General features: G+C 66.1%; 104 protein-coding genes and 5 pseudogenes (2 of these 109 only partly in view). 51 read left to right on the forward strand and 58 right to left on the reverse strand.

What is annotated here, in order from left to right; translation table 11 throughout:
- Window positions 1-513, reverse strand: the beginning of a protein-coding gene (locus AC4BCK_RS04710; RefSeq protein ID WP_363938914.1) for a VIT1/CCC1 transporter family protein. 627 nt of this gene lie to the left of the window's left edge; the window shows 513 of its 1,140 coding nt (coding positions 1-513); its start codon is at window positions 511-513; its stop codon lies beyond the left edge, outside the window.
- A 277-nt stretch (window positions 514-790) separates the two neighbouring features.
- Here AC4BCK_RS04710 and AC4BCK_RS04715 point away from each other — a divergent pair, with 277 nt between their 5' ends.
- Window positions 791-1,018 (forward strand): hypothetical protein, encoded by a 228-nt coding sequence (locus AC4BCK_RS04715; RefSeq protein ID WP_174175961.1) that lies wholly within the window; start codon window positions 791-793, stop codon window positions 1,016-1,018.
- Window positions 1,019-1,118: 100 nt separating this feature from the next.
- Here the strand turns inward: AC4BCK_RS04715 and AC4BCK_RS04720 are convergent, their stop codons facing one another.
- The 5 genes from AC4BCK_RS04720 to AC4BCK_RS04740 form a co-directional block, all read right to left on the reverse strand.
- Window positions 1,119-2,636: a sodium:solute symporter family protein gene (locus AC4BCK_RS04720; RefSeq protein WP_363938826.1), complete on the reverse strand. Its 1,518-nt coding sequence runs from the start codon at window positions 2,634-2,636 to the stop codon at window positions 1,119-1,121.
- A gap of 443 nt (window positions 2,637-3,079) precedes the next feature.
- Entirely contained in the window at window positions 3,080-4,045 is a 966-nt protein-coding gene (locus tag AC4BCK_RS04725) for a DMT family transporter (RefSeq protein ID WP_363957571.1), read from the reverse strand.
- A complete protein-coding gene (locus AC4BCK_RS04730; RefSeq protein WP_363957568.1) occupies window positions 4,038-5,258 on the reverse strand; it encodes an argininosuccinate synthase-related protein in 1,221 nt (406 codons plus the stop codon). The genes AC4BCK_RS04725 and AC4BCK_RS04730 overlap by 8 nt, the downstream gene beginning before the upstream one ends.
- Window positions 5,259-5,271: 13 nt before the next feature.
- Entirely contained in the window at window positions 5,272-5,991 is a 720-nt protein-coding gene (locus tag AC4BCK_RS04735) for a 2OG-Fe dioxygenase family protein (RefSeq protein WP_363957565.1), read from the reverse strand.
- A 581-nt stretch (window positions 5,992-6,572) separates the two neighbouring features.
- Window positions 6,573-7,658 (reverse strand): IS110 family RNA-guided transposase, encoded by a 1,086-nt coding sequence (locus tag AC4BCK_RS04740; RefSeq protein ID WP_364319658.1) that lies wholly within the window; start codon window positions 7,656-7,658, stop codon window positions 6,573-6,575.
- Window positions 7,659-8,032: 374 nt separating this feature from the next.
- Between AC4BCK_RS04740 and AC4BCK_RS04745 the strand changes: the two genes are divergently transcribed.
- Window positions 8,033-8,608: a helix-turn-helix domain-containing protein gene (locus AC4BCK_RS04745; protein ID WP_104186205.1), complete on the forward strand. Its 576-nt coding sequence runs from the start codon at window positions 8,033-8,035 to the stop codon at window positions 8,606-8,608.
- 131 nt (window positions 8,609-8,739) lie between these two features.
- On the opposite strand, the gene AC4BCK_RS04750 is transcribed toward AC4BCK_RS04745, so the two are convergent.
- Entirely contained in the window at window positions 8,740-9,555 is an 816-nt protein-coding gene (locus AC4BCK_RS04750) for a DUF559 domain-containing protein (RefSeq protein ID WP_363957559.1), read from the reverse strand.
- 320 nt (window positions 9,556-9,875) lie between these two features.
- Here AC4BCK_RS04750 and speB point away from each other — a divergent pair, with 320 nt between their 5' ends.
- The 10 genes and pseudogenes from speB (at window position 9,876) to AC4BCK_RS04800 (ending at window position 23,165) form a co-directional block, all read left to right on the forward strand.
- Window positions 9,876-10,940 (forward strand): agmatinase, encoded by a 1,065-nt coding sequence (gene speB, locus AC4BCK_RS04755; protein ID WP_310112181.1) that lies wholly within the window; start codon window positions 9,876-9,878, stop codon window positions 10,938-10,940.
- 4 nt (window positions 10,941-10,944) lie between these two features.
- Window positions 10,945-12,663 (forward strand): thiamine pyrophosphate-binding protein, encoded by a 1,719-nt coding sequence (locus AC4BCK_RS04760; RefSeq protein WP_363957555.1) that lies wholly within the window; start codon window positions 10,945-10,947, stop codon window positions 12,661-12,663.
- A 151-nt stretch (window positions 12,664-12,814) separates the two neighbouring features.
- Window positions 12,815-13,288, forward strand: coding sequence for a MarR family winged helix-turn-helix transcriptional regulator (locus AC4BCK_RS04765; RefSeq protein ID WP_066280320.1), 474 nt, complete (start codon window positions 12,815-12,817; stop codon window positions 13,286-13,288).
- Window positions 13,289-13,358: 70 nt separating this feature from the next.
- Window positions 13,359-14,894 (forward strand): annotated as a pseudogene (locus AC4BCK_RS04770) (MFS transporter); the annotation flags it as partial.
- A gap of 180 nt (window positions 14,895-15,074) precedes the next feature.
- Window positions 15,075-16,808 (forward strand): ABC transporter ATP-binding protein, encoded by a 1,734-nt coding sequence (locus AC4BCK_RS04775; RefSeq protein ID WP_363938819.1) that lies wholly within the window; start codon window positions 15,075-15,077, stop codon window positions 16,806-16,808.
- Entirely contained in the window at window positions 16,805-18,880 is a 2,076-nt protein-coding gene (locus tag AC4BCK_RS04780) for an ABC transporter ATP-binding protein (protein ID WP_363938818.1), read from the forward strand. The genes AC4BCK_RS04775 and AC4BCK_RS04780 overlap by 4 nt, the downstream gene beginning before the upstream one ends.
- 38 nt (window positions 18,881-18,918) lie before the next feature.
- Window positions 18,919-19,335, forward strand: a complete 417-nt coding sequence (locus tag AC4BCK_RS04785) for an acyl-CoA thioesterase (protein ID WP_174176047.1) — start codon at window positions 18,919-18,921, stop codon at window positions 19,333-19,335.
- Window positions 19,336-19,412: 77 nt separating this feature from the next.
- On the forward strand, window positions 19,413-19,646 hold the full coding sequence (locus AC4BCK_RS04790) for a PLDc N-terminal domain-containing protein (RefSeq protein ID WP_104186210.1): 234 nt from the start codon (window positions 19,413-19,415) through the stop codon (window positions 19,644-19,646).
- A 70-nt stretch (window positions 19,647-19,716) separates the two neighbouring features.
- Window positions 19,717-21,948 (forward strand): annotated as a pseudogene (locus AC4BCK_RS04795) (McrB family protein).
- Window positions 21,935-23,165, forward strand: a pseudogene (locus AC4BCK_RS04800) (5-methylcytosine restriction system specificity protein McrC). Before AC4BCK_RS04795 ends, AC4BCK_RS04800 begins: the two co-directional pseudogenes overlap by 14 nt.
- On the opposite strand, the gene AC4BCK_RS04805 reads toward AC4BCK_RS04800, so the two are convergent.
- On the reverse strand, window positions 23,162-24,820 hold the full coding sequence (locus tag AC4BCK_RS04805; RefSeq protein WP_363938912.1) for a sensor histidine kinase: 1,659 nt from the start codon (window positions 24,818-24,820) through the stop codon (window positions 23,162-23,164). The pseudogene AC4BCK_RS04800 and the gene AC4BCK_RS04805 overlap by 4 nt on opposite strands.
- Before the next feature lie 93 nt (window positions 24,821-24,913).
- On the opposite strand from AC4BCK_RS04805, the gene AC4BCK_RS04810 reads away from it, so the two are divergent.
- Entirely contained in the window at window positions 24,914-25,684 is a 771-nt protein-coding gene (locus AC4BCK_RS04810) for a response regulator transcription factor (RefSeq protein WP_174175949.1), read from the forward strand.
- On the opposite strand, the gene AC4BCK_RS04815 is transcribed toward AC4BCK_RS04810, so the two are convergent.
- From AC4BCK_RS04815 to bioB, 5 genes are all read right to left on the reverse strand, one after another.
- A complete protein-coding gene (locus tag AC4BCK_RS04815) occupies window positions 25,657-26,067 on the reverse strand; it encodes an Hpt domain-containing protein (RefSeq protein WP_174175947.1) in 411 nt (136 codons plus the stop codon). The genes AC4BCK_RS04810 and AC4BCK_RS04815 overlap by 28 nt on opposite strands.
- Before the next feature lie 369 nt (window positions 26,068-26,436).
- Window positions 26,437-26,865 (reverse strand): very short patch repair endonuclease, encoded by a 429-nt coding sequence (locus AC4BCK_RS04820; RefSeq protein ID WP_174175945.1) that lies wholly within the window; start codon window positions 26,863-26,865, stop codon window positions 26,437-26,439.
- Between the two features lie 19 nt (window positions 26,866-26,884).
- Window positions 26,885-27,319 carry a pyridoxamine 5'-phosphate oxidase family protein gene (locus AC4BCK_RS04825; protein ID WP_066273926.1) on the reverse strand — a complete coding sequence of 145 codons (435 nt, stop codon included), beginning with the start codon at window positions 27,317-27,319 and terminating at the stop codon, window positions 26,885-26,887.
- A gap of 56 nt (window positions 27,320-27,375) precedes the next feature.
- Window positions 27,376-27,657: a biotin synthase auxiliary protein BsaP gene (bsaP, locus tag AC4BCK_RS04830; RefSeq protein ID WP_174175697.1), complete on the reverse strand. Its 282-nt coding sequence runs from the start codon at window positions 27,655-27,657 to the stop codon at window positions 27,376-27,378.
- Window positions 27,654-28,673 (reverse strand): biotin synthase BioB, encoded by a 1,020-nt coding sequence (gene bioB / locus AC4BCK_RS04835; RefSeq protein ID WP_363938815.1) that lies wholly within the window; start codon window positions 28,671-28,673, stop codon window positions 27,654-27,656. The genes bsaP and bioB overlap by 4 nt, the downstream gene beginning before the upstream one ends.
- A 211-nt stretch (window positions 28,674-28,884) precedes the next feature.
- Here bioB and AC4BCK_RS04840 point away from each other — a divergent pair, with 211 nt between their 5' ends.
- Window positions 28,885-30,612 (forward strand): purine-cytosine permease family protein, encoded by a 1,728-nt coding sequence (locus AC4BCK_RS04840; RefSeq protein WP_490566650.1) that lies wholly within the window; start codon window positions 28,885-28,887, stop codon window positions 30,610-30,612.
- A gap of 198 nt (window positions 30,613-30,810) precedes the next feature.
- Here the strand turns inward: AC4BCK_RS04840 and AC4BCK_RS04845 are convergent, their stop codons facing one another.
- Window positions 30,811-31,137 carry a hypothetical protein gene (locus AC4BCK_RS04845; protein WP_490566942.1) on the reverse strand — a complete coding sequence of 109 codons (327 nt, stop codon included), beginning with the start codon at window positions 31,135-31,137 and terminating at the stop codon, window positions 30,811-30,813.
- Here AC4BCK_RS04845 and AC4BCK_RS04850 point away from each other — a divergent pair.
- Window positions 31,061-31,474: a DUF6318 family protein gene (locus AC4BCK_RS04850; protein ID WP_377086734.1), complete on the forward strand. Its 414-nt coding sequence runs from the start codon at window positions 31,061-31,063 to the stop codon at window positions 31,472-31,474. The two genes, AC4BCK_RS04845 and AC4BCK_RS04850, sit on opposite strands and share 77 nt — an antisense overlap.
- 28 nt (window positions 31,475-31,502) lie before the next feature.
- Here the strand turns inward: AC4BCK_RS04850 and AC4BCK_RS04855 are convergent, their stop codons facing one another.
- Entirely contained in the window at window positions 31,503-31,835 is a 333-nt protein-coding gene (locus tag AC4BCK_RS04855; RefSeq protein WP_490566651.1) for a hypothetical protein, read from the reverse strand.
- Between the two features lie 108 nt (window positions 31,836-31,943).
- Here AC4BCK_RS04855 and AC4BCK_RS04860 point away from each other — a divergent pair, with 108 nt between their 5' ends.
- Together AC4BCK_RS04860 and AC4BCK_RS04865 are read left to right on the forward strand one after the other, a co-directional pair.
- Window positions 31,944-32,390: a hypothetical protein gene (locus AC4BCK_RS04860; RefSeq protein WP_490566652.1), complete on the forward strand. Its 447-nt coding sequence runs from the start codon at window positions 31,944-31,946 to the stop codon at window positions 32,388-32,390.
- A gap of 124 nt (window positions 32,391-32,514) precedes the next feature.
- Entirely contained in the window at window positions 32,515-33,585 is a 1,071-nt protein-coding gene (locus AC4BCK_RS04865) for an alkene reductase (RefSeq protein ID WP_400601251.1), read from the forward strand.
- A gap of 218 nt (window positions 33,586-33,803) precedes the next feature.
- Here the strand turns inward: AC4BCK_RS04865 and AC4BCK_RS04870 are convergent, their stop codons facing one another.
- Window positions 33,804-34,121 (reverse strand): hypothetical protein, encoded by a 318-nt coding sequence (locus tag AC4BCK_RS04870; RefSeq protein ID WP_104186219.1) that lies wholly within the window; start codon window positions 34,119-34,121, stop codon window positions 33,804-33,806.
- A 135-nt stretch (window positions 34,122-34,256) separates the two neighbouring features.
- Between AC4BCK_RS04870 and AC4BCK_RS04875 the strand changes: the two genes are divergently transcribed.
- Entirely contained in the window at window positions 34,257-36,668 is a 2,412-nt protein-coding gene (locus tag AC4BCK_RS04875; protein WP_490566653.1) for a Tex family protein, read from the forward strand.
- Window positions 36,669-36,683: 15 nt separating this feature from the next.
- Here the strand turns inward: AC4BCK_RS04875 and AC4BCK_RS04880 are convergent, their stop codons facing one another.
- Window positions 36,684-37,481: a ZIP family metal transporter gene (locus AC4BCK_RS04880; RefSeq protein WP_251423771.1), complete on the reverse strand. Its 798-nt coding sequence runs from the start codon at window positions 37,479-37,481 to the stop codon at window positions 36,684-36,686.
- A gap of 122 nt (window positions 37,482-37,603) precedes the next feature.
- Between AC4BCK_RS04880 and AC4BCK_RS04885 the strand changes: the two genes are divergently transcribed.
- On the forward strand, window positions 37,604-37,924 hold the full coding sequence (locus tag AC4BCK_RS04885) for a hypothetical protein (RefSeq protein ID WP_174175930.1): 321 nt from the start codon (window positions 37,604-37,606) through the stop codon (window positions 37,922-37,924).
- Between the two features lie 28 nt (window positions 37,925-37,952).
- Here the strand turns inward: AC4BCK_RS04885 and AC4BCK_RS04890 are convergent, their stop codons facing one another.
- From AC4BCK_RS04890 to AC4BCK_RS04905, 4 genes and pseudogenes are all read right to left on the reverse strand, one after another.
- Window positions 37,953-38,714, reverse strand: coding sequence for a YqjF family protein (locus AC4BCK_RS04890; protein WP_435875194.1), 762 nt, complete (start codon window positions 38,712-38,714; stop codon window positions 37,953-37,955).
- Window positions 38,715-38,729: 15 nt separating this feature from the next.
- Window positions 38,730-38,810 (reverse strand): annotated as a pseudogene (locus AC4BCK_RS04895) (DUF1622 domain-containing protein); the annotation flags it as partial.
- A gap of 71 nt (window positions 38,811-38,881) precedes the next feature.
- Complete coding sequence (locus AC4BCK_RS04900; protein ID WP_363938552.1) at window positions 38,882-39,742, reverse strand: SDR family oxidoreductase; 861 nt, start codon at window positions 39,740-39,742, stop codon at window positions 38,882-38,884.
- A gap of 3 nt (window positions 39,743-39,745) precedes the next feature.
- Window positions 39,746-40,666 carry an MSMEG_6728 family protein gene (locus AC4BCK_RS04905; RefSeq protein ID WP_251423752.1) on the reverse strand — a complete coding sequence of 307 codons (921 nt, stop codon included), beginning with the start codon at window positions 40,664-40,666 and terminating at the stop codon, window positions 39,746-39,748.
- A 156-nt stretch (window positions 40,667-40,822) separates the two neighbouring features.
- Here AC4BCK_RS04905 and AC4BCK_RS04910 point away from each other — a divergent pair, with 156 nt between their 5' ends.
- Complete coding sequence (locus AC4BCK_RS04910) at window positions 40,823-41,410, forward strand: hypothetical protein (protein WP_174175906.1); 588 nt, start codon at window positions 40,823-40,825, stop codon at window positions 41,408-41,410.
- Between the two features lie 150 nt (window positions 41,411-41,560).
- Here the strand turns inward: AC4BCK_RS04910 and AC4BCK_RS04915 are convergent, their stop codons facing one another.
- The gene (locus AC4BCK_RS04915) at window positions 41,561-42,211 is read right to left on the reverse strand and encodes a LysM peptidoglycan-binding domain-containing protein (RefSeq protein ID WP_174175904.1); all 651 of its coding nucleotides are present in this window, start codon (window positions 42,209-42,211) and stop codon (window positions 41,561-41,563) included.
- Between the two features lie 216 nt (window positions 42,212-42,427).
- Window positions 42,428-44,959, reverse strand: a complete 2,532-nt coding sequence (gene uvrA / locus AC4BCK_RS04920) for an excinuclease ABC subunit UvrA (protein WP_490566654.1) — start codon at window positions 44,957-44,959, stop codon at window positions 42,428-42,430.
- A gap of 48 nt (window positions 44,960-45,007) precedes the next feature.
- Between uvrA and AC4BCK_RS04925 the strand changes: the two genes are divergently transcribed.
- From AC4BCK_RS04925 to AC4BCK_RS04940, 4 genes are all read left to right on the forward strand, one after another.
- The gene (locus AC4BCK_RS04925; RefSeq protein WP_490566655.1) at window positions 45,008-46,072 is read left to right on the forward strand and encodes an adenosine deaminase; all 1,065 of its coding nucleotides are present in this window, start codon (window positions 45,008-45,010) and stop codon (window positions 46,070-46,072) included.
- Between the two features lie 254 nt (window positions 46,073-46,326).
- On the forward strand, window positions 46,327-47,244 hold the full coding sequence (locus AC4BCK_RS04930; protein WP_251423740.1) for a pullulanase X25 domain-containing protein: 918 nt from the start codon (window positions 46,327-46,329) through the stop codon (window positions 47,242-47,244).
- 102 nt (window positions 47,245-47,346) lie between these two features.
- The gene (locus AC4BCK_RS04935) at window positions 47,347-48,507 is read left to right on the forward strand and encodes an IS30 family transposase (RefSeq protein WP_435875213.1); all 1,161 of its coding nucleotides are present in this window, start codon (window positions 47,347-47,349) and stop codon (window positions 48,505-48,507) included.
- 78 nt (window positions 48,508-48,585) lie between these two features.
- Window positions 48,586-48,921, forward strand: coding sequence for an acylphosphatase (locus tag AC4BCK_RS04940; protein WP_364319431.1), 336 nt, complete (start codon window positions 48,586-48,588; stop codon window positions 48,919-48,921).
- Between the two features lie 13 nt (window positions 48,922-48,934).
- Here the strand turns inward: AC4BCK_RS04940 and AC4BCK_RS04945 are convergent, their stop codons facing one another.
- The 3 genes from AC4BCK_RS04945 to AC4BCK_RS04955 form a co-directional block, all read right to left on the reverse strand.
- Window positions 48,935-52,543, reverse strand: coding sequence for a TM0106 family RecB-like putative nuclease (locus AC4BCK_RS04945; protein WP_490566656.1), 3,609 nt, complete (start codon window positions 52,541-52,543; stop codon window positions 48,935-48,937).
- 175 nt (window positions 52,544-52,718) lie between these two features.
- Window positions 52,719-53,918: a TerC family protein gene (locus AC4BCK_RS04950; RefSeq protein WP_174175892.1), complete on the reverse strand. Its 1,200-nt coding sequence runs from the start codon at window positions 53,916-53,918 to the stop codon at window positions 52,719-52,721.
- Window positions 53,919-53,959: 41 nt separating this feature from the next.
- Window positions 53,960-55,633: a RecQ family ATP-dependent DNA helicase gene (locus AC4BCK_RS04955; protein ID WP_490566896.1), complete on the reverse strand. Its 1,674-nt coding sequence runs from the start codon at window positions 55,631-55,633 to the stop codon at window positions 53,960-53,962.
- Between the two features lie 222 nt (window positions 55,634-55,855).
- Here AC4BCK_RS04955 and AC4BCK_RS04960 point away from each other — a divergent pair, with 222 nt between their 5' ends.
- Complete coding sequence (locus tag AC4BCK_RS04960) at window positions 55,856-58,174, forward strand: FdhF/YdeP family oxidoreductase (RefSeq protein WP_490566657.1); 2,319 nt, start codon at window positions 55,856-55,858, stop codon at window positions 58,172-58,174.
- 136 nt (window positions 58,175-58,310) lie between these two features.
- Here the strand turns inward: AC4BCK_RS04960 and AC4BCK_RS04965 are convergent, their stop codons facing one another.
- Window positions 58,311-58,640: a DUF6457 domain-containing protein gene (locus AC4BCK_RS04965; RefSeq protein ID WP_364272076.1), complete on the reverse strand. Its 330-nt coding sequence runs from the start codon at window positions 58,638-58,640 to the stop codon at window positions 58,311-58,313.
- Window positions 58,641-58,966: 326 nt separating this feature from the next.
- Here AC4BCK_RS04965 and fdhA point away from each other — a divergent pair, with 326 nt between their 5' ends.
- From fdhA to AC4BCK_RS04985, 4 genes are all read left to right on the forward strand, one after another.
- On the forward strand, window positions 58,967-60,184 hold the full coding sequence (fdhA, locus tag AC4BCK_RS04970) for a formaldehyde dehydrogenase, glutathione-independent (protein WP_174175886.1): 1,218 nt from the start codon (window positions 58,967-58,969) through the stop codon (window positions 60,182-60,184).
- Window positions 60,185-60,309: 125 nt separating this feature from the next.
- The gene (locus AC4BCK_RS04975) at window positions 60,310-60,660 is read left to right on the forward strand and encodes a GNAT family N-acetyltransferase (protein WP_174175884.1); all 351 of its coding nucleotides are present in this window, start codon (window positions 60,310-60,312) and stop codon (window positions 60,658-60,660) included.
- 51 nt (window positions 60,661-60,711) lie between these two features.
- A complete protein-coding gene (locus AC4BCK_RS04980) occupies window positions 60,712-61,629 on the forward strand; it encodes a serine hydrolase (protein WP_363956991.1) in 918 nt (305 codons plus the stop codon).
- Between the two features lie 48 nt (window positions 61,630-61,677).
- On the forward strand, window positions 61,678-63,039 hold the full coding sequence (locus AC4BCK_RS04985) for an MFS transporter (RefSeq protein WP_364319437.1): 1,362 nt from the start codon (window positions 61,678-61,680) through the stop codon (window positions 63,037-63,039).
- 17 nt (window positions 63,040-63,056) lie between these two features.
- Here AC4BCK_RS04985 and AC4BCK_RS04990 read toward each other — a convergent pair whose 3' ends face one another.
- The 11 genes from AC4BCK_RS04990 to AC4BCK_RS05040 all read right to left on the reverse strand — a co-directional run bounded on the left by AC4BCK_RS04990 (window position 63,057) and on the right by AC4BCK_RS05040 (window position 74,058).
- Entirely contained in the window at window positions 63,057-63,809 is a 753-nt protein-coding gene (locus AC4BCK_RS04990; RefSeq protein ID WP_363956986.1) for an ArsR/SmtB family transcription factor, read from the reverse strand.
- 62 nt (window positions 63,810-63,871) lie between these two features.
- Entirely contained in the window at window positions 63,872-65,125 is a 1,254-nt protein-coding gene (locus AC4BCK_RS04995; RefSeq protein WP_251423717.1) for an MFS transporter, read from the reverse strand.
- 152 nt (window positions 65,126-65,277) lie between these two features.
- Window positions 65,278-66,552 carry an AGE family epimerase/isomerase gene (locus tag AC4BCK_RS05000; protein ID WP_490566658.1) on the reverse strand — a complete coding sequence of 425 codons (1,275 nt, stop codon included), beginning with the start codon at window positions 66,550-66,552 and terminating at the stop codon, window positions 65,278-65,280.
- 37 nt (window positions 66,553-66,589) lie between these two features.
- Complete coding sequence (locus AC4BCK_RS05005; RefSeq protein WP_174175872.1) at window positions 66,590-66,775, reverse strand: hypothetical protein; 186 nt, start codon at window positions 66,773-66,775, stop codon at window positions 66,590-66,592.
- A gap of 47 nt (window positions 66,776-66,822) precedes the next feature.
- Window positions 66,823-67,566: a sulfite exporter TauE/SafE family protein gene (locus AC4BCK_RS05010; protein WP_174175870.1), complete on the reverse strand. Its 744-nt coding sequence runs from the start codon at window positions 67,564-67,566 to the stop codon at window positions 66,823-66,825.
- Complete coding sequence (locus tag AC4BCK_RS05015) at window positions 67,567-69,006, reverse strand: NAD-dependent succinate-semialdehyde dehydrogenase (RefSeq protein ID WP_490566659.1); 1,440 nt, start codon at window positions 69,004-69,006, stop codon at window positions 67,567-67,569.
- Window positions 69,007-69,085: 79 nt separating this feature from the next.
- Window positions 69,086-69,901 (reverse strand): carbohydrate ABC transporter permease, encoded by an 816-nt coding sequence (locus tag AC4BCK_RS05020; protein ID WP_104186254.1) that lies wholly within the window; start codon window positions 69,899-69,901, stop codon window positions 69,086-69,088.
- 4 nt (window positions 69,902-69,905) lie between these two features.
- Window positions 69,906-70,868 (reverse strand): carbohydrate ABC transporter permease, encoded by a 963-nt coding sequence (locus AC4BCK_RS05025; protein WP_104186255.1) that lies wholly within the window; start codon window positions 70,866-70,868, stop codon window positions 69,906-69,908.
- Window positions 70,865-72,151 (reverse strand): ABC transporter substrate-binding protein, encoded by a 1,287-nt coding sequence (locus tag AC4BCK_RS05030; protein ID WP_363956976.1) that lies wholly within the window; start codon window positions 72,149-72,151, stop codon window positions 70,865-70,867. The genes AC4BCK_RS05025 and AC4BCK_RS05030 overlap by 4 nt, the downstream gene beginning before the upstream one ends.
- Before the next feature lie 91 nt (window positions 72,152-72,242).
- Entirely contained in the window at window positions 72,243-73,127 is an 885-nt protein-coding gene (locus tag AC4BCK_RS05035) for an aldolase (protein ID WP_251423705.1), read from the reverse strand.
- 16 nt (window positions 73,128-73,143) lie between these two features.
- Window positions 73,144-74,058, reverse strand: a complete 915-nt coding sequence (locus AC4BCK_RS05040) for a carbohydrate kinase family protein (RefSeq protein ID WP_174175858.1) — start codon at window positions 74,056-74,058, stop codon at window positions 73,144-73,146.
- 141 nt (window positions 74,059-74,199) lie between these two features.
- Here AC4BCK_RS05040 and AC4BCK_RS05045 point away from each other — a divergent pair, with 141 nt between their 5' ends.
- The 4 genes from AC4BCK_RS05045 to AC4BCK_RS05060 all read left to right on the forward strand — a co-directional run bounded on the left by AC4BCK_RS05045 (window position 74,200) and on the right by AC4BCK_RS05060 (window position 78,784).
- Window positions 74,200-75,342, forward strand: a complete 1,143-nt coding sequence (locus tag AC4BCK_RS05045; protein WP_490566660.1) for a Gfo/Idh/MocA family protein — start codon at window positions 74,200-74,202, stop codon at window positions 75,340-75,342.
- Between the two features lie 69 nt (window positions 75,343-75,411).
- A complete protein-coding gene (locus tag AC4BCK_RS05050) occupies window positions 75,412-76,194 on the forward strand; it encodes a DeoR/GlpR family DNA-binding transcription regulator (RefSeq protein ID WP_174175854.1) in 783 nt (260 codons plus the stop codon).
- Window positions 76,191-77,120, forward strand: coding sequence for a 2-hydroxyacid dehydrogenase (locus AC4BCK_RS05055; RefSeq protein WP_174175851.1), 930 nt, complete (start codon window positions 76,191-76,193; stop codon window positions 77,118-77,120). The genes AC4BCK_RS05050 and AC4BCK_RS05055 overlap by 4 nt, the downstream gene beginning before the upstream one ends.
- Window positions 77,121-77,203: 83 nt before the next feature.
- Entirely contained in the window at window positions 77,204-78,784 is a 1,581-nt protein-coding gene (locus AC4BCK_RS05060; protein ID WP_490566661.1) for an HNH endonuclease, read from the forward strand.
- Here AC4BCK_RS05060 and AC4BCK_RS05065 read toward each other — a convergent pair.
- Window positions 78,704-79,510 (reverse strand): annotated as a pseudogene (locus AC4BCK_RS05065) (LysR family transcriptional regulator ArgP); the annotation flags it as partial. The gene AC4BCK_RS05060 and the pseudogene AC4BCK_RS05065 sit on opposite strands and share 81 nt — an antisense overlap.
- Before the next feature lie 70 nt (window positions 79,511-79,580).
- Here AC4BCK_RS05065 and AC4BCK_RS05070 point away from each other — a divergent pair.
- On the forward strand, window positions 79,581-80,177 hold the full coding sequence (locus tag AC4BCK_RS05070) for a LysE/ArgO family amino acid transporter (protein WP_363938799.1): 597 nt from the start codon (window positions 79,581-79,583) through the stop codon (window positions 80,175-80,177).
- A gap of 169 nt (window positions 80,178-80,346) precedes the next feature.
- A complete protein-coding gene (locus AC4BCK_RS05075) occupies window positions 80,347-80,703 on the forward strand; it encodes an SRPBCC family protein (RefSeq protein ID WP_490566662.1) in 357 nt (118 codons plus the stop codon).
- Between the two features lie 31 nt (window positions 80,704-80,734).
- On the opposite strand, the gene AC4BCK_RS05080 is transcribed toward AC4BCK_RS05075, so the two are convergent.
- Together AC4BCK_RS05080 and AC4BCK_RS05085 are read right to left on the reverse strand one after the other, a co-directional pair.
- A complete protein-coding gene (locus AC4BCK_RS05080; protein ID WP_363956963.1) occupies window positions 80,735-81,625 on the reverse strand; it encodes a hypothetical protein in 891 nt (296 codons plus the stop codon).
- On the reverse strand, window positions 81,595-82,200 hold the full coding sequence (locus AC4BCK_RS05085; RefSeq protein ID WP_363938619.1) for a hypothetical protein: 606 nt from the start codon (window positions 82,198-82,200) through the stop codon (window positions 81,595-81,597). The genes AC4BCK_RS05080 and AC4BCK_RS05085 overlap by 31 nt, the downstream gene beginning before the upstream one ends.
- On the opposite strand from AC4BCK_RS05085, the gene AC4BCK_RS05090 reads away from it, so the two are divergent.
- Entirely contained in the window at window positions 82,199-82,480 is a 282-nt protein-coding gene (locus AC4BCK_RS05090) for a hypothetical protein (RefSeq protein WP_490566663.1), read from the forward strand. The two genes, AC4BCK_RS05085 and AC4BCK_RS05090, sit on opposite strands and share 2 nt — an antisense overlap.
- A 509-nt stretch (window positions 82,481-82,989) precedes the next feature.
- Here the strand turns inward: AC4BCK_RS05090 and AC4BCK_RS05095 are convergent.
- From AC4BCK_RS05095 to AC4BCK_RS05130, 8 genes are all read right to left on the reverse strand, one after another.
- Complete coding sequence (locus AC4BCK_RS05095; protein ID WP_251424221.1) at window positions 82,990-84,249, reverse strand: MFS transporter; 1,260 nt, start codon at window positions 84,247-84,249, stop codon at window positions 82,990-82,992.
- Window positions 84,246-84,623, reverse strand: a complete 378-nt coding sequence (locus tag AC4BCK_RS05100) for a MarR family winged helix-turn-helix transcriptional regulator (protein ID WP_400585790.1) — start codon at window positions 84,621-84,623, stop codon at window positions 84,246-84,248. Before AC4BCK_RS05100 ends, AC4BCK_RS05095 begins: the two co-directional genes overlap by 4 nt.
- A gap of 305 nt (window positions 84,624-84,928) precedes the next feature.
- Window positions 84,929-85,492 carry a dihydrofolate reductase family protein gene (locus AC4BCK_RS05105; protein WP_366277680.1) on the reverse strand — a complete coding sequence of 188 codons (564 nt, stop codon included), beginning with the start codon at window positions 85,490-85,492 and terminating at the stop codon, window positions 84,929-84,931.
- 109 nt (window positions 85,493-85,601) lie between these two features.
- On the reverse strand, window positions 85,602-86,567 hold the full coding sequence (locus AC4BCK_RS05110; protein ID WP_490566664.1) for a carbohydrate kinase family protein: 966 nt from the start codon (window positions 86,565-86,567) through the stop codon (window positions 85,602-85,604).
- A gap of 2 nt (window positions 86,568-86,569) precedes the next feature.
- Window positions 86,570-87,628 (reverse strand): NAD(P)-dependent alcohol dehydrogenase, encoded by a 1,059-nt coding sequence (locus AC4BCK_RS05115; protein ID WP_490566665.1) that lies wholly within the window; start codon window positions 87,626-87,628, stop codon window positions 86,570-86,572.
- Between the two features lie 54 nt (window positions 87,629-87,682).
- On the reverse strand, window positions 87,683-88,618 hold the full coding sequence (locus AC4BCK_RS05120; protein ID WP_490566666.1) for a carbohydrate ABC transporter permease: 936 nt from the start codon (window positions 88,616-88,618) through the stop codon (window positions 87,683-87,685).
- The gene (locus AC4BCK_RS05125; protein ID WP_490566667.1) at window positions 88,615-89,583 is read right to left on the reverse strand and encodes a carbohydrate ABC transporter permease; all 969 of its coding nucleotides are present in this window, start codon (window positions 89,581-89,583) and stop codon (window positions 88,615-88,617) included. The genes AC4BCK_RS05120 and AC4BCK_RS05125 overlap by 4 nt, the downstream gene beginning before the upstream one ends.
- 20 nt (window positions 89,584-89,603) lie before the next feature.
- Entirely contained in the window at window positions 89,604-90,956 is a 1,353-nt protein-coding gene (locus AC4BCK_RS05130; RefSeq protein ID WP_490566668.1) for an ABC transporter substrate-binding protein, read from the reverse strand.
- 278 nt (window positions 90,957-91,234) lie between these two features.
- On the opposite strand from AC4BCK_RS05130, the gene AC4BCK_RS05135 reads away from it, so the two are divergent.
- The 5 genes from AC4BCK_RS05135 to AC4BCK_RS05155 all read left to right on the forward strand — a co-directional run bounded on the left by AC4BCK_RS05135 (window position 91,235) and on the right by AC4BCK_RS05155 (window position 94,091).
- A complete protein-coding gene (locus AC4BCK_RS05135; RefSeq protein WP_490566669.1) occupies window positions 91,235-92,158 on the forward strand; it encodes an AraC family transcriptional regulator in 924 nt (307 codons plus the stop codon).
- A 57-nt stretch (window positions 92,159-92,215) separates the two neighbouring features.
- A complete protein-coding gene (locus AC4BCK_RS05140) occupies window positions 92,216-92,542 on the forward strand; it encodes a hypothetical protein (protein ID WP_490566670.1) in 327 nt (108 codons plus the stop codon).
- Window positions 92,543-92,590: 48 nt separating this feature from the next.
- Window positions 92,591-92,935: an iron chaperone gene (locus tag AC4BCK_RS05145; protein ID WP_174175820.1), complete on the forward strand. Its 345-nt coding sequence runs from the start codon at window positions 92,591-92,593 to the stop codon at window positions 92,933-92,935.
- Between the two features lie 45 nt (window positions 92,936-92,980).
- Complete coding sequence (locus tag AC4BCK_RS05150; RefSeq protein WP_363938670.1) at window positions 92,981-93,493, forward strand: mycothiol transferase; 513 nt, start codon at window positions 92,981-92,983, stop codon at window positions 93,491-93,493.
- A 220-nt stretch (window positions 93,494-93,713) separates the two neighbouring features.
- Window positions 93,714-94,091, forward strand: a complete 378-nt coding sequence (locus AC4BCK_RS05155; protein ID WP_174175816.1) for a VOC family protein — start codon at window positions 93,714-93,716, stop codon at window positions 94,089-94,091.
- 103 nt (window positions 94,092-94,194) lie between these two features.
- Here AC4BCK_RS05155 and AC4BCK_RS05160 read toward each other — a convergent pair whose 3' ends face one another.
- Both AC4BCK_RS05160 and AC4BCK_RS05165 read right to left on the reverse strand, forming a co-directional pair.
- A complete protein-coding gene (locus AC4BCK_RS05160; RefSeq protein ID WP_174175814.1) occupies window positions 94,195-94,629 on the reverse strand; it encodes an ester cyclase in 435 nt (144 codons plus the stop codon).
- A gap of 26 nt (window positions 94,630-94,655) precedes the next feature.
- Complete coding sequence (locus tag AC4BCK_RS05165; protein WP_104186288.1) at window positions 94,656-95,054, reverse strand: DUF1304 family protein; 399 nt, start codon at window positions 95,052-95,054, stop codon at window positions 94,656-94,658.
- A 120-nt stretch (window positions 95,055-95,174) separates the two neighbouring features.
- On the opposite strand from AC4BCK_RS05165, the gene AC4BCK_RS05170 reads away from it, so the two are divergent.
- From AC4BCK_RS05170 to AC4BCK_RS05185, 4 genes are all read left to right on the forward strand, one after another.
- On the forward strand, window positions 95,175-96,224 hold the full coding sequence (locus tag AC4BCK_RS05170) for a helix-turn-helix transcriptional regulator (RefSeq protein ID WP_490566671.1): 1,050 nt from the start codon (window positions 95,175-95,177) through the stop codon (window positions 96,222-96,224).
- 185 nt (window positions 96,225-96,409) lie between these two features.
- Window positions 96,410-97,384 (forward strand): ABC transporter ATP-binding protein, encoded by a 975-nt coding sequence (locus AC4BCK_RS05175; protein WP_490566672.1) that lies wholly within the window; start codon window positions 96,410-96,412, stop codon window positions 97,382-97,384.
- Window positions 97,384-99,003 (forward strand): ABC transporter permease, encoded by a 1,620-nt coding sequence (locus AC4BCK_RS05180; protein WP_490566673.1) that lies wholly within the window; start codon window positions 97,384-97,386, stop codon window positions 99,001-99,003. The genes AC4BCK_RS05175 and AC4BCK_RS05180 overlap by 1 nt, the downstream gene beginning before the upstream one ends.
- Window positions 99,004-99,040: 37 nt before the next feature.
- The gene (locus AC4BCK_RS05185; RefSeq protein WP_251424248.1) at window positions 99,041-100,237 is read left to right on the forward strand and encodes a glycosyltransferase; all 1,197 of its coding nucleotides are present in this window, start codon (window positions 99,041-99,043) and stop codon (window positions 100,235-100,237) included.
- A 50-nt stretch (window positions 100,238-100,287) separates the two neighbouring features.
- Here AC4BCK_RS05185 and AC4BCK_RS05190 read toward each other — a convergent pair whose 3' ends face one another.
- Window positions 100,288-101,025, reverse strand: coding sequence for a hypothetical protein (locus AC4BCK_RS05190; RefSeq protein ID WP_364319478.1), 738 nt, complete (start codon window positions 101,023-101,025; stop codon window positions 100,288-100,290).
- Between the two features lie 922 nt (window positions 101,026-101,947).
- Window positions 101,948-103,249, reverse strand: a complete 1,302-nt coding sequence (locus AC4BCK_RS05195; RefSeq protein WP_490566674.1) for a hemolysin family protein — start codon at window positions 103,247-103,249, stop codon at window positions 101,948-101,950.
- Window positions 103,250-103,319: 70 nt separating this feature from the next.
- Between AC4BCK_RS05195 and AC4BCK_RS05200 the strand changes: the two genes are divergently transcribed.
- A complete protein-coding gene (locus AC4BCK_RS05200) occupies window positions 103,320-103,895 on the forward strand; it encodes an SOUL family heme-binding protein (RefSeq protein WP_400575559.1) in 576 nt (191 codons plus the stop codon).
- A 74-nt stretch (window positions 103,896-103,969) separates the two neighbouring features.
- On the opposite strand, the gene AC4BCK_RS05205 is transcribed toward AC4BCK_RS05200, so the two are convergent.
- Genes AC4BCK_RS05205 through AC4BCK_RS05215 form a run of 3 tightly spaced genes read right to left on the reverse strand, consistent with a single transcriptional unit; the run spans window position 103,970 to window position 106,724 of the window.
- Window positions 103,970-104,401: a DUF2177 family protein gene (locus AC4BCK_RS05205; protein WP_490566675.1), complete on the reverse strand. Its 432-nt coding sequence runs from the start codon at window positions 104,399-104,401 to the stop codon at window positions 103,970-103,972.
- The gene (locus AC4BCK_RS05210) at window positions 104,398-106,266 is read right to left on the reverse strand and encodes an AMP-dependent synthetase/ligase (RefSeq protein WP_490566676.1); all 1,869 of its coding nucleotides are present in this window, start codon (window positions 106,264-106,266) and stop codon (window positions 104,398-104,400) included. The genes AC4BCK_RS05205 and AC4BCK_RS05210 overlap by 4 nt, the downstream gene beginning before the upstream one ends.
- On the reverse strand, window positions 106,263-106,724 hold the full coding sequence (locus AC4BCK_RS05215) for a MarR family winged helix-turn-helix transcriptional regulator (RefSeq protein ID WP_400585736.1): 462 nt from the start codon (window positions 106,722-106,724) through the stop codon (window positions 106,263-106,265). Before AC4BCK_RS05215 ends, AC4BCK_RS05210 begins: the two co-directional genes overlap by 4 nt.
- Window positions 106,725-106,849: 125 nt before the next feature.
- On the opposite strand from AC4BCK_RS05215, the gene AC4BCK_RS05220 reads away from it, so the two are divergent.
- The 5 genes from AC4BCK_RS05220 to AC4BCK_RS05240 all read left to right on the forward strand — a co-directional run bounded on the left by AC4BCK_RS05220 (window position 106,850) and on the right by AC4BCK_RS05240 (window position 110,123).
- On the forward strand, window positions 106,850-107,716 hold the full coding sequence (locus AC4BCK_RS05220; RefSeq protein ID WP_490566677.1) for a DUF1295 domain-containing protein: 867 nt from the start codon (window positions 106,850-106,852) through the stop codon (window positions 107,714-107,716).
- Window positions 107,717-107,837: 121 nt separating this feature from the next.
- Complete coding sequence (locus AC4BCK_RS05225) at window positions 107,838-108,560, forward strand: VIT1/CCC1 transporter family protein (protein ID WP_363938696.1); 723 nt, start codon at window positions 107,838-107,840, stop codon at window positions 108,558-108,560.
- 66 nt (window positions 108,561-108,626) lie between these two features.
- Window positions 108,627-109,109, forward strand: coding sequence for a hypothetical protein (locus AC4BCK_RS05230; protein WP_363938805.1), 483 nt, complete (start codon window positions 108,627-108,629; stop codon window positions 109,107-109,109).
- A 56-nt stretch (window positions 109,110-109,165) separates the two neighbouring features.
- Window positions 109,166-109,501, forward strand: a complete 336-nt coding sequence (locus AC4BCK_RS05235) for a cupin domain-containing protein (RefSeq protein WP_157238926.1) — start codon at window positions 109,166-109,168, stop codon at window positions 109,499-109,501.
- 115 nt (window positions 109,502-109,616) lie between these two features.
- Complete coding sequence (locus tag AC4BCK_RS05240; protein WP_363938697.1) at window positions 109,617-110,123, forward strand: GNAT family N-acetyltransferase; 507 nt, start codon at window positions 109,617-109,619, stop codon at window positions 110,121-110,123.
- A 50-nt stretch (window positions 110,124-110,173) separates the two neighbouring features.
- Here AC4BCK_RS05240 and AC4BCK_RS05245 read toward each other — a convergent pair whose 3' ends face one another.
- Together AC4BCK_RS05245 and AC4BCK_RS05250 are read right to left on the reverse strand one after the other, a co-directional pair.
- Window positions 110,174-111,178, reverse strand: coding sequence for a bile acid:sodium symporter family protein (locus AC4BCK_RS05245; RefSeq protein ID WP_363938700.1), 1,005 nt, complete (start codon window positions 111,176-111,178; stop codon window positions 110,174-110,176).
- Window positions 111,179-111,480: 302 nt separating this feature from the next.
- A protein-coding gene (locus tag AC4BCK_RS05250) for an MBL fold metallo-hydrolase RNA specificity domain-containing protein (RefSeq protein ID WP_490566678.1) crosses the window boundary here: on the reverse strand, window positions 111,481-112,028 show its end. 1,036 nt of this gene lie beyond the right edge of the window; the window shows 548 of its 1,584 coding nt (coding positions 1,037-1,584); its start codon lies off the right edge, out of view; the stop codon is at window positions 111,481-111,483.

The following is a 112,028-nucleotide window of genomic DNA, read 5'->3' on the forward strand; positions in this document are numbered from 1 at the left end:
CGACAGGTTGCTGACCAGGCCGTCATTCGCGCCGAACACGGCGGCCCGGAACGTGCCCGCCAGTCTGTTGCGTCCCCGGGTTGCCAGTCCGCGGACCACTTCCTCATGGATCTGCTCGTCCGCCGCCATCGCATCCGTGGCGTTGGGGTCCTTGGCGTAGGGGGAGCGGCCCTCTGCGCGCTGGGCCAGGGCCAGCACAAACACCGACCCGAAGTGGCGGGCCAGGAACCCCAGCATCCGGCTGCGCAGCGAGGCACGCCGGGGCTTGCCCGCACGCTCCCCCAGCAGTCCCAGCCAGTGTGCTTCATGGCGGCCCTCGGCTTCGGCCAGGGCCAGGAGGATGTCGCGCTCTTCGCCCTGGCGGTTCTGTGCCAGGTCCCGGTAGACGGCAGCTTCCGCCCGTTCGTCCGCGAGGTATTGCCGCCACCGCTTGACGTCCGACGGCGAGGGCTGGGCCTGCTGGCGTGCGCCGGCTTGGTCCTGGGGCGATGAGGATTGCGACGCTTGCGGCATGGCGTGGCGGTTGAACCTGGCGTGCTGAGACACGGAAACTCCTGGGCTGGATGGGGCATGGTGCGGCCCCATTGCAGTGCAAGCTTACTGCGAAAATCCGCGGATTTTTGGCCGGTTAGCCTCCTCCGGATATTTCGGTGTGCCTTAAACAAGGCGGGATCCCTGGGTCCCGCGGCACGCTATTGACCCCCCTGCAGTGCGGTGCTGTGATGAAGGTGTGGCGCGTCCAGCGCCCTCACTGAAAGAGCACGTCAGGCGAACAAACGGAGGTTCAATCATGAGCACCACCGGACAGCACCCGGACATGCCGCACCTGGATGCCGTAGAGGCGGATCCCGCCTATGACTACGCCGAGGATGCACCGGTAGTTGAGGACGACTGGGATACCGAGGACGAACTCCTGGACGAGGAAGAGCCGGTGGTCCAGGTGCCTCCCGTCGTGGTCGACGCCGAGGACCGCGTGGTCCCGCTGGATGACCCTGACGAGGTCCGCGAAACCGACTAGGAAACCAGGACACAACGACGGCGGCACCTCCCCTTCGCCGGAAAGCGAAGGTGGGGTGCCGCCGTCGTGCGTTGCTCCTGTTGTCCTATCCTGCCGGGGCCTAGCGGGCAGCGGTGGGAAGGGGCGCTTCTTCTGCGGCCTGTCCTGCCACCCGGCGCTGCCAGTTGCGCATTACCTGCGGGTCGGTCGGTTTGCTCAGCAGGGAAACCGCAACGTAGACCAGGGCGGACGCCAGCAGGCCGTAGTAGATGGGCTCGTTCGCGTAGATGCCGTCCAGCGGTGCCTTGGCGTTGATTTCCAGGATGATCATGGTGCCCAGCGTCACCACGGAACCCACGGCCATGGATGCAGCCGCAGCGATGCCCGTACCGCGCTTCCAGACCAGGCCGCCGAGGATCGCCACGAGGAGGCCGCCCACCAGGATGTCGTAGGCAATGGTCAGGGCTGCCACCACGTCCTTGGTGATGATGGCGATGACGATGGCGATGATTCCCAGCGCGAGGACCCAGATGCGGTTGGCCTTGACGTCGTGCTCGGGGTTGTCCGAGTCGTCCGTGTTGATGTCCTTGCCGAACCAGCTGGCAACGAACGGCAGGACGTCGGCACGGGCCACGGTTGCGGCGGCGATGAGGGCGCCTGACGCGGTGGACATCATCGCTGCCACGGCTGCTGCCAGGACCAGCCCGCCGATGCCGACGGGAAGCAGCGTCTGGGCCACCTCCGCGTAGACGTCGTCCTTGACTGCGATGTCGACGCCGGCAAGGGCCACGCTGGCGGCCATGCCGATCAGGGCGCCGGCAACTCCGTAGAGGATGCAGTAGACGCCTGCGGTGGCGCCGCCCCAGCGTGCCACGGTGGGGGTCTTCGCCGTGAAGACGCGCTGCCAGATGTCCTGGCCGATCAGCAGGCCCAGGGTGTAGACAACGAAGTACGTGATGATCGTCTGGACGCCGATGCCGTCGATCTGGAAGAAACTCTCGTCCACCCGGCTGCGGATCCCCTCAAAGCCACCCGCCGCGTTGAGCGTGAAGGGCAGCATCAGGAAGAAGATGCCCACGGTCTTGATGATGAACTGCACCTGGTCGGCCAGGGTGATGGACCACATGCCGCCCACCGTCGAGTAGACCAGCACGATGGCTCCGCCGACGGCGATCGCAATCGGACGCTCCCAATCGAAGAGCACCACGAAGATGGTGGCGTAGGCGCCGGTGGACGTGGCACACAGCATGAGGGTGTAGGCGAGCATTACAATGCCGGAGGCCTCCGTGGCCCTGCTGCCGTAGCGCAGGGTAAGCATCTGGGAGACCGTATAGATCTTCAGCTTTTGGATGGTTCCGGCAAAGAGGAGGCTCAGCAGCAGGACGCCGGCGCCGATGGCCACCACCAGCCACATGCCGGAGATGCCGAATTTGTAGCCGAGGCCCACACCGCCCACGGTGGAGGCGCCGCCCAGGACGACGGCGGCCATGGTCCCGGTATAGAGGAAGGGCCCGAGGCGGCGGCCGGCCACCAGGAAGTCGCTGTTGTTCTTGGTGCGGGACTTGCCCCACCAGCCGAAGGCCAGCATCGCGAGCAGGTACACCACCACGATGGCGATGTTGATGAAACTTGCATCCATGTTGGGCTCCTTGGAGCGTGTTGGCAGCGTGGGGCACGCCGGAGTGACGGTGGACCGGGTGCCGCTGCGGGATTTTGGGGAGTGAGAGGGGATTCTCGGCTATTGCTCTATAGGCAACAAGTGTTTCCAAAGCGTAGGCTGTGACGGTGATAACAGTCAAGACCGCGTTGGATGCTTCTATGATCCGTCAACCCGGCAGTGAAGTTATGTAGTGACGCTGGATGCGATAACGGGGCTCCGCCCCGGGAACTCGGACAGCGAAGGAGGCTCGGTGATGGCTTGTTCCGGTTAAGTTCCCGTGCGTGGTCCATTGCCTGCTGGCCGGCCTGAACGAGTTGTTGGCGGTGTTCTGTGCTGCGGTACCAGTAGAGAAGCAGCCCTCCGGTGAGAGTCCGTCGGGCTGCTTCTCTACTCATTCAGTTGTCCCCTGGGGGTTGTTTTAACTATGCCGTCGGGGTGCGGATCTCTTCAGGTTCACGGGAGGCAACGGAGGCAGTGGGCGGAGCCTTGAGTTCCAGGCGCTGCCCCCACATTGTTCCAGCAAGCACAAGCACAACACCGAAGATTCCGATTGGGCCTAGGACGTCGCCTGCCAGCGTAACGCCGATGATTGCTGCCCAAACCGGTTCAGTTCCAAGCAAGAGACTCACTCTAGTCGGGGAGGTCTTGCGAACCGCCCACATTTGAATAAAGAACGGGAAAACGGTGCATACGATCACCAGATACGCCATCTGGAGTGCCGCGGACCAGTCCATGCCTCCTGTATAGGCCGGAACCGGCATGCCCCAGAGGCTGGACATGATTAGGAACACCAGTGCGCAGGTGGCCATCTGGACGAAGGTCAGATTTAGCGAATCAATGCTGCGTCCTGCCGAGAGCCTGTGCATCCCCGTCACATGGACCGCACGTGCCACTGCGGCCAGCAGGATCAGCAGATCGCCGAACCCGAAGGATGCTGCGGCACCGCCCGTAGCGAGGAAGTAGACCCCAGCAACCGCGATCACCGCGGCCAGGTAAAACAGCCGGCTGAGCTTCCGCTTTCCGACCAACGTTTCCAGTACTGGGGTCATCACGATGGTGAGGCTGATGATGAGCCCGGCGTTGGTCGCGCTGGTTGCGGCAATGCCGAAGGTTTCGAACGTAAAGACGGTGGACAGCAACAGGCCGAGGATACAGCCGATCGCTGCCTCCGTCTTCTGTAGCCGCTTGCGCATCAAGACGAGAATCAGGCCCAGTGCGGCGGCGGTCAGTGTCATCCTGACGCCAAGAACCGCCAGCACGGTGTCCTGACTGACCAGTTCCTTGGCAACCCAGTAAGTCGAGCCCCAAGCCACAGCGACGGCAAGCAGCAAAGCATCGACAACCGAGGCCCGCTTGGCCGCGGACCGGAGAGAAGTTGGATCAGACACTGTTCAGCCCGGCCAGGACCAGTCCATCAGAACGCATAGCGTAGCCTTCCTTTTCGTTATTCACGGATTCCGCTTCCCAGGCTTCGCGGTCACGAAGGTACAGGGCGTTCGGCGCGTGAATGCTTACTGTATCCACTGAACGTTGGTTCATAGCCCAAGTGACAGTGCCGGTAACCCGGCTGGTCGAGGACTCAATGAAAGCCTGGGCCGCGGACTTTAGTCCGCCAAACCAGCGCCCTTCCACAGCTTCCGTCACCCAGGTCTGTTCTATATCCATTTTTTCCCGGATCAGCCGTTCACTGAGGCAAGCCGTTTCCAGATGCCGCAAAGTTCTCAGGAGGATCCAGGCCGCCGGCATCTCACGTACCTCGAGTACCTTTTCACCGCGGTCGAGATGCTCCAGCCCGCTATAGCGTCCATAGCCGAATTTTCCAACGCGGTGATTGAGCTCCTCAATAATCGCAGCCAGCTCCAAAGCACGGCCGTCCACGTTCACGGGGAGTCCGTTCGCGAAGCCGATGCTCATCAGTTCTTCGGGGTAGCTGCCGGTGTTGGCCGTCCACTGGTACAGGTCCTGTTCCATTGCGTGGTTTTCCGGGTCGTCCAAGAATCCGGATTCGTATTCCCGGCACCACAGATTAGAGTCTCCGCTGACGACGCGCTGCGCCATACTGGTCAAGCCAGCAGCAGCAAGGTGCTCGATTTTCGTTGAGCGATCGACCGGTTCGAGGTCGTACGGACTTCCGTAGCGGCCGGTGAATTTCAGGGCGCTGATCGACCCGTTCAACCGCCGCAAGGAGTTTTGCGAGCGGTTCGCCGTATGCAGAAGCATGCGTGCACCTGTTTTCTCCGCAAGCTCCACGGCGACTTTTGCGAGCAGAGGCCGGGACAGAGACGAGCTAATTGGATGTGTCCCTAGGTACACCGCATGAGCCCTGATGGCGGGGGCCACGTGGTGGCTGATGAATTCGTTCCTGGCGTCGACAGAATGGAACGTCGCGCCGAGGTGAGTGGCGATTTCGCGTTTTCCTGTGTGCGATTCAACATCACCAACATCGATGGAAACTGCGTGAATGTTCTGCATCCCCAGTTTTTGAAGGCGGTACAGCAGATAGGTGCTGTCCAGGCCGCCGCTGAACAGTGTCACCACCGGGTCAGTGCGGTCAAGAATTGCGTTTTCGAGCTGCCCGAAGGAACGAATTAGCTGCGACAATTTCGGTGCTTCCTTACGCTGAAGTATCGGTGAACATCGCGATGAGAACATCGCGGTATCCCTGGTCGTGACCAGGCTTGAGAGATAGACCAGTCACGTCGTGCAGCAGCTTGTGGTCGTCCACGAAAAGATACTCACCCGGTTCGCTGAGCTGGGTGGAGGCCAGCTTGCTGCGGTCCGATGCGAGATAGACGCTGCTCTCGCCGCCATCCGCGCCGACCCGGTCCACGAATAGGGTCAGAACGTAGTCAACTCCATCGCGGTGCACACCTTCAGGTGCCGGCTGCCCAACTTCATCTTGGCTGGTCAGGATACGGTTCTGGAAGCACTGGGCCTTCCAAGTGCGCCCCGGACGCACTGCCTCCAGATAGTGCGAGACGGTCCGAAAAACGGACGAAAGACTGGAACTTTCGACAACACTGTCCTCAAAGGGTGCATACATCCGGTCGATGCCGCCATTGAGGTGATTGACCGATTTTTCCTGCTTGTAGGGCACGTGGGGGAGCAATTCCGGCGCCCCTGTCGTCCCCTCAACCGAAAACTCCGAGTACCGCCGAAAGCGGTATTTTCCACCATCTGCCATATAAGTATCGGGCCGCAGGTTGGACCAGCTCGAAGCAAAGTCTTGCCAGTCACCATCAAGCGCCTCGGATGAAACGGCTGCAAGATTAGTGTGAACAAATCCAGTTGTTTTAAGACCATCGATATTCAATGAATCGACAAGAGTTTTCATAAATCCCCCAAAATTAAGATGTGGTTAGGCATCCGTTCATGCTCCCAGTGGGCTATGGAACGGAGTCGGGCCAGAAGCGCCTTCAGACCTAGGACCAACGGTAGACGATCGATTTTATGAATTAACTTTTTGTCCGATGGGACGTAATGAAGCTTGTATGTTTCGTCATTTTTGCCATGAATTGTGCTTGACTTTTTCCTGTTCCCAAAAAGGTGTATGCGGAACTCGGCAGGTCAACGCCGCGATTATGAGGCCAGTGACGTCCGGCGAACCCCGCTGGTCATCGTGCAAGGCGCGCACCTCGCAGCCCGCACTGCCGGCACCTCTGAACATCAACGTCTTCGTGTAGACCGCGCGCATGCACGCTGAGGGGATGCTGACCCGCGGCCAGAACGATCCCGAGCAGATTCGGCGTTGTTTTGAGGCGGAGGACTGGTGCTTCAGTCAGCAGGGCGTACCCGAGACCCTGATGATTCCGCGAGCCTGGAGCAAGCGCTATCCTCGATCAGACCCGGCGACGGCTTGGACGCAACCAAACCACTGCCGCGGCAGCGCGCTTTGTTAAAAACCACGTCGTCGGATTAGCCAGTGGCGGGTACTACTCCAAGGTTTCCGTTCACGGAACCTTTGCTGTTGAGGTGTCTAAAGATCTGGCGGGTTATGTAGCGCTTGAGGCTTCGGATGATTTCCTTTTTGGTTCTGCCCTGGCTTATCCGTTTGGCGACGTAGTCTCTGGTGGCCTGGTCCCTATTCATTCTGATGAGAGCGATGGTGTAGATGGCTTTGTTGAGTTGACGGTCGCCGCCGCGGTTCAGGCGGAATCTGGTGTTGCTGCCGGAGGATGCTGGGACGGGGCAGGTACCGGCCAAGGCAGCGAATGCGGCCTCGGAGCGCACCCTCCCAGTGTGTGACCAAGCTGTGAGGATGATTGCGGCCAGCACCGGACCAATGCCGTAGACATTCAGAAGAGCCGGCTGAACTTGCTGCACAAGGGTCTCGAGTTCTTTGTGGTTTTTGGCCATTTGCTCCTGCAGGGTCAGGATCTGTTTCGCGAGGCGTGTGGCTTCGCGGCGGCAGGTTTGGACTCCGAATTCTTCGTCCCTTTCCCGCCATCCTGCGATGGTCTGGATCTGGGTGACGGTCAACGGTTTCCGGGCATCCATGCCGAGGTCTACGACGCGCAGGAGAGCAGTGAGAGCGTTGATGGCTGCGGTGCGTTCCCGTGCCATGGTGCGGCGTGCGTTGGAGAGGATCCGTAGTGCCATGTGGTTCTGCCCGGACCGGGGTTCCCGGAGCCGGTCCATAGGGATGCTGAGAATAGCTCGTGCTGCCCGGGTGGCATCGATGGAATCGGACTTACCCTGATACCTGCCCAACCGCTGGTTGGGGACAGGAGCTTCAGTGACCTGGAAGCCGGCGTCGGAGGCTTGTTGCCGAAGTTTCGCGCCGTACGACCCTGTTCCCTCCATGGAGAGCAGGACCTGCTCAGGAGAAGCTTCGGTGCGGCGCAGAATCCAGGACAGGGCGCGATTGCCTCCGGTTGCGTTGGCAGGGAATGTTTCGTTCGCTATTTCTCCACCAGTTGCGGTGTCGACGATGGCTAGTGTGTGAGTTTTTGCGTGCGTATCAATGCCTACGACGAAGCAGAAGTGCTCTGCCACAATCATCTTTTTCCTCCTGAGTTCCGGGAATGGAAGCGCGTCGGTGGGTTACGGCGTGGCAGGTCTGTAATGGGCCACACCCGCTGCGTGGGTGGGCATGCTTCTAATCAGGCCAGCGCTGTAGACAGAACCGATGCCGGACCCGGCCAAGGCGGACATATCCAAGCAAGCGCACTCCGCAAAAGCTCCGTGCGGAGGCAATACCATGGGCGAGTCACACCCCAGCCAGGTCACAGCACCAGACTGCCAGCCGCTCACAGAGCAACCGGGTAAAGACTTACAGACCATGGGCCACGCGTGCAATGAGGCGTCACAGAAGGGGCCGGCCACTAGTATTGCTCCAAAGTGGGGCCGGGCTGCCGGCCATGAAAGGTTCGTAGATGAAGGCACTGCCAGTTGAGCCGAGCAACGTTCCAGTGGCTATCGGCTCGAGGATCCGGGCCGCCCGGCAGTCGCAGCGGCTGACCATTGAGCAGGTTGCTGACGCGACAGGGCTGACCAAGGGATTCCTCAGCAGGGTGGAGCGCGACCTTACATCCCCGTCTGTGGCCTCCCTGGTCACACTGTGCCAGGTCCTCTCGGTCTCGGTGGGAGACCTCTTTGCGGCGCCCGAGACGCACCTGACCAAGCGCAATGACGGGCCGCGGATCTCGCTGGGCGGCCAGGGCATCGTGGAGCGGCTCCTCACCGCCCGCTCGGAACGGCGCGTCCAGATCATCCAGGCCTGCATCGAACCGCACGGCCGCGGCGAATCCGAGCTCTACGCTGTGGACTGCGACGTTGACGTCCTGCATGTGATCAAGGGCAGTATCCGGTTGATCCTCACCAACGAGGAATACGACCTCAGTGCAGGGGACACCGTCACCTTTCCCGGCCGCGAGCCGCACACCTGGATCAACCCCACCGACAAGCCCGTCGAGGTTCTCTGGGTCCTGGTGCCGGCCGCCAGCCGCTGAGTTCCTGCCCGGTTGCCCGGCCGCCCTGTGCGCTCCCGCCCGGTTGCCGGGCCGCGCTCCGCGGATTTGCGCTGCACCGCGCCCGGCCGGCCCTCGGCCACCGCAGGAAACTGGGCGGGAGCGTCCGCCGGTCAGCCTCGGGATGCCAGGGCAGCCCTGATCTCGGAGACAACCTGCTCTGGGTTGAACCAGATGTGCTCGGGCATGTATCGGAGAACGGCATAGCCGTTAACCGTGGAGGAATTGTTCCTGTCCCGGTCCCTGAGCATGTCGGCACGCTTGGAGTGGAACGCGTAGCCGTCGATCTCCACGATAAGGAAGCCGTTGAGGAGGAAGTCCACCCGTCCGATTCCGGGTAAGTGGACCTGCGCGTCAAAGTCGATGCCGTTCAACCGGAAAAGATGCTGGGCGTCCACTTCAACGATGGATTCGGCGCGGAGATCCAGATCCCGGAGGGCCCGCAGTACGGGCGCGGACCGGTCCGCGCGGAGTTCCTGTTTCAGAAGCTCCAACGGCAGGCTGTAGAGCCGGATGGCCGATGTCGCCAGGGCGGTTGACGCCGGCCGCGGAAGGCATCCCAGTGCGTGCAGCACGACGTCTTCGACGCCCGCCACCGGCAGGGTTGGGTGGCCGCTGAAGCGCACCGATCGATGCCGGATGAACCCTGCACCGTGGCCATGGTTGCAGGCCAGGTGCAGTTGGGCTGGCGGCTTCCTGAGCCAGAGCCCATAGTGCAGCGCTGCGCTCGCGCAGGTCAGCCGCGCGTTGTGGTGGATGGCTGCCGCCAGCTCTTGGGTGCAGCCGGGCGCGAGGAAGACTCCGCGCTTGGGCTGGTAGGCGCCGCGCTCCTTGAGCCGGGCTATGTCCCTTCGCGAGTACCCGGCGTCGAGCAGTTGGGCCGTCCGGGCGACTCCGCCGGCTTGCTTCAGGTGCTCGAAAATGTCCATCTGGCAATTTCAGTCGGACGGAACCGGCAATCGGAACAGCGCCCGCGCTGTATGTGGATCCAGTGGGCAGCGCCCTGCCGTACGTTCCCGCCCGGTTAGTTGCAGGCGCACGCACGGTGCTTCCCGGTAGAGCGCCCCCCGCCCGCGGGTTGCGTGGTGCAGAAGGGGAGGGGTCCGGGGCAACTGCGGAGGAGCGCGCATGGATAGAGGAACCAGGGCGGGACCCCTGCCGATGAAGTAAACAAGTGATGCACATAGGGAAACCACCTGTATGATTGCAGTCACACCAGTCCCTCAACTCCTCGAAGGAGAGGCCTCCATTGGAAGAGCTGCGCATCGAAGCCAACGGCAACCTTGGCCCCATCGATTCATCCAGGATTCCCCGTTACGCGGGAGCCGCCACCTATGCCCGCCTTCCCCGCCTGGACCAGGTGGCCAAGGCCGACGTCACGGTGGTGGGTGTGCCTTTCGATTCCGGCGTCTCGTACCGCCCGGGGGCCCGCTTCGGTGCAAACCACGTCCGTGAAGCAAGCCGGCTCCTGCGCCCGTACAACCCGGCATGGGACGTCAGCCCCTTCGAGAACATCCAGGTAGCCGACGCCGGGGACATGGCCGTCAACCCCTTCAACATCAACGAGGCCATCGACACCATCCAGCAGAATGCCCTGGACCTCACGGCAGGCGGCGGCAAGCTGGTGACCCTGGGCGGCGACCACACCATCGCCCTGCCGCTCCTCCGCGCCGCTGCCGAGCGTGCCGGCGGGCCCATCGCCATGCTGCACTTTGATGCGCACCTGGATACCTGGGATACCTACTTTGGAGCCGAGTACACGCACGGCACCCCGTTCCGCCGCGCCGTCGAGGAAGGCATCCTGGACACGGAAGCCATCAGCCACATCGGCACCCGCGGCCCCCTCTACGGTAAAAAGGACCTCGACGACGACCATCGCTTTGGGTTCGGCATCGTCACCTCTGCCGATGTCTACTACCAGGGCGTCCTGGAAACGGTGGCGAAGGTCCGTGACCGGATCGGCAACCGCCCGCTGTACATCTCCGTTGACATCGACGTCCTGGACCCCGCCCACGCCCCGGGCACCGGCACTCCCGAGGCCGGCGGCATCACCAGCCGGGAGCTTCTGGAAATCATCCGCGGCTTCCGAGGCATGAACCTCGTGGGAGCGGACATCGTGGAGGTGGCCCCCGCCTACGACCATGCCGAGATCACCGGCGTGGCCGCCAGCCATGTCGCCTACGAACTGGTCACGCTGATGGCCGACAACGCCGTGGCAGGGGACCGCTTTGGAGCGGCCAACGGGTACGCCGCCCAGGCCCTGGGCCAGGAATCCCGCCGTCCGGCGGGGTTCGCACCGGCAGGCAAGGAGTAGCCGGATGGGCGACGTCACTGCGGATGGGGCGGCAGCACAGGCTGAAAAGAATCCGGGCGAGGGTGTGCGCAACGGCGGGGACCTCGTCGTCGAAACCCTTGAGGCGCTGGGCGCCAAGACCGTCTTTGGCATCCCCGGCCAGCATGCCCTGGGCCTCTTCGACGCCATGGGCCGCGGCAACCTGCAGTTCGTCTCTTCACGGGTGGAAAACAACAGTGCATTCGCCGCGGACGGGTATTCCCGCGCAACGGGCGAGGTGGGTGTCCTGTTCCTGTCCACCGGTCCCGGCGCGCTGACGTCCCTGGCCGGGCTGCAGGAAGCCTACGCCACGGGGGTTCCCATGGTTGTGGTGGCCAGCCAGATCCCGCTCGAGGGCCTGGGGGCCAGGCGCAAGGGCATGCTGCACCAGCTCGATGACCAGAAGGCGTCCGCGGCCAACGTCACCAAGAGCCAGCGGCTGATCCAGCACGCCTCCGGCATCCCCTCTGCCATCCAGGACGCCTGGACCGAGGCGATCTCCTCGCCCCAGGGTCCGGTCTGGCTGGAGATTCCGCAGAACGTCCTGCTCGATCCCATCATGGTGCCCCCGGTGGAGGATGCGCTCGCCGAGGCGGCGGACAATCCACCCCGGGTGGAGCTGGTCCGGGAAGCCGTGAAGTGGCTGCAGTCCGCGGAACGTCCGGCCATCATCGCCGGCGGCGGCACGCGGCGGGGCCGGGCCGAAAAGTCCCTGCTCTCGATTGCCGAGAAGCTTCGTGCTCCCGTGATCTGCACTCCGGGCGGGAACGGTGCCTTTCCCTGGAACCATGAGCTCTCGCTGCAGTCCTGGATCGAGGACCGCTACATGACCGACCTGCTGGAGGACGCGGATGTCCTGGTGGTGATCGGATCATCCCTGGGCGAGGTTACCTCCAACTACTTCACGTTCGAGCCCCGCGGCCGGATTATCCAGATCGACGCCGAACCGAGGGTCCTGGAGTCCAACCGCCCCGGGCTGGGGATCCGGGCAGACGCAGGCCAGGCGCTCGCCGCCCTTGATGAAGCCCTGGACGCCGGGGCGGGCCGGACAATGCCGACCTGGCACGGAAAACCGCCCGAGGAGCTGGTCAGGGAATCCCTGGCGAAGGTCCGCGCACGCCTGGAGTCGCAGGACCTGTCCAAGGAACTGAAGTTCATGGCGGACATCCGCGAGGCGGTGCCGGCGGACATGCAGACCTTCTGGGACATGACCATCGCGGCCTACTGGGGCTGGAGCTGCTGGGACGCCCGCGAGGGCCAGTTCCATTCAGCCCAGGGCGCCGGCGGGCTGGGCTTCGGGTTCCCGGCAGCCATCGGCGCGGCCGTGGGACTCGAAACTGTTGGCAGGCCCTCCGGCTCTGCCCGGGTACTCGCAGTGTCCGGTGACGGATCCTCGATGTACTCCATCTCCGAACTTGCCACCGCGAGGCAGCACAACGTTCCTGTCACCTGGCTGATTGTGGACGACGGCGGCTACGGCATCCTCCGCGAATACATGGTGGGCGCATTCGGCAAAGCCACGGCCACCGAACTGGCCCGCCCGGACTTCGTCAAACTTGCCGAGGCGTTCGGTGTGCCTGCCGTCAAGGTGGCGCCGGAGGGCGTGGGGGACGCGCTGAAGGCAGGATTCGCGGCTGACGGGCCGAACGTCGTCGTGGTGGAAACCCTGCTGAAGATGTTTGCGCCCACGCACCTGGCGGAATGACCGCCTGCTCCTCCACACCCGGACGCCCCAAAGGCCCCAGCTCGCATTGAGCTGGGGCCTTTTGCGTGCCCCGCCGGGAGCGTTTAGTTTCCCAAAGCAACGAGTTTAAGATATGGTTGCTTCAGGCAAACAACTGAGGAGCCCTTCAACCATGGCAGTAGCGCCGGATACGGCAGCGGATCTTGTGTACCAAATCTTCGATCTCCAGCGGGCGGTGCGGTGCATCGCCACGGCCAGCGTGCGCGGGCAGGACACAGGTGTGGCGCTCCAGGGCGTGCTGCGCTTCGTGGGGGAGGGGGAGGCCAGGGCCACGCGCCTCGCTGAGCGGCTGGGAGTCAGCGCGCCGGTGCTCAGCCGGCACATCGCGGACCTGGAGGAGCATGGGCTGGTGGTCCGCAGGCAGGACCCGGACGACGGCCGTGCCCAGCTGGTTGCCCTGACGCCCCTGGGGGCGGAGAAACTCCGCCACATCGAGGACCAGCGGACGGCGGTCCTGCAGGACTACCTGCGCGACTGGAGCGAGGAAGACGCCGGTAACACGGCCAGGATCCTGCACAAGCTCACCGAATCACTCAAACAATCAGCCCGGGCAACGGCGGCCGGCACCATCACCACCACCGCTTAGGAGCAGACCTATGGCAAGAACTGCCGCCCCCGCCACATCAGCCGGCGCCCCAGCAGGCACTCCGCCCGAGATGTCCCACCGCCAGATCATGGAAGCCCTCACCGGTCTCCTTGCCGCCTTCTTCACGGCGATCCTCAGCAGCACCATCGTGGCCAACGCGCTGCCCACCATCATGTCCGACCTGCACGGCACGCAGACCGACTTCGCCTGGGTCATCACCGCCGCGCTGCTGGCCAACGCCGCCACCACCCCCATCTGGGGCAAACTCGCCGACCTCTACAACAAGAAGGTCCTGGTCCAGCTCAGCATCATCATCTTCGTGGCCGGCTCCGTTATGGCCGGCCTGTCCGAAACCATCCCGCTGCTGCTGGGTGCCCGCGTGATCCAGGGCGTGGCCATGGGCGGACTCACTGCCCTGTCCCAGGCCATCATCGGCACCATGATCCCGCCGCGGAACCGCGGGAAATACTCCGGCTACATGGGAGCGGTCATGGCAGTCGGCACCGCCGGCGGACCGCTGCTGGGCGGCTTCATCGTGGACAGCCCGCTCGGCTGGCGCTGGACCTTCTTCGTCTGCGTGCCGCTCGCCGTCGTCGCCCTCATCCTGCTGCAGGTCACCCTCAAGATCAGCCACGTGCGCCGACCCGCCAAGATTGACTGGCTGGGCTCCATCCTGCTGACCGCCGGCGTGAGCCTCCTGCTGATCTGGGTCTCGTTCGCCGGCAATCCCGCCTACTACGACTGGATTTCGTGGCAGACCGCCGTCATGGTGGGCGGCGGAATCCTCCTGCTGGCCCTGCTGGTGCTGGTGGAATCCAAGGTGGAGCAGCCCATCATCCCGCTCAAGATCATCTCCGAACGCACCACGGCGCTGGCCATCCTCGCCTCCGTGGCCGTGGGCGTGGCAATGTTCGGGTCCTCCACCTTCCTGGGGCAGTACTTCCAGGTGGCGCGCGGTGCCAGCCCCACGGAAGCCGGGCTCCTGACCCTTCCGATGATCGCCGGAAACCTGGTCGGTTCAGTGGTCTCCGGACAGCTGATCAGCCGGACGGGCAAGTGGAAGGGCTACCTGATCGCCGGCTCCATCCTGCTGATCGGCGGGCTGGGACTGTCCGGAACCCTGGACCACACCACCGAACTCTGGCACGCAGGGGCCTTCACCGCAGTGCTGGGCCTCGGCCTGGGCATGCTGATGCAGAACCTTGTCCTGGCCGTGCAGAACACTGTCCGGGCGTCAGACATCGGCACGGCAAGTGCCTCGGTTGCCTTCTTCCGGTCCGTGGGCGGCGCCATCGGTGTCTCCGTCCTGGGCGCCATCCTGGCCAACCGGGTGAGCGAGCTGGCCACGCAGGGCTTGGCAACCGCAGGCATCCCCGTTGAGGGAGGCGCGGCCGGTGCCAGCATGGACCTGGCGCACATGCCGGAACCTGTCCGCGACATCATGCGGGCTGCCTATGGTGACGCCACGGCGGAGGTGTTCCTGATCTCGGCTGCCGTGGCCGTCGTGGCGCTGGTGTCCGTGCTGTTTATCAAGGAGAAGCCCCTCCGGCGCACGGTGGACATCCAGCCGGGTGCCGGGGATAAGGGCACGACGGCGGAGCTCGCCACGGCAGGCAGGTGACCCTGAGGGGTACTCCCCGCGGATGATCTTTCCCGGGGCCTGTTTCACCACGGGAAGGAGTTTCGTAGAGTGGGAAGGCTGAGGATGTCGGCCCCGGCTGCTACTACTTAAGCCTCCTACTCTTTGCGAACCCATCATCAAACTCATCACTAAGGACACGTGGGCATGCTCCTCACCCTCATACGGCGGTTTTCCAGGCCGTATAGGCCGTTTATCGCGGCCGTCATTGTGTTCCAGCTGGCGTCCACCATCGCGGCGCTATACCTGCCCAGCCTGAACGCCCAGATCATCGACCAGGGGGTCTCCCGCGGGGACACCGACTTCATCTGGCGGACGGGTGCGGTGATGCTGGCGGTGGCGTTCATCCAGGTGGGCACCGCCATTGCGGGTGTCTACTTCGGCTCGAAGACCGCCATGGCCATGGGCCGCGACCTGCGCCGCGGGGTGTTCCGCAAGGTCACCAGCTTCTCTGCCATGGACGTCAATGCCTTTGGTGCCCCGACGCTCATCACCCGCGGCACCAACGACGTCCAGCAGGTCCAGATGCTTGTGCTGATGGGGCTGAACTTCATGGTGGCAACGCCCATCATGTGCATCGGCGGCATCATCATGGCGCTGCGCGAGGACCTCAACCTGTCCTGGCTGGTGTGGGTGTCGGTGCCCCTCCTCACCGTGGTGGTTGGATACCTGGTGGTCCGGCTCATGCCGCTGTTCCGGTCCATGCAGAAAAAGATCGACCGCATCAACGCCGTCCTGCGCGAGCAGATCATCGGCATCCGGGTGGTCCGCGCCTTCGTCCGGGAACCGTATGAAACGCAGCGGTTTGGCGGAGCGAACAAGGAACTGACGGATGTCTCGCTGAAGATCGGCGCCCTGTTTGTCCTGATGTTCCCTGCCATCGGCATGATCCTCCACCTGTCCACCGCGGCCGTGCTGTGGTTTGGCGGGCAGCGCGTGGACTCAGGCGAGATGCAGGTGGGCGCCCTGACCGCCTTCCTGCAGTACCTGCTCCAAATCCTGATGGCCGTCATGATGGGCACCTTCATGGCCATGATGATCCCGCGCGCGTCAGTCTGCGCGGACCGTATAGGCGAGCTGCTCGACGTCGAGCCCTCCATCCACGATCCGGAACACCCGGAGGTGCCGGGCACGCTGGCCGGCGTGGTGGAGTACCGGAACGTCACCTTCGCCTACCCTGGCGCTGAGTCGCCGGTACTGAGCAACATCAGCTTCACGGCGCAGCCCGGCCAGACCATCGCGATCATCGGTTCCACAGGCTCGGGGAAAACCTCCCTCCTGTCCCTCCTGCCGCGGCTTTACGACCCCGCCGAGGGGGAGGTGCTGCTGGACGGGGTCCCGGTCAGCAGGATGGACCGGGCCGACATCACCCGGCGGGTGGCCCTGGTGCCCCAGCGGCCCTACCTCTTCTCCGGCACCATCGAGCACAACCTGAGGTTCGGAAAAACCGATGCCACGGACCAGGAACTGTGGGAAGCGCTGCAGGTGGCGCAGGGCGACGAGTTCGTCCGTGCCAAGAAAAACGGCCTCGGATCCCGCATCTCCCAGGGCGGGACCAACGTCTCCGGCGGCCAGCGCCAGCGCCTCTGCATCGCCCGGGCACTCGTGAGCAGGCCCCGCGTGTACCTCTTCGACGATTCGTTCTCCGCACTGGACGTGGCCACCGATGCCCGGCTCCGGGCCGCGCTGAAAGGCATCACCGCAGACGCCACCGTGATCATCGTGGCGCAGCGGATCTCCACCATCACCGAGGCGGACCAGATCCTGGTGCTGGACAACGGACGCATCGTGGACCGCGGTAAACACCAGGAACTCCTGGAAACCTCGCCCACCTACCAGGAAATCGTTGAATCCCAGCTGAGCGTGGAGGAGATGGCATGAGCGCCCGCAGGAAGGACTCCACCGAGATCAGCGAAACATCAGCTGCCCAGGACGCCCCCGACGCGGAGCTGGTGGAGGGATCCGTCGAGGACGACGACTTCGTCGAGGAGGAATTCAAGCCCTCCGAGGCCGACGGAGACATGTTCGGCGGGATGCCCGCCAAGAAGGCCCAGCACTTCTGGCCCTCCGCCAAGCGGCTCATGGGGCTGCTGAAGCCTGAGGCCCTGGGCATTTACGTGGTGGTGGGCATGGTGGTGATCGCCGTGGTCCTGAACGTCATCGCCCCCAAGATCCTGGGCCAGGCCATGGACGTCATCTTTGCCGGAGTGGTGGGAAAGCAGCTTCCGGCCGGCGGCAGCAAGGAACAGTTCGTGGACGGTCTGCGCCAGCAGGGCCAGGACAACTTTGCAGACATGGTTTCCCGGATGGAACTGGTGCCGGGCACCGGCATCAACTTCGACAAGCTCAGCATGCTCATTGCAGTGGTCCTGCTGATGTACTTCGTGGCCAATATCTTCCTCTGGCTGCAGGGCTACGTGCTGAACCGCATCGTGATGAAGGTGATCCGGCGGCTCCGCGATGACACCGAACGGAAACTGAACCGCCTCCCGCTCAACTACTTCGACACCCGCCAGCGCGGCGACGTGCTGTCCCGGGTAACGAACGACGTCGACAACATCCAACAGGCGCTCCAGCAGGCCTTCGCCCAGCTCATCAACTCGTTGCTGACCGTCATCGGCATCGTGGTGATGATGTTCATCGTGTCCTGGCAGCTGGCCCTGATAGCGCTGGTTGCCCTTCCCCTCTCGGGGGTGGCAGCAGGCATGATCGGCGTGCGCAGCCAGAAGCTCTTTGCCGCCCAGTGGAAGAACACGGGCGCGCTGAACGGGCAGATCGAGGAGTCCTTCTCGGGGCATGACCTGGTGCGGGTGTTCGGCCGCGACGCGGACATGCTGGAACGGTTCGAGGAACGCAACGAGGAACTGTACAAGGCCAGCTTCGGGGCGCAGTTCGTCTCCGGCATCATTTTCCCGGTCATGCAGTTCGTCTCCTACCTCAGCTACGTGGGCATCGCCGTGGTGGGCGGCTTGCGGGTGGCTTCCGGGTCCATGTCCCTGGGCGACGCCACCGCATTCATCCAGTACTCCCGCGAGTTCACGCAGCCGCTGGGCCAGATGGCCGGCATGGCAAACATGCTGCAGTCCGGCGTGGCCTCCGCTGAACGGGTCTTCGAGTTCCTCGACGCCGATGAGCAGGATGAGGAAACCGCCACCGAGCACCTCCCGGCCAGGACTGACGGGCACGTTGACTTCAACAGCGTCACCTTCAGCTACACGGAGGACAAGAAGCTGATCGAGGACCTGTCCTTCACCGCCGAACCGGGAAACACCGTGGCCATCGTGGGGCCGACCGGCGCCGGAAAGACCACCCTGGTCAACCTGGTCATGAGGTTCTATGAGCTCAATGCCGGCTCCATCATGCTGGACGGCGTGGACATCACCCACCTCAGCCGCTCCGAGCTCCGCTCCAAGGTGGGCATGGTGCTGCAGGATGCCTGGCTGTTCGGCGGGTCCATCTACGACAACATCCGCTACGGCAACCTTGAAGCCACGGAGGATCAGGTGATGGCGGCCGCCAAGGCCACTTTCGTGGACCGCTTCGTGAGGGCCCTGCCGGAGGGCTACAACACGGTCATCGACGAGGAAGGCAACAACGTCAGCGCCGGCGAAAAACAGCTGATCACCATCGCCCGGGCCTTCGTGGCGAATCCCTCGCTGCTGATCCTCGACGAGGCCACCAGTTCCGTTGACACGCGCACCGAGCTGCTGGTGCAGAAGGCCATGGCCGCGCTCCGCACGGACCGCACCAGCTTTGTGATTGCCCACAGGCTCTCAACGATCCGCGACGCCGACACCATCCTGGTGATGGAGAACGGCAGGATCGTGGAGCAGGGGAACCACAAGGTCCTCCTCGCTGCACGGGGCGCGTACTACCGCCTGTACATGTCCCAGTTCGCCGGGGCGGATGCAGGGGACGTCCCGGTGGACGATTCGACGGCGGTGCACAGTTGAGCACCAACGGAAGCCAGCGGATCGAGGTCCTTGTCCCCATGCGCTGGGGAGACATGGACGCTTACGGGCACATCAACAACGTCCAGATTGTCCGGATGCTTGAGGAGGCCCGCATCGCGGCCTTCGGCCCGCCCCGCGGTGCCGGCGCGCCCGGAATTGATCCGCATGTCTCGCTGTTCAATGACGTCCCGGAAGGCACCATGGCTTTGGTGGTGGACCACAAGATCCGGTACGTCAGGACCCTCGAGTACCGGAACGTGCCGGCCGTGGTGCAGGTGTGGATTGGCGCCGTCAAAGGGGCCAGCTTCGATATCCACTACCTCATCCAGGACCCCGTCACCCTGGAGGACTGCGTCAGGGCGAGCAGCCACCTGGCATTCGTGGACGAGGCCACGGGCCGCGTGCAGCGGCTGACGCCTGAACAGAAGGAACGCCTGGCGCCTTTCACGGCGTGACGCGGATGCGCCGGCACACGCCCCGTTGCGCGGGAGCAGCAAGCATCGGAAACTGAGAACCTATACAAGGAGCAAACATGGCCCAGAAAAAGACCTGGAAAGAAATGTCCCCGTCAGCAAAGGCCGGCACCATCCTGGTGGCCATCGCGCAGGTGTCCCTGCTGGTGGCGGCGCAGCGGGACATTTCGAAGCGGCCCGCGGCGCTCATCAATGGCCCCAAGGCCGCATGGCGGGCAGCATCCTTCATCAACTTCATCGGCCCCGTGGGCTACTTCACCTTCGGCCGGAAGCGTCCCGGCGCAGGCAAGTAGCGGCACCGGAGCTGCCGGGGGCGTACGACCTTTAAGGGCCCGTCCAGCTGGACCCTGTAAATTTGGAGGCATGACCCCCGCCTCCCCTGCTGCCATGACCCGCGCCCTCGGCATCTCACGGGAGATCGAGGACGCGGCCTGGTTTGTGCTGGGCCCGGGGCTGCTGGGGAAGCCGTCGGCCCTGGATGGCCGGACCCTGACGTGGACGTCGGAGGCTGCGGCCGAGCTCCTGGAGCGGCTGGAGCGGGGCACGCCGGACCCCAAGGCCCCCATGATGACCAACCTCCGGCGGAACCTTGAGGGTGCGTCCCGGGAAGCGAAGCAGCTGGCCGTCGAACTGCTGTTCCTGCAGTCGCTGCCCCTGGCGCACGAGGTGAAGTCGCTGAAGGTCAAGCGTGCCCGCGTCGCAGAGGCCGCGTCCTGGCTGGAGCCTCCGCTGGAGCTGCCGGGTGAGCTCTACCAGGGAATGACGGACCACGGCGTGATCAGGGACCGGACGGCGGAGTTCAACTGGACCATCTGGGACCACCTGAAGTGGCTGTGCCGGTTCGTGCAGCACGTGGACCAGCAGCCGCCGGCGGTTATCACCGGTGCGCTGCAGGATCCGCTTAACTTCCATCGGCTGGCGGCGGGAACGCCGGACGACCAGCCGGCCATCCGCCGCAGCATCGAATTCCTGTCCTGGCCGAGCTACTGCGAGCCCGTGGTGGCCGATGTGGAGCGGCAGGAAATCCGGGACGCCTTTGCCTCCCTGGTGGGCGGCGCGAAGGGGAACACCGAAGAGGACGTCACCGCTGACATCCACCGCATCCGCCTTCACCTTGACGAGCAGGCCGGCCAGCGCATCGACTGGTACTCCCGCCAGCTCGTCAGCCAGTGGCGCAAGGTGGGCGACCCCGGCCGGCGGGCCTGGCTGCTGCGCACGCACAGCGACAACACCGAGCTCCTCACAGCCTGGCAGGGCGAGGAGAAGGCGACCCTCGACGTCGAACATCTCCGCCTGCTGGACCCCGGCGTTACCGCAGGGCTGGTCCAGCACGCCGTGGACGAGGACTACAAGCACCTCGGCTACGTGGAGCGGGAGGACACCAAGACTGCTGTCTTTGCCTTCCTGACGGTCATGAAGCCGGGGGACGTGGTGCTGTACCAGCACGCCGGCACCGTGAGCCTGGGGGTGGTGCTCGGGGAGCCCGAACACAACGACGACAACCGGCGCCTGCGCCGCAAGGTCCGCTGGTTCGACGAGTGACACACCACCACCAGCCTGCCGCGGCACGTCCAGCGGCAGCTGGCCACCGCCGGAATCGTCGTGGACGTTACCAAGGTGGTGCAGGCGCTGCAGGCGCTCCTGCCGGCCGAAGCGGAAACAGAGCCCGACGGCGACGCTGAAGCGGCCGCCGTCGTGCCTCCCGTCCAGGAGGGCTTCCGCCCGCTGACCCGCGAGTTCGCCGACTCGCTGCACATGGAGCTCGAGCCGCTCCAGGAGATCGCCGAGCTGCTGGAGGAGAACCGCCAGCTGGTCCTGTATGGGCCGCCGGGGACCGGCAAGACCTACCTGGCCAAGCACCTCGCCGCCGAACTGGCGGATGACACCACGGACGAGCGGGTCAAGCTGGTCCAGTTCCACCCCTCCTACGCGTATGAGGACTTCTTCGAGGGATACCGGCCGGACAAGACCGACGAAGGCCAGGTCTCCTTCAAGCTGGTGGCGGGGCCGCTGCGCCGGCTCGCGGAGGAAGCGGCGAAGCCCGGCAACGAAAACAAGCCGTACTTCCTGATCATCGACGAGATGAACCGCGCCAACCTGGCCAAGGTGTTCGGCGAACTGTACTTCCTGCTGGAATACCGGGACGACCGGATTTACCTCCAGTACAGCCCCAACGAGCCGTTCACGCTGCCGGACAACCTCTACATCATCGGCACCATGAACACGGCAGACCGTTCCATCGCCATGATGGACGCCGCCATCCGCCGCCGGTTCTCCTTCATCGAGCTGCACCCGCAGACCGAGCCTGTGAAGGGCTCCCTGCTGCGGTTCCTCCAGGCCCGGCAGCTCGACCTCACGCCGGCGCTGCTGCTGGATGCCCTGAACAGTGCGATTGACGAGTGGGACCGGGACCTGATGATTGGCCCGTCCTACTTCATGAAGCCCGCCGCCCAGACCCCCGCCGGGCTCCGCCGGATCTGGAAGTACGAGCTCATGCCGCTGCTGGAGGAGCACTACCACGGCCAGCTGACCCGGGCGCAGCTGGAGGAGCGCTTCGGGCTGGACCAGCTGCTGGGACGCCTTGCGGCCCGCTGACCCCGGCACGTCTGTCCGGCACCTGGTGCTGGATGAACTGTCCCGCGGCATCGTGGAGCGGCTGGACCCGGCCAGCGCGTCCTTCCTGAATTCCAGCGGCCTGGCCAAGGCATCACCCATGGGCCTTGGGCTGTACCGGATCGAGCCGGTGGGCAACGTGGGTTCGGTGCGCACGGCCACGGTACAGCTCGACGTGCGTCCCAAGGACCGGCTGGGGCTCAGCCGGCTCCTGTTCCTGCTCAGCTACGCCGGCGAGCAGGGCTTCCGCCCCGATTCGGTCTCAGCCGTGGAGGACCGGGAGCTGTGGAGCGCGCTGGCGGAGTCGCTGGCGCAAGGCCGAACGTGCCCTGGGACGCGGCGTCCTGCAGGGCTATCTCACCGTGGATGAATCGCTCCGGACGGTCAAGGGACGGATCAGGATTTCGGACCAGATTTCCCGGCGGCCCGGCATGCTGGTGCCCCTGGAGGTGTCCTACGACGAGTTCACCGAGGACATTGCCGAGAACCGGATCCTGCGCGCCGCGCTGGAACGGATGGGCCAGGTGCCGCGCGTCCGCCCCGAGGTGCTGAGCCGGCTGCGCCAGCTCAAGGGAAAGCTCGACGCCGTTACGCGCCTCCCGGCAGGAGCACCGCTGCCCCGGTGGAAAGCAAACCGCATGAACCTCCGCTACCACGCGGTGCTGCGCCTGGCTGAGCTGATCCTGCGCAATGCCTCCGCCGAGGCCGGGCAGGGAACCCAGCAGACCGCCTCCTTTGTGGTGGACATGGTCCAGGTGTTTGGGGATTTTGTGGGCACCGCGCTGCGTGAGGCGATGGCTGCCTACCCCGGGGAACTCCGGCTCCAGTTCAGCACCCTCCTGAGTGAGGCAGTGAACGACGCGGACAGGCTCTCGGTGCGGCCGGACGCTGTCCACCTGCTCGGCGGACGGCCCGTGGCGGTGTACAACGCCAAATACAGGGCGGCCACTGATCCCGGCGCTTCCCTGACCGCAGACCATTACCAGATGCCGGGGCACTGCACGGCACTGGCTGTGCCCACAGCCTGGCTTGTGTACGCCGGCGCCGGCGAGGTAAAGCTCCGCCGCATCCTCAACACGGACATCGACATTGTGGAATTTCCGCTGGACCTGTCCCGGCCGCCGTCGGACATCCTCGCCTCAGTGCGGGAGCTCGCACGGCAATCATGGGGAGAAGTAGTCCCCACCCGCCCCGACTAGACCGGAACCCGGAACGTGAAGGTTGTCCCTTCGCCTAGGGCGCTGTCCACCTCGATGGTACCGCCATGGGCCTCAACGATCGCCTTGCTGATCGGCAGGCCCAGCCCCACCCCGGGGATGGCTGTCCGGCGGACACTGCTGGCCCGGAAGAACTTGGCGAAAACCTCAGACGCATCTTCCGGGCTCAGGCCCATGCCGGTATCGGTGACCCGGCAGGCCACGTGCCCGTCCTCCTGCGCGAGCGAGACCATCACGCTGCCGCCGTCGGGGGAGTACTTGATGGCGTTGGACACCAGGTTGTCCAGCACCTGCGCGATTCTGGGCCCGTCCACGTGGGCCTCCAGCCGGTCCGGGGTGTCAGCCTCAAGCGCCACTCCCGAAGCCGCCGCGCGTGGGATGGCGGAGGAAACGCTGGAGCGCACCAGTTCTGCCACGTCCACGGCCTGGGGCGTCACGATCAGCTGGCCGTTCCGGCTGGACAGCAGGTCCGACACCAGCGTGAGGAGCCGTTCGGAGTTCCGGCGGATGATGTCCAGCATGTCGCGCTGGCTGTCCTCCGGCTCTTCGGCGAGCAGGATTTCAACGTAGCCCAGGATCGAGGTCAGCGGCGTCCGGAATTCGTGCGAGACGCTGGAGACGAAATCATCCTTGGCCGTCAGGGCGTTCACGAGGTCCGTCACATCGCTGAAGACAATCACGGAACCGGCAAACGCGCCGTCGTTGTCCTTCATGGCCCGCGCGGTGGTCACGAAGGCGCGCTGGTCGCGGCCGGAGCCCAGCCACACAAGGTAATCGGTGAAGGTTTCCCCGAGGACGGCGCGGCGGACCGGCCGCTCCTCAACGGGAACCAGCGTCACGCGGTCCGGCCCGAAGACCAGCAGCTGGGACTCGTTCGGATCCGCAATGTCCTTGGGCCGGGCGAGCTCGTGGTTGACCCGCTGCCTCCTGTTCATCAGGACGTCGTTCCCGTCCGCATCGACTGCCAGGACTCCCAGATGGACGGTGTCCAGGATGGTGTTCAGGAGCGCCCCCTGGCGCTGGCTGGTGCCCAGGTTGTCCTGCAGCTGGGCGTCCTTCTCCTCAAGAGCGCGCTGCTGCCGCGTCATGCTGAGCGTCAACACGCTGACGGACACACCGATGCCGAGCATCATGACCGGAAGGAGCAGGGACCGCGCCAGGTCCTGGGGCGTCGGGTTCCCCTTCAGCAGCAGCGGGACCCAGATGATGGCAAGCGGGGCCACGAAGGACAGCCACAGGGACGTCCGGGGGTAGTACCCGGACGCGCACAGCCAGATCACCGGGAACACGGCCAGCAGGCTGATTCCGGTGAGGCTTTCCTGGCCGCCTCCCTCCCGGCCCACGGCTATGGAGACAAAATCCAGCAGCGGAATGATCAGGAAACTCGTGTACGGCAGCCGGTCCCACGGGACCAGGTAGCAGAGGGCCATGATCACCAGCTGGGACACCAGGAAGGCCACGAACAGCGGGTTGTCCATAGTGACGGGGAAGAACGCCCACACCAGGAATGCCGTGAGGAGAGTCGTCACGAACAGCGGCATCTGGCTCAACGCCACCCGGTCCGTCAGCCGGTACTCGTGGAAGGGCCGCCGGAAGAACCTCAGCTTGCCCGAGGACCAGGCCACGGGGTGGTCCATGGCACGGAACTTGCGGGGCGGAGTGTGTGAGGCCATGCCAGCAGGATATCGGCAGCCAGCTATACTTCAGACGTTGGCTGCTGAGGGGGCGCTATGAGTGATGCACGAGTGGGACTGGTCATCGAGGATGACCACGACATCCGGGAACTGGTACGCACCGTGCTGTCCCAGGCCGGGTTCGACGTAAGCGTGGCCAGCAGCGGGGCAGAAGGTGTCCTCGTGGCCAAGACCCTCAACCCTGACGTCATCACCCTGGACCTCGGCCTGCCGGACATCGACGGTTTTGAGGTGTCCCGCCAGATCCGCGAATTTTCGGACGCGTACATTGTGATGCTCACGGCCCGCACCGAGGAGCTGGACACCCTGATCGGGCTGGAGTCCGGAGCTGACGACTACCTCACCAAACCGTTCCGCCCCAGGGAGCTCCGCGCCCGCATCGCCGCGATGATGCGCCGCCCCCGTTCTGTCGCCGATCCTTCTGAAGCCATGCCAGGAGATGCCGCAGCCGACAGCGGAGCCGTCCACCCTGAACGGGGGAACTTCAGCCACAACGGGCTGGAGCTGAGCTACGCGTCCAGGACCGTGGTTGTTGACGGCAAGGAAATGAACCTGACCCGCACGGAGTTCGAACTCCTGCATGCCCTCCTGGAAGCGGGCCGGACGGTCCGGACCAAGTCCGACCTGGTGCGCCGGCTGCGGGACGAGGATTACGACGTCGGCAGCTATATTAGCGAGGCGGACGAACGGTCCGTCGAGGTCCACATGGGCAACCTCCGCAAGAAGCTGGGCGACTCACCGCAGAAGCCGCGCTGGCTCCAGACTGTCCGCGGCGTTGGTTACCGCCTGGCTCCGGGCGAGCACTGAGACTGCAGGCGGTGCATGGTCTGCCGGCTGCACAGGTTGATGGGCCGGAGGAATGCGGCGGCCAGCTGCGGCAGGACGACTGCCACATCCGAGTGGCGGGCCTCGTTGCGGAGCTCGCCCTCCAGGTCCATGGCCAGGCCGGCCAGCCGCTCGGCGCCCACCATCTGGCTGGAGGTTTTCAGGCTGAGGACTGCGTCCACTGAACCCTCCAGGTCTCCCGTGGTCAGCGCCAGCCGGAGGCGTCCAATCCGGTGCGGCAGGTACTCGATGAAGTTCCCCACGAAGACCCTGCAGTACCCCTCTTCTTCTTCCAGTTCCTCCCTCAACCGGTCGAGAACCGACTGGTCCACCAAGGGCCGGGGGGCATCATCTGCGGCGCTCATGACGGTCCTTTCGGCGGGAACAGTCCCTTCCTGGAAGGGGGCGGTTATGTGGGGCATTTGTTTCACTTCAGGTTAGGGGCGTTGCTTTCGCGCGACGGGTTTTGGAAACAGAATTGTGGGTTTCTTGATGAGACTGCGGGTTTACCCCTAATCCGTGGGCCCATAGTTTTCTCCCTTGATTTTCCGCACCGTTCCAACAGTGGGAGCGGTTGCAGCGGGGCCAGGAATTTCTGTTGTGATTGCCGTGATTTGAACCCATCCATCTTTCCGGCCGGCACTCAAGAACCGCGGCGGGAATGCCGAAAGATTCGCTCAAGATGCCTTAAAAGCGGCGAATCCTCATTGGGGCAGGCACGCAGGAGCGGCGATTCAGCGGCCGGTCTCCAGGAACCGCACCAGCTCTGATTCCAGCGCGGAGCTGTCCTTGAGTTCGCATTCCCACACGGTGAGCACCTGCCAGCCGGCGTCCTCCAGCAGGCGGCGTTGGCGGGCGTCCCGTTCGCGGGTCCGGCTGCGCTTGGCAGCCCAGAATTCGGCGTTGGCCTGGGGCGCGTGCAGGCCCACGCGGCAGTCATGGAAGTGCCAGAAGCAGCCGTTGACGAAGATTACTTTGCGGCGGCCGGCGAACACCAGGTCCGGGTTGCCGGGCAGGCGGGTGGCGCCGGCTTTTCCGTGCAGCCGGTAGCGGTATCCCTTGGCATGGAGGAGCCTGCGCACCAGCAGTTCCGGCTTGGTGTTCTTGCCCCGGATCCGGGACATGTTCCAGCTGCGCCGCTCGGGAGTGAGCTTGTCCGCCATGCCTTCAGTCTAGGAGCTCCTAGATTTCGCGTTCCGGCTGTTCTCCGAATTCGAAGTGGCGGCCGCTGACGGAGGTGGGCTCAATTTCCACGTAGAAGTCCTTCAGGGTGGGCACCCAGGTCTTCAGTCCGAGCTCCTCCACTGCTGCCAGTTCCGCGGAGTTGCTGAGGACGCGGGCTTTTCCCCGCAGCACCACGGACCAAGCTTCCTCCGAGAGGATGCCGTCCGTTTCGAACAGAACAGTGGAGTTGATGGTCAACTGGGCCAGCTTGTTGCCCGGAGCCGTCCGGAGATAGATTTTCCGGTTGGCCGTGACGTAGTTCACCGGGAAGATGTCCGGTTCTCCCGCGACGGACACCACCAGCCTTCCGTGCTTGGTGCCCTCCAGCAGACGCCAGGACTGCTCGTCGTCGAGTTCCAGTACGGGTTGTCCATCCACATGTTCAAACATCATGAAGCCATTCTTCTACGTTATGTAGAAACGCGCCAGAGGGTTTGGTGAACTTTGGGTCAGGAGGCGGTGGTTCCATGGCGTGAGCAGGTGGCCGTCCAGGCGTGGGGTGACACCTGGACCTTGAGGCGGCGTCCGCACTGGCCGCAATAGCGCGGCGGTTCCAGCTGAAGCCGCGCAGCGCACTCCTGGTGAGGGGCGGCCGCCACCTGCCCATCGCCCGTCTGGAGGACGTTCGACGGCGGTGCGCTCCCGCCGTCGAACGTTTCCTTCGGATACAACTCGCCGCAGTGGCCGCAGAAGCTCCCGATGATTGAGCTGGTTGAGCGGGTGGGGATCATAGGGTCTTCTGGAGTTCCTTGATGGGCATGTTGAGGTCCACCAGCAGGTTGAGGTCGGCGGCGGCGGGACGGCCCAGGGTGGTGAGGTAGTTGCCGACGATGACCGCGTTGATCCCGCCCAGCAGCCCCTCGCGGGTACCGAGATCGCCGAGGGTGAGCTCCCGGCCGCCGGCGTACCGGAGGACGGTGCGGGGCATGGCCAGCCGGAACGCGGCGATGGCGCGGAGGGCGTCCTTGCCGTCCATCAGTTCCTGGTTTTCCAGCGGCGTGCCGGGCCTCGGGTTGAGGAAGTTCAGCGGCACTTCGTGCGGTTCCAGGGCAGCCAGCTGCGCGGCCAGCTCTGCACGCTGTTCGAGTGATTCGCCCATGCCGATCAGCGCCCCGCAGCACAGTTCCATGCCGGCGTCCTTGACCATGGCGCAGGTCTCCAGCCGCTCCTCGTAGCTGTGGGTGGTGACAACCTGGGGAAAGTAGCTCCGCGCCGTCTCGAGGTTGTGGTTGTAGCGGTGCACTCCCCACGAGGCGAGCTGGTCAACCTGGCGGCGGGTGAGCATGCCCAGGGAACAGGCGATGTTGATGTCCACTTCCTCATTGATGCGGTCGATGGCGAACTTGATCTGGTTCATGAGTTTGATGTCGGGTCCGCGGACGGCGGCGACGATGCAGAATTCGGTGGCTCCGGTGGCGGCCGTTTCCTTGGCGGCCTTGACCAGTTCCGGGATGTCCAGCCAGACGCCGCGGACGGGGGAGTCAAAGAGGCCTGACTGGCTGCAGAAGTGGCAGTCCTCGGGGCAGCCGCCGGTTTTGATGGAGATGATCCCTTCAACCTCCACGTCCTCCCCGCAGTGCTTGAGGCGGACCTGGTGGGCAAGCTCCAGCGCGGAGGGGACTGCGGGGTCGGGGAGGCGCAGAACCTCCAGCAGTTGCGCTTCCGTGAGGCCGATTCCACCCTCCAGGACCTGCTGCCGGGCCGTCTCCAGGATGGGGTATTCCGTGGTGCGGGTAATGGTTGTCATCGCCGTCCTTGCTTTCGGTTGTGATCTCCTTTCCGACAGTAATTCCGGCAGGTGCGGCCGGTTTTGTGGAAGGCCAACAATGGGCGGTAACTGCTTTTGTTTACAGCAGCAGTCAAGGCTTAACGCCGCTGAAACAAGCCCGTGACCGGGCTGTCGTTCGTGCCGTATAGCGTCGCATCAGATCCCTTAGACACGAAAGCGACGCAATTCCATGAGCAATGACAAAGAGACAACGCAGCTGCTGGACCCGCCGGCACAGCCTGGTGCCACCGTCGTCGGAAGCGCTCAAGCGGCCCCGGCGGCGGGCAACGCCGCAGCGCTGAACGCCACCAAGGAAAGCCTGGAGGACTACACGCTCCGCTTCGCACCACGCTCCTACCGCAAGTGGAGCGCGGGGGTGGTGGCAACCAGTGCGCTGGGCGGCATCGCCTATCTGGCGGACTTCTCCATCGGCGCGAACATCGGGATCGCCTATGGGACGGTCAACGCCATCCTCGGCATCCTGGTTGCCGCCGTCATCATCTTCGCCACCGGCTTCCCGCTGGCATACTACGCGGCGCGGTACAACATCGATCTTGACCTCATCACCCGCGGCTCCGGCTTCGGCTACTACGGGTCGGTGGTCACCAACGTCATCTTCGCGACGTTCACCTTCATCTTCTTCGCCCTGGAAGGCTCCATCATGGCGCAGGGCCTGGAAGTGGGCCTGGGCATTCCGCAGTGGCTGGGGTACGCAGCCTCCACGGTGATCATCATTCCGCTGGTGATCTACGGGATGAACACCCTGGCCAAGCTGCAGGTGTGGACCACCCCACTGTGGCTGCTGCTGATGGTGGTGCCGGTGGGATACCTGCTGGTCTCGCACCCGGAGAGCATCAACACCTTTTTTGCGTACACGGGCGAATCGGGCGACGGCGGCCCCAACCTTGCGTCGGTGATGCTGGCAGCCGGCGTCTGCCTGTCCCTGATGGCACAGATTGCCGAACAGATCGACTACCTCCGGTTCATGCCGCCGCGCACCGAAGCCAACAAGGGGGCGTGGTGGCGGGCGGTCATCCTGGCCGGACCCGGCTGGGTGATCTTCGGCGCGATCAAGCAGATCGTGGGCCTGTTCATCGCCATCTACCTCATCGCGACCCTGGACCCGGCGGCGTCTGCCACGGCGAATGAGCCGGTGCACCAGTTCCTCGGCGTCTACCGGGAGATGATGCCGGCCTGGCTGGCGATGACGCTGGCCGTGGTGCTGGTGGTCATCTCGCAGATCAAGATCAACGTCACCAACGCGTATTCGGGTTCGCTGGCCTGGACCAACAGCTTCACCCGCATCACCAAGACCTATCCGGGACGCATGGTGTTCGTGGTGGTCAACCTGGCCATTGCCCTAGTCCTGATGGAAGCCAACATGTTCGACTTCCTCAACACGATCCTGGGCTTCTATGCCAACTGCGCCATGGCCTGGGTTGTCACGGTGGCGTCCGATATCGCCATCAACAAATACCTGCTGAAGATTTCCCCCAAGGTCCCCGAATTCCGGCGGGGCATGCTGTATGCCGTGAACCCGGTGGGCTTTGTGTCGATGCTCGCCTCCGCGGGAATTTCGATTGCCGTGTTCTTTGGTGCCTTTGGCTCCGCGATCCAGCCGTTCTCGCCGATCTTCGCGGTGGGCCTTGCCCTGGTCCTTCCGCCGGTGCTGGCGCTGGCCACCCGCGGACGGTACTACCTCCGCCGCACCGACGACGGCATCGACCTGCCGATGTTCGACGCCGACGGGAACCCCAGCGACGCCAAGCTCCTCTGCCACGTCACGGGGATTGAGTTTGAGCGTCCGGACATGGTGCGGTCGGCGAAGGACGCGCCCAACGGCGGCCCGCAGTATGTCTCGTCGCTCGCCTTGTCCACGGACAAGACAGGGGAGTTGGTGTTGCCTCCGCAAAAGTAGCTTCGCCTGGTCACGGGAAAGGGCTTTGAGGGAAGGGAGCCGGCGCATTCATGCGCCGGCTCCCTTTATGACGTCTTTCAGGGCTTCTGTGGTGATAAACCATTGGCGGTAGCTGTGGATAAGTTTGATGGGTGAAATGTGACCTGGGCTACCCTTAAGTCATTGTCCGGAGTTAGCCGTCTTGAAACTACTGGGGGATTAGCGGCCCATGACATCAATGAACGTCTCCACGCCTTGGGGAATCCGGTCAGCTGCTGCCGGTGCTGCTGTTGCTGCGGCACTCATGCTGGCCGGCTGCGCGGGTGGAGCCCCCGCAGATCCCGGTGCCGTGTCCTCCACGCCGACGGGTTCGGCCACGTCCAGCCCTCCGTCCACCCCGACCCCGACACCCACCGCCGTGTACAAGCCGGCCGACGCCTCCGGCCCCGCCCAAAACGTTCCCGTCCCGGTGCTGCCCGAGGTGGCGAAGACGGAGACGAAAGAGGGGCTGGAGGCGTTTGTACGGTATTGGTATGCCACGCTCAACTACGCATTCGAAACCGGCAAAACGGAAAGACTGATGGAGATCAGCGCCCCCGGGTGTGTCTTCTGCAAAGGGTTGAGGGACGGAGTATCGGAAGCTTGGGCTGAGGGCCGTTGGGTCTCCGGAGGAAAAATTGAAACTCCTGCCATCACGGTCAACATGGAATCTGGGGTAGAACCGCACGCCGTTGTCCAGGTACTGCAGGGGACAATTGAAGTAAGAAAACCGGACGGAAGTCTTTACCAAGCTCCTACGGCCGCTAGCAATACGGGAAGCCGTGCAGCCGCTGCATATGGAGGCACGGGATGGATAATGACTGACCTCGGTTTGATCAGGTAGCAGGATGAAAGCCAGGTTGTTCAAAGTTCTATGCATGACCTTGCTTTTGCTGTTGATTACTACAGCCGTCGCGGTTGCTGATATTTCTCTGGGTTATGAGGAGAGAGGTCTCGGGGTTGGCGCAGATCAGTGGGTCATCGACGAAAATACTGGCCAACTGACGCGCGCAGCACCAGGCACTGCCCATACCGACCCGAATGAGTACAAGTACGAACTCCAGTGCCACCTCGGTGGGGGAGACTTTGATACTCCTTGCCTTGCCCGCCAGTTGGAGTGCAAGAACGGGCCAGACGGTGAAGAGGGCATTCCCGTCACCTGGCTCTCCCGCCCCCGAGGTGTGCCCGGCGCTGTTTGGGCTCATCACTCCGGCCCCACGTGCCTTTTCGACGCCAGGCCCGAGGACTTGCTGCCCAGGATCGCAGCTGACATCCAGCGAGAGTTCCAGAGCCTGCCGGTCAATGCTGGAACAGTGGTGGCACAACCCAGCCCGCACACGTTGCGGGGTGCTGAGACCAACTTCTACGCGGAGGCAGCCGAGCAGCAGTTCGACGTCACCATGTTCGGGCAGCAGGTGCACATCGTGGCCACCCCATTCCAGTACACGTGGAACTACGGCGACGGGACCGTGTTCGGACCCCAGCCTTCCATGGGCGGGCCGCTGCCCCAGGACCGGTGGGGCGAAAAGACCCGGACGAGCCACGCCTACGGGGCTACCGGTGACTTCCAGGTTGTGCTGACCACCACCTTCCAGGGAACCTATTCGGTCAATGCCGGGCCGCCCCTGCCGATTCCCGGCCAGGGCCAGTTCAGCGCTCCTCCGCAAACCATCAGTGTGTGGCGCTCGCTGACGCGCAACTACGCTGACGACTGCAACGCCAACCCCGAGGGCCAGGGCTGCCCCGGGGCTGCAAGGTAGGCGGCGGCCGAAGGCCCCGCAGCCCGCCGTCCACCTGCTGTGATTCCCATCGCAACAGGAATAGTTGCTGCAGTATCCCGGTTGGCCAAGGCAGTACGTCTTCAGCCTTCGAAAGGAACCGCGCATGCTGTTTTCCCCCCTCAGCCTCGGCGAACTTGAGCTTCCCAACCGCCTGGTCATGGCACCCTTGACGAGGCTCCGCGCAGGTGAGGCAGGGGTCCCCGGTCCGCTTGTCGCAGAGCATTACCGCCAGCGCGCGTCCCTGGGCCTCATCGTCAGCGAAGGAACGTTCCCGACCCGGGTTGGCCGCTCCTACGCCGGCCAGCCCGGCATCGTCACCGAGGAACAGGTTGCCGGCTGGAAGAAGGTCACCGACGCCGTCCACGCCGAAGGCGGCCGCATGTTCGCCCAGATCATGCACGGCGGACGGGTATCGCACCCTGACATCACCGGCGGGCTCGAGCTGGTGGCCCCCAGCGCCGTCGCCATTGACGGCATCGTCCGCACCCCGCAGGGGAAGCAGCCCTACCCGGTGCCGCATGCCCTGACCACGGACGAACTTCCCATGGTGATCCAGGAATTCGTCAACGCGTCACTCAATGCCATCGAGGCCGGATTCGACGGCGTGGAGCTGCACTCGGCCAACGGGTACCTGCTGCACGAATTCCTGGCGCCGAACTCCAACGTGCGGGACGACAGCTACGGCGGCTCACCCGAGAACCGTGCCCGGTTCGTCATCGAAACGGTCAACGCGGTGGTGGCAGCCGTGGGCGCCAACCGCGTCGGCATCCGCATCTCCCCGGAGCACAACGTGCAGGGCATCGCCGAGACCGACGCCGCTGACGTCCGCGCCACCTACGAGGTGCTGGTGGACAGCATCGCCCCGCTCAACCTCGCCTACCTGAGCATCCTGCACCACGAGCCTGCGGGTGACCTGGTCCAGGACCTCCGGGTCCGTTTCGGCGGGACCTTCCTGGTCAACACCGGCTTTGGCGTGATCACCACCCGCGACGAGGCAGCAGCCCTGGTGGACGACGGACATGCCGACGCCGTAGTGGTGGGCCGCCCCGCCATCGCCAACCCGGACCTCGCCCGCCGCTGGAAGGAAAGCCTTCCCCTCAATGAGCCGGACCCCTCCACGTTCTACGCGGACGGCGCGGAGGGCTACACGGACTACCCCGCCTACCAGAACTAGGACGGAAATTAACGACGGCGGCGGCACCCGGCCTGGGTGCCGCCGTCGTTGGCTGCGCGGTGTGCTGTCCCGGCAGCGGGCGCCGCAGGCCATCCGACGGCCTTTGGCTCAAACTCTGGAGATTTGGCCCGCCGGGTCCTCCAGGATGCCGGCGGTGATCAGATCGTACTCCAGCGAATGGACTTTTACTAGGGCCATATTTGGGCTGCTTTAACCCGCTACAGCAGCGCCTCCCTGCCGGTTCCCTCTTTCATCACAAGCCTGCCGTCCTCGATCGAAACCAGCACGCTCTTCGGCCTGCCGCTCACCTTGGTGATGGCCTTCAGGCCGCGGTTCGTCACCTCCACACCCACCTGCGCGCCTTTTGCCGGCAGCTCAACGGACACCTCGTTGGCGATGCCAAGGATCGGATTGGTGGAGACCCCAATATCCCGCCGCGCCTGCTTCCCGTTAACCGTCACGGTGATGTTTGCCTCGTCGAACCCCTCCTGAAAAATGATAAGCAGTTCCCTCATGGTGGCCTCTTCCTCGAGCATTGGGTGCCTGTGACGGCACCTCAACTACAGCACTTTGCCGGCGGCAGCGGAATACCCTTGCCCGGAACAACCTGGGTGGAGCGGACTCGCGCCCCAGCAGTGGAGCCGCGCAATCCGGTAAGGCAAGATGTTCTGGTGACTCAACTGCCGCAGGCCCCTTCCGCCCCGTCCGCCTCCCCGACAACGGACGATGCCATCCATACCCAGATCGCCACCGAGCTGGGCGTCAAAGCATGGCAGGTGAAGGCAGCCGTTGAACTGCTCGACGGCGGATCCACCGTGCCGTTCGTCGCCCGCTACCGCAAGGAAGCCACCGGGACGCTGGACGACACCCAGCTCCGTGAGCTCGACGAACGGCTCCGCTACCTCCGCGAACTTGCCGACCGCCGTCGTGCCGTCCTGGAAGCGATTGACGCACAGGGCCAGCTGACGCCGGAGCTGAAGAAGGCCATCCTCGCGGCGGACACCAAGTCCCGGCTGGAGGACATCTACCTGCCCTTCAAGTCCAAGCGGCGGACCAAGGCGCAGATCGCGCGGGAAGCCGGCCTTGAACCCCTGGCAGACTCCCTGCTTAAGCGGCCGGACCTGGACCCGGAACGCGAAGCCGGCAAGTACCTCAACCCCGAACACGCCGTCACCGACGCCGCAGCGGCTCTCGCCGGGGCACGCTCCATCCTGGTGGAGCGGGTGGCCCAGGATCCGGACCTGGCCGCTGACCTGCGAGAGCGCCTGTGGGCGCAGGGCCGCATGGTCTCACGCGTGAAGAAGGGGAAGGAAAGCGACGGCCAGAAGTTCGCTGACTACTTCGAGTTCGCCCAGGCGCCTGCGGGCATGCCGTCCCACCGGGTCCTCGCGCTGCTGCGCGGGGAAAAGGACGGCGTCCTCGAGCTGGACCTTGCCGAGGCAGATCCACAGGACGACGCCGCCCTTGCCGCCGCACGCACGCGCTACGAGTCAGCGGTGGCCAGGTGCCTCGGGGTCGCCGACAGGGGACGTCCCGCCGACTCCTGGTTGATCCAGACCGCGCAGGTGGCGTGGCGTTCCCGCCTGCTGTCCCGGCTGACGGCCGACCTTCGCGGCAGGATGTTCGCCGCCGCGGAGGACGAAGCCGTCCGCGTTTTCGCGGCGAACCTCCGGGACGTCCTCCTGGCCGCCCCCGCAGGGAACCGGGCAACCCTCGGCCTGGATCCGGGGCTCCGGACCGGCGTCAAAGTGGCCGTGGTGGACGGCACCGGCAAGGTCGTGGCCACCGACACCGTGTACCCGCACGCCCCGTTGCGGAAGTGGGACGAAGCACTGGCCACGCTGGTCCGGCTGGCGCGGCAGCACGCCGTCGAACTTGTGGCCATCGGTAACGGCACGGCGTCCCGGGAAACCGACAAGCTCGCCGCCGAACTGATCAAGCGGCTGCCGGAGGTGGACCGCAAACCCCAGAAGCTGGTGGTCTCGGAAGCGGGCGCCTCCGTGTATTCCGCCTCGGCACTGGCTGCGGCGGAGCTGCCGGGCATGGACGTGTCGCTGCGCGGTGCAGTGTCCATTGCACGCCGCCTCCAGGACCCCCTCGCCGAGCTGGTGAAGATCGATCCGAAATCCATTGGCGTGGGCCAGTACCAGCACGATGTGACAGCCTCGAAGCTGGACCGCAGCCTGGACGCGGTGGTGGAGGACTGCGTGAACGCCGTGGGCGTGGACGTCAACACCGCCTCGCCCGCGCTGCTCAGCCGCGTGGCCGGCGTCGGACCCTTGCTGAGCGAAAACATCGTGGCCTACCGGAACGAACACGGGCCCTTCGCCAGGCGCACTGACCTGAAGAAGGTGCCGCGGCTGGGTGCGAAGGCGTTCGAGCAGTGCGCGGGCTTCCTCCGGATCACCGGGGGAGCGGAGCCGCTGGACGCCTCCAGCGTCCATCCCGAGTCCTATGCGGTAGCCCGGAAGATCCGGGCGGCAGCGGGGTCGGCTCCGGCCTCCTCCCTGGACCCCCGTGACTTCGTGGACGAGACGTTCGGCCTGCCCACGGTGCAGGACATCCTCTCCGAGCTGGACAAACCGGGACGGGACCCGCGTCCCGCGTTTGCGGCCGCAACCTTCTCAGACGGGATTGAGAAGATTTCCGACCTCAAACCAGGGATGGTGCTGGAAGGAACCGTGACGAACGTTGCGGCGTTCGGCGCGTTCGTGGATGTGGGCGTCCACCAGGACGGACTGGTGCACGTGTCCGCCATGGCGAACCGCTTCGTCTCCGATCCGCGGGAAGTGGTAAAGTCCGGCCAGGTAGTCCGCGTCAAAGTGCTGGAGGCCGACCCGGACCGGAAGCGGATCTCCCTGACACTGCGGCTCGACGACGAACCCGCTGCCGGACGCGCGGTCACAGGGCGCACCGGCGGCAACCCGCAGAACCCGGGCCGCGGCAGGGAGCAGGGTGGCGGCCCGGCCCGAAAGGCGCCCTCGCCCGGGCGTTCCCCTGCGGCTCCCGCGCCTGCGAAGAAGGAAGCTCCCCTCAACACAGCCATGGCAGAGGCGCTGCGGAAGGCCGGCCTGGGCAAGTAGCTGTTTTGTGGGGGCTCAGGCGAGCGACAGGACGAACGCGAGGACAAAGCCCGCCGCAGTGCTGAGGGCCACCGCGGGGCCGCCGTGTTCGTAGGCTTCCGGCATCAGGGTGTCCGCCAGGGAAGCGATCACAGCCCCGGCGGCAAAGGCCAGCGGTATTGATATTGCTTCCGGATCGGTCCCGGACAGGGGCCCGGCGCCGAGCACGACGGCGATGACCAGCAGGGCGGCACAGGCCACCCAAAGCCCGATAATGCTGCCGGCCGACCGGCCCTGGCTCCGCATGGAGGCTGAACCCACGAGCGCTTCAGGAAAGTTGGAGACAAAGATTGCGGCCAGCAGCGCCAGACCGCCTGTTCCTTCGCCCAGGGAGATGCCAAGGGCCAGGTTTTCCGGGACGCCGTCCAGGGTGACGGCGGCCAGCAGGGCCAGGCCGGCCGCTCCGCTTGTGGACGCTGAGGTGGGGCGCTTGTCGCTTGCCGCTGCGTCAGTGTCGAGCTTGGCGCTGCCCTGGACCTCGTCAGCCGCCTTGGCGCGCTTCAGGTCTCCGGCCTGCGCCCACCGGTCCAGCAAAGCGCTCAGGACCGTGAACACCACTGCGCCCAGCATCAGGCCAAGGGCGGCGCGGATAATGCCGCCGTGTTCGTAGGCGTCCTCGAACAGTTCGAAAGCGAGGGCGGTGATGAGGGCGCCGGCGGCGAAGGCCAGGAGCATGGCCAGCAGCCGCTTGGGAAGTTCGAACCGGACGCCGATGAAGGCACCCAGAACCAGGGCACTGGATGCTATGACGCCAAACCACAGCGACATCATCATCCGGCAAGTATAGGAGCGCCCGCTTGACGTGGGAAGACGCCGCGTTGGCTCCTGTTGGCCCCTGCGAACCCCTCTGTGCGGGTGGGCTTTCGGCGCCGGGGGGATTCTGCAAAGGTGGTTTCATGACGTATTTCCTGGAGTACACGATTCCTGCGGCAGCCGAAGACACCGGGTTCGATTTTCCCCACGACGAGATCAACCCCGGCACCACCATCCCGTTGTCCGAGACCGGTGCTGAGACCGTGCACACCACGGAGCTGCCGGCCAGGACCGGCATCCTCGGAGCCACCGTTCCGGAGGCGAAACTTGAAGCTGAGCAGCTGATCCTCCACAGCCGCGCCTCTGAAGGGTCCCTCTTTTTTGACCCGTCCAACTCTCTCCAGGCCGGGGTTGGAACGCTTGTTGCCACATTCAGCGAAGGCCGGGGCTGGCAGGACGCCTGACTTCCCGGCCTTGGCTTTGCTCCCCGCCTTAACCGTGAGCGCCGGTCACAACCCTCGGCCAGCCGAACTGGGTCCGCACGCCGGGGGAGTAGAGGACCGATTCCGGCGGGCCGCCCACCTCGATGCCGGCGGAGCTGATGAGGCCATCGTGAAGCTCGTGGACATCGGCCTTGTGTAGCGCCCAGGGTTCATGGGTGTTGGGGATGTGGATGGTCCGCCCGTGGAACCTGCTGTGCAGTCCGAACCGTGCTGTGACGTGGATGGACAGGGGGTCGCCAGCAACCGAGCGCGGGTCCGGAATGACGCTGAAGCGGCTGGATGCGCCTCTCCGGAAGCGGCTGACGGAGTAGCCGCTGGGGCCGCCGCCCTCGTCTCCAGGCGGTGTTCCCCAGGACCGGATGCGGGACCACACATAAGGTATCCCCGCTTGCCGGGCAGCCAGGACAACGGGAAGCCGGTTCGCATCAAGGCTCAGGAACACCACGCCCCTGGTTCCGTCCGGCTCCCGCGAGTAGAGCCGGACGTTGACCTCGTTGAAGCTGCCCAGGTACGGAATTCCGGGGCCGCGCCCTATCCCGGCGCCCTTCATGCGGAAGCCGATGAGGCCCACCCAGGAAGAGCCGTCGAAAACGTCCGGCTCCACCCCCGGCGGCATGAACCGGGCCGCGGATGATTCCGGAATCCGCCAATGCAGGAAAACTGCGTCAAGCCAGCGCTGGTCCATGATGGTCGGCAGGGGCAGGTCAGGCGGATCGGGCCAAAGGGCAGCGGCGCTGGGGTGGTTGTGCACGTGCGCAGCCTACCGGAGGTCAGCGGCAACGAGCAGTTCAAGGCCCAGCAGGATGGACCGGCCCAGCAACTGCCGGTAGGAGCGGTAGAAGCCCAGCCTGTCTGCGCCGGCTGAGCAGCGCCAGCGCGAGCTGCCGCAATGCGCCGGCGCCCGCTGCCGGGCGGAAGCTAGGGGTGGCGAACCCCGGTGCCGGCGAGGACGGCCCGGTAGCCCTCACGGAATGAAGGATAGGTGAACGCGAATCCGGTGCTGCGCAGGAGCCTGTTGCGGCAGCGCTTGTTGCCGCCCCGCGCCGGCCCGGCATCACCCGCCGGGGGTTCGGGGAGGCCCATCTCCGTGGCGAGGAAGCGCAGTACCGTACCGAGATCGGCGGGATCGTTGTCCACGCCAAGATAGGTCGGTGCCAGGCCTGCGGCCATCGTGGCGAGGTGGACGATGGCAGCAGCGGCGTCGTCCCGGTGGATGCGGTTGGTGCACCGGATATCCCCGGGAACAACGGCGGAACCGCTGCGGACCTGGTCGATCAGCCTGGTCCGGCCCGGTCCATAGATGCCGCCCAGCCGGAGGGACGTTGCCGTGGTGTCCGTGCCGCTGAACCGGTCCCGGATGAGCTGCTCGGCTTCCAGCAGGACCCGTCCGGAGTACCCGCCCGGCGCAGTCGGGGTGTCTTCGTCCACCCAGCCGCCCCCGGCATCGCCGTAGACGGCCGTGGAGGAAACAAAGAGCACCCGGCCCGGCTGCACGCCGTCGCGTTCCAGGGCGTCGAGGACGTGGGCGGATCCATCCACATAGGCTGCGCGGTAGGCGTCCTCGGAGGGCGAATCGGCAGCGACGGCTATGACGACGGCGGTGGTGTCGGCGGGAACCGGCGGCAGTCCGGGTGCGCCCAGGTCAGCCGCGACACCTTCGATGGCGGCCGGCAGTTTCGAGGGGGAGCGGCGCCAGCCCACCACGCGGTGGCCCAGGGCGTGGAACCGCAGTCCGGCTTCGGTCCCGAGATCGCCACAGCCGGCGAGGAGGATGGTCATGGGTTACGGTGCCTCCACCGGGAAGAACACGCGCGGGTCCTGGAGGAGCGCCGGGTAGGTGAACGCGGAACGGTCGATGACTTCGGTGACCGTGAAGTTCCTGCCGAACCTGCCGTCCTCCAGCGTGATGGGCCGGCCGACGACCTGCCCCACCGCGAACTTCGCACCGTGCTCGAACGGGACGGCAACGGGCGTCTTTCCGGGAAGCGTGGAGAAGGCCTCCTCCTGCGCCAGCCGCTTGCGGGTGGGCTTCTTCACCAGCTGCTTGGGCGGTGCCTTGCGGGACTGGCGGGACGGGCGCCGGGACCCGTCGTCGACGAACACGGGGGAGTAGTCCCCGTCCGCGCCCGGCGCATCAGCGGCGGCAGCGGGGCTCCCGTTCACCGGCGGAAGGGCCACGGTATCCAGCGTCTGGGGATCGACGTCGTCGTGCGGGGACCTCAGGATCCACAGGATCTCACCCTCGGGCTCCTGCGGCAGGAACTCGTGCCGCGGCTCGGGCCAGACGTAATCCATCTCCGGTATCGCATCCGCGAAGACCGGGGTGTAGAACCTGGGTTCCTTGCGGACCAGCTTGGAGCGGTGGCTCAGGTGGAAATCCGGGTCGCCAAGCCACGGCGGCATGGGGATCTTCGCCGCATAGTCCGGGTGGGCTGCCTGCGGCGCGAACTCCGCAATGTTGGCGCGGGTGTTGTCCGGGTGCCCGCGCCTGGTCCACTCGTCAACCATTGCCAGCCCGTACATGGTGAGGGCAGGCACGTACCCCATCCACATCCGGATGGCCGGGTGGGTCTGCCATCCGTAGCCGGGAATCACCAGGGCACGCAGGCTCTGCAGCGCCTCGACGCGCTGCTTGCCCAGCCTGGCGGTGTCCAGGGCAGCGGCGCTCTGCCGGAAATCAGGGTACGGGAGGAAGGTTTGCATCCCTTCAGTCTGACGGCACCTGGCGGATGTGCCAATTGCAGTGCCACGGACCACATGTACACGGCAAGGATGTTCACATAGTGGACCTATGCATACGACGGTGCTCTCCACCCACTAAGATCACCCCAACCACCCCAGCGTTATGGAAGCTCCCTCATGACATCAACACCTGAAAAAACCACCGCAACCACCCCCGCCCTGCCCCGCTACGGGCAGATGCTGGGCCCGGAAGCAAAGGGCATCCTCGTCCTTGACGAGTTCACCATTGATCCCGCCGCCGCCCGCAAGGAACAGCACCGCTTCCGCGACGGCATGGCCGCGGTCGCCCTCACAATGCGCCGCATCGCCGCGCTCCGCATTGTGATCGCCATCGTGGCCATTGGAAACCTGCCGCTGTTCCTGCTCTCGAGCGGGTGGTGGATCTACGGCGTTTCGCTCACCCTCGTGGTTGCCGTCCACGCCGCCGTCACCTGGCTGAACCGGCACGAGCCGCGGCTGAAGCAGCGCTCTGCACTGGAGCTGCACAAGCACCGCGAAAGCAGCGCGAATTACCGCAAGGTCCGCGACGCCGTGAAGTACATGATCGATACCCCCGCAAGGATGAACGAGCACCTCTACCTTGAGCTGCTCGCTGCCAAGCGCGTCGCCCTTAACCTCGCCCACGGCACAGTCGCCCTGCTGGACACCAGCGACGATTCAGCCTGGAAGGTGCGGATCGTCCGGGAACTCCCCGCCGCCGCATAGCGCCCCGTCCGGGCTGCGGCTCTACAAGCGTTAAAAAACGACGCCGGCACATCCCCTCGTGGGGGTGTGCCGACGTCGTATTTGGTCAACGGAATTTGTCTATCGCCGACCTGATCTTGGTGCCCCGAAGGGCAGCTGCCTCAACAGCCACTAGGCCGGAAGCTGGATGACCTGTCCCTCGAACACAACGTTGGGGTCCGCAATGGTGTCAAGGTTGGCGTCGGCAAGATGCTGCCAGCCGCCCTCGATCCCCAGCTTCTCCGCCACGATGCTCAACGTGTCGCCGGCCTGCAGCGTGTAGGTCTCTCCGCTCAGGGCCACGGCCGTCACGTGCTTTGCAACCGGGGCTGCCTGCTCGGCGGGCACGCTCTGCTGCACCGGTGCGGCCTGCGCCGGAGCCGCCTGTACTGGTGCGCTCTGGACCGGCACGGACTGCGGCGCAACGCCGGTGCCGCTGCCGCTCAGGCCCAGCTGGGCGGAGCAGGAGGGCCAGGCTCCCCAGCCCTGCGAGGCCTGGACCTGCTCGGCTACGGCGATCTGCTGCTCCCGGCTGGCGTCAGCGGCGGAACCCGTGCCGCCGTAGGCAGCCCAGGTGGTGGGGCTGAACTGCAGGCCGCCGGAGTAGCCGTTGCCGGTGTTGATGGACCAGTTGCCGCCGCTCTCGCACTGTGCCAGGGCATCCCACGTGGAGGTGCTGGTGGTGGCGTTTGCCGCCGTGGCTGAGAGGGCCAGTCCTGCCGCGGAGATGGCGGCTACGGTGGCTCCGCGGCGTGCGGCAGTGCGGAATTTGGTGTTTTTCATGATGGGTGATGCTCCTGAAGGCCACCTGCGCTGCTTCCGTCCCCGGAGATCATCGCGCCACTGCCCGCCCCTGACGAATAGAGGTCATGTCGGTAGCTGCCTGCTGGGCAGTTGTGGTGAAGGCAGCACCGGGCATTCATGGGCCCGCCAGCAGCGGGCATGCTTTTCACGCTAGGACATTGCACCGGCGTTATCAAATCGAGATGTTTCTGGGCGTTAGCTGGTGGTTCCCTGACCGAGGGCGGTTGCGAGGTACGCGGCGGTGCGGCTTTCGGTGGAACGGGCGACGGCGGCAGGCGTCCCGGTTGCCATGATCAGGCCCCCTTTGTCCCCTCCTGACGGGCCGAGGTCAATGACCCAGTCGGCGCCGGCAACCACGGCCATGTCGTGTTCAACAACCACCACCGAGTTGCCGGCGTCCACCAAGCCATGGAGCTGGGCCATCAGGAGCTGCACATCGGCGGGGTGCAGGCCGGTAGTGGGCTCATCCAGGAGGTAGAGGCTGTGCCCGCGCTGTGCCCTTTGCAGCTCCGTGGCCAGCTTGATGCGCTGCGCTTCCCCGCCCGAGAGCTCCGTGGCCGGCTGTCCCAGCCGCAGGTAGCCCAGGCCGACATCCCGCAGGCTCTTGAGGCTCCTGGCCGCGGCGGGCACGGCGGCCAGGAACCCGGATGCGGTGTCCACGGTCATGGCCAGGACCTCGGCGATGTTCTGCCCGCGATACTGCACCTCAAGGGTCTCAGGGTTGTAGCGGGACCCGGCGCACTCCGGGCACGGGCCGTAGCTGCCGGGCAGGAAAAGCAGCTCGACGGCGACGAACCCCTCGCCCTGGCAGGTTTCGCAGCGACCGCCCGCCACGTTGAAGGAGAACCTCCCGGCGCCGAAGCCGCGGGCCCTGGCCTGCTCAGTGGCGGCGAATTCCTTCCGGACGGCGTCGAACAGCCCGGTATAGGTGGCCAGGTTGGACCGCGGGGTCCGGCCGATGGGCTTCTGGTCCACCGTCACCAGGCGGTCAATGCGGTGGCCGCCCAGGACGCTTCCCAGCTCCAGGGGCTCCGCAGAGCCGTCCTGTTCCACGGGGGTCCTGAGCCCGGAGCCGACAGCCTCGCCCAGGACCTTGCTCACCAGCGTGGACTTGCCGGAGCCTGACACCCCCGTGACAGCCGTCAGCACGCCCAGGGGGAACTCGGCATCCAGCCCGCGCAGGTTGTGCCGGGTGATGTCCTTCAGCTCCAGCCACTCCTCCGGTTCCCTGGCCCCGCCGTCACGGTAACCGCCGCCCGGGACGGATGCGCCGTCGTCGAACAGGAACGGCCTGGTGACGGATTCCTCAACCGCGGCGAGGCCGTCAACCGGCCCGCTGTAGAGCACCTCGCCGCCGCCTTCGCCGGCGCGGGGGCCCACGTCGACCAGCCAGTCCGCCCTGCGGACCACATCCATGTTGTGCTCCACCACGAACACCGAGTTGCCGGAGGACTTCAGCTGCTCCAGCACCTCCAGCAGCGGCTCGGCGTCGGCCGGATGAAGCCCGGCGGACGGCTCATCCAGCACGTAGATCACCCCGAACAGGCCGGAGCGCAGCTGGGTGGCAATCCTTAGCCGCTGCATCTCGCCCGGCGACAGGGTGGGGGTTGCCCGGCCGAGCGCCAGGTAGCCGAGCCCGAGGTCCAGCAGGACCGTGATGCGCTGGAGCAGGTCCCGGGTGATGGCCACCGCCACCTCATTGGACTCTCCGGAAAGCTGCGTGCGGGAGGCCGTGCCGGCGTCGTCCAATACCGCGGTGGGCCGGACAACCTCGGCGAGTTCCACCATGGGGAGCCCATTGAGTTCCGCGATGGTCCTGCCCGCAAACGTGACGGCCAAGGCCTCGGGCATCAGCCCCGTCCCGGAACAGCGGGGGCACGGCCCGGACTCCATGTAGGCCAGTACGCGTTCACGCATGGAGGCGCTCTGCGAATCGGCCAGCGTATGGAGGACATAGCTCCTGGCGCTCCAGAAACGCCCCTTGTACGGTTTGGCCACGCGGTCCCTCTGCGGTGTCACTTCCACCACGGGCTGTTCCTCGGTGAAGAGGATCCAGTCACGGTGTTTTTTGGGCAGCTTGCGCCACGGCACGTCGACGTCGTAGCCCAGGTGGGTGAGGATGTCCCGCAGGTTCTTCCCCTGCCAGGCGCCCGGCCAGGCAGCGATGGCGCCGTCGCGGATGCTCAGGGACGGATCCGGGACCAGCGAGGACTCTGTCACGGTGTGCGCGACGCCCAGGCCGTGGCATTCCCGGCAGGCGCCGGCAGCGGTGTTGGGGGAGAAGGCATCCGAGTCCAGCTGCGTGCTGCCGGCCGGGTACGTGCCCGCCCGGGAGAACAGCATGCGGAGGGAGTTGGAAAGCGTGGTGACGGTTCCCACCGTGGACCGGCTGCTGGGAGCGCCGCGGCGCTGTTGAAGGGCGACGGCGGGCGGAAGCCCGCTGATCATCTCCACCTTGGGGTTGTGCCCCTGCTGGATCAGGCGGCGGGCGTACGGGGCGACTGATTCGAAGTAGCGCCGCTGGGCCTCGGCATAGATGGTACCGAACGCCAAGGAGGACTTGCCGGACCCGGAGACGCCCGTGAACGCCACGATCGCATCGCGGGGGACGTCCACATCCACGTTGCGAAGATTGTTTTCGCGGGCTCCCCGAACCCGGACAAAGCCGTCGGTGGCGGGGGCCGGAACCGGGTACTGCAGGTCATCAGCGTGCTTAGCGTTCTGCATTGGTCCGACTCTAGTGGTGATTCCGGCGCGGGGCATTATCCTGACCCGATGGATAACTTTGCCGGCGGCACTGCCGTGCCCGAAACAGAATTGGACGCAGCAGAGCTGGAAGTCCCCGCCAGGATCCTTCCGGTGGCCGAGCTGCACCTGCACATTGAGGGAACCCTCCAGCCGGAGCTGATCTTCGCGCTCGCGGAGCGGAACGGCATCGCGCTCCCGTATGCAGGCCTCGACGAGCTCCGAGAAAGGTACGAGTTCACGGACCTGCAGTCATTCCTCGACCTGTACTACGCCAACATGGCCGTGCTGCAGACGGAGCAGGACTTCGCCGACATGACCCGCGCCTACCTTGAGCGGGCCGCTGCCGCAGGGGTGCGGCATGCCGAGATCATGATGGACCCGCAGGCGCACCTCTCGCGGGGCATCCCGCTGGAAACGTGCGTCAACGGAGTTGCGTCCGTCCTGGCCACCTCGCAGGAGGAGTTCGGGATCTCCACGTTGCTGATCGCGGCCTTCCTGCGGGACCTCTCCGAGGAATCCGCGCTGGAGGTCCTGGACGGCCTGCTGGCCATGAACGCTCCAATTGCTGCCATCGGTTTGGATTCTGCCGAGGTGGGGAACCCGCCGTCCAAGTTCGAGCGGCTCTATGCAAAAGCCCGCGAGGCAGGGCTGCGGCTGACCGCCCACGCGGGGGAGGAGGGGCCGGCGTCGTACATAATCGAGGCCCTGGACATCCTGGGCGTGGAGCGGATCGACCACGGCATCCACTGCATGGACGATCCGGATTTGGTGGAGCGCCTTGTGGATGAGCGCGTCCCGCTGACGGTGTGCCCGCTCTCCAACGTCCGGCTCCGGGCGGTGGACACCCTGGCAGACCATCCCCTTCCCGCCATGCTGGCGGCCGGCCTGAACGTGTCCGTGAACTCCGATGATCCGGCCTACTTTGGCGGTTATGTGGATGACAATTTTGCCCAGCTTGGGGCGGTCTTCGAGCTCTCCGACTTCGACAAGGCCAGGCTCGCCGCGAACTCCATCCACTCGTCGTTTGCCTCCGAGGAGCGGAAGGCCGAGCTGCTCGACGAACTGAATGGCGGGGACGTGGCGCACGCGTAACGTGTCCGATGCAACAGCAGTGCCGTCATACCGCTAAACTGGGTGCCGCAGGCGTGTCTGGGAAGTGCAGTGCGGCACCCATGTCAGCGCTCAAGGGTTGTGCAGCCAGCCCGTTTCCCGAGACCTCAGCCTCACTTGTTGGGACGTCCGCTTAATAGTCGGTCACGACACGCAGTGTTAACCATTTCAAGTCGCGCGATTTAACGGGCAGTTGGCAAGATGCCTAAGACCGATCGCTTTTATAAAGGGGAATCATGGCCAAGTCCACCGCAGAAAACACCTTCCTTCGACTCAAGACCGTGCTGGATGTCCTGACCGAAGGTGTGTGGTCCGGCGATGCACTGAACGCGGGCCAGGTCCTCGCCGAGGCAACGGCCCGGGTGCCGTTCAACGAGCATGAGGCCGAGCTGCTCAGCGGCGGCATTCCCCGCGGCCACAAGACGCTCACCTCGGCCACCGCAAAGCTGGTCAAGGCCGGCTGGCTGGTCAAGGGCCGCTCCGGCTGGACCATCACTGACGAAGGCATGCGCGCCACGGTTGCCTTCCCGGACGCTGTCTCCTTCGCCAGCGCCCTCGACGCCGGCACGCCCATCCCCGCGGATGTCCAGGTTCCCACCGCTCCCGAGGGCTTCGTCCGAAAGACCACCGCGGTTCCCGAAACGGCAGTTGCCGCCACGGACACCAAGAAGGCCACCAAGAAGACGCCTGCCAAGAAGGCTGCCGCCGCCGTTGGCAAGGCAGCCAAGGTACTCGAGGACGCCGTCGAACCCGTGGTGAAGGCTGTCCGCAAGGGCAAGGCTCCGGCCAAAACTGAGGAAGCTGCCGCACCCGCACTCGCAGAGTCCTTTGAAGGCCCGGACGTGGAGACGCACCCCCAGCCTGAGGCCGTGGCTGTAGCCGGCGACTTCAATACCATCCTGGGTGCTCCCGAGAACTGGGCGCCGCAGTACGACGAAGCCCAGATGGAGTTCGACTTCCTGGACCAGATCTGGAAGAAGAGCGCCGAACTGCCTGCCGGTTTCTACACCTTCAAGATCGCCCTCAACCGGTCCTGGGATGAGAACTATGGCGCTTTCGGCGCGTTCGACGGTCCCAACCACGAACTGCACCACGCCGGCGGCACCGTTACCATCCGCTACAACCACAGCACCCGCGACATCACCATCAACTAACGGGTTGTCCTTCCGCCCAACCAGGTAGCAGCTGATGTCGTTTTGGCGGCTTGGCTTCATGCGGTGATCGCAACACCTGACTATTGAGGGGTGTTGATTTCCATGGCGGTGTTTTCGAATCGATTAGTGGCTGAGGTTGTTCAGAAGTTTTGGCAGCAGGTGGCCGACGGCGGTCGGTACGTTGATGCCGGTGCTGCGGTCGGGTGGTCGGTCACCACTGTCCGGAACGAGCTCCGTTCCGCAGGTGGGGTCCGGCCACGCCGTGGCCGTGCCCTGACCGGACGGTCTCTGACGTTTCGTGAGCGTGAGGAGATAGCCGTCATGCGCGCTCAGAGACTGACTGTCCGGGAGATGGCCCGCCGGCTGGGCCGGGCGCCCTCGACAGTGTCGCGGGAGCTGCGCCGTAACGCGGACCGGCCCTCCTCCTACCGGGCCACCACCGCCCATGCCCGGGCCCATGAACGCGCCGCTCGACCGAAGGTAGCTAAGCTCGTGACTAACGCGAAGCTGCGCGGCGAGGTCCAGGACGGGCTCAAGGCACGGTCATCCCCGCAGCAGATCGCAGGTAGGCTCCGCAAGGATCATCCGAATAACCCGGAGATGTGGGTGTCGCACGAAACGATCTACCAGTCCCTCTACGTGGAGTCCCGCGGCGCGCTCAAGCGCGAGCTGGCCAAGAACCTGCGCACCGGCCGGACCCTGCGCAAGCCCCAGCGCAGGCCCAACGAACGCCGCGGCCGGATCCAGGACATGGTCATGATCGCCGACCGTCCCGCCGAGGTCCAGGACCGCGCCGTTCCTGGCCACTGGGAAGGGGACCTCATCCTGGGCAAGGACGGCAAGAGCAGCATCGCCACCATAGTTGAACGGACCACAGGGTTCCTGATGCTGATCCACATCCAGCAGGGTGTGAACCGGGTTGAAGCCGTGAGGGACGGACTGATCGACAAAATGGGTGCCCTCCCGGACCACCTGCGCCAGTCGCTGACCTGGGACCAGGGCACCGAAATGCGCCGCCACAAGGAAGTGAAGATCGCAGCCGATATTGATATCTACTTCTGCGATCCGCACTCACCCTGGCAGCGCGGCTCGAACGAGAACATGAACGGGCTGCTGCGCCAGTACTTCCCCAAGGCCACCGACCTGAGCGTCTACAGCCAAACCGACCTCGACTACGTCGCCCACGAAGTCAACAACAGACCCCGCCAGCGATTCGATTTCTGCACCCCCAATGAGATGATCAGAACCTTCCTGTTGCGATAACCGCCTGAAACCGCCGGCCCAGAACGACACCTGCTGCTACCTAGTTGGGCAGGGGGGCGCTGATTTAGGGGAGGCACCATGGCGAGGCACGCAGGGCCGCCATCCGGGGCGCCTGATGCCCCGGACAATGACGCTGTGGCGGGCACGGTCCGGCTGGAGGCGCGCGTTTTCGGCATCGTGCAGGGAGTGGGCTTCCGCTTCCGGACCATGGGCAAGGCGGAGGAACTGGGCCTGGCCGGCGAAGCGAGGAATCTCAGTGACGGTTCGGTCGCCGTCGTTGCCGAAGGCTCCGAGCCGCAGGTCCGGGCGCTTCTCGACTGGCTGAAGTCCCGGAACACCCCCGGCCGGGTGGAGAGGGTTGATGACTCTTTCTCAGCAGCGCAGGGCAACTTCCGCGGGTTCAGGGCCCACTGACCGGCATCTCCTGTCAGGGGCGGGGGCTAAGGCCCAGGAACGCGCCCAGCTCCTCCAAGGCCGCGGGCCGGTGCGGCATGTAGCTGGTGAGCTCAGGGGAGCGGATGATCACTGCCCGCCACTGCCCCCGTGAGACGGCAACATTGATCCGGTTCCTGTTCAGCAGGAACTCTGCTCCCCGCGGTGCTTCAGCCACGGCCGAGCACGCCATGGACACCAGTACCACGGGTGCTTCCTGCCCCTGGAACTTGTCCACCGTGCCCACCCTGACCTGCGGCAGGCCGGCTTCCTCCAGTGCCTTGCGGACCAGGTGGACCTGGGCGTTGTAGGCGGCCACCACCAAAATGTCCTGCTGACCGAGGGGCCGGAACTCATTCTCGGCACCAGGCTTCCACTTCAGTCCCAGGTGCCGCTTCGCCTGACGAACCACCTCAGCGGCCTCCTCCACGGATGCCGTGGTATTGCCGGAGTGCTCCACGAACACGGTCTCGACGCCGGGCGGCAGCTCCTCGAGGCTGCGCAGCGAAGCCGCCGGTGCGGACTGCAGCTTTCCTTCGTAGCTGAGCCGTGACACCGCACGGCACAGGTCCGGATGCATCCGCCAGCTGTCTGCCAGGAAGTAGCCAAGGCTCGCGGGCAGGGTGGCGTGCCCCGCGGCAAGCCAGCCCAGCGCCGATTCATCCACCGGCTCCGGGTGGGCGCCCTGGGTGACTTGGGGGAGCTGCTGCGGATCACCGAGCAGGAGGAGCCGCTTGGCCGCCCGCGCAACGGCAAGGGTGTTGGCCAGCGAAAACTGTCCGGCCTCGTCAACCACCAGGAGGTCCAGCGAGCCGGCCGGGACCTCCTTGCCCGTCATGGTCCACGCGGTTCCGCCCACAAGGCAGCCGCCGGCGGATGCGAGCAGCTGGGCGACGTCGCCGTCTCCCGTCCGGGTCCACGGGACGTCGTGTGGTGCAGCGAGCTTCTTGGCCACGGACGAGGGGGAGACCCCGCCCGTGTCGATGGCACGGCAGAGCAGGTTTTCCACCACGTTGTGCGACTGGCCCACCACGCCAATTTTCCAGCCCTCAGCCACCAGGCTGCCGATAACGTGGGCGCCCACGTACGTCTTTCCGGTTCCGGGAGGACCCTGCACTGCCAGGTAGGAATACTCAAGATCCCGGAGGGACGCCGTGATGGAGGCGGCGTAATCCGGCGGGCCCATGGTGCCATGGCGCACCTCCACCGGCCCGGAAAGCGTGCGGAACCGCGGGGCCTTTTTCCGCAGGATGTCCAGGCCGGGGTGGGCCGGCAGTGACGGCACGTAGGAACCAACCGTGCGGGCAAGCTCGGCGATGGCAGCCTCAATGCTGGTGGTGGCCAGCGGCTGGTCCTCGGTCAGGGCGACGGGAAGATGCGGGTAGGCGGCCACCTTTCCGGTCTCCCGCTCGGCAACGGTGATGATGGTGTGCTCCGGGTTGTCAGGCGCAGGGGCGACGTCGCTGATCCTCGTGCCGAACGAAAAGGCCCGTGCGCCGGGCGCAGCATCCGGGGCAGCCATGCCTTCCGGTGGCGGCGCGTCGTAGAGCCGGCACCAGGTGGAGTCCGCGCGGAAATCCGAGCCTTCGGTCATGGTGCCGCGCAGCCGGAGGGTGCGGGTCCGCATCCGTTCCCGGGGTTTGGCCAGCGCCCAATCCGAGGCAACCTCCGCCGACGACACCAGGAACACGTTCCGCTGGTCCGCCCAGTTCTCGACCGGTGCCTCGACCCGGTCGAAGTGCTGCCACCAGAACTGCTTGCGTTCCCGGCGGTGGTAGCCGGTGGCGGCGGCCACCATGGCGATGGCGCGTTCGTCGTCAGTCCAGGCCCGGTCCTCCGGCAGGCCTGCCAGGTATTCACGCAGCGTGGCTTCCTCAGCAGTTTCCTGAGGCGCATCGGTTTCCTGAGCCGCTTTCGGGAGTGTTTCCTGTTTCGTTTCCCGGGCCGGCAACCCTCCGGCCTGCCCGGCGACGTCCAGCAGCCAGTCCCGGAGGCGGAGCGTGGACAGGCAGTCGTACTGGTTGTAGTCGGAGATGGACGCCAGGACCTTGCCTGCTTCGGTGTGATCTCCCGCTTCCCTGGCCGCGCAGTAGGCAGCGTAGGCCACCACGGACGCACCGGCGTCTTTGACGTCACCCGAGCGAAGGTTGCTGCCCATGTACAGCGGTTCCAGTTTCTTGATGGAGTAGGACGCTTCAGAGATGCGCAGCGACTGCCGGACCGTGGCGTAGAGATCCACCAGCAGCCCTTCCCGCAGCCAGGAGTCCACGGTGTCCTCCCCGGCCTGGTGCGCCAGCGAGAGGTTGCGGAGGGCCGTCTTTTCATAGGCGGCGTAGTGGTAGACGTGCATGTCCGGGAAGCGGGCGCGGCGTTCTTCCACGTACCCGAGGAAGTCCAGGAAGGCGCGGCGCTCCTCGGAACGGGAATGCGCCCAAAACGGGCGGAACACAGGATCGCCGGGGTGGTCCGCGTCCGGCGCCTCAACCACGCCGAACAGGTACTCGATGCCCCAGGCTCCGGTGGCGGGATCCTGCCAGAGGGGATCGCCCTCGAAGTCGAAGAAGATGTCCCCGGGGCTGGGCGGTGGGAGCAACCCTATGGTGTTGTCGGGCAGGACGGTGAACGAGACGGTGTGGGGCCCGCCGTCCTTGGTGAAGGTCCGGGACCCCGCCACGGCGTCCAGCCCCAGTTGCATCCGCGCCTGGGCCCGCAGCCGGACCACGGAATTCCGGGCGTCCGAGGCAGGCATCGCCGCCAGTTCATCAATGGTGGTGATGCCTGCCGCGTGCAGCTTCTTCCGCTGCACCACGGACATTCCCGCCACCATCAGCAGGTCCCGGTGCGCCTGGACCTGCCCGGCGCAGTAGTCGCACCGGCCGCAGTGGACGATCCCCGGTTGCTGCCACTGCACAGTGGCCTCACCTGCCCTGTGCTCCGCGGTCAGCTCGCGGAAGCGCCGGCGCCGTTCACGGAACACCGGCAACAGGTCCGGGAGGGAATGGCTGCTGCGGAGCCAGTCCCCGCCCACGCGGGTCCCCAGGACCAGGGTGACCACCGGCGAGGGGTCCAGCCCCATCCCGAGCAGCTGGTCGCCGTAGGCCGCAAGCTGCAGGAGGGCGCCCACCTTGGCGTGCCGTGCAAGTTTGGTGTCCCAGACCTCGTACCGGCCCGGGCTGCCTGTGCCCGCGGCCTCGTTGACCAGGAAATCCGCGTAACCCAGGAACTCCCCGTCAAAGAAGGTGGCCTGGAAGACCACGTCCGCCCCGGACCGCAGGGCGAGTTCGGTCTCCGCGTGCCTGGCCTGCAGGTCCCCGCGCAGGTTCGGGCCGCGTTCGAGCGAATAGACGCCAGCGCCGCGGCTGGCATCCCACTCTCCGTACCGTGCAACCAGGCTGGCCAGGACGGTCTGCTCGTGCCGGTCGCCCAGCTCGCCGGCGCGGACCTGCATCTCGTCCGCGGGGAACTCCGCCTTGGGGGCGCGGCCCAGCTTCTCGTCAAGGATCCGGAGCGTGCGGTACTCACACTCGCTGGCGGCCACGAGGTCGCTGGCGGAAAACACCAGGTCCGGCGGCGCGCCGGCCACTGCGGCTTCGAGCAAGAACACGGGGCCTCCCCATAGACAGCCGGGCTGTCATTGCCAGGCCGGAGGCGGATCCCCTGGCCCTGGTCCAAACGTAGCAAGGGGCACTGACAAACAGACAAGCTTCAAAGTGGGTAGCAGTAAGTGTCGTTCCGAGCCCTCAAAACGACACTTACTGCTACCTGGTTGGGTGGGACGGTCAGTTCTCCGCGGCCGCCCGCACCTGGGCTTTGTCGTGTTCGTCGTGGGCTTTTCGCAGCAGGTCCAGGAATTCGGTCTCGTTGCGGATGAGCCGCTTGTACTTCTCCGGCAGCTTCCGGATCTCGTTCTCCTCGCGGCACATCGCGGCGAAGATCTTGTCCCGCTCGTTCATGTCCGTCTCGTAGTTGAGGTCCAGGTACTCGACGGCGTGCCGGCGGGCGCCGGAGACGGCATTTTTGGCCTTGCCCTTGGGGCTGAAGATGGACGCCAGCACCGTGATCACCAGGACGCCGAGGATGACGCTCAGGGAAACGCCCGTGCTGACTTCCACCACGCTGACGTGCTCGCCGTCGTTGATGAACGGCAGGGTGTTCTCATGCAGGGCGTGCAGGATGAGTTTGACGCCGATGAAACCCAGGATGACGGCGAGGCCGTAGGACAGGAAGATCAGCCGGTCCAGCAGTCCGTCGATCAGGAAGTAGAGCTGGCGCAGGCCCATCAGGGAGAACGCCGTGGCCGTGAAGACAATAAAGACGTTCTGGGTCAGGCCAAAGATCGCCGGGATGGAGTCCAGCGCAAACAGGATGTCCGTGCCGCCGATTGCCACCATCACCAGGAGCATCGGGGTCAGGACGCGCTTGCCGTTCTCGACGGTGAACAGCTTGTCGCCGTCGTAGTGTTCCGACGCCGGCAGGAACTTCTTGGCGAGCCGGACCACCAGGCCCTCGGAGTCGTCGTCGTGGCTGCCCGGCTTGAGCAGGTTTCCGGCGGTGATCAGGAGGATCAGGCCGAAGATGTAGAACACCCACGCGAAGCTGTTGATCAGCGCAGCGCCCAGGAGGATGAAGCCCGTGCGCGCGATCAGGGAAAAGACGATGCCGAACAGCAGCACCTTCTGCTGGTCCGCGCGGGGCACCCGGAAGCTGGCCATGATGATCAGGAAGACGAAGAGGTTGTCCACGGACAATGCCTTCTCCGTGATGTATCCGGCGAAGTATTCGGTGCCCATGGTGGGTCCCCCGAACAGCAGCACGCCCAGTCCAAAGAGCACGGCGATGCCCACATAGATCGAGGACCAGAGGGCGGCTTCCTTAAGCGAGGGCGTGTGGGCCTTGCGCACATGGAAGAAGAAATCGAAGGCCAGCAGGCCCACGATCCCGGCAATGGTCAGGGTCCAAACATAAGCAGGTACTTCCACGCTGCGGGCCTTTCGTCGGAGTCTCCTTAAAGCCTACCCACCTATGCCGGCTTCAGGAGTCCGTGTTCCACAACGGCGGCGCGCGAGAGGGTCTTGTAGCCCTCGTGTTCGAACAGGACGGTGATGACGTCGTCCTCATGCCGCATCACCAGGCCCGGCCCCCACTCCTTGTGGACCACGGCGGACTGGAGCGGGAACGGCTCCGCCGCCCGCCCACCCGGGGCTCTGCCGCCGTCGTCCGCCCCGTCACGGGAGGGGTGCCTGGCGGCGTCAGCGCAGGCATCACAGTTGCCGCAGGCCTCCGCCAGGTCCTCGCCGAAATAGCCCAGCAGGAACAGGCGGCGGCAGCCGTCCGTCTCCGCATAGGCGCGCATCATGGTGAGCCGGGACTGGTCAACGCGCTGGCGGGCCTCGGCGAGTTCGACGGCGCCGCGCACCAGGGCGGGCAGCCTGGCTGTGGAGGCCAGCCGGACGCCGCGCTTGCCCAGGGCAACGGCGCCGGTTTCCTCCAGCTGGTTCAGCAGCCCGGTGATGCGCCGGGCGGGAAGCCCCGTGAGATCAGGCAGCGATGACTTGGGCGTGGGCCCGTCCGCTGCCTTCAGAACTTTCAGCAGAGCCAGCAGAGAGGCGGGATCGGGGGTGTGGGTGGCAAAGAACTTCCGCAGGCCCAGGTCCTCTGACCGGTAGTGGAGCACAGCGGACGCGGGTTCCCCGTCACGTCCGGCCCTGCCGATTTCCTGGTAGTAGGAGTCCAAGGATTCCGGAATGTCCGCATGGACCACGAAGCGCACATTGGGTTTATCGATGCCCATGCCGAAAGCGGTGGTGGCCACCACCACGTCGAGGCCGTCCGCCAGGAACTGTTCGTGGATGCGTTCGCGATCCGCGGCCGAACGGCCTGCGTGGTAGGCCTCCGCGCGCAGCCCCACCTTGCACAGCTTGGCGGCGTACTTTTCGGTGTCCTTGCGGGTGGCGGCGTAGAGGAGCCCCTGACCGTCACGGGCCAGGGCGGCCACCTGCTTCAGCACGGCCTTGCGTTTGTCCTTGTCCTCGTGGTGGCGTACGACGTCCAGCGTGATGTTGGGCCGGTCGAACCCGCGGACCAGGACCAGCGGGTCCTTCATGCGCAGCCGCTCCACGATTTCGTCCCTGACCGGGGGAGATGCGGTGGCGGTAAGGGCGGCCACGGGAGGATTGCCGAGCTGTTCGCGGATGTGGCCCAGGCCGAGGTAGTCGGGGCGGAAATCGTGGCCCCAGGAGGAGACGCAGTGGGCCTCGTCCACCACAAACAGGGAAATGCCCAGCGCTGCGATGCGGTCAACGGTCTTGTGCTTGGCCAGCTGCTCCGGGGCCAGGAACAGGAACGTGGCTGTGCCGCTTTCCACCGCCTGCCAGGCCGCCTCCACCTCGGAATCGCTGCGGGAGGAGTTGACGGCCACTGCCGCACCCGGACCCAGGTCCCCGTCCAGCCCCTCAAGCTGGTCCTCCTGCAGGGCAATGAGCGGGGAAACCACGACGGCGGGACGTCCCGTGGTGTTGTGCAGGTGCTGCGCCGCGACCTGGTAGATCGCGGATTTGCCATAGCCGGTGGGCATGACGGCCAGGACGTCACGGCCCGCGGCGAGGGCTGCCATGCCGGCCAGCTGGCCGTCCCGCAGGTGGGGCAGGGAGAAGGAGGAGGCCGCGAGGGCGGCAAGGACGAGATCGTCGGACATGGTGGCGCTCCGCGCAGAGTGGTTCCTGCGGCCGCTTGCTTCAGCCAAGGTAACCAGCCTAACGCCAGCTGCGTGCCGCCGTCGTCCGTTGCCCATGCTGCCTGCGCGGCGGGGAGCTGCCCTCCTTGACTTCCCCGCCACCCTGAACAAGTGTGGGGAAGGAACCGGCCCGCCGAAACATCGGAAGACGGCCGCGCCTGCAGAACGCAAGGAGAACCAGCCGTGACGCGCAAGAATCCCGAAGTTGAAGAGGCCGACGAATCCGACATCGAAGTCAGCGGCCACCCGAAGACATGGGCAGCGGGAGTGCCGGGCGTCTACCATTCCATGCAGCCGGCTCTGAAGCACATGGGCCTGGAACGGTCCAGGAAGACCCTGCTGGCGCTGAACCAGAAGGACGGGTTCGACTGCATGAGCTGCGCGTGGCCGGACCCGGGCCACCGCAAGACGTTCGAATTCTGCGAAAACGGCGCCAAGGCCGTGACGTGGGAGGCCACCCCGGTGGTGATTGGCTCCGACTTCTGGCAGGAGCACCCCGTCAGCGAACTGCTGCAGCGGTCCGAGTACTGGTTGGGCATGCAGGGACGCCTGACCGAGCCGGTGTACAAACCAGCAGGGGAGGACCGCTACCGGCCCGTCAGCTGGGACGAGGCGTTCGGGATCATCGCGGACAAGCTGAACTCCCTGCCCAGCCCGGACCAGGCGGCCTTCTACACCAGCGGCCGCACGTCGAACGAGGCCGCCTTCCTCTACCAGCTGTTCATCCGCGGGTACGGCACCAACAACCTGCCGGACTGCTCCAACATGTGCCACGAGTCCTCCGGCTGGGGCATGGGCCAGACCATCGGCGTGGGCAAGGCCACGGTCTCCTATGACGACTTCGCCAAGGCGGACCTGATCATCATCATGGGCCAGAACCCGGGCACCAACCATCCGCGGATGCTCACGGCCCTGGAAGAGGCGAAGGAAGCCGGTGCAAGCATCGTGGCGGTCAACCCGCTGCCCGAGGCGGGGCTGATGCGCTACAAGAACCCGCAGAAGGTCAAGGGCATCATCGGCCGCGGCACCGATCTGGCCGACCAGTTCCTCCAGGTCCGGATTGGCGGGGACATGGCGCTGCTGCAGGCGGTGTCCCGGCGGGTCCTCGACGCCGAGGCGGCCAACCCGGGAACCGTGCTGGACCACCAGTTCCTCGAGGAACACTGCCAGGGACTTGAGGAGCTCCGGGCGCACCTTGCCGAACTGGACGAGGCAGCCGTCCTGGAAGCCACCGGCCTGCGGGCCGAGGAAATCGACGAACTGGCCGACCGCTACCTCCGCGCGGAGAAGGTCATCATCACGTGGGCCATGGGCATCACCCAGCACAAAAAGGGTGTGGCCACCATCAAGGAGATCATCAACCTGCTGCTGCTGCGCGGCAATATCGGCAAGCCGGGCGCGGGCGCCTCACCCATCCGCGGGCACAGCAATGTCCAGGGGGACCGCACCATGGGCATCTGGGAGCAGATGCCGCCGGCGTTCCTGGACGCCCTGGGCAAGGAGTTCAGCTTCGAACCGCCGCGGGAGCACGGCGCGGACGCGGTGGAAACCATCAGGCAGATGCGCGACGGCGGGATCAAGGTTTTCATCGCGATGGGCGGCAACTTCGTGGGCGCCATGTCGGACACCCGGGCTGCCGAATCGGCAATGGCCGGCACGGACCTCTCCGTCCAGATCTCAACCAAACTCAACCGCTCCCACGCCGTGACCGGCGCCGAGGCATTGATCCTGCCCACGCTGGGCCGCACCGAGATCGACCTGCAGGAATCCGGCCCGCAGTTCGTCTCGGTGGAGGACACGGTCTGTGCCGTGCACGCCTCCCACGGCACCGTCGCACCGGTGGCCCCGCACCTGCTCTCCGAGGTGGCGATCGTCTGCCAGCTGGCGCAGCGTGTGCTGGGAGACAGGATTTCCGCAGACTGGGCCGGGTTCCAGAAGGACTACGACCTGATCCGCGAGCATATCTCCCACGTGGTGGTGGGCTGCGAGGACTACAACCGGAAGATCCGGCAGGAAGGCGGCTTTGTCCTGCCCAACGGCCCCCGCGATTCCCGCACGTTCAACACCCCCACCGGCAAGGCCATGCTCACCGTCAACGAACTGGTACATGTGGAGCGTCCGGCCGGCACCCTGATACTGCAGAGCATGCGCTCGCACGACCAGTTCAACACCACCATCTACGGCCACAATGACCGGTACCGGGGGATCAAGAAGGGCCGCGAGGTGGTGTTCGTGAATCCGGAGGACCTGGCCGAGCTGGGGCTTGAAGACGGGCAGCACGTGGACGTGCGCGGGGTGTATCCGGACAACGTGGAGCGGGTCCTGCGGAACTACCGCCTGGTGTCCTATCCGTCAGCGCGGGGATGCGCGGCCGCCTACTATCCGGAAGCGAATGTCCTGGTGCCGCTGGAGAGTGTGGCGGAAGGCAGCCAGACGCCGGTCTCCAAAGCCGTGATCGTAAGGCTGGAGCCTGTTACTGAACCTTCGCCCGCCACGGCCTAGGGTGCCTGGCTAACACGAGCGGCCCGCGCCCGCCACGGCGTAGGGTGCCTGGCCCGCACGAGCGGCCCGCGCCCGCACGAGCGGCCCCCGCCCGCATAGCGGCGCGGGCCAGCACCGCGTTTGCGGGCCAGGGCCGCTACTGGGCTGTGTCCGCCCAGCCCTTGCTGGCCGGACCGCCGTCCTGCCCGTCCTCGCACAGCTGGAAGGCCACGTCCGCCGCTTTTTCTATGGAGGCCGTTGATGCCTCCTTGGTACCGGCACTGCCCGTGCCGGCTTCCAGGCCCGCGGCATACCCCACCATGAAGGTGGTGATGGGGGCCGCGGCATGCGTCACGGAGTCGGCAGACTTGCGGGCCAGGTCCAGGAGCAGATTATGGTCCACCTTCAGGTCCAGGATCTGTAGCGCCTGGGCCAGCCGGTTGCTCCATTGGTCCAGGATCTGCATTTCGTCCTCGTTGGCAGGCATGTCCGCTCCTTGGTTTACGTCAGTGTCGGGACATTGGATCGTCCTCCGTGCCGAGACTACAAGGGTTAGCCGCGGAAGTCATTGGTTCCAGCGGGTACTTGGTCTAACCCCCAATTCATAAACGGGTAGTCAGCCGGGCTTACTACCTCTAGCTATGGCGGCTGTCCGTGCTTAGACTGGGCGCACCCCACTCGAGGATGCTCTCCGGCAACTGATTCCCCAGCCATCAGCAGATGCTGGACGGTGCCGGTCCGGCGGGGTGTGCATCACCACTCATGAATCACGGCCGCCCTACCGGGTGAACCGTGGGATAACAGGAGAAAAAGATGACAGGGAACAAAGCCGTTGCCTACAAGGGCCCCGGGAAAGTCGAACTGATTGACATCGACTACCCCACGTTCGAACTGAAGGACGGGCCGGGGGTCAACCCGGCAAACGTCGGACGCGCCGTCAACCATGGCGTGATCCTGAAGACTGTGGCCACCAACATCTGTGGCTCGGACCAGCACATGGTGCGCGGCCGCACCACCGCACCGCCGGACCTGGTGCTGGGGCACGAGATCACCGGCGAAGTGGTGGAAGTTGGCCGCGACGTTGAATTCATCAAGGTGGGGGACCTTTGTTCAGTCCCGTTCAACATTGCCTGCGGCCGCTGCCGGAACTGCAAGGAGCGCAAGACGGGCATCTGCCTGAACGTGAACCCGGACCGTCCGGGCAGCGCCTACGGATACGTGGACATGGGCGGCTGGGTGGGCGGCCAGGCCAATTACGTGCTGGTGCCGTACGCCGACTGGAACCTGCTGAAGTTCCCGGACAAGGACCGGGCCATGGAGAAAATCCTTGACCTGGCCATGCTCTCGGACATCTTCCCCACGGGATTCCACGGTGCCGTGACTGCCGGCGTGGGGGTTGGGTCCACGGTGTACATTGCGGGGGCCGGTCCCGTGGGCCTGGCAGCGGCTACCAGCGCTCACCTGCTGGGTGCCGCCGTCGTGATTGTGGGCGACCTGAACGAGGACAGGCTGGCGCGGGCGCGCAGCTTTGGCTGCGAAACGGTGGACCTCACCAAGGGGGGACCGGCGGAGCAGATCGAGCAGATCCTGGGTGTGCCGGAAGTGGACTGCGGCGTGGACGCGGTGGGCTTCGAGGCGCGCGGCCACGGACACGGCAAGGACGCCGAGGAGGCTCCGGCCACGGTGTTGAACTCGCTGATGGACATCACCGCTGCCGGCGGTGCGCTGGGCATCCCGGGGCTGTATGTGACGGGCGATCCGGGCGGCGTCGACGAGGCAGCCAAGAAGGGTGCCCTGAGCCTGAGCCTGGGTACCGGTTGGGCGAAGTCGCTGAGCTTCACCACGGGCCAGTGCCCCGTGATGAAGTACAACCGGCAGCTGATGATGGCCATCCTGAACGACAAGGTGCACATCGCCAAGAACGTGAACGCCAAGGCCATCACGCTTGAAGAGGCGCCCCAGGGCTACGCGGAGTTCGACGCAGGTGCGGCCACCAAGTACGTCCTCAACCCGAACGGCTACCTGAGCTAGGCCGGAACGGGCCAGGCGCCGCCGCAGGCGGGCGGGCGGTGATGTCCGGTAAGGGACGGGTGCGGAAATAGATGCCCTTCGGCTGAGGTTAGGCTGAAGGACACACCGCATCGAAGGAGATCCCCTTGAGTGACATCACCGTCCGCCATAACCCCGACCGCGACCGCTTCGAGATCCTCGACGCCGGCAATGTTATTGGCAAGGCGGCGTACAAGGAGTACGACGGCGGCGCCTCGCCGGAGCGGATTTTCTACCACACGGTGATCAATGAGGAATACGGCGGGCAGGGCCTGGCGGGCCAGCTCGCCACCGTTGCCCTGGACGAGACGGTCAGGGCGGGCGTGGGCATTGTTCCTGTCTGCCCCTTCATTAAGAAATTCCTCGCCAAGCATCCCGAATACGCCGGCGATGCTGTGACCGTGAAGCCCGCGCACCTGGAGTTCCTCGATGGGGCCCTGGCGAGCCGCACCCGCTGACGTGCAGGGCATCCGTCCGATTGTGTGATCGTCGAGGTGGCAGGAGCTCCCATGGCGGCGGACCCGCGGCTGCGCCCGGCCGGGCGCCATTTCCGCCAGCCCCGCCGGGTGCGGAAGAGGCTGGTGGCGCTGTTCTCCGCCGTGGCACTGGTCATTGCGGCAATCGTTGGTGTGGCCGCAGTCCGTTCCGTGCCCTTCTCCGGCACGGCAGTCCCGGTCCCAGCAGCCATCCAGGAGACCCCGGTGGCTGTTGCCCCGGCGTCACTCCAGGACCGCATCGACGCCGTCCTGGCGGAGGACACCGGCTACAGGATCGGGCTGGCTCTGGCTGACGTATCGGGTGACGCGGCGCTGGCCTTCGGTGACATGGACGAATTCGCGGCCGCCAGCACGGCGAAGATCATCACGGCCGCGGCCTACTACCATCTGGTTGAAACCGGAAAAGCTGACCTAAACGGGCCGCTGGGGGACTACGACGCGGCGTTCCAGCTTGAAGCCATGGTGAACCAAAGCAACAACGATTCCTGGCTTTTGCTGATGGACGCCGTGGGATACCCGGAGCTGACAGGCTACGCAGCCTCAATCGGCGTCACCTATGACCCGGAGGAGAACCGCCTGGCGCCCGCGGATATGGCCCTGGTCCTGAAGAAGCTGTACGCCGGGGACCTCCTGGATGAGGACCACACGGCCCAGTTGCTCGGCTACATGCAGGAGACCAACAACGAGGACCTGATCCCGGCAGGGTCACAGGCCGGCGTTGACGTGTTCCACAAGTATGGGGAGTTGGGCGGCGCCCTTCACGACGCCGCCGTGCTGAGCTACCGCGGCTCGGCCTTTGTGCTGGTGATCTACACCGAGAATCCCGAGGGTATGGAATTGCCTGGCCAGTCCGAGGTGATCCGCAGGCTCACCGGCATTGTTGAAGAAAGCCTGTTCCCGCCCGTCCAGCCAGGCGCCCTGGGACGGTAGGTTTCCTCAAAGTCGCGCCGGCCCGGCGGTATGCAGCAGACTGTTTCCGTGAGCAACAAAACCCGGACTGCACTGGCCGTCGCCGGCCTCAGCCTGGGCACGGCACTGAACCCCCTCAACTCCTCCATGATCGCCGTCGCCCTGGTGGTGCTCCGCGCTGATTTTGGGCTCGACGTCGCCGCGGTCACCTGGGTGGTCACCTCGTTTTACCTTGCCTCAGCGGCGGGCCAGCCGGTGATGGGCAGGCTTGCGGACAGGTTTGGGCCGAGGCGGATGTTCATGCTGGGCATGGCGCTGGTGGCGCTGACCTGCGCGATGGCGCCGTTCGCCCCGAACTTTGCGCTGCTCTGCGTGGCCCGGGCCGTGATGGCGCTGGGCACGGCCACCGCCTATCCCAGCGCCGTGGTGATGGTGGGCGCCATTGCGCACCGGGCCAACGTGGAACCGGCACGTCCGCTGGGCACCCTGCAGATGGCCAACACATCGGCGGCAGCGGTGGGGCCCGTGATCGGAGGGCTGCTGGTGGGCTTCGTGGGCTGGGAGGCGTTGTTCCTGGTCAACGTCCCGCTTGCGCTCGCAGCGCTGCTGATCGTGCGGCGGGCGGCGCCGGCGGACAAAGCCCGGGAACGCGGCAGCGTGGCCGAGTTGCTGCGGGACTCGGACATTCCCGGCATCCTGGGCTTTGTCACCGCGCTGCTGCTGGTGATGATGGCCGCCCTAAATGTCGTGGCGGGCTACCGCTGGTGGATGCTGGGCGCGGGAACGGCAGTGGCGGCACTGTTCGTCTGGCGGGAGCTCCGCTTTGCCCGCCCGTTCCTGGACCTGAGGCTCCTGGGCCGCAACAGGTCCCTCATGCTCATCTATCTCGGCTTCGCGGTTTTCAGCAGCGTCTATTACTTCGTCTTCTTCGGCCTTCCCCAGCTCCTGCAGGAGGCCGGCGGCTACGGGCCCGGCGTGGTGGGCCTGCTGATGCTGCCCCTGGCGGGCATGTCCGTCCTGGCCACCCCCTGGGCGGTGAAAGCGATGGGAAGGTTCGGCGTGCGGCGGGTGCTGGTTGCCGGCGTCGTGCTCCTGACCGTGGCCGCCGCCCTGATGTGGCTGCTCACCGGCACCCTGGCGATCCCGCTCGTGGTGGTGCTGACAGCACTGATGGGTATTCCGTACGGGACCGTGGGCATCGCCACCAACCAGGGCATGTTCGTGTCCATCCGGCCCCAGGAACGGGGCGTCGCGGCGGGCATCTACCAGACGTGCCGGTACGTCGGCGCGATCACGGCCACGGTGATGATCGGCGTGTTCGCGGGCGGCGGCGTGGACCAGGAAAGCTGGGCCCGGATGGTCCTGGCAATGCTGGTCCTGTGCGTGGTGACGTTCGCCGTGAGCCTGCTGTGGAGGCAGCGGACGGAGTAGGACCGCTGGAGGCGCGCCTAGGTGTACATCAGCGAGCCCGGGGTCGTCAGCGTCTCACCGGTCTCCAGCCAGGTCTTCAGCCCGGAGAGGATCATCGGCCAGCCGCCGTAGAGCTGTTCGTTGGCGCCTTCGCGGAGGTCGCTGTGGGTGACGGTCAGCCGGCACGAATCGCCCACCGGCTCGATCTCCCACGTGACCTTCGAGGTCCCCTCGGCCTTGACGTCCTCGCCCCAGAGGGCCCGCATGGTCTGGACCAGCCGCCGGGGCGGGTCCACCTCCAGGTTCTCGCCCTCGCCCAGCGGAGCGTCCGCCCTGACGTTGTTCATGGTGAAGCTGCTGCCCGGGGTCCAGTCCGTTTCTATGGTGTTTCCGAACTGGTACTTGCTCCGGATATCGCTGTCCGTGATGGCTTCCCAGAGCCGTTCCGGCGTGGTCTTGATGTAAATTTCGAAGATCTTTTCCATGGGACTTTCCAATCTGGATTTGAGGTCGCTGAGGCCAGCGGCCCATGGTTCTGAATATTTGCTCACCCAGCGGTCGTGGATGAGCCTGATGGGCACGGGATTCAGGAAATGCAGCTTTTCACGCCCCCGACGGCGGGTCACCACCAGGCCCGCATCCTCCAGGAGCTTGAGGTGCTTGGCAATGCCGAAGCGGGTCATGTCGAAGCGGGCCTCAAGCGCACTCAGGGACTGCCCATCCTCGCGGAACAGCTCATCGAGGAGGTCCCTGCGCGTGGGGTCGGAGAGTGCCTTGAACACTGCGTCCATAAAGAAAATGATAGGTGACCATATGGTCACCTATCAAGGGATTTCTCTGTTGTGGGAGGAGCCTAGGAGCGCCCGCCCACCTTCTCCGGTGCCGGTGTGGCGATGGGCCGCGGCTCCAGCCACACCCGCTCCCGCGGGCCCTGCGGGTAGGCGTGCTTCTTGTTGGCCATGGTGATGATCCAGGCTGCCACGACCGGCAGCGCCGCCGCCACGGGAACCAGCAGCGGACCACCCACCACCAGCGCCGCGGAGCCATACAGCGCGCCCACGGTGATGCCGAGCTGGATGGTCAGCACGGTGAGGCCGTTCGCGGCCTCCTGGTACTCGCCGCCCGCCCGAAGGATGGCGGACTGGTTGTAGATGCCGATCGCACCAAGCCCTGCACCCCAGACGGTCATGAGCACCAACGCCACGGCGAAGTTGCCCACCGCGAGGGGCAGGAAGAACATGGACAGGGCGATTGCCGCCGTCGTCACCAGCAGGGATCGTCGTGGCCGGGAGTCCACGGTGAGGCCCGCGATCCAGATGCCCAGCAGCCCGGAGCCGCCCAGCACCGTGAGCGAGAGGCTGGTGGCGTAGTCGGGGAAGCCGGCGTCGCGGATGAACGGGGCGATGTAGGTGAACAGCGCGAAGTGCGCCAGGACCAGCAGCGGCCAGGCAATGGCCACCGGCTTCACCCCGGGCTGGGCGATGGCCTTGCGGAGCGAGGGGCGGACGGCGTCGGAAATCCGCTGGACGCGCGGCAGGAGGAAGAACGCCAGCACGGTGAGGACCAGGCCGAACCCGGCAAGCACCATGAACGCGGCCCGCCAGCCCAGGAACCCGCCCAGCGCGGTGCCCACGGGAGCACCGATGGCCAGGCCCAGGCTGTTGCCGCTGAAGACGATGGCCAGGGCCTTGCCCACCTTGTCCGCCGGGACCACCCTGGTGACGAACGGGGCCATGGTGGTCCAGAGCAGGCCATGGGCCAGGCCGCCCACCAAACGGGCAATCATCGCGGACGTGAAGTCAGGCGCCAGTCCCACCATCGCATTGCTGGCGGCGAATGTCAGGACCAGCCCCACCAGCAGCGCGTGCCGCGGAATCTTCCCCAGCAGCCGGGCCGCCGGCACCACCGTGACCACAATGACCGCGGCATAGGCGGCAGCCAGGTAGCCGGCCACCGGCTCGGACACGTCCAGGCCGGCGCTGATCTGCGGCAGGAGCCCGGACGGGAGGAGCTCGGTGGTGATGGCGGTGAAGGCGATGGTGGCCAGGACCACCATCGCGGCGTACGGAAAACGGGCAGGTGCCGGCGCGGAAATCGCGGAAGACATGGGGGAGGGATCCATTCAAGGGGGAGGGGTGGAACGCGGCTCGCTGGCCGGACAATTCCTCCCTTAAATTTACAGGATCCCGCCCCCTGCTCCGTGCCGTTCCCGGCGCGTCCCCGTGCCGTGTACGGCGCGTCGGGAACGCACCGTGGGAATCAGCGGGCGGCCGGTTCCCTGACCTGCGCGGCGGCGGTCAGCCGTGAGTCCAGCAGTCCGGCCGCGACGGCGGGAGCAAGACCCGGCGCCAATGGAAGGCGCGGCACTACCAGGCAGTGCCAGAGGTGGTAGATGTCCGCCTTGCCCGACCACACGGTGGAGGTGACATTGCCGTGCTCGTCGAGCTCCTGCTTCCAGGATCCGTGCTCGTAGTCGATGAACCAGTCGCGGGCGTGGTCCCAGATCCGCTCGTACCAGTCCGCATACTTCTTCTCGCCGGTGGCAATGTAGAGTGCTGCCGCCCCGCCGATCGCCTCCGCGGGAACCCAGCGGATGCGGGTGGTGACCACCGGCTTGCCCTCCCAGTCGACCGTGTACACGAATCCGGGATTGCCGTCCGGCTGCCAGGCGTCGCGGATGGCGGCGTCGAACAGGCCGCGCGCGTCGTCGAGCAGCCAGTCCGGGACGTCCAGGCCGCGGGCCTCGAGTCCGGCACGGAGGTGCAGCAGCAGCCGTGCCCACTCAACCCAGTGGCCGGGCGTCCCGCCATAGGCCCGGAACTGGCTGGCCCGGTCATCGGTGTTGTACTCCGGCATAGGCGTCCACGCGGGGTCGAAATGCTCGAAGACCCGGTAGTTGTTGTTGCGCGCAAATTTGTGGATGAGCACCTCGGCAATGTGCAGGGCCCGTTCCAGCCAGCGGTCCTCGCCGGTCACGTCAGCGACGATCAGGTAGGCCTCCACCGAGTGCATGCTCGCGTTGCCGCCGCGGTAGGCCTCGGTTTCCGTGAACTCCCGGTTCCAGGAGTCGAAGCACATGTTGGCTTCATGGTCCCAGAACTTTGTGTCGGCTATCCGCAGGGCCTCGTCGAGCAGTTCCCGTGCACCGGGGCGGTCCGCCGCAACGGCGCTGGCGGCGGCGAGGAGCACGAAGGAGTGCTGGTAGCCGGATTTGGTGTCCTTCACCGGCCCGTTCGCGTCAATCTCGGCGTACCAGCCGCCGAACTCGTCATCGTGGAAGGCCCCGTTGAGCGCCGCGATGCCGTGGTCCACGAGCGTCCCCGCGCCCGGCCGTCCCATAAGCGCGGCGACAGCGAAACTGTGGACCATCCGGGCGGTGATCCAGAGATGGGTCGGCTTGTCGGCAAATACCTTGCCGTTGTTGTCGAGCCAGCCGAAACCCGTGGGCACCTTTGACCCTGCGGCGAAATTGGCCAGCCGGTCGGTTTCTGCCTCGAGCCATCGTGCGTGGGCGGCACTGTTCAGCCACGTCATGTCATGTCCTCTTTCTGATGCGGGTGCACGTCCGAAACTAGCGCGTGCCAAAGTCGGTATCTGTGTATGCGCCGGCGCGCCGGGCAGCGCCGCCGCAGGTGCAGTCGTTTCCAACGTCAAGCTGGATGTTCACCGGAGCGCCGGTGCCAACCGTCAGCGAGATGGTCTCGCCGTTGCTGGTGGACACGCGCAAGGGGCTTTTGTGCGGGGAGATGGCAGGCATGGCCGCCCTTTCGTTGGTGGTTGGTTTGGTTGGAGGGGTGTGGCTGGCTACCCGACGGCGTCGAGCAGGCCGCGGACAATGGTGGCCGCCGCGCCCAGGTAGGCCAGGACAATCAGCAGGATCTGGGCCGCGCGGGCGGGGACAAAACGGGCAGCGACGTCGCCGAGGACCAGCCCGACGAGGCAGGCTCCGGCGACCGCCGCCCACATGGCAACGGGAAGAGAGGGGAACGTGGCGGGCGCCGTGAGGGCTTTCGAGGCCAGGGACAGCGCGCCGATGGTGAAGAAGTACGGCTGCATGGTGGCGGCAAAGGACTTGTGCTGCCACCGGGTGGCGATGGAGTACATGCTCACCGCCGGTCCGCCGACGCCGGCCGCAGTGTTCATGAACCCGCTGAGGCCGCCCGCGGTGAGGAGGTAGCGGCGCCGGGGCGGCAGCGTGGCGGACTTCAGGGCCAGCAGGACGGTCAGCCCGACCGCCAGGATCACCCCGATGGAAATCTCCAGGACCGCCGGCGGGATGAGCCGGATCAGGAAGGCCGCCGGCACGATCCCCAGCACCGCCGACGCCGTGAGGGCCGCGTACCGTTTCCAGTCGATGTCCCGGGCCACCCGGAAGATGATGGCACCGGCAGTCACGGCGCCGCACACGTTCACCAGCACCACCCCCTCCACCGGGCCCAGGAGCAGCACCAGGAAGGGGGCGGCCACCAGGGCGAAGCCCATGCCGGTGATGCGCTGCATTCCTGCACCCATGACGACGGCGCCCAGCACCAGCCCGGTGGTCAGCATTTAGGGCCGCCAGGCCACGTATTGGACCTCCTCGAACTCCTCCAGGCCCAGGCTTGCGCCTTCCCGGCCCAGGCCTGACTGCTTGGCGCCGCCCATGGGTGCGAAGGCCACGGACGGCAGGGGGTCGTTGACGCCCACGATGCCGGCTTCGAGCTGCTCCGGAATGTCCCAGCCCCGCTTTGGGCTGCTGCTCCAGACGTAGGCGGCCAGGCCCATCTCGGTGGCGTTGGCCTTCCGGATGGCGTCCTCCTCCGAGGAGAAGGTCACGACGCCGGCTGCCGGACCGAAGACTTCTTCGGTCACCAGGGGTGCGTCGTCCGGGACGTCCGCCAGGAGCGTTGGTGCCAGGAAGGAGCCGTGGGTGGGCACGTCGGTCCGCTGTGTGACGCGGCGGGCGCCACGTTCCAGGGCGTCGTCCACCAGCGCCTGCACGGCGGAGACCCGCTCGGCGTCGATCAACGGGCCGAGGTCCGGGACCGGCGTGCCGTCGTCGGGAACGCCGTGGCCGATGCTCATCGCGTCGAAGCGCGCGGCCAGCCTGGCGGCGAACTCCCCGGCGATGCTGTCCTGGACCAGGAAGCGGTTGGCGGCCACGCAGGACTGGCCCGTGTTGCGGAGCCGGCCCAGCACTGCCCCCTCCACGGCTGCGTCCAGGTCTGCGTCCTCGAAGACGATGAAGGGCGCATTGCCGCCCAGTTCAAGAAGCGGCCGGACCACGCGGTCCGAGGCGGATGCCATGATCTGCTTGCCAACGCCTGTGGAGCCGGTGAAGCTGACTGCCCGTACGGCCGGGTGCTTGAGCAGCGCCGCGGTGATCTCCCGGGACGGGCCGTGGACCAGGTTGACCACGCCCGCCGGGAAACCGGCGTCGTGCAGGACCTCGAAGAGGCCGGTGGCGGCCAGCGGCGCTTTTTCGGAGACCCTGCCCACCACGGTGCAGCCTGCGGCGAGCATCGCGGCGAGTTTGCGGGCCTGGATGGAGACCGGGAAATTCCACGGGGTGAGGCTGAGGGCCACGCCGATGGGCTTCCGGAGGCTCAGGTGGCGGCGGCCCTGCAGCTCGGGCGGACTGACGGTGCCGGTGGTGCGCCGGACTTCCTCGGCAAACCAGCGGAAGTATTCCGCGGAGAAGTCCACCTCGCCCTGGGCTTCAGGGAGCCGCTTGCCGGCCTCGAGGGCCAGGGTCTGTGCGAGTTCATCACGGCGTTCGGCGAGGAGGTCGGCTGCGTTGCGGAGCAGGTCGGCGCGGTTCCGCACCGTGGTGCGGGACCAGGACCCAAAGGCCTCGGCGGCCGCGTCGGCTGCCTGGGTGGCGTCCGCAACGGTGCCCCAGGCGACCTCACCGACGGTGCTGCCGTTTCCGGGGTCCGTCACGTGCTTGGAGGTGCCGGTGGCGTGCCAGGTGCCGTTGACGAGGTGTTGCGCTGATTTGAGGTTCACGGATGATGCCTTTCGTGGGGCGGGGAGAGGTCCGGGACGGCGGGGCGGGCGTGGAAGCCCGCTGCCGCCGTCGTGATGCTCATCCCTTGCTGGCGCCGGCGGTGATGCCGGCAACGAAGTACCGCTGCAGGAAGACGTAGGCCACCACTACGGGCAGGGAAGCCAGGATGACGCCGGCGAACAGCAGCGGGTAGTTGGTCTGGAACTCGCCCTGGAAGCTCAGCAGCGCCAGCGGCAGCGTGCGGTTGCCGGGGGACTGGATGAACAGCAGCGGGTACAGCAGTTCGTTCCAGTGGATGACGAACAGGAAGATGGCAGCCGCGGCGATGGACGGGGCGGACAGCGGCAGGGCGATGGAGATATACGTCCGCCACGGGCCGGTCCCGTCAATCGAGGATGCTTCGTAGAGTTCCTTGGGCAGGGTCCGCATGAACCCGCCCAGGATGAAGACGGCGATGGGGAGGGTTGACACCAGGTTCGCCAGCACCAGGCCGGCCAGGCTGTCCAGCAGCCCCAGGCGGCCAAAGAGGACATACAGCGGAACCATGTTGGCCTGTGCCGGGATGGCCATGCCCAGGACCAGGAAGCCGAAGATGGCCCAGGACATGAAGCCCTTGAGCCGGGAGACGGCGTAACCTGCCAGGCTGGCCAGGAACAGGGTGAGCGGGACGGAGATGGCGGTGACAATCACGCTGTTCATGAAGGACGAGCCCAGGTCCTGGCCGCCTATCACCTCCGCGTAGTTGCCCGGTGAGAGGGACTGCGGCAGGCTGAACGGCCCGGCAAACAGTTCCTGCGTGGACTTGAAGCTGCCGAACCCCACCACGGTCAGCGGAACGATGATGATGACCGCGTAGATCGCGAGAATTCCGCGGCGGGTTATTGACGAGAGCATGCTGTCATTCCCCCTTCGGGGTGAGGCGGAGCAGCCGGCGCTGGAGCCAGGTGACCAGGGCGATCATGGCCATGAAGATGATCGACTGGGCTGCGGCGTAGCCGAACTCCGAGTTGGCGAAAGTGCTGTAGATGCGGGTGGAGAGGATGTCCAGGGACTGCTTGGGCGGGTTGCCCGCGATGCCCAGGATCAGGTCGAAGGCCTTGAACGACTGCACGGTGGTGTAGGCCACCACAATGGACGTCGCCGGGGCCACGAAGGGCCAGGTGATGGACTTGAACTGCTGCCACTTGTTGGCACCGTCCATCTCGGCTGCCTCGTAGAGTTCCCGCGGAATGGCCTGCAGGCCGGCGATGTACACCACCATCATCTGCCCGGCGTGGAACCACACCTGGGTCACAGCCACCCAGTACAGGGCCTGGGCGTCGTTGCCGAGGTAGGAGCTCTGGAGGGCTTCCAGGCCCACTCCGCCCAACACCGCGTTGGCCAGGCCGAAGTTGGGATCGTAGATGAACTTCCAGATGAAGGCCACGGACACCGAGGACAGGATGGTGGGGAAGAAGAACAGGGCGCGGAGCAGGACGCTTCCCCGCGAGTTCTTGGTCAGCAGCAGCGCAAGGATCAGCGAGAAGAACGTTTGCGCGATGACCACCAGCAGCACGAACTTGAGGTTGTTCGTGAGGGCGTTGGTGAACAGTGAGTCGTTGGTGAACGCCCGGATGAAGTTGTCCAGTCCCACGTAGTTGAACGCTGCCGAGAAACCGTTCCAGTCAGTGAGGGCGTACTGGAAGGCCTGCAGCGTGGGCATCACCAGGAAGAAGGCGATGACCGCGACGGCGGGAAGCGGGAAGAGGTACAGCGCCGGATTCACCCGGGTGGGGGAGCGGCGGCGCCCTTTATTGGCGTTTACGTCGGGAGGGCTGCCCGGTGCCTTCCGCTTCGCAGGCAGCCCGGTATGGGTGCTCATATCCGTTCGTCAACAATCTTCTGGGCGGCCTCCGCTGCCTGCTCGGGGCTGGTGCCCGAGATGACGGCGGTGGCGCTGGCTTCCACGGCATTACGGACGTCCAGGTTCTGGAACTGGAACCGGGCTGCCAGTGCTGTGTTCTTGTCCAGCCAGGGACTCAGGCGCTTCAGGTCCGGGTTGGTGTAGTCCACGTCTTTCACGGACACGTGCTGCGCCGTCTCGTTGGCGTAGTAGGCGGCGTTCTCCGGCTCCGAGAGGAAATCGATCCAGGCAGCCGCTGCGGCCTGGTTCTTGCTGGCCGAGTTGACGCCCAGGATGAAGGTGGCGTTGTAGACACCCTCATACTTGGCGTTGCCGTCGGAGGTGTTGGGGAAAACCAGCTCGATGGGGAACTGGGCGCCCAGGCCGCGGACGGCGGCAATGTGGTACGAACCGGTGGCGAGCATGGCTGCCTTGCCCTGCGAGAACAGGTTCTGGGCCGGTTCCACGGCGGTGCCGGTGGCGTTGGGCTGCAGGTAGGGGACCAGGTCCTTGTACTGGTTGAGCATCTTAATGAACCAGTCGTCGGTGACTTTGAGCTTGCCCTGTTCGATCTGGGCGCACATGTCGTCCACGGGGGCGTTGTTGGCGATCATGCAGTTGAAGAGCTGGCCGCCGTTTCCAACGTCGCCGCCGGGCCAGGAGATGGGGATGACGCCGGAGGACGCCAGCTTCTCGCACATGGCAAGGAACGAGTCCCAGTCCTTCGGGGCGAGTTCCGCTCCGGCCTTGTCGAACAGGTCCACGTTGGCCATGGGCATGGGGAACACCACCTGGTACGGCAGTCCCAGCTGGCTCTCGCCGGATTTGCCGGCGGAGAGCAGCCCCTCCTGGTAGTTCGAAACGGCCTTGCTGTCCTTGAGCTCGGTGTAAATCCCGGCCTCGGTGAAGTTCTTGAATTGGGATCCGCGGAAGGTTGCAAAGGCATCGCCGATGGAGCCGCCGCGAAGCTTCTGCAAGGCCTGGGCGTTGTAGTCGTTGGACGTGGAAATGTCCTGGGCCACTTCAACGCCGTCGTGCAATGCGGCAAAGCGCTTGATGAGCTCGTCGAACACCACCTTGTCCTCGCCGCGCCAGTGGGCGAAGGACACCTTGCCGGTGATGTCACCGGTGGCGGGGGCCGCCGGCCCGGTGGCGCCGCCGGGTGCCGTGGAACCGCCGGGGCCGGCGCAGGCTGCGGCAGTGGCGCCGAAGCCCAGGGCCCCCAGGAGTGCGATGGCCTGCCTGCGTGAAATCTGACTCACAATAATCTCCTCGTTGAGTGTTTTGCTGTGCCTGTTGTTGACTGCGGAACGGGTTGCCACGGTTCTGACGCTGTGGCTTCTCCAGGAGGGCTTATGCGTTGGTCCTTTGCGCGGTGACGACGTCGTCCACCACGGCGCAGAGGCGCTGCAGCCGGCGCACGGCGTCTGTGGACAAGGATTCAACGACGTCGGGCGCTCCGATGCAGGATGCCCAGACGGCGCGTCCGGAGAGGAAGCCGCTGGCGCCTTCCAGGCAGGCCCACCGGACTGCATCCGGGAAGACGTCTTCGGGGACGCCCGAGGAGAGCACCACCCAGGGGCCGTCGATGGCGTTGGTGAGCTCGGCGCATGCGGCGCGGACCTCGGCTTCGGAGGCCTGGCCGTGGAAGGGGACCTCCGCCTTGTACAGGTCCGCCCCCAGGCTGCCCAGTTCCCTGGCGGCGGCGAGGATCCCGGCGTTCCAGTCGAAGTCCCCGCCGGCCAGCGGCTTGCGGGAGACGGGCTCGATGATGCTGATGAGTCCTGCGGACCGGCAGCTCTCCACGAATTCGCGGACCATGGCCACCCTGCCCTCGGCGGGCTCGTCCGGGCGGTACAGCACCAGGAGCTTAAGCGCCTTGACGCCGAGGGCCTTGTACTTGTGCGGGTCCACCAGGCGGTCGATGGTCACCTCGCCCACCAGCTCGCCGTGCGCCGATTCGAAGTGGTCCGCCGAGGCGATCAGCCCGCAGTTGGGGTCCACCACGTTGTCCGCGATGGCCTGGTCCAGGGCGAACTGCCGGTCGATGAGGACGCCGGATGCGTAGGGGGTGAGGATTTTGGCGGCCTGGAGCTTGAAGTCCTGGAGGTCCTGGTCCGTGACGGGCTGGTCCGTGTGTTCGGCGAACATGTTGCGCATGGCTTCGCGCTGGTCGACGGCGAGCATTGCGAAGGCGCCTGACGGGCGCTGGAGGGGTGAGAGGTCTGTGGGGCTCATGGGCTGCTTCTTTCAGCTAGGCGGTGTGGTTGGAAGTAAGGACAGGGGAGATGGTCTGGTGCGGGATTGCGGAGCGGCCGTCCAGTCCTTCGCAGGATGCGGAGGCGGTGCGGCCGGCGAACGCCGCCGCGTCAGCCAGGGAAAGGCCGGCAGCGACGGCGGCGAGCAGGGCGCCGTGGTAGACGTCGCCGGCTCCCAGCGTGGAGACAATGGCGGCGGGTGTTGCGGGCACGCGGAGCGGGTGCGCGGTGCCGTCCTTGACCCAGGCACCGTCGGAGCCGGCGGTGGCGACGACGGCGGAGGCGCCGTCGTCGACCGCTTTGCCCAGGAGCGCCTCGGGGGAGTGGTGCCCGCCGTACTCTGCCTGGAGCCGTTCGATGGTTGGGACGTAGAGGGCCACGCCCCGCGGGCTGAACGACGCGATGGGGTTGCCGGCATCCACGCTGACGTCCAGGCTTCCGGCGCTGAAGGCCGGAAGGGATGCGACGGCGTTCCAGCCCAGGTGGTCCACGTGGACCCAGGCTGCAGATTCCACCAGCTCATGGAAGCGGCTGCCGGCCGGAAAGCTGACGGGCGGCACGGGCCGGGTGACAATCGCCCGGCTTTCGGAGGCCTTGCTGACCACGATCACGCTGGCACCCGTTTTGACGTTGGGATCGCGGATCACCGCGGAGGTGTCCACGCCTTCGGCCTGCAGGCCGGCGATGATGCGGTCGCCTTCCTCGTCGGTGCCGAGGACACCCGCGAAAGCTGTGTTTGCTCCGGCACGGGCCGCTGCCACGGCTGCGGTGGCGGCCGGGCCGCCACCCGCCGTCGCGAAGTCCGAAGCGACGGTGCGGCTGTCCGCGGCGGGGTAATCCTCCACCAAAGCGATGGAGTCAAGCGTGGCGCAGCCTACGAAGAGCAGGGTTCCAGTTGACGGTTGGGGCACGTTCCACCTCGTTGTAGTTTCGGCTGGTACTGAAGAAATATACACACGCTATGTTGGAATAACAACACTTTCTGTATAGTTCTGTTTGGGATGCAACGCCGCGGTCCCCCAAAAACTCAACGTAGAGAAACGGAGCAGCACATGTCATTGCCTTCTGCGGAAACGGTCCGGACCATCCGATACGGCCTCATCGGGGCCGGCCACATGGCCCGCGAACACGTCCGGAACCTCGCCCTGATTCCCGGAAGCCGGATCACTGCAGTCTCCGATCCCCAGCCGTCATCCCTGGAGGAGACCGCTGCTGAGATCGGCTACGAGGTGCAGACCTTCCCCTCGCACCAGGAGCTGCTCGCTTCCGGCCTGGTGGACGCACTGGTGATCGCCAGCCCCAACGACACGCACCTGGCCATCCTCAAGGACATCTTCGCCAGCGGAACCAACCTGCCCGTGCTTGTGGAGAAGCCGGTGTGCACCACCGCCGCGCAGGCAGATGAACTCGAGGTGCTGGCCGCCGGCTACCCGGCGCCTGTGTGGGTTGCCATGGAATACCGCTACATGCCTCCGGTCCAGGAAGTCATCCAGGCCGCACACAACGGCAAGCTCGGCAACATCTACATGCTGTCCATCGTGGAGCACCGCTTCCCGTTCCTGCATAAGGTGGATGCCTGGAACCGCTTCGCGGAGCGGACCGGCGGGACCCTGGTGGAGAAATGCTGCCACTTCTTCGACCTGATGCGGCTGATCCTGCAGGATGAGCCCGTGCGTGTGTACGCCAGCGGCGGCCACGAAGTGAACCACATGGATGAGGTGTACGACGGCCGTGTGTCGGACATGATCGACAACGCCTACGTGATTGTCGACTTCAAGGGCGGCCGCCGGGCGATGCTGGAACTGTCCATGTTCGCCGAGGGCTCCAAGTTCCAGGAGCGGATCTCCATTGTTGGCGATGCCGCCAAGATCGAAACGCTCATCCCGGTGGCGGCCAACCACTGGATCGAAGGCGATGAAGCGGAAGCCACCGTTGAGTTCAGCCCGCGTTCGCCGCTCGGACCGGAAAAGCACGAAGTTCCGGTGGATGAGGCAGTGCTCGCCGCGGGCGCCCACCACGGCTCCACCTACTACGAGCACCTGGGGTACCGGAAGGCGATCCTGGGTGAAGGGCCGGTTGAGGTGACGGTGGCTGACGGCCTGCAGTCGGTCCGGATGGGGCTGGCGGCAGAGCGCTCCATTACGGAGGGACGCCCCGTAGAGCTTACGAATGCCGGTGCCGGGGTACGACACTAGGTAAGTTGGTGTTGGAAAAGCAACACTTCGTGGGCCGGGGGCCGGCGGGTGGGGCAGGAAGAAGGGGATATGAGCACCGCACGTGATGAGGCGCCGCTGACGCCCCGCCAGCGCACCATCCTGGAGGAACTTGGCCGGCGCGGGTTTATTTCCACCACGGACCTGGCCGAGACCTTTGCGGTATCGGACATGACCGTGCGCAGGGACACCCGGGTACTGTCCAAGCTGGGCCTGGTCAGGGTGGTTCACGGCGGGGTCAGCGCCATCCATGGACAGGGCCAGAACGCGGACTTTGCCGCCCGCGTGCGGGAGGACGCCGACGCGAAGCTCCGGGTGGCGCGGGCCTGCATCTCCATGATCGGGGAACGGGACGCCGTCATCCTGGACGCCGGCACCACCACGTACCAGATCGCGCAGGAGCTGCCCACGTCCTTCACGGGCACCATCATCACCCACTCCGCACCAGCCATCCAGCGCTGCCTGCAGCTGACGGCTGCCCGGACCATCTGCCTGGGCGGGGAATTGCTCCTGGACAGCCAGGCGTTCAACGGTCCCATGACTGTCAGCGCCGCCGCAGGCCTCCGTGCCAAGACGGCCTTCATTGGCGTGAGCGGAATCCACGACGAAGCGTTTTACATTGAGCGGGACGTGGAGCGCGCCACTAAGATCGCCCTCATGAACTCTGCGGAACAGGTGGTAGTAGTGGCAACACACCAGAAAATGCTGCGGTATGCGCTGGCCAGGCTGGCAGCCTTTGATGCGGCGGACGTGCTGGTGACGGACGCGCCGCCGCCGCGGGAAATCGAAACGGCGCTGCGGGCCGCGGACGTGAAGCTTGTGGTGGCCGCGTGAGGGCGCCGCTGCACGTTTCCCTTCCGGACCAGAAACTGCTGGACGCGCTCGCCCCGACTGCCGGCGTCGAGTTCTTCGTGTGGGACTTTTCCGGGCCTGCCCCCGCCGGGCGGTTGGACATCGTGGTGCCGCCGTACATGCGTGGGCCGGAGGTGCTGGCCGCGCTGGAGTCCGTGGACATCGGCCTGGTCCAAAGCCAGTCCATCGGGTACGACGGCGTGGCGGACGTGCTGCCCGCCGGGTGCGTTTTCGCCAACGCGGCAGGGGTCCATGAGACGTCGACGGCGGAGCTCGCCCTGGGCATGATGATTGCCAGCCAGCGCGGCATGGATGGCTTCGTGCGCAACCAGGCCACCGGGACATGGGACAACAGCCAGCGGCCCAGCCTCGCGGACCGGCGCGTGCTGCTGGTGGGCTACGGCGGAGTGGGCAAGGCCATCGAGGCCCGGCTGCTGCCGTTCGAGACGCACGTTACCCGGATGGCAAGCCGGGAACGGGAGGATGCCAGCGGCAAAATCTTCGGCATCGACTCGCTGTATGAGCAGCTGCCGCTGCACGACATCGCGGTGGTCAGCGTGCCCCTCAGCGAGCAGACCCGGCAGCTGGTGGACGCGAAGTTCCTGGCCGCGATGCCGGACGGGGCGCTGCTGGTCAATGTGGCCCGCGGGGCGGTGGCGGACACGGATGCGCTGCTGGCCGAGACATCCACGGGCCGGTTGCGTGCTGCTGTTGATGTGACGGATCCGGAGCCGCTGCCGGCGGACCACCCTCTGTGGACCACGCCCGGCGTACTGATCACCCCGCATGTGGGCGGGGCGAGCTCGGCGATGTTCCCCCGCATGGTCCGGCTGGTCAAGCAGCAGATCGGCCTGATGCTGGAGGGCAAGGAGCCGGTGAACGTGGTGCTCGGCGGGGCTGGGGAGTAGGGGCCTCGGGTCGAGTCTGGGCGTTATCCACATAGCGATTTCCGCAGCCTCTGAATGTCAGGGGTCGCTGGAAGACTGTGGTTATGGATGGCACCGTTCAGGATTTGATTAACCAGGTTCGGTGTTTGCCCGTGTCCTCTGACAATGCCGCGTTAATTGGTCAGTTGCGGGGCCTGGAGGAGCTGAAGGCGGCCATTGCGGCTGCGCAGGCGAGGGTTGCCGTGGCGTTCGATCGTGCCCAGCGCGCTGAGCAGGCTGAGGCCGGGATTCCTGCGGCGGAGCAGGGTCAGGGGGTGGCGGCGCAGGTTGCGTTGGCCCGGGGTGAGTCGCCGTCCCGGGGCGGGCGGCTGCTCGGGCTGGCCAAGGCGCTGATGGCGGAGATGCCGCGTACCCTGGCTGCGCTGGATGCTGGCCAGCTGAATGAGTGGCGGGCCACGCTGGTGGTGCGGGAGACGGCGTGCCTGGGCGCGGCGGACCGGTGCGCGGTTGATGAGGAGTTGGCCGCTGACACGGGTACTTTTGCCGGGGCCGGGGACCGGGCCGTTGTGGCTGCGGCGAGGGCGGCGGCGTACCGGCGGGACCCCCGTTCGGTGACACAGCGGGCGGCCCATGCTGCCGGGGAGCGGTGCGTAAGTCTGCGCCCGGCCCCGGACACCATGACGCGCCTGACAGCGCTGCTGCCGGTCGCGGAGGGCGTGGCGGCGTATGCGGCACTAAGCGCGCATGCCGATACTTTGCGCGCTGGCGGTGACGACCGTTCCCGGGGGCAGCTTATGGCCGATGCCCTGGTGGAGCGGACCACCGGCACCCCGGGCGGTGTCAGTGGTGTGGAGATCCAGCTTGTCATGACCGACAGGACTTTGTTCCAGGGTGATTCTGAACCGGCACGCCTTCCCGGTTACGGGATTGTCCCGGCCGGCTGGGCCCGCAGTCTGGTCTCCAGCGGTGGCAAGGGCGGCAAAGCCAAGAGTCCGGGATCAGCTGCCGGCGGCAGGGAGCCTGCGCTGGGTGGACCGGAAAGTCCGGGCAACAGGACGCCCGCCGCCGGCGCCTGCCAGCCCGCAGCCGAGGCGCTTGAGCCCGAGCCCGGGGAGAAGGACTTCAGGGTGTGGCTGCGGCGACTGTACACGGCCCCCGGGGCGGGTGACCTCGTGGGGATGGATTCGCGGGCGCGCTTGTTTCCTGCAGGGCTGTGCCGTTTTATCCAGGCCCGTGATGACACGTGCCGCACGCCCTATTGCGATGCGCCCATCCGGCACCACGACCACGTGGTGGCCTGGCATAGGGGCGGAACCACCAGCCTCGGCAATGCAGCCGGGCTATGCGAGGCCTGCAACCACACCAAGGAAAAACCCCGGCTGGAAAACCACCCCTCGGCCGGGCCCAAGGCACACCATCGAATACAGGACACCCACCGGCCACACCTACCATTCAACAGCACCTCCACCACCCGGAAGCCTGCCAGCAGGTCACTTGGTGGGTGCCGCGCGGCTCGTGCGTGTTTAGTTGTCCTGGTGCGTGCCGCGCAGTTGGTGGCGGCTGGCCTTCCGGATGGCCTTGGTGACGCGGTCGAGCCGCGGGGAGTCAAGCGTCCAGGTCTGCCAGTAGAGCGCGACGTCATGGTGCCCGCGCTCCTTCAAGACCGCCAGGGAGCCATCGGCTAGGTCCGTTCCCAGCTGCAGCTCGGGAATCATTCCCCATCCAAGGCCTGCCGTCAAACCTGCAAGGAATCCCTCGGATGAAGGGATGAAGTGTGTTGGTGGAGCCTGCTGTACGCCGCGGGCCTTGAGCTGCAGCTGCTGCAGGTTGTCCTTGGCATTGAACTGCAGCATGGGCATGCGCTGCCAGTCCACCCCGCTGCCTGCTGTGAAGCGTTTGCGCAGCCCGGGGGTGGCTACGGGCAGGTAGCGCATGTAGCCCAGCCGTTCCGCCCGGCATCCGTTGACGGGCGTGGGGTCGGAGGTGATCGCTCCGAGGACGTCACCCCGGCGCAGGAGCTGGCTGCTGTGGTCCTGGTCCTCCACATGCAGATCCAGGGTGGTCTCCGCCCAGGTGCTGGCCTCATGGAGCACGTCCACGAACCACGTGGCAAGGGAGTCGGCATTCACGGCAAGGGGGGTTACGGCCCGGGAGGAAACACCGTGTCCGAGCGACTCCCACGTTTCCGCTTCAAGGACCTGCACCTGCCGGGACATGCGCAGCAGGATTGAGCCGGCATCGGTCGGGGTGCACGGCACGCTGCGGCGGACCACCACCTGCCCCACGGACTTCTCCAAGGCCCTGATGCGCTGGCTGACGGCGGAGGGGCTGATCCCCAGCAGATCGGCCGCGGCCTCGAAAGTTCCCTCGTCCACGATCGCGGCGAGGGCACGGAGATGCTCGAAGTTCATGAAGATATTCTATTGGAACTGCAGAATCCATCGTTTGTCTTCATCTGCAACGTCGGGCTACGGTCAAGGCATGTGGAGCATCTGGACCACCGGGCTGATGACGGGCCTGGCATTGATCATTGCCATCGGGGCGCAGAACGCGTTTGTGCTGCGGCAGGGAATCCGCCGTGAACACGTGGGCGTCGTGGTGGCGCTCTGCATGGTCAGTGATGCGTTGCTGATCCTTGGCGGCACAGTGGGGATCGGGGTTTTGGTTTCCCGATTTCCACTGGCGCTTGAGGTGCTGAAGTGGGGCGGGGCTGCCTACCTGGCATGGTGGGCGGTGCGTTCATTTAAGTCGGCACTGAAACCGTCAGCGTTGACGGCCGAGGCCCCTCGGTCCAAGGGATCCGTTATCGCCACCACCTTGGCGCTGACCTACCTGAATCCGCACGTCTACCTGGACACCGTGGTGCTGCTGGGAGGCCTGGCCAACCAGCACGGTCCGGACGCGCGGTGGATCTTCGCGGCCGGGGCCGTGGTGGGAAGCGCCCTCTGGTTTTCGGCCCTGGGGTATGGAGCCCGAAAGCTTTCCGGGGTGCTCAGCAGCCCGCGGACGTGGCGGATCGTGGACCTTGCCATCGGCGTGGTGATGCTCGCCCTGGCCGTCAAACTCGTTCTCGGCTGACACAGTCCGTCGCGGCTGGACTCTACTCAGGACGTGTTGCCGCTCCTATGCTTAGGCTCATGTCCACTTTTGAGGTCCGCCGCAGCTCAGTTATTCCAGCCCCCGCCGAGCCATCTTTCCCTTTGTCAACAGCTTCCATGAGTGGAACAAATGGTCGCCCTGGGAGTCCGTGGATCCGGGCATGAACCGCCGCTACTTTGGGAGCGAGGCGGGTGTTGGAGCGGGCTACGAATGGAGCGGCAACCGGAAAGCCGGCAGCGGCACCATGGAGATTGTTGAATCTGATCCCTCGAGCCGGATCAAGATCCGTCTCCAGTTCACTAAACCTTTCAAGGCCCTGAATCCCACCACCTTCACATTCACCCCGGTCCCCGGAGGTACAGAGGTCAGTTGGATCATGAACGGGGAAAACAAAGGACTCACCAAGGTGTTTGCACTGTTCATGAACATGGACAAGATGGTGGGATCAGACTTTGAGCGCGGATTGGAATCTCTGGCTGCGGCCGTGTCGGCAAGCAGGAATTGACGCATCAGGCATGTGAAGCCCGCGGGGATCGCTACCGCCTGAATTCGATACGGACGGAGTTGTCGTCAGGCAGGACGATGACCGTTCCGTCCCGCGGCGTCCAGCCGTCGTGAAGGAAGAAGAAACGTCCGCCACTGAGGACCAGCAAGCGGAGGCCGTCGTACCGGTAGAGCGTCCCGTCCCCGTCCCCCACCCTCACCTCCGTGACGGCGGTCGAGCCGATGCCCAGCGGTTTAGGCGAATAAACCTCCGCCCGGGGCATGTACTGGACTCCCTGCTCGAAGTTCAAGGCGAGCCGGCGGCCCACAGCCTGGGCGTAGTCGGCCGTGCCCCAGAAGAGCAGCAGCGTCACGATGCTGAGGATCAGCGTGGTTTCCACAGCCCGCTGCTCGGAGCTGAGGGCGGATGATGTGCGGGTCCGGCCCAGCCGGCGCAGGCGCATGCACCAGGTGGCCACGAGTACGCCCAAAGCCATCAGATACGGCGTGAACAGTGCTGTCCGGGCGGGTTCCACAACCGCCAGGACCAGGCTGACGCCCACGAGGAGTCCGCTGAGCAGGGCTGTTATGCCGGCGGCCTTCAGGATGAGGGCCCGGCCGCGGCCCTCTTCGATGCGGCGGCGCAGCCAGCGGTCCAGGGCCAGCCAGACGACGCTCGCCGCCAGGATGCAGACGAGCGGCAGGAACAGCGCGTTGATGCTGATCAGGATGTAGTCCTGCACTGCGTACCCAAACAGGCTGACGTTCAGGCCCATCTGTGCCGCCTGTGCCTCCGCGCGGGCCCAGCCGAAGTAGAACAGCAGCGCCGTGGCCACCGTGACCGGCGGGCCGATAGCCGAGATCACTCCGAGTGCGCGGGACCAGGAGGAACGCTCGTCCCCGCCGGCCTCCGTCATGGCGCGGTGCCTGGCGCCTGCGGGCATGTGCCCTGGTCCGTTGCGTACTCGAAGGAAGCGGATCCGCTTACCGGCCAATCGGCGTCGGCAATGCTGACCTCGGAAAGGGCTGGCTGCCCCGGTTCGAGGGGCGGTGCCAGGAAGTAGAACTCAAGCGGGTGGTTCGTGTCGATGAAGCTTTGGCGCTGCATGACGGGAGCAGTTGTGGTACCGACATAAACCGAGCGGACGGTCCCGGCAGGCAGGCCGGTGATGTTTCCGGACAGGACAATGGCCTGGCCGGGACAGACCAGGAAGGGCGGGGAGTTGCCTTCGATGTCCTCCAGGCCCGAGAGTTCGGGCGGGCACGCGGTTCCGCGGCGAGGGGCAAGCTCCACGGAGACGCCCGGATTCTGTTTCCGGACCACAGCTATGGTGCGGAGGATCTCGATGGCGGTGGCGGACCAGCAATCGCCCTCGAATGGCGGCGGCATCGTGTCCAGCGCAGAGGCTCCCGCATCCCAGGCAGCCTGGTCTCCCGTCAAGCCGAGGCACAGCGTTTTCGCCGCTTCCTCGACGGTGTTGAAGGGGCCGGTGTACTCGGGAAGGGATCCGCAGTCCATGCCCCTCAGGTTCCTGTACCAAATGGGGTCACCCCTGCCTACGGGGCCTATCGGCAGCCAGTCGAGCACCACGGTCTCCGGGGCGGGCGGCAACTGCGGGGCGGGCGGTCCCGGAGGCGGGGCGGGTGGCTGGTTCGGGGCAGGCGGGGCGGGTGGCTGGTTCGGGGCAGGCGGGGCGGGTGGCTGGTTCGGGGCAGGTGCGGCAGGCGGCTGGGCCGGTGCGGGCGGGCCCGGCGGCTGGGCAGGTGGCTGGTTTGGCGCCGGCGGGCCAGGCGGCTGAGCCGGCGGCGGTGCGGGATCGGGCTGCTGCTGCCCTCCGGGTACGGGCCGTTCCTGGCCCTGTTCCGGACTTGTGGACTGGCTGCCCGCTCCGCCGCTGGTGGGGGTGTCGCCAGGAACGCCGGACTCTATGGGCTGGCTCGATTGTGACGTGCTGCTGCTGGGAGCCGGCTCACCGTCGCCGCCGGTTGCCATGCACGCAGACAAAAGCAGCGCCAGGGTGACCGCCCAGGTGAGGGCGATCGGGCGGCGGCTGCAGGAGTGCATCTCGCACCATCGCTATCTGTGCTGCCCGGGTTCCAGCCTTGGGTAGGGTCCCGGCAGGCCACGGAAAGCATGGACCGCCAGGAGATCATTGCGTCCACTGGAATTAGACCCTGCAGGCGTTACAGCGGCGTTACTGCCGGCGGAGAGCGAACGACGGCGGTGCGTGCCGCCGAAGCAGGCCCATCATGGGTGCCTCCAAGGCAAAGTCCGGCGCCGCCGTCGTCCGTTGCCTGGTGCTTTGACCTAGACGGCAGGCTCGCGCCGCCGCCGGAACACCATGCGGAGGTTGTCCCGGAAGCTCAGGCTGTTCCGCCTGCTGACCACAACCACGGCGGCCACGGCCGCCAGCAGCACGATGATCCCTCCGGCCGCCACGGACCAGCGGGCGCCGAACTCCGAGCCGATCCAGCCCATGAGCGGAGCGCCCACAGCGGTTCCGCCCTGGAGCACGGCAAGGTACAGGGCCAGCACCCGCCCGCGGAACTGGGGCTCCACCGAGAGTTGGATGCTGGTGTTGCAGCTGTTCAGAAACGTGATGGAGGCCAGGCCCACCGGGATCAGGACCGCTGCATACAGCCAGAACGACGGCGACACGCTGCCCAGGAGGGTAAAGGCACCAAGCCCGAGCGCACCGCCCAGCAGGAACCTCAGCCGCGGACCGGCCCTCCGTGCGGCAAGGAGTGCCCCGGCCAGGGTGCCCACCGCCATAATGGAGCCCAGCAGCCCGAACTCGCCGGGGCCCACCCCAAACTCAGTGGTGGCCATCAGGGCGTTGATGATGGGAAAGTTCATCCCGAACGCGCCGAGGATGCCCACCAAAACCATGATCAGCACCAGATCCGGGCGGTTGCGCACATAGCGGACGCCTTCCGCCACCTGGTGCTTGCCCCTGCTGGCGGGCGCCGCGGGGGCAAGTTCGGAGGTCCGGATCCGGAACAGCGAGATGATGACTGCGCCAAAACTGGCGGCGTTGAGCAGGAACACCGGGCCGGTTCCCACCCAGGCAATCAGCACGCCGGCGATGGCAGGGCCGGTAAGCCTGGCCGTGTTGAAGGACGCGGAATTCAGTGCCACCGCGTTGGAGATGTTGTCCTGGCCCACGAGTTCGGAGACGAAGGCCTGCCGGGAGGGCGCGTCCACGGCGCTGGCAATGCCCAGGCAGAGGGCGGCGAGGTAGGCGTGCCACAGTTCCGCGGTGCCCGTGACCACCAGCAGCCCCAGCGCCAGCCCGGTCAGGCCCATGGCCACCTGCGTCCACAGCAGGATCACCCGTTTGCGGTAGCGGTCCGCCAGCACTCCGCCGTACGGTCCGAGGAGCAGCATGGGAAGGAACTGCAGGCCGGTGGTGATCCCGACGGCGGCGCCCGAGTAGTTGGTAAGGACAGTCAGCACCAGCCAGTCCTGGGCTATTCGCTGCATCCAGGTGCCGATGTTGGACACCAGCGCGCCGCTGGCCCAGATCCGGTAGTTCCGGTTCTCCAGGGCCCGGAACATGGCGCTCATGTGCCGCTCATTTCCTGCATGATGTGCGCCGCGCGGCTGAGGATCTGCCGGTCCTCTTCGCTCAGCCCGGCCACCCGCTGCGCCAGCCATGCCGTCCGCTGGTTACGGGCCTCGGCCAGGACTGCCCGGCCGGCGTCGGTGATGTCCACGCGGACCTGGCGCCCGTCGTCGGGGTTTGCCGCCCTGGACACGAAGCCCTGGTCCGCGAGCGCGTTGACGATCCGCGTCATGGACGGAGCCTGCACGTGCTCGCTGTCGGCAAGTGCGCGGAGGGTGCTTGGCCCGTTGCCGTTCAGGAGGGCCAGGACCGTGTACTGCCCCGGAGTGATGGCGTCTCCGGTGGCCTCGACGCGGAGCCGGCGCGAGGTGCGCATGACTGCCGTGCGGAGATCGATGGCCAGGCTGTCCGGGCTGGCCGATCCGGGGGTTTTCGGGTTCTGGGTGTCGGTGGTGGTCACGCCCGGGTTGCGCCTCCTGAAAATACTTAGCACTGCTAATTAGTCCTGCTAATAAGTATGCTCCTGTTCCTGGTCTCCGGCAAGGAAGTGTGGGTGGACTAACAGCCTTCCAAGGCCTTCCGATAGTTTCCATGATCATCAGGAAAGGCGGAGCGTTGCGGGTTTACGGTGCTTGAGCTCCCTGGGGCTGTCCGAGTCCGTGCTGACCCGACGCCGGGCAGTCAGCGCCTGGTCTCGTACCGGGTCAGGACCACACCGCCGGGAAACATCCGGGTCTCAATCAGGCTCAGGTTCACCCAGTTGTCCAGGGTGGTGAAGAACGGAGTGCCGCCGCCAACCAGGACCGGATGGGTGACGATGGCGTATTCGTCGATCAGCCCTGCCCGCATGGCTGCCGCGGCGAGTGTGGCACCGCCGATATCCATGGAGCCGCCGTCGTCGGCCTTGAGGCGGGTAATCTCGGTGACCGCGTCGCCGGTAACCAGGCGGGTGTTCCAGTCAACCGTGCTCTTTGTCGACGAGAACACCACCTTCGGCATGTCCCGCCAGCGGCGGGCGAACTCGATCTCCGCCGGCGTGGCGTCGGGCTGCTGGTCAGCAGTCGGCCAGTGGGAGCTCATCGTCTCCCACAGTTTGCGCCCGTACAGCGCCAGGCCCGTCGAACCCACCTGGTCGGACCACCATTGGAACAGCTCGTCGCTTGGTGCGCTCCAGCCGAGATTGTCGCCGGGGGCTGCGGTGTAGCCGTCCAGGCTTACGTTCATGGCGAAGGCCAGTTTGCGCATGGGGTCAGTCTCCCGTGAGCCCTTATCCGTTGTACAGACCGGCACGGTGCGGAAGGCTCATAGGGCCAGGGACACGCAGACCAGCTGACTACCGCGGGGCTCGCACGGGCTAGCCAGCCGCGGCCGCGGGCGTGCCGGCCAGGGAGCCGAGCTCGGCGGAGGTGGGAGGGTTGGCGCCGGGCCGGGAACAGGTGATGGCGGCCGCCCGGTTCGCATAGGACGCCAGGGCAGCCAGTTCCGCGGGGGAGAGGCTGTGCAGGCGTTCGCGTCCGCCGGCGCCCAGCGCGTCCAGCTGCGCCAGGCCGGAGATGAGGCCCGCCATGAAGGAGTCGCCGGCCCCCACGGTGTCCGCAACGGTGGTAACTTCCCCGGGCATTTCAACACGTCCGTGCCGGGTCAGGATCACCGGACCGTCCGCGCCGCGCGTCAGTGCAACCAGCGCCGGTCCCAGCTCCAGCCAGGCAGTCAGGGATTCGTCCGGCGTCCTGCCCGGGTACAGCCAGCGCAGGTCCTCGTCGCTGGCCTTGACGATGTCGCTGGCGGCAACCAAGCCTTCAATGTCGCCCCGGACCGCGTCCGCCTCTGCGCTGATCGCGGGCCGGCAGTTGGGATCGAAGCTGACGGTGGCGTGCGTGCGCCCAGCCGCCACCAGCCGCCGGACCATCTGGTTGCCCGGACCCAGGACGGTGGCGATGGACCCGGTATGGACATGGAGGGAGCTCTCCACTGCCGCAAGGGCCGGGATGGAGGCGCCGGTGATGTCCCAGGTGATGGAGAAGCTGTACTCCGCCGCTCCGGTGCTGTCCAGGCGCGCCACCGCGGACGACGTCGGAGAGGCGCCTCCCACAATCGCCTCGACGCCGTTGCCGCGGAGGTGCCCGGCAATCACGTGGCCGTGCGGGTCGTCGGCATAGTGCGTGACGAGCGTGGCTGCCTGGCCGAGGCGGGCAATGCCCACAGCGACATTGAGGGGGCTGCCGCCGGGATGGACCCGACGGCAGCTTGCCCTGGCCGCGCCTTCGCTGTCAGAGGAGTCAATGATGTCAACGAGTGACTCGCCGATCACGGTGAACATGGTCAGCGGCCGGGGTAGACAACGGCTTTGAGCTGGCCGGGCTGCCTGCCCGCCGTGAGCGCCTGTTCGGACTCGGCGAGGGCGAACCTGCCGGTGACCAGGATGTCCAGGTCCACTTTCCCGTCGGCAATGAGCTGGATGGCCAGCGGCCAGGTGTTGGTGTAGCGGAACACGCCGGAGAGCCAGATTTCGCGGTTCTGGATGAAGGAGACGGGCAGTTCCACGTCGTCCGCGCCCAGCCCGACAAGGATGACCCTTCCGGCGGGGGCAACGGCCTTGATGCCGGAACGGACCGCCTGCGGTGCCCCGGACGCGTCAATGAACGCGTCGACGTCGAGCCCTTCCACGTTGTCCGTCTTCGCGTTCAGCGCGTGGGTGGCGCCGTTTTCCAGTGCGAAGGCCAGGCGGTCTTCGGCGATGTCGCTGATGTAGATTTCGGTGGCGCCGTAGGCGCGGGCGGCCTGGGCGGCGATGATGCCGATGGGCCCGGCACCGGCAATCAGCACCCGGCTGCCGGGCTTGATCCCGGCACGTTCGCAGGCCCAGAGGCCGACGGAGAGCGGTTCGATGAGGGCGGCTGCCTCGTCGCTGACACTGTCCGGGATGTCGTAGGCGAAGTCGGACTGGATGGTCACGTACTCGGCGAACGCGCCGTCCACCGGCGGGGTGGCGTAGAACTCGATGTCCGGGCAGAGGTTGTAGCGGCCGGCCTTGCACTGCCTGCACGTGCGGCAGGGGCGCTGGGGTTCGACGGCGACGCGCTGGCCGATGCGGGAAGGGTCCACGGCACTTCCGACGGCGGCGATCCGGCCGGAGAGCTCGTGGCCGAGGATTAGCGGGTGGTCCACCACGTAGGGGCCGATCCGGCCGTGCTCGTAGTAGTGGACGTCGCTGCCGCAGACGCCGACGGCGGCCACCTGGACCAGGACCTGGTCTGCGTCGGGCTGCGGAAGGGGCAGGGTTTCCATGGCCATGTCACCCTGGCTCCTCAGGATGTTGGCCCGCATGGTCCCGGGCAGCTCAGCGCCGGCAACGTGTGCCTGGGTGGTTGTTGTTGTCATCAAAGTGATCCTCGAAAGAGTTGGGCGGGAAGCGGCTGGCTATTTCACGGCCTGTTATTTCACGGCGCCCAGGGAGAGTCCCTGGACGAGTTTGTCCTGGGCGGCGAAGCCGGCGAACAGCACCGGGAGGGATATCACGACGGCGGCTGCGCAGACCTGGGCGAGGAAGAGTCCCTGGCCGGAGACGAAGCCGGTGAGGAACACCGGTGCCGTACCGGCGACCACGCCGGTGAGGACCCGGGCCAGGAGCAGTTCGTTCCAGCTGAAGATGAAGCAGATCAGGGCGGTGGCGGCGATGCCGGGCATGGCCACGGGGGCGATGATTTTGCGGAGGATCAGCAGGAGGTTGGCGCCGTCGATCTGGGCTGCCTCCAGCATTTCCTCCGGCACCTCGGCCAGGAAGGACCGCATCATCCACACCGCGATGGGCAGGTTCATGGACGTGTACATCAGGATCAGGAACCAGATGTTGTCCAGTGCCCCCACGGTCCGCGCGAAAAGGTAGAGCGGAAGGATCGCCGCGACCACGGGCATCATCTTGGTCGAAAGGAAGAAGAACATGACGTCCGTCCACTTCTTCACCGGCCGGATGGAGAGCGCGTACGCTGCCGGGAAGGCCAGGAGCAGCACGAGGACCGTGGACAGGATCGAGGCGGTGGCGGAGTTGATCAGCGACGGCCACGGGCTGACCCCGGACGTTTCGCCGAAAAATTCCCGGTACGCGTCCAGGGTGAGGTTCGCGGCGATGGACGGCGGGTTCGTCGCGGCGTCGGTCTCGGAGTGGAACGAGGTGAGGATCATCCACAGGACCGGGACTGCGAAGAGAAGCGCCAGCAACCATGCTGCAATGCCGGCGGCGGTGTTGTTGCGGGTGGGGTCCATGCGCGCCTTGCCGCGACGACGTGGGGTGCGGCCGGTTGCCCGTGCGGCGGGGGAGGTGGAACGGGCAGGGCCCGAACTCTGCGGTGCAGCGGGGGTGAGGGTGCTCATCGTGCTGCCTCCTTCTTGAAGAGTGAAAAGACGGTACGGAGTGCGAAGGTGGCCACGATGATGGTGCCGATGACCACCACGACCCCGGCGGCGGATGCCAGGCCGTATTCGTTGGCGAAGTAGAACGTCTGGTAGATGGCGTAGGGCAGGTTGGCGGTGCCCAGTCCGCCGGCGGTGAGGGTGAAGACCGCGTCAAAGTTCTGCACGATGTAGATCGCGCCAAGCAGGCCGCCCAGTTCCAGATACTGGCGCAAGTGCGGCAGTGTCAGGTGGCGGAAGATCCCCCACGGGGTGGCGCCGTCCATCTGGGCAGCTTCCACGGTGTCCATGGGACGGGACTGCAGCCCGGCCAGCAGGATCAGCATCATGAACGGCGTCCACTGCCACACCAGGGAGAGGATCACGGCCATCATGGGAGCCTGCGAGAGCAGGTCCAGCTGCGGCGCCGCCGTGCTGCCGAACAGCGACCAGACCCAGGTCAGGACGCCGTTGATCAGCCCGTACGTGGGGTTGAGCAGGGCATGCTTCCAGATCAGGGCCGCCGCCACCGGCACCACCAGGAACGGTGCGATCAGCAGGGTCCGGGCCAGGCCGCGGCCAATGAACTTCTTATCCAGCAGCAGGGCCAGTCCCAGGCCGATCAGCAGGCTGATCAGCACGACGGAGACGGTCAGGAGGATGGTGGTGAAGATGGCCTGGCGCAGATCCGGGTCGGTCAGCACAGTGGCGTAGTTTTCCAGGCCGGCGAAGGCGGTCTTGTCCGGGCTGAGGCTGTTCCAGTTCATGAACGAGATGACCAGGGTCGCCACGAACGGAAGCTGGGTGACCAGGATAAGGAAGACCAGGGCCGGCAGCAGCGGTGCACGCCGTGCCCACGCCAGGGCGCGTTCGCGCGACTGGGCGTCTCGTGAGGGAGTGGCTGCATTGCGTCCCGGGCGGGAGATGCGCGCCGTTGCGGTAGTCATGATGTTCTCCTGCGGTTCGGTTAGGGCTGCTTGTACTTGTCGCCGACCTTTTGGGCGGCTTGCTGGCCTTTGGCCAGCGCGTCGGCCACGCTGCCCTGGCCGGCGATGGCGGAGCTGACGCGTTGGGACACGTTCGTTCCCAGGGCTGCGAATTCGGGGATGCCCACAAACTGGATGCCGACGGCGGGACGTTCCTGCGCGCCGGGGTTCTTCGGGTCGGCGTTCTCGATGGCGAAGCGTTCTGCCTCGAAGAACGGGGCGGCCTTCTGGAACTCCGCGTTTTCGTAGGTGGAGATGCGCTTGCCGGACGGGACCTTTGCCCAGCCGAGCTCGGAGGCGACGAGTTCCTCGTAGTCCTTTGAGCTGGCCCAGGCAATGAATTTCTCAGCAGCGTCCTGCTTCTTGGACGCAGCCTGCATGGCCCAGGACCACGTCCACAACCAGCCGGAAGAGGCGGTTTCCTTGACCGGCGCCTGGGCGTAGCCGATCTTGCCCATGACCGGGGAATCCTCGGCTTCCAGTGCCCCTGCGGCGGACGTTGCGTCGTACCACATGGCCACTTTGCCCTGGCTCATGTTGTTCAGGCACTCGGTGAACCCTGCCTGCGCGGCGCCTGCTTCACCGTGCTCGCGCACCAGAGTTGTGTAGAACTCCACCGCCTCGGTGAACTCGGGGGAATTGACCTGGGCGTTCCAGTCCTTGTCGAACCAGGTTCCACCGAAGGTGTTCACCACGGTGGTCAGGGGTGCGAAGACCTGGCCCCAGCCCGGCTGTCCGCGGAGGCAGATGCCCTTCATGCCCGGTTCCGCGCCGTCCACCTTTGCCGCTATGCCAGCAACCTCATCCCAGGTGGGCTTTGCCGGCATGGCCAGGCCCTTGGCGTCCAGGATGTCTTTCCGGTACATCAGGAAGGAGGACTCCCCGTAGAACGGTTCGCCGTACAGCTTGCCGTCCTCACCGGTGAGGGACGCCGTGTAGGCGGGCAGGATGTCGTCTTGGTCAAATCCGGGATCGGCAGCGACGTCGTCCAGCGGCGCCAGCCAGCCGTTGGCGGAGTAGAACGGGATCTCGTAGTTGGAGAGGGAGGCGACGTCGTATTGGCCGGCCTGGCTGGAGAACTCCTGGCTGATCTTGGCCCGTACGTCGTTTTCCGGCAGGATCGTGTAGTTGACCCTGATCCCGGTTTCCTTGGTGAAGTTCTCTGCCGTGAGCCGCTGCAGGTCCTCCATCTGGGGGTTGTTGACCATCAGGACACTGATGCTGTTCGGGTCTCCGGCGGAATTGCCGCCGCCGGCACCTGCACAGGCCGAGGCACTCAGCGCGACACACAAAGCGCCGGCGGCCAGGGTCGCAGCACGCATTTTTGGGCGCATTAAGGACTCCTTTGTTCTTCAGGGGTGCACAGTCACCGCACCTCGACTGCCGTGCCGGGGTGCTGGACCTGGGCGAGGGCTGGGACCGGAGATTCCGGGGGTTCCTCGCTGATGTAGTTCAAGGTTAGGCGGGAGGCTGAGGTAACAACTAGCGCCCTGGTTGCCATTTTCTGATACTTATTTTCCCGCCGCGCACCCCCGTGAAGGCGCTACTCTGGGACCAGGACCACCAATGCCTGTCCCGAGTTCATAACCGGCCACCCCTATGGAGCACCTCGATGACCGCCGCGGAAATAGCTGACGGAGCCACGGCACGGCTCGCCGAACGCCTGCTGGGGATGCGGGCAAACCGCGAGGTCATCCCGCCTGATCCCAACCATTCGGTCCGGTGGCACCAGCACAGCTACCCCAGCCCGCTGGCACGGTGGAACTACCATCCCGAGTACGAGATCCACTTGATCCGCAAGGGGACCGGAAAGTTCATTGTTGGTGACCATATCGGCACGTTCGAGGCGGGGCACGTTGCCTTGGTGGGGTCCGGCCTGCCGCACGACTGGGTCAGTGACCTTGAGCCAGGTGAGGTGCTCGAGAACCGGGATGCCGTCATCCAGTTCGACGGCAGATGGGTTGAACAGGCGGCGGCCCTGGTTCCCGAACTGGCCGAGGTGGGGCCGCTGCTGGAGCAGTCCCGGCGGGGAATCGAGTTCCTGGGACGTTCAGCGGAGGAGGCAGCCGCGGCCATCGAGGCGATGGGCGCTACGAGCGGGCTGCAGCGGCTCCAGCACCTGTTCGCCCTCTTTGGAATCCTGACCCGGGCACCCCAGGAGGAACGGCGCTACCTTGCCGAGGAATGGTTCAGGCCGCAGCTGGACGGACAGGCCGCCGCCGTCGTCGACCTTGTCCTGGAGTATGTCTTCAGCAACCACGCCGGCAGTGCCAAAATGTCCGAGGCAGCGGCGCTGGTGGGCATGCCCGAGCCCACCTTTTCCAAGTACTTCAAGCGCGCCACCGGCCAGAACTTCAGCGATCTTGTGCGCAAGCTCCGTCTTGCCCATGCCAGGCGCCTGCTGGAGCGGACGGACAAGCCCATCTCGGACATCTGTTACGAAGTGGGCTTCTCCAACCTGTCCAACTTCAACCGGCACTTCCTGAACGACGCGGGGGAGACGCCGAGGGACTACCGCCGGCGCGTTCAAACCTGACCGGAAAGCCCGGTGGCAGGTCTGTTGCCGCCGGACCAACGCCCATAGGGTGGGGCCATGGCTGATGCATTCCCGACACTGATCGAAGCATTCAAGAACGTCAGCGTCTCCAGGGCGTACGGTTCCCCGGTCCAGCTCGGAGGGGAAGAGGTTATCCCGGTGGCGTTGGTGTCCTTCGGGTTCGGTGGAGGCGGCGAAGCCGGGCCGGACGGCGCCTCCGGCGGCGGGGGAGGCGGAATGGTGCTCCCGCTTGGTGTGTACCGGAACGTCGGCGGGCAGGTGTCCTTCCGGCCCAACACCGTGGTGGCACTGGTTTGCCTGGTGCCAGTCATTTCGGCCGTCGGAGCGGCGTTGCGCAAGGCGATCCGGGCTTCGAAAGCGTAGCCGGAAAGCCTGGCGGCGCCGGGCTGCGCACGGGTCTAGACTGACCGCATGGGTGACGTTGACGATTCCCTTGCCGCCTTGGCTGAACCTGCGCGCGGCTGCCTGCAGCGCGTTATCGCGGCCGCGCGGCGCATCGTCCCGGACGCCGAGGAAGGCCGAAGCTACGGGATGCCTGCCCTCAAGCTGGACGGAAAGCCGCTGATCGGTGTGGCGGCGGCAGCCAAGCACCTGTCCATCTTCCCGTTCTCGCCCGGGGTGGTGGACGCCGTCGCGCCCAGGCTGGAGGGCTTTTCACTGTCGAAGGGCACCGTCCGGTTCACCCCGGACCACCCCGTCCCGGATGACGTGGTGGAGGAGATGGTCCGGCTGCGGCAGGCGGAGATCCGGAAATAACGCAGGGGCCCACGCGCCCCTGGGAAAAAACGCAGGAAGGGAACCGTGAAGACCAACGAACTACTGCTGGACGCCTTTGGCCGGATCCGCGAGACCGTGGAGGCCACCCTTGAAGGGCTCGACGGCGGGGCGCTGGCCCTGCGGCCAGGCGGCACCGGCAACTCGATCGCCTGGCTGGTATGGCACCTGGGCCGCGTGGAGGATGCGCAGGTGGCGGACGTCGCTGGCCGCGAGCAGGTGTGGACCGCGCAGGATTTCGTGGGCCGCTTCGCCCTGCCGTTGCCCCGGAAAGACACCGGGTATGGACATTCCAGTGAGCAGGTGGACGCCGTGCGCGCCGAGCCGCGACTGCTTTTGGACTACTACAACGCCGTCCACCGGCAGACCGTGGACTTCCTGGAGACCCTCGGTGATGGTGATCTTGACCGCGTTGTCGACACCCGCTGGGACCCGCCCGTCACGCTCGGTGTGCGGCTTGTCAGCACCCTCGCCGACTGCCTCCAGCACGTTGGACAAGCCGCCTACGCCAAGGGCCTGAAACCTCTGCAGGGTCAATAACATTTCCCTATTTCCGTGGGCGCAATTCGGTTCCATAATGGCCACGTAGGCTTCGGGGACACGCGCGCCATTGATGGCTGGCGGGGCACGCACGGTTCCAGGTGGCCGCCCCGGAAGTGGCGCGACGGGCGGCCATGCGCTCCTCACCGGGATGTCCCGGGGGAGCGCAGCCGGGGGAGAGCAACCGCCATCAGTGCGCACAACGCATAAAGGAATCACCATGCTCAAGGATTCAGCAATCATGGCTGTTCTTCCCGCGAAGGACATCAACAGGGCCAAGGATTTCTACCGGGACAAGCTGGGACTGGAACCCTCTGAAACCATCGAGGAAAGCCTGTTGTACCGCTGCGGCAAGGGAACCAGCTTCCTCATCTACCAGACCGACAACGCCGGCACTGCAAAGAACACCCAGATGGGCTGGGAGACGGACAACCTTGAACGGGACATGGAGGAACTGCGGGGCCGCGGCGTGGTCTTCGAAGACTACGACTTCCCTGGCCTGAAGACGGAGAACGGCGTGTCCACCGACTCATTCGGAAAGGGCGCCTGGTTCCTGGACAGCGAGGGGAACATCCTCAACATCGCCCAGCGCGCGTAGTTCAGGGGCAGTTCCCGAAGAGGACAACGACGCAACACGATGCCGTGGATACCCTCGCAGGGTGTCCACGGCATTTCCGTGAGTTGGTCCCGGCGTCCCACTGTCAGTGCGACGTCAGTTCGCGCATCAGTCCGAGCTGTCCAAGGAACTCCGTCTGGTCGAAGTAGAAGTGGTGGGACGTGATTTCCCCTCCTTCAACCCGGGCGATATCGCAGCTCCGGACCCTGACCTGCTTGCCCGTGGCCGGTATTGTCTCGCCGGTGGGCAGGCTCAGCGGCCCGGTGTTCGTCCCGATGACGAAGCCCTCGTCAATGGCCACGTTTCCGGCCTCGTAGCTGTCACCGTGCTCGTACCGGACGTCGGGCATGGACTCCCAGAAGTGGAAGAGGTAGTTGGTAATGGCGTCGCGCCCGGTCAGTTCCCCTTCGTCGGGGGTGTAGGCAACAGCGTTTGCTGCGTAGCACCGGGCCAGCGTCTCTTTGTCTTTTTCGTCCATGGCCGTGGTGAGACGGTCCATGACTTCGCGTGCCTGTCCCATCGCGGACCTCCAATCAATATCAGTGTTCAGAACGGCAACGTCACCAGTGCCAGCAGGGCCGGAACGGTGGCGCCCAGGGTGCCCGGGATGCTGTCGCCCTTCTTCGGATAGTGGCCCAGCATGTCCGCCAGGAACATGGCCGGAGCGGTCAGCACCATGTTCAGGCAGCAGTAGACCACCAGGGTGTAGCCCACCACCAGGTAGCCCATGTTCACCGCGGCCACCCCCGCCAGGACTCCCAGGCCGATCACCAGGTTCCGGAACCCGGTGGGGATGGCCCACATCATCACGGCCGGAACATTGCGCGGCGGGGTACTCAGGAACTTCTGCGCCCACGGCCGGTGCATCAGGAAGCTTTCCAGCGGGAACACCGCGATGTACACCACTGCGGCGAGGACCGCGAAGATCTGGGATACGGCGTTCATGAGGGAAGAGTACGACGGCGGTGCGCAACTTCCCCATCCCCTGCGAGGGGGTTCCGGGGTGCCCGGGGAATACCCGCTTTGGGGGATTGCGCTGCGGCCACCCGGGCGGATACTGGAGCTATGTGGGAGGAGCGCGCTGAGCGTGCCCGGCGGGACATCGCCGCCCTGGCCACCAGCGGAATGAACCTGGCGGACCTCTACCCTGCGGCGCTCGCGGTGGTGCAGCGCACGGTGCCGTTCGAGCAGGGGTGCTGGGCCGGCGTCGACCCCCACACCCTGGTGATGACGTCCATCACCAACTGGAAGCCGTGGCCGGTGCGGAGAGAGGATTTTGTGGAGTACTCTGCCCGCTTCGCCGAGACTGAATATTCGGAAAACGAACCGAACACCTTCGCCCAGCTGCTGCGGCGTCCCCGTCCCATCGCACGCCTGTCCGACGCCCCGCACCGGGAGGTGGTCCGCAGTGTCCGGATCAATGACCTGCTCAAGCCGCAGGGCCTGGAGCACGAACTGCGGGCGGCCTTCCGGGTGGACGGTACCTGCTGGGGTGTCGGCAGCATCTTCCGCGATGCCGGCCGGGATTTCACGGACCGCGAGGTGGAGTTCCTGGCGGCGGTGACAGCCACCCTGGCGGCCGCCACCAGGATCGCGGTGAGGGCAGGGCACCCAACCCGGGCCGCCGCCGTCGGACCCGTGATTGTGATCGCTGGCCGGCACGGGGAACTGAAGGCGGCAACCCCCGCGGCCGCTTCCTGGCTCGCCGAGGTGGAGGACGCCGCGCCGGGCCGGTTCAGCATGGTGCTGTACTCGGTGGTGGCACAGGCCTCCGCGGCCGTTTCGGGCACGGCCCGGGCCAGGATGCGCGACGCCGGGAACAGCTGGGTGGTGCTGCAGGCCAGCCGCCTGATCACCGGTGACGATCCCGAGCAGATGGTGGTTACCGTGGAACCCGCCACCACCCATGACCTGGCCACCCTGCTGCTGGCCGCGTATGGCGTTACGGCACGCGAACAGGAGGTCTGCCTGGAGGTGCTGTCCGGAAACCCGACGGCGGACATCGCCCGCCACCTGTTCATCTCCCCGCACACTGTGCACGACCACCTGAAGTCGCTCTTCGAGAAGGTGGGTGTGGGCAGCCGCGGCGAACTGGTGGCCAGGCTGGTGGCCTAAGGGCCCCTGCCCCGCCTTGACACACGCCACGGCGCCAGTGCCCTGGGGCTCTTCCTCGCCGGTGCGGGCGCTTGTATGCTGTGGATCGGAGAGCCGGGAAGCCTGGTCGGCCCGCAGTCAATGCCTGCGGAACGCCTTGGCGCCGCCAGGGGCGTTCGCGTGACGAGCCAAGGAGCGGACTGCCGATGAATGCAGCAGCACAACCCGTTATTGAAGCCCACGTCCTGGCTAAGCACTTCGGCAGAACCCGTGCGCTGGACGGTCTCACTTTGAGCGTGGCGCCGGGGGAGGTCCACGGATTCCTGGGTCCCAACGGCGCCGGCAAATCCACCACGCTCCGAATCCTCCTGGGCCTGATCCGTCCCACCGCGGGCACCGCCCGCGTCTTCGGGCTGGACCCGTGGGCCGACCCGGTGGCAGTGCACCGGGACGTTGCCTACGTTCCGGGTGACGTGAGCCTGTGGCCGAACCTTTCCGGCGGCGAAGTCATCGACCTCCTCACAGGCCTGCGCGGCGGTGCCGACGACAAACTGCGCCGCGACCTCATTGCGGAGTTCGAGTTCGATCCCCGCAAGAAGGCCCGGACGTATTCGAAGGGCAACCGGCAGAAGGTCGCCCTGATAGCGGCGTTTGCCCGCCCCGCCCGGCTGTACCTGCTGGATGAGCCGAGCGCCGGCTTGGACCCGGTGATGGATGCCGTATTCCGGCGCCAGATTGCGCGGGTCAGCCGGGACGGAGCCACCGTTTTGCTGTCCAGCCACATCCTCAGCGAAGTGGAACAGCTCTGCGACCGGGTGACCATCATCCGCGCCGGGACAGCCGTGGAAACGGGCACCCTGGGCGAACTGCGGCACCTGCAGCGCACGCATTTCCGCGTCACCGGGTTGGCTGATCCGGCACGGCTGGCTGGGATGCCCGGCACCCACGGGGTGAGTATCGCCGGCAGCGCCGCAGAGTTCGACGCCGACCCCGGGGACCTCGGGGCTGTCCTGGCTGGCATCGCGGAACCGGGGATCAGCGGCCTGTCGGTGGCTCCGCCGTCGCTGGAGTCCCTGTTCCTGCGCCACTACAGCGACGGTAACGGGGGACAGCGGACGGGTGGAAAGCGGGCCGGCAACGGCAAGGACAGCAGCGAGCGCACGGACAGCGGGGTGCTGTGATGCCCGGGGTGCTGCGGCTGCTCCTGTTCCAGGCCCGGCGGGACAGGGTGGCGGTGCCCGTCTGGATCCTGGGCATCACCCTGCTCAGTTTCGCCACCTCCGCCGCCGTCGCCACCCAGTTCGCGGATGAAGCAGCGCAGGTTGCCATCCTCACCCTGGCATCAGCGAATCCTGCGTTCCTGTTCCTCCGCGGCCTGCCGGACGGAACCGGCGTGGGCGCGGTGGTGTTCTTCCAGGGCTATGCGTTCACGGCAGTCCTGGCCGGCCTCATGAGCACCTTCCTGGTGGTACGGCACACGCGCTCGGACGAAGAACTGGGACGGGCCGAACTCCTTGGCTCGGTGCCCATCCCGCGGGCCGCGTCCCTGGCGGCAACGCTGCTGCTGGGAACCGCCGCGAACCTGGTGCTGGCCGTCTTTGTGGCCGGCGCCTTTATCGCGGCCGGACTGCCCGCGGCCGGTTCGGCTGCGGCGGGCGCCGCCGTCGGAAGCGTGGGCATCTTCTTCGTGGCACTTGCGGCCGTGGCCGCCCAGGCCCTGCCGTCGGGACGGAGCACGAACGGTGCCGCCGCGGGACTGGTCGGCGTGGCCTACCTGGTCCGCGGCATCGGGGACGCGCTGGGGACACCGTCAGCGGACCTGCTGCACGTCACAAGTGCCTGGCCTTCGCTCCTCTCGCCCATCGGCTGGGGCCAGCGCACCCGGCCGTTCACCAGCCCGGACCTGGCGGTCCTGCTGGTGCCCCTGGCTGCCGCGGCCGTCCTGACGGCACTGGCGGTAGTGATCCGACGACGGCGGGACGTGGGTGCCAGCCTGCTGCCCGAGCGTGTGGGCAAAGAGCGTGCGGGCGTGGGCGGCCAGTCCTTTGTGGGCCTGGCCTGGCGGCTGCAGCGTTCCACCCTGGCCGGATGGTGTGTGGGGGCCGCCGCCCTGGGAGCGGTGGCAGGCGTGCTCAGTCCCATGGCCTCCGAAACAGTCTCCAGCATTGCACCGTTGAGGGAGCTCATTGCCAGGCTGGTGCCGGGCGGCCAGACCGGACTGATCGACGTGTTCGTCACGGCGCTGCTGGGCATGGCAGGGGTGTTCGCGGCCGCCGCCGGGATCCAGGCAGTCCTCCGGATGCGCGCCGAGGAAGCGGAGGGCAGGGCGGAGATCCTTCTGTCAGCGCCGGTATCCCGTGCCCGCTGGCTGGGCGCCAACCTGTTCGTCGCCGCAGTCTCCGCCGCAGTGGTGTCGACGACGGCGGGAACCGCGGCCGCCGTCGGCCTGGCTGTCTCCGGGACCTCCGACGGGCCCGCCTGGTCACTCGTGCCGGCAGCGCTGGCCCACGTCCCGGCAGCCCTGGTGTTCGCGGCCGCGGCCGCTGTCGCCTTCGCGCTGGCACCTCGGCTGAGCATCCTGGTGGCGTGGGGCGTGCTTGCTGTGGCCATAGTCCTGGGCGAGTTCGGGGAGCTGTTCGGCCTGCCGGCGTGGCTGCAGGACGCGAGCCCGTTCCGGCACTCCTCCGCCATGCCGGTGGAATCCTTCAACCAAGCGGGGGCGGCGGGCCTGCTCCTGGTCGCGGCGGCCGGGGCCGCCCTGGCAGCCTACTTCCTGCGCCGGCGGGACCTGGCAGCATGACGCCAACACTCCCCACCGGGGCAAGGACCCTCGCGCCATGAAGGTGATGCTGCTGACCGCCGGGACGCGCGGCGACGTGGAACCCTTCTTTGCCCTGGCCCGGGCCGCCGCGGCCCGGGGGCACCAGGTCCGGATTGCCATTCCGGAGAACTCCGGCGCGGACACCGCCGGCCTGGACACCGTCAGCCTGCGCATGGACTTCGCACGGCTCGTCAGTGACCAGGGGGTTTCGCCCCGGGCTGCGGCCAGGACCTTCCGGACAGTGATCCGGCCCGCCGTCGGCCAGCTTCTCTCCGCGGCCGTGGAGCATATCGTGGCGTTCGCCCCGGATGTGGTGGTCTATCACCCGAAGGTCCTCAGTGCTCCGGCCGCGGCCCGCAGGCTGGGGATCCCGTCAGTGCTGGTGGAGACCGTGCCCGCGCTGACGCCCACCAGGGAGTTCCCGTCGCCCATCATCCCCGCGGCCAGCCTGGGCCCGCTGAACCGGGCCAGCTACGCCCCGGCCCGGGCGGCCACCCTGATGTTCAGGCGGGAACTGCAATCTGCGCTGGACCTGCTGCCGCCAGGGCGCACACCGGCAACGGAAACCCGCGCCACACTGATCCCCGTCAGTCCCCACCTGCTTCCCCGCCCGTCCGATTGGCCCGAATCGGTGCACCTGACGGGCCATTGGGCCGACAAACCCGCGGCCACGGAAATCGACGACGAGCTGGAAGCTTTCCTCAACGGCGGGGATGTTGTGTACGCGGGGTTCGGGTCCATGAAGGCCGGCGACGCCCGGGCCCGCGGCGAAGCGATCATTGAGGCGGCCCGGAGGAACGGCCTGAGGGCGCTTGTTGCCACGGGCTGGGGAGGGATCGACATTCCGGCGGCTGCGATGGGCGGTGATGTCCTGGTCAGAAAATCGGTGGCCCACCACCTGGTCCTGCCACGCGCCGCGGCCGCGATCTACCACGGCGGGGCGGGAACGGTCCATGCCGTGGCGCGGGCAGGGGTTCCGTCCGTGGTGGTGCCGTTCATCGCTGACCAGCCGTTCTGGGGAGCAGTCCTGCACCGGCGCGGCCTCGGCCCGCAGCCGGTCCCGTACCGGAAACTCACCGCGGACACGCTGGCCCGTGTCCTTGGCGAGGCAGGAAGCTGCCGTGGTCAGGCCGCGCGCACCGGTGAGCTGGTGCGCGCAGAGGACGGGACCGCCGTCGCGCTTGGTGTCCTGGAAAACCTGGCGGGTGCGTAGGCGCCCAGGTTCCCGGGCCCGGAAGTCCCCAGGCTCGGGAAGTCTGATGTTCAGTCAGCCCCGGGAACGCTGGCGGGGAGATGGCGGGCGGGGTCGAACGCGTCAAAGGATGACGCGCCGATCAGGAAGATGCCACGCTGCGGAATCCAGAAGTCGCCCAGCCGGGTCTGCACGCGCAGTGGCTGCAGGGTGCCAAAGTCTTGCCCTCCCAGCGAGGCCGAGCTGCGGGACACGAACCACAGGCGGCGGGGTTTCGCGCGGAAGCCCTGCCCGTTGGGAACAGCCCCGGTCAATCCAAGCCGTCCCGCTCGCAACACCGGTCCCGAGGCCGCACCCATGGCTTTCAGGACCGCCGTGTTCTCCAGGACCGCGCCAGGCAGGGCCGCCAGCACCGCCGTCATGGCACGCGTGACGGGCGTTGACGCCAGCTCAAGGTCCCAGGCCAGGTCCACGTCCGCGCCAATGTGCACACTGAACGCCGAATCGCCCGTCCAGGTGACCGTGACAGGGCATTGGACCGCAGCCTCCAGGGCGGCGCCGAAGTAGCGGGCGCAGGACACGGCGGGCGGGGCGTCGGCGTAGATGGTCCAGGAGCCGGAGGGCCGGCGCAGCCACACCGATTTATACCCGGGCCCAACACTGGTGACGGGGAAACGCCGCATGGCCAGGACATGGCCGGAACTGAAGGACAGGCCCATCACCCCGTACCCGGAAAACCGCTCATCCTCCCCGGAACCCAGGGCAGCACTCTGTTCAGCTTCGAGGACCTGCGCCCGGATGCTCTTCATGGCTTCCCTGCCTCCACCGTCAGCGGTGGCGTCAGTCTACGCCCGGCTGTCCTGCCGCGGGAGTGACCCGGATCCACCCAGGGACTCTTCCGACGTTTCCTGACAGTGGCCCGGTTCTAACGCAAGTGATTGTTGACTCCTCTTGAGTCCTGAGTAGGCTCACAGATGCCGGGGAACGCGACAGTAGTTGTTTCGGCGCTGCGCGGCACTGCCATTGGCAGTCGCTTCGCCGGCGTCGCCCCGCCGAATGTTTCGGCGACATTTGACGTGCGGCTATCTTCTGGAAGCCCATCTTTCTGCTGCGGTCAATTGACCGTCCAAGCCGGATCATTGGAGACATCATGCGTTTTCCTGCACTAAGTCAACTCGTTCCCGTTTCCCTTCTTGCCGCCGCGGTACTGGCAATACCAACTGCAGCAGCGGGCGCCCCACCTATCCCAAACGATCCCCTGGCACCGTTTGATCCCATCGATCTTCCCGCTGGGATCGCGTGTCCGGACTTCGACTTGCGGATTGAAGGCTCCGACCCTATGGGAAAGGTGAGGACATTTGTGGACCAGAACGGCGATCCTGTGCGGATCCTGACGACCGGACGGGGTTACACCCTGACATTTACCAACTTAGACACGGGCGAAGAGTTAGTTACCAGATCAACGGGATCAAGTCAGGTTACAGTCCCCAACGCAGACGGTACCTACAGCTCCACGATCCGAGGTTCCGCGCTGATAATTTTGTTCCCGGAGGATGATCCCGCGGGGCCTAGCAGCAATATCTATCACGGCCGTACGGTTTTCTCATTGGAGTCGGATGGTTCAACATTCACGTCGTTGGCAACATATGGGACGAGTTTAGACATATGCGAGGCACTGGGCTGAGCTGAGCCTTTTCCTCGGTAAACCTGCCTCCACCGTCACCGGTGGCGTCAGTCTACGCCCGCCTGCCCTTCCGCGGGAGTGACCCGGATCCGGGAGATGCGCAGCCGGTCCATCGCCGTCACGGTGAGAACGTGGCCGGCCACCTCAACGCTGTCGCCCACCCGGGGGAGCCGGCCCAGCCGGTCGATGACGTACCCGGCCACGGTCTCATAGTGGCCCTCCGGCAGTTCGATGCCGGACGCTGTCTCAAACTCCTGCAGGATCAGGGCGCCGTCCACGTCCACCGTCCCGTTGGCCCGTGTGATGCGGTCCTCGGCGTCCACGCCGGTGTCGTACTCGTCGTAGATTTCTCCCACCAGCTCCTCCACCAGGTCCTCGAGGGTGACGATGCCGTCCGTGCCGCCGTACTCGTCCACCACCAGCGCGATGTGCTGGCCCAGGCGGCGCATCCGGGACAGCGAGGGCAGTACTTTGTTGGTGCCCGGCAGCGGAAGGATCTCCCGCACGATGCCCCGCACCGGACCGTCGTCGTACCCTCCCTCGCGGGGCATAAGGTCACGAATGTGGACAAACCCCAGGACGTCGTCGGGCGTTTTATCCATGACGGGATAGCGCGAGAACGGGCCGTCCCGCACCATGCCGCGTGCCTCGGCGATGCTCAGGCTGCCGTTGATGAACGTCACCTCGGTGCGCGGGCGCATCACCTCCTGCAGCGAGCGCTCGCCGGCGCCGAACACGTCGCTGAGGATAACGCGGCTGTGTTCCTCCAGCATGTCGCTCTCGGCCACCATGTCCCACAGTTCCTCGGAGCTGATGCTTTCCTGCTTGGCGTGGGGGTCGCCGCCGAAGAGCCGCACCACCGCGTCCGTGGAGACGGACAGCAGCCAGATGGCGGGCCGCATGATTTCGGAGAGGACGCCCAGCGGCGGGGCCAGGACCTTGGTGAAGCCGACGGCGCTCTGCATTGCCAGGCGCTTGGGCACCAGTTCGCCGAGCACCAGGGAAAGGTACGCCACCAGCAGCGTCATGCCGATGAAGGCGGCCGGCTCGGCCGCGGAGCCGAAGCCAATGCCTTCCAGGAGGGGCTCGACGTCCGGCGCGATGGTGGACGCACCGTACGCGGCGGAGAAGAACCCGGACAGCGTGACGCCGATCTGGACGGTGGACAGGAACCGGTTGGGGTTGCCCGCCAGGGCGGCGATCCGGGCCCCGCGCTTCCCGGATTTTTCCATCCGGCGGACCTGGCTCTCGCGGAGGGACACCAGCGCCATCTCCGTGCCGGCGAACACCCCGCCCAGCAGCACAAAGAAGAGGACCAACAGGAAGTTGAGCAGGGTGTCGCTGTCCATGATCAGACACTACCCAATGGGGCCGCCCGGGTTACGCTCCGGGGCTTTGCGGCGTAGGGTCTGAGGGACCATGACTGAACAGCAACCCTATGAGCTCGTGAGGCGCTACCCGCACTTCGAGCTGCGCCGCTATCCCGCCTATGCTGTGGCGGAAGTCCAGGTCAACGCGACTTTTGACCGTGCCGGGAACGCCGCATTCAGGCACCTCTTCAACTACATCAGCGGCAGCAACACCGCGCGGCAGAAGCTCGCCATGACGGCGCCCGTCATCCAGGCGCCGGGGGCCTCGCAGAAGCTGGCGATGACCGCCCCCGTGCTCCAAAGCGGCCCGCTGCAGGGCGGTGCACCCACTGATTTTTCCGTTGCTTTTGTGCTGCCTGCGGGGCTCACCGCAGAGACGGCACCCGTTCCGCAGAATCCCGACGTGAAAATCCGTGCCGTCCCCGGCTCCCTGACAGCGGTTGTCCGGTTCTCCGGCAGCGGTTCGGAGGCCGCGTTTGCCCGGAACAACGAGGGGCTGCAGGCCGCGCTGAACCTGGTAGGGCTGGCGCCCGTGGGGCCGCCCCGGTTCGCCCGCTTTGATCCGCCGTTCAAGCCGTGGTTCCTCCGCCACAACGAGGTGCTGCAGGACGTCGCGGACGCCTAAGGAAAGGACGACGGCGGAGGGTGCGTGCCGCCGTCGGACCCGCACCGGTGCTTGCTGCTTTGGCCAGGAGTGCGTCAGGACGCGCGGTCCCTCGCGAGGAACCGGCGCAGGACGGTGGCCGTCAGCCAGGTGACCAGGCTGCAGGCCGCGGCGCCCCAGAGGATGTCCGTCACGGCGACGACGGCGGGGAAGTCCTTGAGCACGGCAAACGCCGTGAGCGCCCAGGTGGCATAGGTGAAGAAGCCGAACAGCGCCGCGCCCGTGACCCGCTGCCGCAGGGTGGCGTGCGCGTCGTTGGGGCGGACGCCGTAGTGCACCATCCCGGCCACGAAGATGAGGTAGAAGGCCACGGCTCCGGCAGCGTTGGGCCTGGGGGCAATCAGGTGGCCGATCTGGCTTTGGTAGAGGTTGCTCGCCACAAAGCTGATCCAGACGAGGTCCAGCACAGCGAAGATCACGGCGGTGACCGCGTAGGAGAACAGCCATCTTTTGGTCCGGGTGTTCATGCTTGGCTCCTTGACTCGGCGTAGAGGTTCTCCACGATGTGGCGGGCGCGTTCGGTGAACGCGGTGCGTTTGAGTTTCATGGTGGGTGTGACCATTCCGTTGGCTTCGCTGAGGTCGGCCAGCAGCAGCACGAACGTGCGCACCTGCTCGGAGCGGGCCAGCTTTGCGTTGGCGGCACTGACCGCTTTGCCGATGGTGCTGAGGAGGCGCGCGTCCTCGATCTGGACGGCGCAACCGTCGTCCGGGACCCGCAGCCCGGCGAGATCGTTGATGCCCTCGCGCTCGGCCCACGCCGTGACCGACTCGGGGTCCAGCAGCACCAGGCCGCCCAGGTACGGTTTGCCCTCGCCCACCATGACGGCGTGGGCCACGAGCGGATCGCCCTCCACATAGCCTTCCCAGATGGCCGGGGTGATGGTCTTGCCGCCGGCGGTGACAATCACGTCCTTGATCCGGCCCTTGAGGGTGAGCCGTCCCAGCTCGTCGAGCTCTCCGAGGTCCCCTGTGTGGAAGTACCCGTCCGTGAACGCGTCCTGGTTGTCCGCCGGCCTGCGGTAGCCGGCGAACACGCCCACGCCGCGGGCCAGCACCTCGCCGCGGTCCGAGATGCGCACGGTGGTTCCGGGCATCGGGACGCCCACCGTTCCGGCGCTGATGGCGTCCGGCATGTTCCCGGTGAGCGGCGCGGTGGTTTCCGTGAGGCCGTAGCCCTCGATGACGGGCAGGCCCAGGCCGCGGAAGAACAGGGACAGCTCGGCGTCCAGTGCGGCGGCGCCGGAGAGCAGGTAGTCCAGGCGGCAGCCCACCAGCGCGCGCAGCCGGGCGTAGAAAAGGCGGTCGAACACTGCATGCCTGGCACGCAGGCCGAGCGGGGCGCGGACGGAGGGGTCGGCGTCGTGCGCTTCGGCGAACCGGCCCCACTCCACCGCGGTCTGCTGCGCCGCCACCCACACCCGCCCCAGGTGCTTACGGGCTGCGGCGGCGGCAGCGGACGCCTGGATCTTCTGGAGCACGCGGGGGACCACCACCAGGAACGTGGGCTTCAGGACGCCGAGGGCGGGCACCACGTCCCTGGGATCGGAGAGGTGGGCGATGCGCATGCCGTTGGCCAGGCAGATCAGCTGCAGGCCGCGGGCCAGCACGTGGGCCATGGGCAGGAAGATGACGGTGTTGCCGCCTTCGCGGACCACGCCCGTGTAGGCGGCGCCCACGTTGAGCACCTGGCCCACGAAGTTGCCGTGGGTGATAAGGGCGCCCTTGGGGGCGGCGGTGGTGCCGGAGGTGTAGACGATGGTGGCCACCGAGTCGAGGTCCGGCAGCAGGCGCCGCTCCTCGACGGCGCTGTCCGGGACGCCGGCGCCGCGCTGCGTCAGCTCGGCAAGGTCCGCGCCGGGGCGCGGGTCCATGGTCCAGACGCCCAGGCTGGTCCGTCCGGCCTGTTCAAAGCCCTGTTCCAGCAGGAGGGCATGCCCGGCGGTGCCAGCGATGGCCAGGCGGACGGCGGCGTCGTCGAGGACCGCGGCCACCTGGGGCAGGGCGGAGGTTTCGTAGACGGGGACCACGACGGCGGCGGCGAACCACGCTGCCATGTCCGCCACCGCCCACTCGTACCGGGTGGGCGACATGATGGCGAGGGATTCGCCGGGCTGCAGTCCGGCGGCGATGAGGCCTTTGGCAAGGGCGCGCACCTCCCCGACGAACTGCCGGGTGGTCACCTGGCGCCACGGATCCGTGATGGCGCCTTCGGAAGCGCGCACCTCGAAGGCGACGTGGTCCGGGGACGTCCGGAACCGCTGCATCAGCAGCTCCGTGGCGTTCCGGTGGCTGGACGGTTCAACCAGCAGCGGGGTGGAGAACTCTCTCAAGCGGTGTCCTTTGGTGTAAGCGTGTGCAGGTGGTCCTGCATGAGGCGCTGGGCGGTGTGGAGGAACCCGGCCACGGCGTCCTGTTGGGCGGCGGGCAGCGATTCGATGTGCCGGTTGGTGGCGTCCATGAGGGGCCGCATCAGGTGCATGATGTCCCGGGAGGCGGCGGCGGTGGCGCTGACGTGGACATGGCGGCGGTCGCCTCCGCCCCGGAGGCGTTCGGCGTAGCCGCGGGTTTGCAGCCGGTTGACGATCGCGGTGGTGGTGGCGGCCGTGGCGCCCAGCTTCACAGCGAGGTTCCCCACCGTCAGGGGTCCGGACTGGGACAGGGCAGAGAGGGCGCGGTAGTCGGTGAGGTTCAGCCCCAGCCTGCCTGCCACTTCGCGTTCGGTCTCGTTGGCCAGTGCCAGCACTGCCTGTAGGGCAAGGGCGGCCGGATGGTACGTGCGTGCGCTCATGGTTCCTCCTCTCCTTCGCTAGTCTATATAGTAATTAGATAAGCTTGTAATCAAATCAGTTTGAATAGGCGGTTGCGCCGGTGCCTCCAGCGGCTTCCGGCCCGGCGTGCGAAAGGAACATCCTCATGAAGGACTCGGACCGTAAGGCGCTCATCATTTTTGTCATTGCGGTGCTGGTGGGGGCTCTCGTTGCCGTCGCCGGTAGCCAGGGTGGTGCCACCGTGGGCGGTTTCCCACTTTTTGCACTGGGGGTGGCGGCGGCGTTCCTCATTCAATGGCTGGCCTTTATCCCCGCGTTCAAGGCGCAGACCGAAAAGTACTACGACCTCACCGGCGCCCTGACCTACATCTCCATCACGGTCCTCCTGGTCCTGTTCACGCCGGGCGTCGATGCGCGCGGCCTGCTGCTGGCGGCCATGGTGGTGGTGTGGGCCCTCCGGCTGGGAAGCTTCCTCTTCCGCCGCGTCAGCAAGCACGGCAAGGACGACCGCTTCGACGAAATCAAGCCGTCCTACCTCCGCTTCCTGAACACCTGGACCGTGCAGGGCCTGTGGGTTGTCCTCACCGCGGCCGCGGCCTGGATCGCGATTACCTCCGCCACCCGGGTGGGGCTGGACTGGTGGGCGCTGGCAGGCTTCCTGGTGTGGGCTGTTGGCTTCGGCATTGAGGCTGTGGCGGACAACCAGAAGGGCCGGTTCAAGGCCGACCCGGCCAATGAGGGCAGGTTCATCTCCACGGGCCTGTGGTCAAAGTCCCGGCACCCCAACTACTTCGGCGAGATTGTGCTCTGGGTCGGGGTGCTCCTGATCGCCGTGCCGGTGCTGGAGGGCTGGCAGTGGGTGGCACTGCTGTCCCCGGTGTTCGTGGCGCTGCTGCTGATCAAGGGCAGCGGCATCCCGCTCCTGGAGAAGAAGGCGGACAAGAAGTGGGGCGGCGAGCGCGAGTACGAGGAATATAAGAAAAATACCCCGGTCCTGATCCCGAAGCTGTAGGAGGGCTTAAGTTCGACGGTATTCGTGTCGAAGGACCCAAACATCGGGCCGAGATCCGGAGCGGGGAAGGGCATGCAAACCTGGGTAGTCCAAGCAGTTGTCCGGTGCTTTACTTGCCCTTATGTCTGAGTTGCTTAAGCCGCATCCGAATGAGCCCCACAACGATTCCGTTGCCGCCCGGCTGAACTGGCTGCGGGCTGGTGTCCTTGGCGCGAACGACGGCATAGTCTCCGTTGCCGCCACCGTGGTGGGTGTTGCCGGCGTTACCAACGATGTCACTCCTATCCTGGTGGCCGGAGCGGCGGCGGTGGTGGGTGGTGCCGTTTCCATGGCTCTGGGCGAGTACGTTTCGGTCAGCAGCCAGAGCGACAGCCAGCGCGCCCTGATCGACAAGGAACGTCAGGAACTTCGCGACGATCCCGAAGGTGAGCTGGAAGAACTTGCCGCGATTTACAAAGCCAAAGGGCTCAGTGAAGCGACGGCCCGGACGGTAGCCCGCGAACTCACCGACCACGATGCTTTGGGCGCGCACCTGGAAGCCGAACTAAAAATAGACGAGGGACAGGTGGCCAGTGCCTGGCATGCTGCGCTTGCGTCAGCGATCGCCTTCACCATCGGCGCGGTCCTGCCCCTACTGGCGATCCTCCTTCCCCCTGCCGAGGTGCGGGTCCCGCTCACGTTCGCGGCCGTAGTAATCGCCCTTGCGCTCACGGGCTCCGTCAGTGCAAACATCGGAGGGAGTTCCAAGCGGAAGGCGACCCTGCGGCTGGTCGTTGGTGGTGCCCTTGCCATGGCCTTCACCTACGGTGTTGGGCTGCTGCTGGGAACCACCGGAATCGCCTAGCTCCCCAGCATCTCCCCGCGCAGTCCAATAACAACCACAGCGCCTTACATTCCAGGAGTTACCTTGATGGAAATCGGTGGCCTGCCGGCCCACATCCTCTTGATCCACGGCGTTGTTGTCCTTTCGCCCCTGGCAGGTTTGATGGCGGTGGTTTTCGCTCTCTTGCGTCGCAGCCGGGCCTACTTGGCCTGGCCCCTGGGGGCGTTGGCAGTCCTGCTGGTGCCGCTGTCCGTCCTGACCGCGGAAGCAGGAGAGCAGCTGGAAGATATCCGGCCAGCGTCACAGCTCATAAAACAGCATGCCGAGGACGGCAGTTTCTTCAGATACGTTACGGTCATCTTTCTCGTTGTCGTTGCCAGCCAGGTCCTCGCTTCCTTCCCGTCCGCGGTGACGCGGTGGCCGGCGTTTCGCGGCGTCGGACGTGTGCTGGGCGTCCGCTGGCTTATCCCGGTGACATCAATCCTGGGAGTAGTGGCGGGCGTGTTCCTGATCTACGAGTCTGTGGTGACGGGACATTCCGGTTCAGCATCGGTGTGGAGCGGAGCCTAGACACGGCGGGACCCTTTGCCCTGGCCCCTGCCGTTCGTAGTGGGTACGGTGTCCGCATGCAGAAGATATCGATTGATGCCCTGGCCCGCCAGCAGCTCGAGGCGGCGGTGGCGGCCCCCAGCGGGCGGGCGGCGGACACGGCGTTCGGCGGTCACGAGAAGAAGCTGCGCCAGACGGTCATGGCCTTCCGGGCCGGCACCCAGCTGAGCGAGCACCAGAATCCCGGCGAGGCCACGGTCTACGTGATCAGGGGATCGGTGTGGCTCAAGTCCGGCGGTGAGGCCTGGCAGGGAAAGGCTGGGGACCTCCTGATCGTCCCGAACGGGTTGCACAGCCTGGAAGCTGAGGAGGACTCGGCGGTGTTGTTCACGGTGGTCAAGACCGACCGGTGAGGGCTGCGGCGTGCAGTACGAGCCGTAGGACCGTTGGCTGCTGGCTTCCCCAGCCGGGCGGTCCGCCGATCTCCTTCAGTGCCCGCGTGTGCGCGTCGAAAGCTAGGCTGGCGCAATGGACTTTCAACTTCGCCAGGCCACGCCCGAGGACGCCGAGGCGGTGGTCCTTATGCACACATTGGCTCACGAGGAGTGCTACCCGCACCTGCTATCACCCGGGTTCTTCCGCGGACGCAGGGCCAGCATCCCCGAACGGGTGGAGCGGCGCCGGCCGAACCTGGCTGTCACGGATCCGCGGATCATCGCAGTGGACGCCAACAACGAACTGGTGGGCTTCGCGGACGCCGGGCCGGGCCGCGATGAGGACAGCCCCGAAGCGCTGGAGCTGTATTCCATCTACACCCTCCGCCGGACGTACGGAACGGGGCTCGGCGCAGCCCTTATCAGCGCCGCCATTGGCGACCGCCCCGCCTACCTGTGGGTGGTGGAGGACAATCCGCGGGCGCTGGCCTTCTACCTGAAGCAGGGTTTCCGCCCGGACGGCAAGCGCAACACGCTGCCGCCGGAGTGGGAGGAACTGCCCGAGTTCCGGATGGTCCGGCAGGCACCGTCCGGAGGCTAAACAACCGGAAGCGGCAACACAGCAGAAAGACGCCGCCGGCGAAGCGTTTACTACTCCGTAACGGCCGCCGGAACTGGCTCAGCCTGGACCTGCGCGGGAGTGCTGCGGCGGCGCCAGTAAGCGGCCAGGACGGCGCCGGACACGTTGTGCCAGACGGAGAAGATGGCGCCGGGCAGCGCCGCTTCCGGGGTCAGGTACTGCCGGGCCAGGCCTGCTGCGAGGCCTGAGTTCTGCATGCCCACCTCGATGGCGGTGGTGCGCCTGGAAGGTATGGGAAGCCGGCAGAGGCGGGCCGCGGCGTAGCCAAGGGCGTAGCCCAGCCCGTTGTGAAGAATCACGGCGGCGAGAACCAACAGCCCGGCCGCGAAAATGGCCTTCGCGCTCCCGGCGACCACAGCAACCACCACGGCGGTGATGGCGAGCACCGAAATCCAGGGGAGGGCAGGCAGGGCCTTGTTGACCAGGCGCGGCAGGAAGAGGCGGGCCACAAGGCCCAGCAATACCGGGAGCAGCACAATCTGGACGATGGACCACGCCATGGAGCCGGCGTCCACGGGCATGTACTGGCCGGCCAGCCACAGTGCCAGGACCGGGGTCAGCAGCGGAGCGATCAGCGTTGACACGCTGGTCATCGCCACGGATAGGGCAACGTCACCCTTAGCCAGGTAGGACACCACATTGGAGGCCGTTCCGCCGGGGCAGCAACCCACCAGGATGACGCCGGCAGCCAGCGCAGGCGGCAGGCCCAGCGCTGCCGCGACGAGCCAGCCCAGGAAAGGCATGATGGCGTACTGAGCCACCACTCCGATGACCACCGGTATGGGGCGCTTGGCGATGACGGCAAAGTCGGGAGGAGTGAGGGTCAGCCCCATGCCGAACATGATGATGCCCAGCAGGGGGTTGATCCAGGGGGCGAGCCCGGTGAAAGCTGAGGGGGCAGCAAGCGCCACGGCACCTCCAGCCAGGATCAGCACGGGAAAGAGCGTGACGGCGATGCGGGCGCTGCGTTCTTCGGCAGTTGAAGCCGTAGGGGAAGATTCGGGTAAGGAAGACATACCTACCGGATTATCACAGCGGAGGTTGTATTCCGGAATCGCCGGGCAGTGATGACGCCCCTGAACCGCCGAAACATTACTGGGGCCAAAAGGTCGCTGTGCTGCCCGGCAAGCCGATGCCGCAGGGAGCCTGGTATGTGGGCGGTGCACTATGCGCCAGACTGGAGTCCGGCCACAACGAAAGCAGTTTCTCCGTGATTACTCTCCAGCAGGACGCAGATGGCTTCATCCGGATGAACCGGCTCTACCCCGCCAGCGTCCGCATCAGGATCAATTTCAACGACGGCAGCACCGGCGAGTTCTCAGGCAAGGCCCTCAACCACGCCTACAACGCCGCCCTTGCCGAATTCCGGGCAAAGAACAACCTCGACGCGCGCGGGTACTCCCGGACGACCGCAGGCCGCTCGAACTCGGGCAACAAGATCGACTTTGTTCCGGTGCACCCCGGGATGAGCGAGGAGTAGGACACCCTCGCCCGGGGTGTGGCCTGCCGGCGGTTGGTCAGCGGGGTTCTCGAGCGAGACGGTCTCCAGATGTTCCGGGACGCGGACTTTCCATCCGAGCTGGTGCTTGATGCGTGCCCGGAGGGTGTCCGAGGCATCCGGTTCCCCGTGCGTGATGTACGTCATGGACGGCGCCTGGGGGGCAGCCTTCATCCATTGGATGATTTCGTTGGCGTCGGCGTGCGCGGACAGTCCTTCCATCTGGATGACCTCCGCCTCCACCCTGACTTCCTGGCCGTAAATGCGCAGGTACTTTTCGCCCGCGGCCAGGGAGGCGCCCCTGGTACCGCCTGCCTGGTAGCCGCTGAGGATGATGGCGTTCCGCCTGTCGGGTCCATAGCTTGCCA

Source organism: Pseudarthrobacter sp. As-47, from assembly GCF_058215595.1.

Bases quoted from the DNA above. Each gene is read 5' to 3' on its own strand.
- AC4BCK_RS04715 (WP_174175961.1), top strand. From the start codon at position 791: ATGAGCACCACCGGACAGCACCCGGACATGCCGCACCTGGATGCCGTA.
- AC4BCK_RS04720 (WP_363938826.1), bottom strand. From the start codon at position 2,636: ATGGATGCAAGTTTCATCAACATCGCCATCGTGGTGGTGTACCTGCTC.
- AC4BCK_RS04735 (WP_363957565.1), bottom strand. From the start codon at position 5,991: ATGAAAACTCTTGTCGATTCATTGAATATCGATGGTCTTAAAACAACT.
- AC4BCK_RS04740 (WP_364319658.1), bottom strand. From the start codon at position 7,658: ATGATTGTGGCAGAGCACTTCTGCTTCGTCGTAGGCATTGATACGCAC.
- AC4BCK_RS04745 (WP_104186205.1), top strand. From the start codon at position 8,033: ATGAAGGCACTGCCAGTTGAGCCGAGCAACGTTCCAGTGGCTATCGGC.
- AC4BCK_RS04750 (WP_363957559.1), bottom strand. From the start codon at position 9,555: ATGGACATTTTCGAGCACCTGAAGCAAGCCGGCGGAGTCGCCCGGACG.
- AC4BCK_RS04760 (WP_363957555.1), top strand. From the start codon at position 10,945: ATGGGCGACGTCACTGCGGATGGGGCGGCAGCACAGGCTGAAAAGAAT.
- AC4BCK_RS04765 (WP_066280320.1), top strand. From the start codon at position 12,815: ATGGCAGTAGCGCCGGATACGGCAGCGGATCTTGTGTACCAAATCTTC.
- AC4BCK_RS04775 (WP_363938819.1), top strand. From the start codon at position 15,075: ATGCTCCTCACCCTCATACGGCGGTTTTCCAGGCCGTATAGGCCGTTT.
- AC4BCK_RS04780 (WP_363938818.1), top strand. From the start codon at position 16,805: ATGAGCGCCCGCAGGAAGGACTCCACCGAGATCAGCGAAACATCAGCT.
- AC4BCK_RS04785 (WP_174176047.1), top strand. From the start codon at position 18,919: ATGCGCTGGGGAGACATGGACGCTTACGGGCACATCAACAACGTCCAG.
- AC4BCK_RS04790 (WP_104186210.1), top strand. From the start codon at position 19,413: ATGGCCCAGAAAAAGACCTGGAAAGAAATGTCCCCGTCAGCAAAGGCC.
- AC4BCK_RS04805 (WP_363938912.1), bottom strand. From the start codon at position 24,820: ATGGACCACCCCGTGGCCTGGTCCTCGGGCAAGCTGAGGTTCTTCCGG.
- AC4BCK_RS04810 (WP_174175949.1), top strand. From the start codon at position 24,914: ATGAGTGATGCACGAGTGGGACTGGTCATCGAGGATGACCACGACATC.
- AC4BCK_RS04815 (WP_174175947.1), bottom strand. From the start codon at position 26,067: ATGAGCGCCGCAGATGATGCCCCCCGGCCCTTGGTGGACCAGTCGGTT.
- AC4BCK_RS04820 (WP_174175945.1), bottom strand. From the start codon at position 26,865: ATGGCGGACAAGCTCACTCCCGAGCGGCGCAGCTGGAACATGTCCCGG.
- AC4BCK_RS04825 (WP_066273926.1), bottom strand. From the start codon at position 27,319: ATGATGTTTGAACATGTGGATGGACAACCCGTACTGGAACTCGACGAC.
- bsaP (WP_174175697.1), bottom strand. From the start codon at position 27,657: ATGATCCCCACCCGCTCAACCAGCTCAATCATCGGGAGCTTCTGCGGC.
- bioB (WP_363938815.1), bottom strand. From the start codon at position 28,673: ATGACAACCATTACCCGCACCACGGAATACCCCATCCTGGAGACGGCC.
- AC4BCK_RS04840 (WP_490566650.1), top strand. From the start codon at position 28,885: ATGAGCAATGACAAAGAGACAACGCAGCTGCTGGACCCGCCGGCACAG.
- AC4BCK_RS04855 (WP_490566651.1), bottom strand. From the start codon at position 31,835: ATGAGCCCAAACAGCGCCGGGCACACCTCGGGGGCGGGAGAGCCAGGT.
- AC4BCK_RS04865 (WP_400601251.1), top strand. From the start codon at position 32,515: ATGCTGTTTTCCCCCCTCAGCCTCGGCGAACTTGAGCTTCCCAACCGC.
- AC4BCK_RS04870 (WP_104186219.1), bottom strand. From the start codon at position 34,121: ATGCTCGAGGAAGAGGCCACCATGAGGGAACTGCTTATCATTTTTCAG.
- AC4BCK_RS04880 (WP_251423771.1), bottom strand. From the start codon at position 37,481: ATGATGATGTCGCTGTGGTTTGGCGTCATAGCATCCAGTGCCCTGGTT.
- AC4BCK_RS04885 (WP_174175930.1), top strand. From the start codon at position 37,604: ATGACGTATTTCCTGGAGTACACGATTCCTGCGGCAGCCGAAGACACC.
- AC4BCK_RS04900 (WP_363938552.1), bottom strand. From the start codon at position 39,742: ATGACCATCCTCCTCGCCGGCTGTGGCGATCTCGGGACCGAAGCCGGA.
- AC4BCK_RS04905 (WP_251423752.1), bottom strand. From the start codon at position 40,666: ATGCAAACCTTCCTCCCGTACCCTGATTTCCGGCAGAGCGCCGCTGCC.
- AC4BCK_RS04910 (WP_174175906.1), top strand. From the start codon at position 40,823: ATGACATCAACACCTGAAAAAACCACCGCAACCACCCCCGCCCTGCCC.
- AC4BCK_RS04915 (WP_174175904.1), bottom strand. From the start codon at position 42,211: ATGAAAAACACCAAATTCCGCACTGCCGCACGCCGCGGAGCCACCGTA.
- uvrA (WP_490566654.1), bottom strand. From the start codon at position 44,959: ATGCAGAACGCTAAGCACGCTGATGACCTGCAGTACCCGGTTCCGGCC.
- AC4BCK_RS04925 (WP_490566655.1), top strand. From the start codon at position 45,008: ATGGATAACTTTGCCGGCGGCACTGCCGTGCCCGAAACAGAATTGGAC.
- AC4BCK_RS04930 (WP_251423740.1), top strand. From the start codon at position 46,327: ATGGCCAAGTCCACCGCAGAAAACACCTTCCTTCGACTCAAGACCGTG.
- AC4BCK_RS04935 (WP_435875213.1), top strand. From the start codon at position 47,347: ATGGCGGTGTTTTCGAATCGATTAGTGGCTGAGGTTGTTCAGAAGTTT.
- AC4BCK_RS04940 (WP_364319431.1), top strand. From the start codon at position 48,586: ATGGCGAGGCACGCAGGGCCGCCATCCGGGGCGCCTGATGCCCCGGAC.
- AC4BCK_RS04955 (WP_490566896.1), bottom strand. From the start codon at position 55,633: ATGTCCGACGATCTCGTCCTTGCCGCCCTCGCGGCCTCCTCCTTCTCC.
- AC4BCK_RS04965 (WP_364272076.1), bottom strand. From the start codon at position 58,640: ATGCCTGCCAACGAGGACGAAATGCAGATCCTGGACCAATGGAGCAAC.
- fdhA (WP_174175886.1), top strand. From the start codon at position 58,967: ATGACAGGGAACAAAGCCGTTGCCTACAAGGGCCCCGGGAAAGTCGAA.
- AC4BCK_RS04980 (WP_363956991.1), top strand. From the start codon at position 60,712: ATGGCGGCGGACCCGCGGCTGCGCCCGGCCGGGCGCCATTTCCGCCAG.
- AC4BCK_RS04990 (WP_363956986.1), bottom strand. From the start codon at position 63,809: ATGGACGCAGTGTTCAAGGCACTCTCCGACCCCACGCGCAGGGACCTC.
- AC4BCK_RS04995 (WP_251423717.1), bottom strand. From the start codon at position 65,125: ATGTCTTCCGCGATTTCCGCGCCGGCACCTGCCCGTTTTCCGTACGCC.
- AC4BCK_RS05000 (WP_490566658.1), bottom strand. From the start codon at position 66,552: ATGACGTGGCTGAACAGTGCCGCCCACGCACGATGGCTCGAGGCAGAA.
- AC4BCK_RS05005 (WP_174175872.1), bottom strand. From the start codon at position 66,775: ATGCCTGCCATCTCCCCGCACAAAAGCCCCTTGCGCGTGTCCACCAGC.
- AC4BCK_RS05010 (WP_174175870.1), bottom strand. From the start codon at position 67,566: ATGCTGACCACCGGGCTGGTGCTGGGCGCCGTCGTCATGGGTGCAGGA.
- AC4BCK_RS05020 (WP_104186254.1), bottom strand. From the start codon at position 69,901: ATGCTCTCGTCAATAACCCGCCGCGGAATTCTCGCGATCTACGCGGTC.
- AC4BCK_RS05025 (WP_104186255.1), bottom strand. From the start codon at position 70,868: ATGAGCACCCATACCGGGCTGCCTGCGAAGCGGAAGGCACCGGGCAGC.
- AC4BCK_RS05035 (WP_251423705.1), bottom strand. From the start codon at position 73,127: ATGAGCCCCACAGACCTCTCACCCCTCCAGCGCCCGTCAGGCGCCTTC.
- AC4BCK_RS05045 (WP_490566660.1), top strand. From the start codon at position 74,200: ATGTCATTGCCTTCTGCGGAAACGGTCCGGACCATCCGATACGGCCTC.
- AC4BCK_RS05050 (WP_174175854.1), top strand. From the start codon at position 75,412: ATGAGCACCGCACGTGATGAGGCGCCGCTGACGCCCCGCCAGCGCACC.
- AC4BCK_RS05060 (WP_490566661.1), top strand. From the start codon at position 77,204: ATGGATGGCACCGTTCAGGATTTGATTAACCAGGTTCGGTGTTTGCCC.
- AC4BCK_RS05070 (WP_363938799.1), top strand. From the start codon at position 79,581: ATGTGGAGCATCTGGACCACCGGGCTGATGACGGGCCTGGCATTGATC.
- AC4BCK_RS05080 (WP_363956963.1), bottom strand. From the start codon at position 81,625: ATGCCCGCAGGCGCCAGGCACCGCGCCATGACGGAGGCCGGCGGGGAC.
- AC4BCK_RS05090 (WP_490566663.1), top strand. From the start codon at position 82,199: ATGCCCCTCAGGTTCCTGTACCAAATGGGGTCACCCCTGCCTACGGGG.
- AC4BCK_RS05085 (WP_363938619.1), bottom strand. From the start codon at position 82,200: ATGGACTGCGGATCCCTTCCCGAGTACACCGGCCCCTTCAACACCGTC.
- AC4BCK_RS05095 (WP_251424221.1), bottom strand. From the start codon at position 84,249: ATGAGCGCCATGTTCCGGGCCCTGGAGAACCGGAACTACCGGATCTGG.
- AC4BCK_RS05100 (WP_400585790.1), bottom strand. From the start codon at position 84,623: ATGCGCACCTCGCGCCGGCTCCGCGTCGAGGCCACCGGAGACGCCATC.
- AC4BCK_RS05105 (WP_366277680.1), bottom strand. From the start codon at position 85,492: ATGCGCAAACTGGCCTTCGCCATGAACGTAAGCCTGGACGGCTACACC.
- AC4BCK_RS05110 (WP_490566664.1), bottom strand. From the start codon at position 86,567: ATGTTCACCGTGATCGGCGAGTCACTCGTTGACATCATTGACTCCTCT.
- AC4BCK_RS05115 (WP_490566665.1), bottom strand. From the start codon at position 87,628: ATGACAACAACAACCACCCAGGCACACGTTGCCGGCGCTGAGCTGCCC.
- AC4BCK_RS05120 (WP_490566666.1), bottom strand. From the start codon at position 88,618: ATGAGCACCCTCACCCCCGCTGCACCGCAGAGTTCGGGCCCTGCCCGT.
- AC4BCK_RS05125 (WP_490566667.1), bottom strand. From the start codon at position 89,583: ATGACTACCGCAACGGCGCGCATCTCCCGCCCGGGACGCAATGCAGCC.
- AC4BCK_RS05130 (WP_490566668.1), bottom strand. From the start codon at position 90,956: ATGCGCCCAAAAATGCGTGCTGCGACCCTGGCCGCCGGCGCTTTGTGT.
- AC4BCK_RS05135 (WP_490566669.1), top strand. From the start codon at position 91,235: ATGACCGCCGCGGAAATAGCTGACGGAGCCACGGCACGGCTCGCCGAA.
- AC4BCK_RS05140 (WP_490566670.1), top strand. From the start codon at position 92,216: ATGGCTGATGCATTCCCGACACTGATCGAAGCATTCAAGAACGTCAGC.
- AC4BCK_RS05145 (WP_174175820.1), top strand. From the start codon at position 92,591: ATGGGTGACGTTGACGATTCCCTTGCCGCCTTGGCTGAACCTGCGCGC.
- AC4BCK_RS05155 (WP_174175816.1), top strand. From the start codon at position 93,714: ATGCTCAAGGATTCAGCAATCATGGCTGTTCTTCCCGCGAAGGACATC.
- AC4BCK_RS05160 (WP_174175814.1), bottom strand. From the start codon at position 94,629: ATGGGACAGGCACGCGAAGTCATGGACCGTCTCACCACGGCCATGGAC.
- AC4BCK_RS05165 (WP_104186288.1), bottom strand. From the start codon at position 95,054: ATGAACGCCGTATCCCAGATCTTCGCGGTCCTCGCCGCAGTGGTGTAC.
- AC4BCK_RS05170 (WP_490566671.1), top strand. From the start codon at position 95,175: ATGTGGGAGGAGCGCGCTGAGCGTGCCCGGCGGGACATCGCCGCCCTG.
- AC4BCK_RS05175 (WP_490566672.1), top strand. From the start codon at position 96,410: ATGAATGCAGCAGCACAACCCGTTATTGAAGCCCACGTCCTGGCTAAG.
- AC4BCK_RS05180 (WP_490566673.1), top strand. From the start codon at position 97,384: ATGCCCGGGGTGCTGCGGCTGCTCCTGTTCCAGGCCCGGCGGGACAGG.
- AC4BCK_RS05185 (WP_251424248.1), top strand. From the start codon at position 99,041: ATGAAGGTGATGCTGCTGACCGCCGGGACGCGCGGCGACGTGGAACCC.
- AC4BCK_RS05190 (WP_364319478.1), bottom strand. From the start codon at position 101,025: ATGAAGAGCATCCGGGCGCAGGTCCTCGAAGCTGAACAGAGTGCTGCC.
- AC4BCK_RS05195 (WP_490566674.1), bottom strand. From the start codon at position 103,249: ATGGACAGCGACACCCTGCTCAACTTCCTGTTGGTCCTCTTCTTTGTG.
- AC4BCK_RS05200 (WP_400575559.1), top strand. From the start codon at position 103,320: ATGACTGAACAGCAACCCTATGAGCTCGTGAGGCGCTACCCGCACTTC.
- AC4BCK_RS05205 (WP_490566675.1), bottom strand. From the start codon at position 104,401: ATGAACACCCGGACCAAAAGATGGCTGTTCTCCTACGCGGTCACCGCC.
- AC4BCK_RS05215 (WP_400585736.1), bottom strand. From the start codon at position 106,724: ATGAGCGCACGCACGTACCATCCGGCCGCCCTTGCCCTACAGGCAGTG.
- AC4BCK_RS05220 (WP_490566677.1), top strand. From the start codon at position 106,850: ATGAAGGACTCGGACCGTAAGGCGCTCATCATTTTTGTCATTGCGGTG.
- AC4BCK_RS05225 (WP_363938696.1), top strand. From the start codon at position 107,838: ATGTCTGAGTTGCTTAAGCCGCATCCGAATGAGCCCCACAACGATTCC.
- AC4BCK_RS05230 (WP_363938805.1), top strand. From the start codon at position 108,627: ATGGAAATCGGTGGCCTGCCGGCCCACATCCTCTTGATCCACGGCGTT.
- AC4BCK_RS05235 (WP_157238926.1), top strand. From the start codon at position 109,166: ATGCAGAAGATATCGATTGATGCCCTGGCCCGCCAGCAGCTCGAGGCG.
- AC4BCK_RS05240 (WP_363938697.1), top strand. From the start codon at position 109,617: ATGGACTTTCAACTTCGCCAGGCCACGCCCGAGGACGCCGAGGCGGTG.
- AC4BCK_RS05245 (WP_363938700.1), bottom strand. From the start codon at position 111,178: ATGTCTTCCTTACCCGAATCTTCCCCTACGGCTTCAACTGCCGAAGAA.